At 70.8% G+C, this 113,396-nt stretch carries 103 protein-coding genes, 3 tRNA genes and 1 pseudogene (1 of these 107 only partly in view); 59 read left to right on the forward strand and 48 right to left on the reverse strand.

What is annotated here, in order from left to right; genetic code table 11:
- Both trxB and trxA read left to right on the forward strand, forming a co-directional pair.
- On the forward strand, positions 1-947 hold the 3' portion of the coding sequence (gene trxB / locus ACFY8U_RS15540) for a thioredoxin-disulfide reductase (protein ID WP_361435391.1). The gene continues 28 nt to the left of window position 1, outside the view; the window shows 947 of its 975 coding nt (coding positions 29-975); its start codon lies off the left edge, out of view; it ends in the stop codon at positions 945-947.
- A gap of 47 nt (positions 948-994) precedes the next feature.
- Positions 995-1,330 carry a thioredoxin gene (gene trxA / locus ACFY8U_RS15545; RefSeq protein WP_352187218.1) on the forward strand — a complete coding sequence of 112 codons (336 nt, stop codon included), beginning with the start codon at positions 995-997 and terminating at the stop codon, positions 1,328-1,330.
- A gap of 80 nt (positions 1,331-1,410) precedes the next feature.
- Here trxA and ACFY8U_RS15550 read toward each other — a convergent pair whose 3' ends face one another.
- The 9 genes from ACFY8U_RS15550 to rpmH form a co-directional block, all read right to left on the reverse strand.
- Positions 1,411-2,028 (reverse strand): GNAT family N-acetyltransferase, encoded by a 618-nt coding sequence (locus ACFY8U_RS15550; RefSeq protein WP_361435389.1) that lies wholly within the window; start codon positions 2,026-2,028, stop codon positions 1,411-1,413.
- Positions 2,029-2,203: 175 nt separating this feature from the next.
- Positions 2,204-3,310 carry a ParB/RepB/Spo0J family partition protein gene (locus ACFY8U_RS15555; RefSeq protein ID WP_389570199.1) on the reverse strand — a complete coding sequence of 369 codons (1,107 nt, stop codon included), beginning with the start codon at positions 3,308-3,310 and terminating at the stop codon, positions 2,204-2,206.
- Entirely contained in the window at positions 3,307-4,383 is a 1,077-nt protein-coding gene (locus tag ACFY8U_RS15560; protein ID WP_361600624.1) for a ParA family protein, read from the reverse strand. Before ACFY8U_RS15560 ends, ACFY8U_RS15555 begins: the two co-directional genes overlap by 4 nt.
- 290 nt (positions 4,384-4,673) lie before the next feature.
- Entirely contained in the window at positions 4,674-5,390 is a 717-nt protein-coding gene (gene rsmG / locus ACFY8U_RS15565; RefSeq protein WP_361435383.1) for a 16S rRNA (guanine(527)-N(7))-methyltransferase RsmG, read from the reverse strand.
- Between the two features lie 115 nt (positions 5,391-5,505).
- The gene (locus ACFY8U_RS15570) at positions 5,506-6,018 is read right to left on the reverse strand and encodes a R3H domain-containing nucleic acid-binding protein (RefSeq protein WP_361435381.1); all 513 of its coding nucleotides are present in this window, start codon (positions 6,016-6,018) and stop codon (positions 5,506-5,508) included.
- A gap of 13 nt (positions 6,019-6,031) precedes the next feature.
- Positions 6,032-7,333 (reverse strand): membrane protein insertase YidC, encoded by a 1,302-nt coding sequence (yidC, locus tag ACFY8U_RS15575; RefSeq protein ID WP_389570202.1) that lies wholly within the window; start codon positions 7,331-7,333, stop codon positions 6,032-6,034.
- Between the two features lie 3 nt (positions 7,334-7,336).
- Positions 7,337-7,663 carry a membrane protein insertion efficiency factor YidD gene (yidD, locus tag ACFY8U_RS15580; protein ID WP_352187225.1) on the reverse strand — a complete coding sequence of 109 codons (327 nt, stop codon included), beginning with the start codon at positions 7,661-7,663 and terminating at the stop codon, positions 7,337-7,339.
- Positions 7,660-8,031 carry a ribonuclease P protein component gene (gene rnpA, locus ACFY8U_RS15585; RefSeq protein ID WP_361435377.1) on the reverse strand — a complete coding sequence of 124 codons (372 nt, stop codon included), beginning with the start codon at positions 8,029-8,031 and terminating at the stop codon, positions 7,660-7,662. Before rnpA ends, yidD begins: the two co-directional genes overlap by 4 nt.
- 21 nt (positions 8,032-8,052) lie before the next feature.
- Positions 8,053-8,190 carry a 50S ribosomal protein L34 gene (rpmH, locus tag ACFY8U_RS15590; protein WP_060891143.1) on the reverse strand — a complete coding sequence of 46 codons (138 nt, stop codon included), beginning with the start codon at positions 8,188-8,190 and terminating at the stop codon, positions 8,053-8,055.
- 382 nt (positions 8,191-8,572) lie between these two features.
- On the opposite strand from rpmH, the gene dnaA reads away from it, so the two are divergent.
- The 11 genes from dnaA to ACFY8U_RS15645 all read left to right on the forward strand — a co-directional run bounded on the left by dnaA (position 8,573) and on the right by ACFY8U_RS15645 (position 23,174).
- Positions 8,573-10,390, forward strand: coding sequence for a chromosomal replication initiator protein DnaA (gene dnaA, locus ACFY8U_RS15595; RefSeq protein WP_389570206.1), 1,818 nt, complete (start codon positions 8,573-8,575; stop codon positions 10,388-10,390).
- A gap of 961 nt (positions 10,391-11,351) precedes the next feature.
- On the forward strand, positions 11,352-12,482 hold the full coding sequence (gene dnaN / locus ACFY8U_RS15600; RefSeq protein ID WP_361435373.1) for a DNA polymerase III subunit beta: 1,131 nt from the start codon (positions 11,352-11,354) through the stop codon (positions 12,480-12,482).
- A gap of 109 nt (positions 12,483-12,591) precedes the next feature.
- The gene (gene gnd, locus ACFY8U_RS15605; protein WP_389570210.1) at positions 12,592-13,470 is read left to right on the forward strand and encodes a phosphogluconate dehydrogenase (NAD(+)-dependent, decarboxylating); all 879 of its coding nucleotides are present in this window, start codon (positions 12,592-12,594) and stop codon (positions 13,468-13,470) included.
- A gap of 56 nt (positions 13,471-13,526) precedes the next feature.
- Complete coding sequence (recF, locus tag ACFY8U_RS15610) at positions 13,527-14,648, forward strand: DNA replication/repair protein RecF (protein WP_361435369.1); 1,122 nt, start codon at positions 13,527-13,529, stop codon at positions 14,646-14,648.
- 4 nt (positions 14,649-14,652) lie between these two features.
- Positions 14,653-15,210 (forward strand): DciA family protein, encoded by a 558-nt coding sequence (locus ACFY8U_RS15615; protein WP_361435367.1) that lies wholly within the window; start codon positions 14,653-14,655, stop codon positions 15,208-15,210.
- A 426-nt stretch (positions 15,211-15,636) separates the two neighbouring features.
- Complete coding sequence (gene gyrB, locus ACFY8U_RS15620) at positions 15,637-17,685, forward strand: DNA topoisomerase (ATP-hydrolyzing) subunit B (protein WP_389570213.1); 2,049 nt, start codon at positions 15,637-15,639, stop codon at positions 17,683-17,685.
- 41 nt (positions 17,686-17,726) lie between these two features.
- Complete coding sequence (gyrA, locus tag ACFY8U_RS15625; RefSeq protein WP_389570216.1) at positions 17,727-20,327, forward strand: DNA gyrase subunit A; 2,601 nt, start codon at positions 17,727-17,729, stop codon at positions 20,325-20,327.
- A 105-nt stretch (positions 20,328-20,432) separates the two neighbouring features.
- Positions 20,433-21,002, forward strand: a complete 570-nt coding sequence (locus ACFY8U_RS15630) for a DUF3566 domain-containing protein (protein ID WP_389570219.1) — start codon at positions 20,433-20,435, stop codon at positions 21,000-21,002.
- Positions 21,003-21,123: 121 nt separating this feature from the next.
- Positions 21,124-21,197 (forward strand) — tRNA-Ile (locus ACFY8U_RS15635).
- Positions 21,198-21,341: 144 nt separating this feature from the next.
- Entirely contained in the window at positions 21,342-21,476 is a 135-nt protein-coding gene (locus ACFY8U_RS15640; protein ID WP_003958712.1) for a DLW-39 family protein, read from the forward strand.
- Positions 21,477-21,902: 426 nt separating this feature from the next.
- Entirely contained in the window at positions 21,903-23,174 is a 1,272-nt protein-coding gene (locus tag ACFY8U_RS15645; RefSeq protein WP_389570922.1) for a hypothetical protein, read from the forward strand.
- Between the two features lie 161 nt (positions 23,175-23,335).
- On the opposite strand, the gene ACFY8U_RS15650 is transcribed toward ACFY8U_RS15645, so the two are convergent.
- Both ACFY8U_RS15650 and ACFY8U_RS15655 read right to left on the reverse strand, forming a co-directional pair.
- Entirely contained in the window at positions 23,336-24,679 is a 1,344-nt protein-coding gene (locus tag ACFY8U_RS15650) for a serine/threonine-protein kinase (protein ID WP_389570221.1), read from the reverse strand.
- Positions 24,680-24,734: 55 nt separating this feature from the next.
- The gene (locus ACFY8U_RS15655) at positions 24,735-25,283 is read right to left on the reverse strand and encodes a DNA-binding protein (protein ID WP_352187237.1); all 549 of its coding nucleotides are present in this window, start codon (positions 25,281-25,283) and stop codon (positions 24,735-24,737) included.
- Positions 25,284-25,411: 128 nt separating this feature from the next.
- Between ACFY8U_RS15655 and ACFY8U_RS15660 the strand changes: the two genes are divergently transcribed.
- From ACFY8U_RS15660 to ACFY8U_RS15670, 3 genes are all read left to right on the forward strand, one after another.
- Positions 25,412-25,484: transfer RNA gene (locus ACFY8U_RS15660), tRNA-Ala, on the forward strand.
- A 117-nt stretch (positions 25,485-25,601) separates the two neighbouring features.
- Positions 25,602-25,937, forward strand: coding sequence for a hypothetical protein (locus tag ACFY8U_RS15665; protein WP_389570224.1), 336 nt, complete (start codon positions 25,602-25,604; stop codon positions 25,935-25,937).
- A gap of 159 nt (positions 25,938-26,096) precedes the next feature.
- A complete protein-coding gene (locus ACFY8U_RS15670) occupies positions 26,097-26,471 on the forward strand; it encodes a DUF6344 domain-containing protein (protein ID WP_389570226.1) in 375 nt (124 codons plus the stop codon).
- Positions 26,472-26,614: 143 nt separating this feature from the next.
- Here the strand turns inward: ACFY8U_RS15670 and ACFY8U_RS15675 are convergent, their stop codons facing one another.
- The gene (locus ACFY8U_RS15675; protein ID WP_389570229.1) at positions 26,615-27,373 is read right to left on the reverse strand and encodes a DUF5324 family protein; all 759 of its coding nucleotides are present in this window, start codon (positions 27,371-27,373) and stop codon (positions 26,615-26,617) included.
- Positions 27,374-27,541: 168 nt separating this feature from the next.
- On the opposite strand from ACFY8U_RS15675, the gene ACFY8U_RS15680 reads away from it, so the two are divergent.
- Both ACFY8U_RS15680 and ACFY8U_RS15685 read left to right on the forward strand, forming a co-directional pair.
- Complete coding sequence (locus tag ACFY8U_RS15680; RefSeq protein WP_389570232.1) at positions 27,542-28,069, forward strand: peptidylprolyl isomerase; 528 nt, start codon at positions 27,542-27,544, stop codon at positions 28,067-28,069.
- Between the two features lie 165 nt (positions 28,070-28,234).
- On the forward strand, positions 28,235-29,101 hold the full coding sequence (locus ACFY8U_RS15685; protein WP_389570235.1) for a rhomboid family intramembrane serine protease: 867 nt from the start codon (positions 28,235-28,237) through the stop codon (positions 29,099-29,101).
- Between the two features lie 285 nt (positions 29,102-29,386).
- Here ACFY8U_RS15685 and crgA read toward each other — a convergent pair whose 3' ends face one another.
- Positions 29,387-29,641 (reverse strand): cell division protein CrgA, encoded by a 255-nt coding sequence (crgA, locus tag ACFY8U_RS15690; RefSeq protein WP_137988265.1) that lies wholly within the window; start codon positions 29,639-29,641, stop codon positions 29,387-29,389.
- A 151-nt stretch (positions 29,642-29,792) separates the two neighbouring features.
- Between crgA and ACFY8U_RS15695 the strand changes: the two genes are divergently transcribed.
- The 6 genes from ACFY8U_RS15695 to ACFY8U_RS15720 are packed head-to-tail and all read left to right on the forward strand — an operon-like array spanning position 29,793 to position 33,992.
- A complete protein-coding gene (locus tag ACFY8U_RS15695; protein WP_361754784.1) occupies positions 29,793-30,560 on the forward strand; it encodes a DUF881 domain-containing protein in 768 nt (255 codons plus the stop codon).
- Positions 30,561-30,579: 19 nt separating this feature from the next.
- Positions 30,580-31,275, forward strand: a complete 696-nt coding sequence (locus ACFY8U_RS15700) for a class E sortase (RefSeq protein WP_389570238.1) — start codon at positions 30,580-30,582, stop codon at positions 31,273-31,275.
- 55 nt (positions 31,276-31,330) lie between these two features.
- Positions 31,331-31,501, forward strand: coding sequence for a hypothetical protein (locus tag ACFY8U_RS15705; RefSeq protein WP_361600656.1), 171 nt, complete (start codon positions 31,331-31,333; stop codon positions 31,499-31,501).
- Complete coding sequence (locus ACFY8U_RS15710; protein WP_389570241.1) at positions 31,498-32,136, forward strand: aminodeoxychorismate/anthranilate synthase component II; 639 nt, start codon at positions 31,498-31,500, stop codon at positions 32,134-32,136. The genes ACFY8U_RS15705 and ACFY8U_RS15710 overlap by 4 nt, the downstream gene beginning before the upstream one ends.
- On the forward strand, positions 32,133-33,272 hold the full coding sequence (locus tag ACFY8U_RS15715; protein WP_389570243.1) for a class E sortase: 1,140 nt from the start codon (positions 32,133-32,135) through the stop codon (positions 33,270-33,272). Before ACFY8U_RS15710 ends, ACFY8U_RS15715 begins: the two co-directional genes overlap by 4 nt.
- Positions 33,273-33,317: 45 nt before the next feature.
- Positions 33,318-33,992, forward strand: coding sequence for a class E sortase (locus ACFY8U_RS15720; RefSeq protein ID WP_389570246.1), 675 nt, complete (start codon positions 33,318-33,320; stop codon positions 33,990-33,992).
- Between the two features lie 73 nt (positions 33,993-34,065).
- On the opposite strand, the gene pknB is transcribed toward ACFY8U_RS15720, so the two are convergent.
- The 6 genes from pknB to ACFY8U_RS15750 all read right to left on the reverse strand — a co-directional run bounded on the left by pknB (position 34,066) and on the right by ACFY8U_RS15750 (position 42,200).
- The gene (gene pknB / locus ACFY8U_RS15725; protein WP_361754799.1) at positions 34,066-36,060 is read right to left on the reverse strand and encodes a Stk1 family PASTA domain-containing Ser/Thr kinase; all 1,995 of its coding nucleotides are present in this window, start codon (positions 36,058-36,060) and stop codon (positions 34,066-34,068) included.
- A 153-nt stretch (positions 36,061-36,213) separates the two neighbouring features.
- Positions 36,214-37,680, reverse strand: coding sequence for a penicillin-binding transpeptidase domain-containing protein (locus ACFY8U_RS15730; RefSeq protein WP_361435331.1), 1,467 nt, complete (start codon positions 37,678-37,680; stop codon positions 36,214-36,216).
- The gene (locus ACFY8U_RS15735; RefSeq protein ID WP_361435329.1) at positions 37,677-39,107 is read right to left on the reverse strand and encodes an FtsW/RodA/SpoVE family cell cycle protein; all 1,431 of its coding nucleotides are present in this window, start codon (positions 39,105-39,107) and stop codon (positions 37,677-37,679) included. The genes ACFY8U_RS15730 and ACFY8U_RS15735 overlap by 4 nt, the downstream gene beginning before the upstream one ends.
- 26 nt (positions 39,108-39,133) lie before the next feature.
- Positions 39,134-40,645, reverse strand: a complete 1,512-nt coding sequence (locus ACFY8U_RS15740) for a Stp1/IreP family PP2C-type Ser/Thr phosphatase (RefSeq protein ID WP_361600286.1) — start codon at positions 40,643-40,645, stop codon at positions 39,134-39,136.
- Positions 40,646-40,813: 168 nt separating this feature from the next.
- A complete protein-coding gene (locus ACFY8U_RS15745) occupies positions 40,814-41,335 on the reverse strand; it encodes an FHA domain-containing protein (RefSeq protein ID WP_361435325.1) in 522 nt (173 codons plus the stop codon).
- A 10-nt stretch (positions 41,336-41,345) separates the two neighbouring features.
- Positions 41,346-42,200: a DUF3662 and FHA domain-containing protein gene (locus tag ACFY8U_RS15750; protein ID WP_361644120.1), complete on the reverse strand. Its 855-nt coding sequence runs from the start codon at positions 42,198-42,200 to the stop codon at positions 41,346-41,348.
- A 468-nt stretch (positions 42,201-42,668) separates the two neighbouring features.
- On the opposite strand from ACFY8U_RS15750, the gene ACFY8U_RS15755 reads away from it, so the two are divergent.
- The 3 genes from ACFY8U_RS15755 to ACFY8U_RS15765 all read left to right on the forward strand — a co-directional run bounded on the left by ACFY8U_RS15755 (position 42,669) and on the right by ACFY8U_RS15765 (position 45,412).
- A tRNA-Leu gene (locus tag ACFY8U_RS15755) sits at positions 42,669-42,755 on the forward strand.
- A gap of 284 nt (positions 42,756-43,039) precedes the next feature.
- The gene (locus ACFY8U_RS15760; RefSeq protein ID WP_389570925.1) at positions 43,040-44,713 is read left to right on the forward strand and encodes a sensor histidine kinase; all 1,674 of its coding nucleotides are present in this window, start codon (positions 43,040-43,042) and stop codon (positions 44,711-44,713) included.
- A gap of 39 nt (positions 44,714-44,752) precedes the next feature.
- Positions 44,753-45,412 carry a response regulator transcription factor gene (locus ACFY8U_RS15765; protein ID WP_361670063.1) on the forward strand — a complete coding sequence of 220 codons (660 nt, stop codon included), beginning with the start codon at positions 44,753-44,755 and terminating at the stop codon, positions 45,410-45,412.
- A 170-nt stretch (positions 45,413-45,582) separates the two neighbouring features.
- Here ACFY8U_RS15765 and ACFY8U_RS15770 read toward each other — a convergent pair.
- Positions 45,583-46,014, reverse strand: a pseudogene (locus ACFY8U_RS15770) (MarR family winged helix-turn-helix transcriptional regulator); the annotation flags it as partial.
- A gap of 107 nt (positions 46,015-46,121) precedes the next feature.
- Between ACFY8U_RS15770 and ACFY8U_RS15775 the strand changes: the two are divergent.
- The 4 genes from ACFY8U_RS15775 (at position 46,122) to ACFY8U_RS15790 (ending at position 50,302) form a co-directional block, all read left to right on the forward strand.
- Positions 46,122-47,267: a hypothetical protein gene (locus tag ACFY8U_RS15775; RefSeq protein ID WP_389570251.1), complete on the forward strand. Its 1,146-nt coding sequence runs from the start codon at positions 46,122-46,124 to the stop codon at positions 47,265-47,267.
- A 148-nt stretch (positions 47,268-47,415) separates the two neighbouring features.
- Positions 47,416-48,864 (forward strand): DUF2252 domain-containing protein, encoded by a 1,449-nt coding sequence (locus tag ACFY8U_RS15780; protein WP_389570253.1) that lies wholly within the window; start codon positions 47,416-47,418, stop codon positions 48,862-48,864.
- Positions 48,865-49,054: 190 nt separating this feature from the next.
- Positions 49,055-49,894, forward strand: a complete 840-nt coding sequence (locus tag ACFY8U_RS15785; protein ID WP_389570927.1) for a hypothetical protein — start codon at positions 49,055-49,057, stop codon at positions 49,892-49,894.
- Between the two features lie 63 nt (positions 49,895-49,957).
- Positions 49,958-50,302: a rhodanese-like domain-containing protein gene (locus ACFY8U_RS15790; RefSeq protein WP_361435315.1), complete on the forward strand. Its 345-nt coding sequence runs from the start codon at positions 49,958-49,960 to the stop codon at positions 50,300-50,302.
- A gap of 76 nt (positions 50,303-50,378) precedes the next feature.
- Here the strand turns inward: ACFY8U_RS15790 and ACFY8U_RS15795 are convergent, their stop codons facing one another.
- The 6 genes from ACFY8U_RS15795 to paaA form a co-directional block, all read right to left on the reverse strand.
- The gene (locus tag ACFY8U_RS15795; RefSeq protein WP_389570930.1) at positions 50,379-51,512 is read right to left on the reverse strand and encodes an acyl-CoA dehydrogenase family protein; all 1,134 of its coding nucleotides are present in this window, start codon (positions 51,510-51,512) and stop codon (positions 50,379-50,381) included.
- 82 nt (positions 51,513-51,594) lie between these two features.
- On the reverse strand, positions 51,595-52,683 hold the full coding sequence (locus tag ACFY8U_RS15800; RefSeq protein ID WP_361435314.1) for a 2Fe-2S iron-sulfur cluster-binding protein: 1,089 nt from the start codon (positions 52,681-52,683) through the stop codon (positions 51,595-51,597).
- Positions 52,684-53,187 carry a 1,2-phenylacetyl-CoA epoxidase subunit PaaD gene (gene paaD / locus ACFY8U_RS15805; protein ID WP_361435313.1) on the reverse strand — a complete coding sequence of 168 codons (504 nt, stop codon included), beginning with the start codon at positions 53,185-53,187 and terminating at the stop codon, positions 52,684-52,686.
- Complete coding sequence (gene paaC, locus ACFY8U_RS15810; RefSeq protein WP_389570256.1) at positions 53,181-53,936, reverse strand: 1,2-phenylacetyl-CoA epoxidase subunit PaaC; 756 nt, start codon at positions 53,934-53,936, stop codon at positions 53,181-53,183. Before paaC ends, paaD begins: the two co-directional genes overlap by 7 nt.
- The gene (gene paaB / locus ACFY8U_RS15815) at positions 53,933-54,220 is read right to left on the reverse strand and encodes a 1,2-phenylacetyl-CoA epoxidase subunit PaaB (RefSeq protein ID WP_260228409.1); all 288 of its coding nucleotides are present in this window, start codon (positions 54,218-54,220) and stop codon (positions 53,933-53,935) included. The genes paaC and paaB overlap by 4 nt, the downstream gene beginning before the upstream one ends.
- Complete coding sequence (paaA, locus tag ACFY8U_RS15820; RefSeq protein WP_389570260.1) at positions 54,217-55,314, reverse strand: 1,2-phenylacetyl-CoA epoxidase subunit PaaA; 1,098 nt, start codon at positions 55,312-55,314, stop codon at positions 54,217-54,219. The genes paaB and paaA overlap by 4 nt, the downstream gene beginning before the upstream one ends.
- 113 nt (positions 55,315-55,427) lie before the next feature.
- Here paaA and ACFY8U_RS15825 point away from each other — a divergent pair, with 113 nt between their 5' ends.
- The 3 genes from ACFY8U_RS15825 to ACFY8U_RS15835 are packed head-to-tail and all read left to right on the forward strand — an operon-like array spanning position 55,428 to position 58,233.
- On the forward strand, positions 55,428-56,156 hold the full coding sequence (locus tag ACFY8U_RS15825) for a DUF5819 family protein (RefSeq protein WP_389570263.1): 729 nt from the start codon (positions 55,428-55,430) through the stop codon (positions 56,154-56,156).
- Positions 56,153-57,574 (forward strand): HTTM domain-containing protein, encoded by a 1,422-nt coding sequence (locus tag ACFY8U_RS15830; protein WP_389570266.1) that lies wholly within the window; start codon positions 56,153-56,155, stop codon positions 57,572-57,574. Before ACFY8U_RS15825 ends, ACFY8U_RS15830 begins: the two co-directional genes overlap by 4 nt.
- Positions 57,571-58,233 (forward strand): TrmH family RNA methyltransferase, encoded by a 663-nt coding sequence (locus ACFY8U_RS15835; protein ID WP_361754829.1) that lies wholly within the window; start codon positions 57,571-57,573, stop codon positions 58,231-58,233. Before ACFY8U_RS15830 ends, ACFY8U_RS15835 begins: the two co-directional genes overlap by 4 nt.
- A gap of 62 nt (positions 58,234-58,295) precedes the next feature.
- Here the strand turns inward: ACFY8U_RS15835 and paaN are convergent, their stop codons facing one another.
- On the reverse strand, positions 58,296-59,990 hold the full coding sequence (gene paaN, locus ACFY8U_RS15840; RefSeq protein ID WP_389570268.1) for a phenylacetic acid degradation protein PaaN: 1,695 nt from the start codon (positions 59,988-59,990) through the stop codon (positions 58,296-58,298).
- Positions 59,991-60,167: 177 nt separating this feature from the next.
- Between paaN and ACFY8U_RS15845 the strand changes: the two genes are divergently transcribed.
- Positions 60,168-61,796 carry a 3-hydroxyacyl-CoA dehydrogenase gene (locus tag ACFY8U_RS15845; RefSeq protein WP_389570271.1) on the forward strand — a complete coding sequence of 543 codons (1,629 nt, stop codon included), beginning with the start codon at positions 60,168-60,170 and terminating at the stop codon, positions 61,794-61,796.
- Positions 61,793-62,386 carry a TetR/AcrR family transcriptional regulator gene (locus ACFY8U_RS15850; protein WP_389570274.1) on the forward strand — a complete coding sequence of 198 codons (594 nt, stop codon included), beginning with the start codon at positions 61,793-61,795 and terminating at the stop codon, positions 62,384-62,386. The genes ACFY8U_RS15845 and ACFY8U_RS15850 overlap by 4 nt, the downstream gene beginning before the upstream one ends.
- A 220-nt stretch (positions 62,387-62,606) precedes the next feature.
- Here ACFY8U_RS15850 and ACFY8U_RS15855 read toward each other — a convergent pair whose 3' ends face one another.
- Positions 62,607-63,131, reverse strand: a complete 525-nt coding sequence (locus ACFY8U_RS15855) for an Lrp/AsnC family transcriptional regulator (RefSeq protein ID WP_389570277.1) — start codon at positions 63,129-63,131, stop codon at positions 62,607-62,609.
- A 177-nt stretch (positions 63,132-63,308) separates the two neighbouring features.
- Between ACFY8U_RS15855 and pdhA (ACFY8U_RS15860) the strand changes: the two genes are divergently transcribed.
- From pdhA (ACFY8U_RS15860) to ACFY8U_RS15890, 7 genes are all read left to right on the forward strand, one after another.
- The gene (gene pdhA, locus ACFY8U_RS15860) at positions 63,309-64,469 is read left to right on the forward strand and encodes a pyruvate dehydrogenase (acetyl-transferring) E1 component subunit alpha (RefSeq protein ID WP_389570933.1); all 1,161 of its coding nucleotides are present in this window, start codon (positions 63,309-63,311) and stop codon (positions 64,467-64,469) included.
- Positions 64,469-65,500, forward strand: coding sequence for an alpha-ketoacid dehydrogenase subunit beta (locus tag ACFY8U_RS15865; protein WP_389570280.1), 1,032 nt, complete (start codon positions 64,469-64,471; stop codon positions 65,498-65,500). Before pdhA (ACFY8U_RS15860) ends, ACFY8U_RS15865 begins: the two co-directional genes overlap by 1 nt.
- Positions 65,500-66,882, forward strand: coding sequence for a dihydrolipoamide acetyltransferase family protein (locus ACFY8U_RS15870; protein WP_389570283.1), 1,383 nt, complete (start codon positions 65,500-65,502; stop codon positions 66,880-66,882). The genes ACFY8U_RS15865 and ACFY8U_RS15870 overlap by 1 nt, the downstream gene beginning before the upstream one ends.
- 389 nt (positions 66,883-67,271) lie before the next feature.
- Positions 67,272-68,135: a DUF6457 domain-containing protein gene (locus ACFY8U_RS15875; RefSeq protein WP_389570285.1), complete on the forward strand. Its 864-nt coding sequence runs from the start codon at positions 67,272-67,274 to the stop codon at positions 68,133-68,135.
- Positions 68,132-69,484, forward strand: a complete 1,353-nt coding sequence (locus tag ACFY8U_RS15880; protein WP_361435303.1) for a molybdopterin molybdotransferase MoeA — start codon at positions 68,132-68,134, stop codon at positions 69,482-69,484. The genes ACFY8U_RS15875 and ACFY8U_RS15880 overlap by 4 nt, the downstream gene beginning before the upstream one ends.
- Complete coding sequence (locus tag ACFY8U_RS15885; protein ID WP_389570288.1) at positions 69,472-70,563, forward strand: potassium channel family protein; 1,092 nt, start codon at positions 69,472-69,474, stop codon at positions 70,561-70,563. The genes ACFY8U_RS15880 and ACFY8U_RS15885 overlap by 13 nt, the downstream gene beginning before the upstream one ends.
- A 10-nt stretch (positions 70,564-70,573) precedes the next feature.
- On the forward strand, positions 70,574-71,563 hold the full coding sequence (locus ACFY8U_RS15890) for an NAD(P)H-quinone oxidoreductase (protein ID WP_389570291.1): 990 nt from the start codon (positions 70,574-70,576) through the stop codon (positions 71,561-71,563).
- A 76-nt stretch (positions 71,564-71,639) separates the two neighbouring features.
- Here ACFY8U_RS15890 and ACFY8U_RS15895 read toward each other — a convergent pair whose 3' ends face one another.
- From ACFY8U_RS15895 to ACFY8U_RS15915, 5 genes are all read right to left on the reverse strand, one after another.
- Positions 71,640-72,185, reverse strand: a complete 546-nt coding sequence (locus ACFY8U_RS15895) for a bacterial proteasome activator family protein (protein WP_352187277.1) — start codon at positions 72,183-72,185, stop codon at positions 71,640-71,642.
- Between the two features lie 169 nt (positions 72,186-72,354).
- Entirely contained in the window at positions 72,355-75,216 is a 2,862-nt protein-coding gene (locus tag ACFY8U_RS15900) for an ABC transporter permease (protein ID WP_389570294.1), read from the reverse strand.
- Complete coding sequence (locus ACFY8U_RS15905) at positions 75,213-75,947, reverse strand: ABC transporter ATP-binding protein (protein ID WP_361435299.1); 735 nt, start codon at positions 75,945-75,947, stop codon at positions 75,213-75,215. Before ACFY8U_RS15905 ends, ACFY8U_RS15900 begins: the two co-directional genes overlap by 4 nt.
- 155 nt (positions 75,948-76,102) lie before the next feature.
- The gene (locus tag ACFY8U_RS15910) at positions 76,103-76,774 is read right to left on the reverse strand and encodes a PadR family transcriptional regulator (RefSeq protein ID WP_389570297.1); all 672 of its coding nucleotides are present in this window, start codon (positions 76,772-76,774) and stop codon (positions 76,103-76,105) included.
- 107 nt (positions 76,775-76,881) lie between these two features.
- Positions 76,882-77,187, reverse strand: a complete 306-nt coding sequence (locus ACFY8U_RS15915) for a hypothetical protein (RefSeq protein ID WP_389570300.1) — start codon at positions 77,185-77,187, stop codon at positions 76,882-76,884.
- Positions 77,188-77,260: 73 nt separating this feature from the next.
- Here ACFY8U_RS15915 and ACFY8U_RS15920 point away from each other — a divergent pair, with 73 nt between their 5' ends.
- The gene (locus ACFY8U_RS15920; RefSeq protein ID WP_389570303.1) at positions 77,261-77,653 is read left to right on the forward strand and encodes a hypothetical protein; all 393 of its coding nucleotides are present in this window, start codon (positions 77,261-77,263) and stop codon (positions 77,651-77,653) included.
- Positions 77,654-77,783: 130 nt separating this feature from the next.
- Here ACFY8U_RS15920 and ACFY8U_RS15925 read toward each other — a convergent pair whose 3' ends face one another.
- Positions 77,784-79,430 carry a protein kinase gene (locus ACFY8U_RS15925; RefSeq protein WP_389570306.1) on the reverse strand — a complete coding sequence of 549 codons (1,647 nt, stop codon included), beginning with the start codon at positions 79,428-79,430 and terminating at the stop codon, positions 77,784-77,786.
- 269 nt (positions 79,431-79,699) lie between these two features.
- Here ACFY8U_RS15925 and ACFY8U_RS15930 point away from each other — a divergent pair, with 269 nt between their 5' ends.
- The gene (locus tag ACFY8U_RS15930) at positions 79,700-81,274 is read left to right on the forward strand and encodes a protein kinase (protein ID WP_389570309.1); all 1,575 of its coding nucleotides are present in this window, start codon (positions 79,700-79,702) and stop codon (positions 81,272-81,274) included.
- 97 nt (positions 81,275-81,371) lie between these two features.
- On the opposite strand, the gene ACFY8U_RS15935 is transcribed toward ACFY8U_RS15930, so the two are convergent.
- From ACFY8U_RS15935 to ACFY8U_RS15945, 3 genes are all read right to left on the reverse strand, one after another.
- Positions 81,372-82,388 carry a phosphotransferase gene (locus ACFY8U_RS15935; protein WP_361435293.1) on the reverse strand — a complete coding sequence of 339 codons (1,017 nt, stop codon included), beginning with the start codon at positions 82,386-82,388 and terminating at the stop codon, positions 81,372-81,374.
- Between the two features lie 15 nt (positions 82,389-82,403).
- Entirely contained in the window at positions 82,404-82,820 is a 417-nt protein-coding gene (locus tag ACFY8U_RS15940; RefSeq protein WP_361600366.1) for a pyridoxamine 5'-phosphate oxidase family protein, read from the reverse strand.
- An 85-nt stretch (positions 82,821-82,905) separates the two neighbouring features.
- Positions 82,906-83,565 (reverse strand): response regulator transcription factor, encoded by a 660-nt coding sequence (locus tag ACFY8U_RS15945; protein ID WP_361669989.1) that lies wholly within the window; start codon positions 83,563-83,565, stop codon positions 82,906-82,908.
- 338 nt (positions 83,566-83,903) lie between these two features.
- Between ACFY8U_RS15945 and pdhA (ACFY8U_RS15950) the strand changes: the two genes are divergently transcribed.
- The 3 genes from pdhA (ACFY8U_RS15950) to ACFY8U_RS15960 are packed head-to-tail and all read left to right on the forward strand — an operon-like array spanning position 83,904 to position 87,500.
- Positions 83,904-85,070, forward strand: a complete 1,167-nt coding sequence (gene pdhA / locus ACFY8U_RS15950) for a pyruvate dehydrogenase (acetyl-transferring) E1 component subunit alpha (RefSeq protein ID WP_361435290.1) — start codon at positions 83,904-83,906, stop codon at positions 85,068-85,070.
- Between the two features lie 2 nt (positions 85,071-85,072).
- A complete protein-coding gene (locus tag ACFY8U_RS15955; RefSeq protein WP_361600370.1) occupies positions 85,073-86,053 on the forward strand; it encodes an alpha-ketoacid dehydrogenase subunit beta in 981 nt (326 codons plus the stop codon).
- A gap of 31 nt (positions 86,054-86,084) precedes the next feature.
- Entirely contained in the window at positions 86,085-87,500 is a 1,416-nt protein-coding gene (locus ACFY8U_RS15960) for a dihydrolipoamide acetyltransferase family protein (protein WP_389570936.1), read from the forward strand.
- 89 nt (positions 87,501-87,589) lie between these two features.
- On the opposite strand, the gene ACFY8U_RS15965 is transcribed toward ACFY8U_RS15960, so the two are convergent.
- Complete coding sequence (locus tag ACFY8U_RS15965; protein WP_389570314.1) at positions 87,590-88,435, reverse strand: NAD(P)H-binding protein; 846 nt, start codon at positions 88,433-88,435, stop codon at positions 87,590-87,592.
- A gap of 110 nt (positions 88,436-88,545) precedes the next feature.
- Between ACFY8U_RS15965 and ACFY8U_RS15970 the strand changes: the two genes are divergently transcribed.
- From ACFY8U_RS15970 to ACFY8U_RS15980, 3 genes are all read left to right on the forward strand, one after another.
- A complete protein-coding gene (locus ACFY8U_RS15970) occupies positions 88,546-88,938 on the forward strand; it encodes a winged helix-turn-helix transcriptional regulator (RefSeq protein ID WP_389570317.1) in 393 nt (130 codons plus the stop codon).
- Positions 88,939-89,005: 67 nt separating this feature from the next.
- Positions 89,006-89,647 (forward strand): GntR family transcriptional regulator, encoded by a 642-nt coding sequence (locus ACFY8U_RS15975; RefSeq protein WP_389570319.1) that lies wholly within the window; start codon positions 89,006-89,008, stop codon positions 89,645-89,647.
- Positions 89,644-90,957 carry a nitrate/nitrite transporter gene (locus ACFY8U_RS15980; protein WP_389570321.1) on the forward strand — a complete coding sequence of 438 codons (1,314 nt, stop codon included), beginning with the start codon at positions 89,644-89,646 and terminating at the stop codon, positions 90,955-90,957. The genes ACFY8U_RS15975 and ACFY8U_RS15980 overlap by 4 nt, the downstream gene beginning before the upstream one ends.
- A gap of 99 nt (positions 90,958-91,056) precedes the next feature.
- Here ACFY8U_RS15980 and ACFY8U_RS15985 read toward each other — a convergent pair whose 3' ends face one another.
- Complete coding sequence (locus ACFY8U_RS15985) at positions 91,057-91,881, reverse strand: maleylpyruvate isomerase family mycothiol-dependent enzyme (RefSeq protein WP_361435283.1); 825 nt, start codon at positions 91,879-91,881, stop codon at positions 91,057-91,059.
- Between the two features lie 179 nt (positions 91,882-92,060).
- On the opposite strand from ACFY8U_RS15985, the gene ACFY8U_RS15990 reads away from it, so the two are divergent.
- Entirely contained in the window at positions 92,061-92,834 is a 774-nt protein-coding gene (locus ACFY8U_RS15990; protein ID WP_389570324.1) for a carbon-nitrogen family hydrolase, read from the forward strand.
- A gap of 14 nt (positions 92,835-92,848) precedes the next feature.
- On the opposite strand, the gene ACFY8U_RS15995 is transcribed toward ACFY8U_RS15990, so the two are convergent.
- Positions 92,849-93,340 carry an LURP-one-related/scramblase family protein gene (locus tag ACFY8U_RS15995; RefSeq protein ID WP_389570327.1) on the reverse strand — a complete coding sequence of 164 codons (492 nt, stop codon included), beginning with the start codon at positions 93,338-93,340 and terminating at the stop codon, positions 92,849-92,851.
- Positions 93,341-93,457: 117 nt separating this feature from the next.
- Between ACFY8U_RS15995 and ACFY8U_RS16000 the strand changes: the two genes are divergently transcribed.
- A complete protein-coding gene (locus ACFY8U_RS16000; RefSeq protein ID WP_389570329.1) occupies positions 93,458-95,260 on the forward strand; it encodes an NHL domain-containing thioredoxin family protein in 1,803 nt (600 codons plus the stop codon).
- A gap of 14 nt (positions 95,261-95,274) precedes the next feature.
- Here the strand turns inward: ACFY8U_RS16000 and ACFY8U_RS16005 are convergent, their stop codons facing one another.
- From ACFY8U_RS16005 to ACFY8U_RS16020, 4 genes are all read right to left on the reverse strand, one after another.
- A complete protein-coding gene (locus ACFY8U_RS16005) occupies positions 95,275-95,607 on the reverse strand; it encodes a hypothetical protein (RefSeq protein WP_389570331.1) in 333 nt (110 codons plus the stop codon).
- Positions 95,608-95,719: 112 nt separating this feature from the next.
- The gene (locus ACFY8U_RS16010) at positions 95,720-95,950 is read right to left on the reverse strand and encodes a DUF6458 family protein (protein WP_361600397.1); all 231 of its coding nucleotides are present in this window, start codon (positions 95,948-95,950) and stop codon (positions 95,720-95,722) included.
- A 53-nt stretch (positions 95,951-96,003) separates the two neighbouring features.
- On the reverse strand, positions 96,004-97,293 hold the full coding sequence (locus tag ACFY8U_RS16015) for a M18 family aminopeptidase (protein WP_361754898.1): 1,290 nt from the start codon (positions 97,291-97,293) through the stop codon (positions 96,004-96,006).
- Between the two features lie 108 nt (positions 97,294-97,401).
- The gene (locus ACFY8U_RS16020) at positions 97,402-99,231 is read right to left on the reverse strand and encodes an acyl-CoA dehydrogenase (RefSeq protein ID WP_361600400.1); all 1,830 of its coding nucleotides are present in this window, start codon (positions 99,229-99,231) and stop codon (positions 97,402-97,404) included.
- Positions 99,232-99,463: 232 nt separating this feature from the next.
- Between ACFY8U_RS16020 and ACFY8U_RS16025 the strand changes: the two genes are divergently transcribed.
- The 3 genes from ACFY8U_RS16025 (at position 99,464) to ACFY8U_RS16035 (ending at position 102,334) form a co-directional block, all read left to right on the forward strand.
- Positions 99,464-99,967 (forward strand): SseB family protein, encoded by a 504-nt coding sequence (locus ACFY8U_RS16025; protein ID WP_361435275.1) that lies wholly within the window; start codon positions 99,464-99,466, stop codon positions 99,965-99,967.
- Positions 99,968-100,081: 114 nt separating this feature from the next.
- Complete coding sequence (locus tag ACFY8U_RS16030) at positions 100,082-101,044, forward strand: pirin family protein (RefSeq protein ID WP_361754904.1); 963 nt, start codon at positions 100,082-100,084, stop codon at positions 101,042-101,044.
- A 222-nt stretch (positions 101,045-101,266) separates the two neighbouring features.
- Positions 101,267-102,334 carry an AI-2E family transporter gene (locus tag ACFY8U_RS16035; protein ID WP_389570336.1) on the forward strand — a complete coding sequence of 356 codons (1,068 nt, stop codon included), beginning with the start codon at positions 101,267-101,269 and terminating at the stop codon, positions 102,332-102,334.
- Between the two features lies 1 nt (position 102,335).
- On the opposite strand, the gene ACFY8U_RS16040 is transcribed toward ACFY8U_RS16035, so the two are convergent.
- Entirely contained in the window at positions 102,336-103,154 is an 819-nt protein-coding gene (locus ACFY8U_RS16040; protein ID WP_389570338.1) for an MBL fold metallo-hydrolase, read from the reverse strand.
- Positions 103,155-103,329: 175 nt separating this feature from the next.
- On the reverse strand, positions 103,330-105,555 hold the full coding sequence (locus tag ACFY8U_RS16045) for a SpoIIE family protein phosphatase (RefSeq protein WP_389570340.1): 2,226 nt from the start codon (positions 105,553-105,555) through the stop codon (positions 103,330-103,332).
- Between the two features lie 138 nt (positions 105,556-105,693).
- Between ACFY8U_RS16045 and aspS the strand changes: the two genes are divergently transcribed.
- Positions 105,694-107,511, forward strand: a complete 1,818-nt coding sequence (aspS, locus tag ACFY8U_RS16050) for an aspartate--tRNA ligase (protein ID WP_361754916.1) — start codon at positions 105,694-105,696, stop codon at positions 107,509-107,511.
- A gap of 168 nt (positions 107,512-107,679) precedes the next feature.
- On the opposite strand, the gene metG is transcribed toward aspS, so the two are convergent.
- Positions 107,680-109,287 (reverse strand): methionine--tRNA ligase, encoded by a 1,608-nt coding sequence (metG, locus tag ACFY8U_RS16055; RefSeq protein ID WP_389570343.1) that lies wholly within the window; start codon positions 109,285-109,287, stop codon positions 107,680-107,682.
- A 135-nt stretch (positions 109,288-109,422) separates the two neighbouring features.
- Between metG and ACFY8U_RS16060 the strand changes: the two genes are divergently transcribed.
- Together ACFY8U_RS16060 and ACFY8U_RS16065 are read left to right on the forward strand one after the other, a co-directional pair.
- Positions 109,423-110,076 carry a response regulator transcription factor gene (locus ACFY8U_RS16060; RefSeq protein ID WP_361435264.1) on the forward strand — a complete coding sequence of 218 codons (654 nt, stop codon included), beginning with the start codon at positions 109,423-109,425 and terminating at the stop codon, positions 110,074-110,076.
- The gene (locus tag ACFY8U_RS16065) at positions 110,073-111,287 is read left to right on the forward strand and encodes a sensor histidine kinase (protein WP_389570345.1); all 1,215 of its coding nucleotides are present in this window, start codon (positions 110,073-110,075) and stop codon (positions 111,285-111,287) included. Before ACFY8U_RS16060 ends, ACFY8U_RS16065 begins: the two co-directional genes overlap by 4 nt.
- Here ACFY8U_RS16065 and ACFY8U_RS16070 read toward each other — a convergent pair.
- The gene (locus tag ACFY8U_RS16070) at positions 111,254-112,957 is read right to left on the reverse strand and encodes a VWA domain-containing protein (RefSeq protein ID WP_389570347.1); all 1,704 of its coding nucleotides are present in this window, start codon (positions 112,955-112,957) and stop codon (positions 111,254-111,256) included. The two genes, ACFY8U_RS16065 and ACFY8U_RS16070, sit on opposite strands and share 34 nt — an antisense overlap.
- Positions 112,958-113,396 lie beyond the last annotated feature (439 nt).

Here is a 113,396-nt window from a genome sequence, read left to right on the forward strand (position 1 = left end):
TCGGCTCCGGGCCCGCGGGTTACACCGCTGCGCTCTACACAGCGCGTGCGTCGCTGAACCCGCTGGTCTTCGAGGGGGCCGTCACCGCTGGTGGCGCCCTGATGAACACGACCGACGTGGAGAACTTCCCCGGCTTCCGCGACGGCATCATGGGCCCCGACCTGATGGACAACATGCGTGCCCAGGCCGAGCGCTTCGGCGCCGAGCTGGTGCCCGACGACATCGTGGCCGTGGACCTGACCGGCGAGATCAAGACCGTCACGGACACCGCCGGCACTGTCCACCGCGCCAAGGCCGTCATCGTCACCACCGGCTCCCAGCACCGCAAGCTCGGTCTCCCCAAGGAGGACGAGCTCTCCGGTCGCGGAGTCTCCTGGTGCGCCACCTGCGACGGGTTCTTCTTCAGGGACCAGGACATCGCCGTCGTCGGCGGCGGTGACACCGCGATGGAGGAGGCCACCTTCCTCTCGCGCTTCGCCAAGTCCGTCACGATCGTCCACCGCCGTGACTCCCTGCGCGCCTCCAAGGCCATGCAGGAGCGCGCCTTCGCCGACCCGAAGATCAAGTTCGCCTGGGACAGCGAGGTCGCCGAGATCCACGGGGACCAGAAGCTCTCCGGTCTGACGCTGCGCAACACCAAGACGGGCGAGACCAGCGAGCTGGCGGCGACCGGTCTGTTCATCGCCGTGGGCCACGACCCGCGCACCGAGCTCTTCAAGGGCCAGCTGGAGCTGGACGAGGAGGGCTACCTCAAGGTCGATGCCCCCTCGACGCGGACCAACCTCGCCGGTGTCTTCGGCGCCGGTGACGTCGTCGACCACACCTACCGCCAGGCGATCACCGCTGCGGGCACCGGCTGCTCCGCGGCACTCGACGCCGAGCGGTTCCTCGCCTCCCTCGCCGACAGCGCGAAGAGCGAGAAGCTCGCCGAGACCCCCGCGGTCTGACCCCCATCCTCACCACTCACACCCCGCAAAGTTAAAGGGAGGTTGCCGTGGCCGGCACCCTGAAGAACGTGACCGACGCCGACTTCGACGAGGTCGTCCTCAAGAGCGACAAGCCCGTCCTGGTGGACTTCTGGGCCGAGTGGTGCGGTCCGTGCCGCCAGATCGCCCCGTCGCTGGAGGCCATCGCCGCTGAGCACGGCGAGATCGAGATCGTGAAGCTCAACATCGACCAGAACCCGGCCACGGCCGCCAAGTACGGCGTCATGTCCATCCCGACGCTCAACGTCTACCAGGGCGGCGAGGTCGTGAAGACGATCGTCGGTGCCAAGCCGAAGGCCGCGCTCCTCCGCGACCTCGAGGGCTTCGTCGAGGCCACCGCCTGACACCTCCGTTTCACGTGAAACACCGACGGCCCGCCTCCTCAGGGAGGCGGGCCGTTGTCATGCCGTTCGGAGTGGCTCGGTCACAGCGGCCGTAGCGCCGGTTCCTTCTGGACGGCGCCCAGGAGTCGGTCCAGTGCCAGCTCCACGTCTTCCTTCCACGACAGCGTCGTCCTCAGCTCCAACCTCAGCCGCGGATACGCGGGGTGGGGCCGCACGGTCTTGAAGCCCACCGCCGTGAGGTGGTCGGTCGGCAGCACACACGCCGGCTCCTTCCACCGTGCATCGCCGAAGGCCTCGATCGCCTTGAAGCCCCGTCGCAACAGATCCTTGGCGACGGTCTGCACCATCATCCGGCCGAGTCCCTGCCCCTGATAGCCCGGCATGATCCAGGCCGTCATCAACTGGACGGCGTCCGGGGAGACCGGGCTCGTGGGGAACGCCATGGAGCGCGGCACATAGGCGGGAGGCGCGTACAGAACGAAGCCGACGGGCACCTCGTCCACATAGACCACGCGGCCGCAGGATCCCCACTCCAGGAGCACCGCCGAGATCCAGGCCTCCTTCTCCAGCTCCGGCCGGCCCGCCTTCACCGCCGCTTCCCCGCTCACCGGGTCGAGCTCCCAGAACACACAGGAGCGACATCGCTTGGGGAGGTCAGGAAGGTTGTCCAGAGTGAGCGGTACGAGCCGACGCCCCACGGCTGTTCCCTCGCTTCCCACGGCCTTCGCAGTACGGATACGCCTCCCAGAATCGTATCGATGGGGCGATCAGGGCGATACCGCTCACAGGCAAAGGGCGGACCGTGTTCCGGCTTTCACCGGATCACGGCCCGCCCTGGGGTCACGGAGGTCGATGCGGAGGCCGTCGATGCGGTCAGTCCTCGACGTCCTCGTCGCTCTGCTCGGAGCTCCCCTGATCCATGACACGCCCCTCACCGGGCGCCAGGGTCGAAAGGATCCGGTCCAGATCGTCCATCGAGGCGAACTCGACGACGATCTTGCCCTTCTTCTGACCGAGGTCGACCTTCACCCGCGTCTCGAATCGATCCGAGAGCCGCGAGGCCAGGTCTGTCAGGGCCGGGGAGACACGAGCCCCGGCCCGGGGGCCCCTGGACTTGGTCGTGGCTGTGGGCTCGGACCCCATCAGCGTCACGATCTCCTCGACCGCACGCACCGAGAGCCCCTCGGCCACGATCCGGTACGCCAGCTTGTCCTGCGTCTCCGGGTCCTCCACGGAGAGCAGAGCACGTGCGTGGCCGGCGGAAAGCACGCCCGCGGCAACGCGACGCTGGACGGGAGGGGAAAGCCGCAGCAGACGCAGCGTGTTGGAGACCTGCGGACGCGAGCGCCCGATCCGGTCGGCCAGCTGGTCGTGGGTGCAGTTGAAGTCCTTCAGGAGCTGGTCGTAGGCGGCGGCCTCTTCCAGCGGGTTCAACTGCGCCCGGTGAAGGTTCTCCAGGAGCGCGTCCAGGAGAAGCTTCTCGTCCTCCGTGGCCCGGACGATCGCGGGGATGCGCTCCAGGCCGGCCTCACGGCACGCCCTCCAGCGGCGCTCACCCATGATCAGTTCGTAGCGCTCGGCACCCAGCTGCCGTACGACGACGGGTTGCAGCAGGCCGACCTCCTTGATGGAGGTGACCAACTCCGCCAGAGCGTCCTCGTCGAAGACCTCACGCGGCTGCTTCGGGTTGGGCGTGATGAAGTCCAACGGCAGCTCGGCGAAGTGCGCACCGGCAGGAGACTCCGGCTCCACCGCCACGGGGACCTCGACGACCGGCACCATAGAGTCCGGGGACTGCGGGCTCTGCGGCAGGGTCGCCACCTTCGCGGCGGCCACCCCTCGGTCCGACGACAGCGCCGGAACGGCCCCGGGAGAGGCAGAACCCGCCCCCACACCGACGTTCGGCGTCTGCCGCTCCTGGGGAGCAGCGGGGATCAGCGCACCGAGCCCACGCCCCAACCCTCTACGTCGCTCACTCACTGGATCCCCTCCGACATGCTGTGCTGGCTGTTCTGGTGACCCATGTGGCCGTGCTGCGGGTCGTAGTGAATACCCACACCCCGCAGTGCGATCTCACGGGCCGCCTCGAGATACGACAGCGAGCCACTGGAGCCCGGGTCGTAGGTGAGGACGGTCTGTCCGTAGCTCGGCGCCTCCGAGATGCGCACGGACCTCGGGATGCTGGTCCGCAGCACCTCCTCGCCGAAGTGGCTGCGTACCTCGTCGGCGACCTGCGAGGCGAGCCTCGTCCGGCCGTCGTACATGGTGAGCAGGATCGTCGAGACATGCAGCGTGGGGTTGAGGTGCCCACGCACCAGGTCCACGTTCCGCAGGAGCTGGCCCAGACCCTCCAGTGCGTAGTACTCGCACTGGATCGGGATCAGCACCTCGGCGCCGGCCACCATGGCGTTGACCGTCAGCAGACCGAGCGAGGGAGGACAGTCGATGAGGATGTAGTCCAGCGGCTGCTCGTACGCCTGGATGGCCCGCTGCAGCCGGCTCTCTCGCGCCACCAGCGACACGAGTTCGATCTCCGCACCGGCGAGATCGATGGTGGCAGGGGCACAGAAGAGACCCTCGACATCCCGCACTGGCTGCACCACGTCGGAGAGCGGCTTGCTCTCCACGAGGACGTCGTAGATCGACGGAACCTCGGCGTGGTGGTCGATACCGAGGGCCGTCGAGGCATTGCCCTGGGGGTCGAGGTCGATGACCAGCACACGGGCGCCGTGCAGCGCCAGGGAAGCAGCAAGGTTGACCGTCGTGGTCGTCTTGCCGACTCCCCCCTTCTGGTTGGCCACCACCATCACGCGCGTCTGGGCAGGCCGGGGAAGACCCTCGCCGGCACGACCCAGCGCTTCTACTGCCAGCTGGGCAGCACGACCGATGGGGGTGTCGTCCATCGGGGGCGGTGTTTCACGTGAAACATCCTCCCCCGCCGATTCGGTTCGGGGACCGGGGACCGGATCGGTCATCGGTCCCGCGATGTTGGCGTCGGACCGCAAGGATTCACTCTCCTCGGCTTCAGGCTCGCGATGAACAGAGCCTGCCATGCTTTCGGGGTCGTGAACCAGCGAGGCCCGTGGTTCTGTGGATGAATCCACCTCTGTGGACAATCCCGTCCCCCTCGCGAGCGGTTTCGCGAGGGGTTTGCGGTCCCGGGGCGTGGCAGCCGCGCGGCCGCGGCTGATGATCCCCTGCAGCAGTGAGCGACGTTTCACGTGAAACACGATGCACTTGCAGTCGGCCCAGGACCGTTCGACACTCCCGAAATACGTACGTATGGCAGCTTGTACGGATCAATTGCGCAGTGTTGACGGCTCATATACGCCGCGTTGACAGCTCAGCGGCGGCGGCGCGTCCTGCTTGGGCGGGCGGCCTTGGCGCGCTTCGCGGCGAATCTCACACCGCCCGGGCTCTCGCCGACCTCTACTCGTACGACGGTCGACAGCGGGTCGACGATCCCCTCGCCGACCTGGAGCACGGACGTACCCACCACACCCAGCTTGGAGAGCGCCGCACGGGCTCCGTCGATCTCCTCCTGCGCGGTGTCGCCCTTGAGGGCCAGCATCTCCCCGTACGGACGCAGCAGCGGAACGCCCCAGCCGGCCAGCCGGTCCAGCGGCGCCACGGCACGAGCCGTCACGACATGCACCGGAGGGAGCTTGCCGAGCATCTCCTCGGCGCGGCCCCGCTCCACCGTCACATGGTCCAGGCCCAGCAGCTCCACGACCTCCTGGAGGAAGTTCGTCCGACGGAGCAGCGGTTCCAGGAGCGTGATCTTCAGGTCCGGGCGGACCAGCGCCAGCGGGATGCCTGGCAGCCCGGCCCCCGAGCCGACATCGCACACGGTGACGCCCTCGGGCACCACCTCGGAGAGCACCGCACAGTTCAGCAGGTGCCGCTCCCAGAGACGGGGCACCTCACGCGGGCCGATCAGCCCGCGCTTGACGCCGGCGTCCGCGAGGAGCTCCGCGTACCGGACGGCCTCCGGGAAGTACTCGCCGAATACCGTCCGCGCCTGTTCGGGCGCAGGGGGGAGCTCCGCTGCCTCCGTCACGGAAACCGTCCTTCCGCACCGCACACATGGGTGCGAGCGCACTGTGGTGGCTGACTATCAGGCTGACAAGATCGGCCCCGCCTGCGAGCAGACGGGGCCGACACTGCGAGAGGGGTCAGGCAGGGAGTACGACGACGAAGCGCTGCGGCTCCTCGCCCTCGGACTCGCTGCGCAGACCGGCGGCGGCGACCGCGTCGTGCACGACCTTGCGCTCGAACGGGGTCATCGGGTCCAGCTTGACCGGCGCACCGGTCGACTTCACGTCGGAAGCGGCCTTGGCGCCGATCTCGGCGAGCTCGGCACGCTTCTTGGCGCGGAAGCCGGCGATGTCGAGCATCAGCCGGCTCCGGTCACCGGTCTCCCGGTGCACGGCCAGGCGGGTCAGCTCCTGGAGCGCCTCCAGCACCTCGCCGTCACGGCCCACGAGCTTCTGCAGGTCACGGCCGCTCGAGTCACTGATGATCGAGACCGCGGCGCGGTCCGCCTCGACGTCCATGTCGATGTCGCCGTCCAGGTCGGCGATGTCGAGCAGACCCTCGAGGTAGTCGGCCGCGATCTCACCCTCCTGCTCCAGGCGGGTCAGGGTGTCGCCACCCTCGGCGGCGGCGGAGGTGGTGCCTTCCGTCACGGATGGACTCCTTCTACTTCTTGGACGACGGGTGCTTCGGGCGCTGCTGGCCCTTGCGCTGACCGGACTTGCCCTGGCGGGAGCCTCCGGAGTTGGCCCGGCTCGGGCGCGCGGGCTTGTCGCCCTGCGCCGAGTCCTTGGCCTCGTCCTGCGGCTTCTTCTCCAGCGACGTGGTGGGCTCCTTGGCGACCTCGACGGAGTCGGCGTCCTCCTCGGCACCCTTGGCCGGGCCGTGCTGAGCCGCGGCCTGACGCTTCGCCTTGGTCTGGCGCTTGGGCTGCTGACGCCTGACCGCGGCACCGCCCTCGGCCTCGGCGGTGATGGTGTCGCCCTTGATCACGGTGCCGTCGGCCTGGGCTGCGAAGCCGGACTTGGCCAGACCCGCGAAGAAGCGGCGCTCGTTCTCGTTCCGGTCGCTGCCCTTGGCGACGATCGCCTTGACCACGTTCTTCCGGCGACGGCCGCGGACCTCACCGTGCGCACCGATGCTCTTCAGCAGTCGCTGCAGGTAGGCATCCTGGGCCTTGCTGCCCGGAGTCGGGTTCTGGCTGATCACGTACATCTGCTGGCCCATGGTCCACACGTTCGTGGTCAGCCAGTAGACGAGGACACCGACGGGGAAGTTGATGCCCATGACGGCGAAGATCAGCGGGAAGATGTACATGAGCATCTTCTGCTGCTGCATGTACGGCGTCTTCACCGAGAGGTCGACGTTCTTCATCATCAGCTGGCGCTGCGTGTAGAACTGCGAGGCCGACATCAGGACGATCATGATCGCGGTGACGATACGGACCGAGGTCAGCGTCGCGTCGAGAGCGGCGACATCGGCGGCGCTGTCCGTGAAGGTGGACGCCAGCGGAGCGCCGAAGATGTGCGCCTGACGGGCGCTGTCCAGGAGCGACTGGTTGATGACACCGATCGTCTTGCCCTCGGCGATGTGCGAGAGCACCGCGTACAGAGCGAAGAAGAACGGCGACTGAGCCAGGATGGGAAGGCACGAGGAGAGCGGGTTGGTACCCGTCTCCTTGTACAGCTTCATCATCTCTTCGGACTGACGCTGCTTGTCGCTCTTGTAGCGCTCCTGGATCGCCTTCATCTTCGGCTGGAGCGCCTGCATGTTCCGCGTCGACTTGATCTGCTTCACGAAGAGCGGGATCAGACAGATGCGGATCAGCACCACGAGGGACACGATCGACAGGCCCCAGGCCCAGCCCGTGTCAGGGCCGAAGATCGCCCCGTACAGCTTGTGGAACTGGACGATCACCCATGAGACAGGTGTGGTGATGAAGCTGAAAAAATTGGCAATCGTGTCCACTAATCAGGCTCCTTGAGCATTGGGCGAAGTCTCTGCGGCCGGGCTCGTCTCGGCGGGGGACCCGCCCTTGTCGCCGCGCAGCGCGTTCCGCAGCAGTTCATGCCAGCGAGGACGCTTGCGCGGGGGTACGTGGTCCACGCCGCCGGGCGACCACGGATTGCACCGCAGAATGCGCCAGGCGGTCAGGGCAGTGCCCTTGATCGCGCCATGCCGGTCGATGGCCGTGAATCCATAGTGGGAACACGACGGGTAGTACCGGCAGACGGGCCCCAGAAGAGGGCTGATCGTCCACTGGTACAGCTTGATGAGAGCCAGCAGCGGGTACTTCATCGCGTGCCCCCTCCCAGGAGCCGCTGAAGAGCGGCGTCGAGGTCTCGGGCCAGCTGTGCGTGATCGGCGTCGCCGGCTCCGGGCAACGCCCGTACGACCACCAGGCTACCGGGGGGCAGCTCGGACAGTCGTTCGCGGACGAGATGGCGCAGGCGTCGCTTCACGTGGTTGCGTACGACCGCACCGCCCACGGCCTTGCTCACGACGAAACCCGCACGCGTCGGGGGAGCGCTCTCCCCAGGCGCGTGCGGGTCCGTTGCACCGCTGCTCAGGTGGACGACGAGGAGCGGGCGACCGGCCCGGCGCCCTCGGCGTACCGCGGTTGCGAAGTCCTCGCGCCGCCTCAGCCGATTCTCGGTAGGCAGCACGTCATGACCTGTTTAAGCGGATCAGGCCGACAGGCTCGAGCGACCCTTGGAACGGCGGTTCGCCAGGATGGCGCGACCGGCACGCGTACGCATGCGCAGGCGGAAGCCGTGGGTCTTGGCGCGGCGACGGTTGTTCGGCTGGAAGGTGCGCTTGCTCACTCGGGGGCTCCAGAAATGATTCGTAGATGGCGGGACATCGCCTGGCTGTCACCGTGCGCCCACGAGTAGCTCGCAATACGCCCGAGTGCACCGCTTCACGATCACAGACCGTGATCTTTGCCCATCGGAGGCAGGCGGCAGCAGCCATCGACAACTCGACCTGGTTACGGTACGCGCGGCTACGCCATCCGGTCAAACCGGCCGATCACCGGGGTCCATTGTGCACAGGCTGTGGACAACAACTTGAACCAGGTCATCCGCCGCGACTACCGTGGCTGGACTCCTAAATCTTTTTTCCGTTCTGTCCTTACCTGTCCTGACGGACATCGACCTACCGTCCCGAGAACCACACATTCGTGGGACCAACGAGGAAGCGTGCCCTGTGGCTGACGTACCTGCCGATCTTGCCGCAGTGTGGCCACGCGTGCTCGAGCACCTCCTCGGAGAAGGCCAACAGGGCATCGAGCCCAAGGACAAACAATGGATCGAGCGGTGCCAGCCGCTCGCGCTGGTCGCCGACACGGCACTCCTCGCCGTCCCCAACGAATGGGGCAAGCGCGTCCTCGAAGGACGCCTCGCCCCACTCATCAGCGAGACCCTCAGCCGTGAGTGCGGCCGCCCGATCCGGATCGCGATCACCGTCGACGACTCCGTCGGCGAGCCGACCCCGCTCGCGCCCCCGGTCCAGCAGCAGCAGCCCCGCTACGACGAGCGGCCGCCGGCGGAGACGTACGAGAAGTACGACGGCTACGGTCACCGGCCCCTGCCGGACGACGGCCTGCCCACCGCACGCCCCGCCTATCCGGACTACCAGCAGCAGCGTCCCGACCCGGGCTCCTGGCCGCGCACCCAGGAGGACCTCTCCTGGCAGCAGCAGCGCCTCGGCTCCTTCCAGGAACGCGACCCGTACACCGGCCCGCGCCCGCAGCAGCCCCAGCAGCCCCGGTACGACGAGCGGCCGTCCGCCTACGACCAGCCGCAGCGACCGGAGCGGGCCGAGCTGCCCGACACGCCTCGGCCCGGATCCGGTCACGGTCCGCGCCCCGGTGGTCCCGGTGGACCCGGTCCCGGTGGACATGGCGGCCCCGGTGGACACGGAGGCCACGGGGGAGGAAACACCGGTGCGGGCTCCGGACAGGGCTCCGGCCCCGGCGCCCCGGGCGAGCAGCACGCGCGCCTGAACCCCAAGTACCTCTTCGACACCTTCGTCATCGGTTCCTCGAACCGGTTCGCCCACGCCGCCGCCGTCGCGGTGGCCGAGGCGCCGGCGAAGGCGTACAACCCGCTCTTCATCTACGGGGAGTCGGGCCTCGGCAAGACCCACCTGCTCCACGCGATCGGGCACTACGCGCGCAGCCTCTACCCCGGCACGCGCGTGCGGTACGTGAGCTCCGAGGAGTTCACCAACGAGTTCATCAACTCGATCCGCGACGGCAAGGGCGACACCTTCCGCAAGCGCTACCGCGACGTGGACATCCTTCTCGTCGACGACATCCAGTTCCTCGCGAGCAAGGAGTCGACGCAGGAGGAGTTCTTCCACACCTTCAACACCCTCCACAACGCGAACAAGCAGATCGTTCTCTCCTCGGACCGGCCGCCCAAGCAGCTGATGACCCTGGAGGACCGGCTCCGCAACCGCTTCGAGTGGGGTCTGACCACCGACGTACAGCCGCCGGAGCTGGAGACGCGGATCGCGATCCTCCGCAAGAAGGCGGTGCAGGAGCAGCTCAACGCCCCGCCGGAGGTACTGGAGTTCATCGCCTCCCGCATCTCACGGAACATCCGTGAGCTGGAGGGCGCGCTGATCCGTGTCACGGCCTTCGCGAGCCTCAACCGGCAGCCGGTGGACCTGGGGCTGACCGAGATCGTCCTCAAGGACCTGATCCCCGGCGGCGAGGACTCGGCGCCCGAGATCACGGCCGGCGCGATCATGGCGGCCACGGCCGACTACTTCGGCCTCACGGTCGAGGACCTCTGCGGATCCTCCCGCAGCCGCGTCCTGGTGACGGCCCGGCAGATCGCCATGTACCTGTGCCGCGAGCTCACCGACCTGTCGCTGCCGAAGATCGGCGCGCAGTTCGGCGGCCGCGACCACACGACCGTGATGCACGCGGACCGGAAGATCCGCGCGCTGATGGCCGAGCGCCGCTCGATCTACAACCAGGTCACCGAGCTCACCAACCGCATCAAGAACGGCTGAGAGAGCCGCTCCACACCGTCGAAGGGCGCTCCGGGACACCTCCCGGGGCGCCCTTCCGCATGCTCCGGGGCGGTCCTCCGAGCGGCTCCGGCGCGGACCTCCAAGCGGCTCCGGAGCGGTTATCCGCGCGCTCAGGACGGTCCTCCGAGCGCTCCGGAGCCGTCGTCCGTGAGCTCTGAGACGGTCCTCAGCGCGCTCCGGGGCGGTCTTCGACGCTGTCCACACGCCTGTGCGCGGGCCGGGCTGTTCGATTTCGAAGGTGCGGTAGCGCGTTCTCCACAGATTGCGGGATGATCTTCCGTCCACAGGGTGGGGACTCCGGAGTTATCCGGATCCTCTCCACAGGCCGCGTGGGCCGGCGATCAAGATCCCAGGTCAGAGGGGTGTGGATTTGTTGGCAACCTTGATCCACAGGTTGTGGACGAATCTTTCGTCCACAGGAGGTCTTGTGGGTTGTCCACTGGCAACCCACAGGGGTGGGTCTGTTGCCCACAAGTTCTCCACACCCCTGTCCACTGTTCGGCAACGAAACGCCCGGCGTCACCGCGTCGAGTGAAAGCGGTCACACCAAGGGGGACGGTTGGGCTGTGGGGAACGTGGGTAAAGCTGGGGACAGCGCTGGGGAGAAGTCCCCGTGGCCTGTGTACCGGGTGTGCAGAACTTTCGGGCGTCCACAGAGAACCCCTGTTGTCCACCGGTGCCACCCACAGGGGCAGTGGACAAAAAACCGGGGTTGACCTGCACATATGGCGTTATCCACGGTTTCCACAGGCCCTACTACTACTCCCACCTAGAGTTAGCCCGGAATCCGCTTCGAAGTGGGGCCTGTGCACAACTCGAGCCCGGAGCCTTCTCGACCTCTTGTCGCGACTTGACCCCGAGCCGCACCGAGTGTCGGCGGCGTACGTCAGACTGGTTCCCGCAGTCGACGAAGAGCCAGCAACAGCAGGAGGCGGTTCCGGTGAAGATCCGGGTGGAGCGCGATGTACTCGCGGAGGCGGTGGCCTGGGTGGCCCGTAGCCTTCCGGCCCGTCCGCCGGCGCCCGTACTCGCGGGCCTTCTGCTGAAGGCCGAGGACGGCGCGCTGAGCTTCTCCAGCTTCGACTACGAGGTCTCGGCCCGTGTCTCCGTCGAGGCGGAGATCGAGGAGGACGGCACCGTTCTGGTCTCCGGCCGCCTGCTCGCCGACATCTGCCGCGCCCTCCCCAACCGCCCCGTCGAGATTTCCACAGACGGTGTACGGGCGACCGTGGTCTGCGGCTCCTCCCGCTTCACTCTCCACACACTCCCTGTGGAGGAGTACCCGGCGCTGCCGGAGATGCCCACCGCGACCGGCACCGTGCCCGGTGAGGTCTTCGCCTCCGCCGCCGCCCAGGTCGCCATCGCCGCCGGCCGCGACGACACGCTGCCGGTGCTCACCGGTGTGCGCATCGAGATCGAGGGCGACACGGTCACCCTGGCCTCCACCGACCGCTACCGCTTCGCGGTCCGCGAGTTCCTGTGGAAGCCGGAGTCCCCCGACGCCTCCGCGGTCGCCCTGGTGCCCGCGAAGACCCTCCTGGACACCGCCAAGGCGCTGACCAGCGGCGACACCGTCACCCTGGCGCTCTCGGGCTCCGGCAAGGGCGAGGGCCTGATCGGCTTCGAGGGCGCCGGCCGCCGCACCACCACCCGGCTGCTCGAGGGCGACCTGCCGAAGTACCGGACGCTCTTCCCCACCGAGTTCAACTCGATCGCCGTGATCGAGACCGCGCCGTTCGTCGAGGCCGTCAAGCGTGTGGCCCTGGTGGCCGAGCGCAACACCCCGGTGCGGCTCAGCTTCGAGCAGGGCGTGCTCATCCTGGAGGCCGGCTCCAGCGACGACGCACAGGCTGTGGAGCGTGTGGACGCGCAGTTGGACGGCGACGACATCTCGATCGCCTTCAACCCGACGTTCCTGCTGGACGGCCTGAGCGCGATCGACTCCCCGGTCGCCCAGCTCTCCTTCACGACGTCCACCAAGCCCGCGCTGCTGAGCGGCAAGCCGGCCGTCGACGCGGAGGCGGACGAGGCCTACAAGTACCTGATCATGCCGGTGCGGCTCAGCGGCTGAGTGTGCTCGGGTGGCCGTCGACTGAGCGGCTGACCCCACAGGTGTGCACAGGGGTCCGGGCGTAGGCTCGGACCCGGGTACACCGCACACGACGCTTAAGGAATCTCTGATGGAGCTCGGTCTCGTCGGTCTCGGCAAGATGGGCGGCAACATGCGTGAGCGCATCCGCCGCGCAGGCCACACCGTCATCGGATACGACCGCAACCCGGACCTCGCCGATGTCCACAGCCTGGAAGAGCTTGTGGGCAAGTTGAAGGGTCCGCGGGTCGTGTGGGTCATGGTCCCGGCCGGTGCCGCGACCCAGTCCACCGTCGACGAGCTGGCGAACCTGCTCTCCCCCGGCGACATCGTGGTGGACGGCGGCAACTCCCGCTGGACCGACGACGAGAAGCACGCCGAGGAGCTCGCCGCCAAGGGCATCGGCTTCGTCGACTGCGGCGTCTCCGGCGGAGTGTGGGGCCTGGAGAACGGCTACGCGCTGATGTACGGCGGCGACGCCGAGCACGTGGCGCGGGTCCAGCCGATCTTCGACGCGCTGAAGCCCGAGGGCGAGTTCGGCGCGGTCCACGCGGGCAAGGTCGGTGCGGGCCACTTCGCGAAGATGGTCCACAACGGCATCGAGTACGCGATGATGCAGGCGTACGCCGAGGGCTGGGAGCTCCTGGAGAAGGTCGACTCCGTCACCGACGTGCGCGAGGTCTTCCGCTCGTGGCAGGAGGGCACGGTCATCCGTTCCTGGCTGCTCGACCTGGCCGTGAACGCGCTGGACGAGGACGAGCACCTGGACCAGCTCCGCGGTTTCGCACAGGACTCCGGCGAGGGCCGCTGGACCGTGGAAGCCGCCATCGACAACGCGGTGCCGCTGCCGGCGATCACCGCCTCGCTGTTCGCGCGGTTCGCCTCGCGTCAGGACGACTCCCCGCAGATGAAGATGATCGCCGCGCTGCGCAACCAGTTCGGTGGCCACGCGGTCGAGTCCAAGAAGTAGTCCACAGGCTGTGCACCTCCCGGTGTACAGCAGCCGGGGGAAGGTCGGCGCACACCATGCACGTCACGCATCTGTCGCTGGCCGACTTTCGCTCCTACGCCCGGGTCGAGGTCCCGCTCGACCCGGGCGTCACCGCTTTCGTGGGGGCCAACGGCCAGGGCAAGACCAACCTGGTCGAGGCCGTCGGCTATCTCGCCACGCTCGGCAGCCATCGCGTCGCCTCGGACGCACCGCTCGTACGGATGGGAGCGGACCGGGCGATCATCCGCGCCGCGGTCACCCAGGGCGAGCGCTCCCAGCTGGTCGAGCTCGAACTCAACCCGGGCCGCGCCAACCGTGCCCGTATCAACAGGTCCTCGCAGGTCAGGCCCCGCGACGTCCTGGGGATCGTACGGACCGTGCTGTTCGCACCGGAGGATCTGGCCCTGGTCAAGGGCGACCCCGGAGAGCGCCGGCGCTTCCTCGACGAACTGATCACGGCGCGCTCGCCGCGTATGGCGGGCGTGCGCTCCGACTACGACCGGGTCCTCAAGCAGCGCAACACCCTGCTGAAGTCCGCGGCCATGGCCCGGCGGCACGGTGGTCGTGGCATGGACCTGTCGACGCTGGACGTCTGGGACCAGCATCTGGCGAGGGCGGGGGCCGAGCTGCTCGCGCAGCGGCTGGATCTGATCGGGGTGCTGCAGCCGCTGGCCGACAAGGCGTACGAGCAGCTGGCGCCCGGCGGCGGACCGATCCTGCTGGAGTACAGGCCGTCCGCTCCGGGCCCCGGCCACACCCGCGAAGAGCTCTACGAGCAGGTGATCGCCGCGCTCGCGGAGGTCCGCAAGCAGGAGATCGAGCGGGGCGTGACGCTGGTCGGCCCGCACCGTGACGAGCTGCTGCTCAAGCTGGGCGACCTGCCGGCGAAGGGGTACGCGAGTCACGGGGAGTCCTGGTCGTACGCGCTGGCGCTGCGGCTCGCCTCGTACGACCTGCTGCGGGCGGAGGGCAACGAGCCGGTACTGGTCCTCGACGACGTCTTCGCCGAGCTGGACGCGCGGCGCCGGGAGCGGCTCGCGGAGCTGGTGGCCCCGGGCGAGCAGGTGCTGGTGACGGCGGCGGTGGACGACGACGTGCCGGGGGTGCTCGCGGGGGTCCGGTACGGGGTTGAGGGGGGTTCGGTGGAGAGGCTGTGAGCTCGTGAGCGAGAACGAGGCCGCCGGCCAGGACGGCGCCGCCCCCAAGACGCCCGAACCCTCGGGCGTGGACCTGGCCCGGGTGGCGCTGCGCGCCGCCAAGGAGCAGGCGAAGGCGCGGGGCGCGGCGGCCCAGCAGAAGAAGCAGGCGCGGCGGGGCGGAGGGCTCCGTTCGGGCGCGCACGCCGATGGGCGGGACCCGGTCGGACTGGGCGCCGCGATCAACCGGCTCATCACCGAGCGAGGCTGGGAGGCACCGGCGGCGGTGGGCGGGGTCATGGGGCGCTGGCCGCAGATCGTGGGCGAGGACCTGGCGAAACACTGTGAGCCGCTGAAGTACGACGAGGACCCCGAGGAGCGGGTGCTCACCGTCCAGTGCGACTCGACGGCGTGGGCGACGCAGCTGAGGCTGCTGGCGCCACGGTTGGTGGCGCGGCTGAACGAGGACCTGGGGCACGGGACGGTGCGTGTGATCAAGGTCTTGGGGCCCGGGGGCCCGCGCAAGGGGTACGGACCGCTTCGGGCGCCCGGGTCCGTCGGGCCGGGGGACACGTACGGCTAGAGCGCCGAACGGGACAGGTACGCGTGGTGCGGGGGCACTCGGCTGCGGGCTCCAGCGAAGGCGCCGGGCGCCGGTCCTCTGCGTGGTGCCCACGCTCCCCCAGGACTCCGTCCGGGGAACCCCCAGCCTGTGGACGATCGCCGACAACGAGGGGCGGGTGGGTGTGGACCCCCCACCCACGACGGTCGCCGTGGCGATGCCCACGCCGCGCTACGACTCGAAGCGCTGGGTGGCCGTCAGAGCCCTTTGGAGCCCCTCCCCGGATATGGGGAGTCGTCTCGCTCCCGCTCAGGGCGGCACATGCGGACTCAGGTACCGGCAAACCCCCATTCGTGTCGGCGCTACCGGTAGACTGGTCGGTAAACCCGCCACCCCGCGGAACAAGTCGAACGACGCAGCCGCTCCCGTATGCCCGGAGAACGGCCTGTGCTGTGCCAGAAAGGGCGCTTCGTGGCCGATTCCGGCAACCCCAACGAGAACATTCCGTCCGCCAACGCTGCGTCGTACGACGCCAGCGCGATCACCGTCCTCGAGGGTCTGGACGCGGTCCGCAAGCGACCCGGCATGTACATCGGGTCCACCGGTGAGCGCGGACTGCACCACATGGTGCAGGAGGTCGTCGACAACTCCGTCGACGAGGCCCTGGCCGGCCACGCGGACACCATCGACGTGACGATCCTGGCCGACGGCGGCGTCCGCGTCGTCGACAACGGCCGCGGCATCCCCGTCGGCATCGTCCCTTCCGAGGGCAAGCCGGCCGTCGAGGTCGTGCTCACGGTCCTCCACGCGGGCGGCAAGTTCGGCGGCGGCGGCTACGCGGTCTCCGGCGGTCTGCACGGCGTCGGCGTCTCCGTCGTCAACGCCCTCTCCACCAAGGTCTCGGTGGAGATCAAGACCGACGGCCACCGCTGGACGCAGGACTACAAGATGGGCGTCCCGACCGCGCCCCTCGCGCAGCACGAGGAGACCGACGAGACCGGCACCTCGGTCACGTTCTGGTCCGACCCGGACATCTTCGAGACGACCGAGTACTCCTTCGAGACGCTCTCGCGCCGCTTCCAGGAGATGGCGTTCCTCAACAAGGGCCTCACCATCGCCCTCACCGACGAGCGCGAGTCCGCGAAGGCGACCGTCGGCGCCGACGACCCGGATGCCGAGGCGGCCGCCGAGCCCACCGCGCGCACGGTGAAGTACCACTACGAGGGCGGCATCGTCGACTTCGTGAAGTACCTCAACTCGCGCAAGGGCGAGCTGATCCACCCGACCGTCATCGACGTCGAGGCCGAAGACAAGGAGCGCACGCTCTCGGTCGAGATCGCGATGCAGTGGAACTCGCAGTACAGCGAGGGTGTGTACTCCTTCGCGAACACGATCCACACGCATGAGGGCGGTACGCACGAGGAGGGCTTCCGGGCCGCGCTGACGGGCCTGGTGAACCGCTACGCGCGGGACAAGAAGCTGCTGCGTGAGAAGGACGACAACCTCACGGGTGAGGACATCCGCGAGGGTCTGACGGCGATCATCTCGATCAAACTGGGCGAGCCGCAGTTCGAGGGCCAGACGAAGACGAAGCTGGGCAACACGGAGGCCAAGACCTTCGTTCAGAAGATCGTCCACGAGCACCTCAACGACTGGTTCGACCGCAACCCGGTCGAGGCCGCGGACATCATCCGCAAGTCGATCCAGGCGGCCACCGCGCGCGTGGCGGCCCGCAAGGCGCGCGACCTGACCCGCCGCAAGGGCCTGCTGGAGTCGGCGTCCCTCCCGGGCAAGCTGAGCGACTGCCAGTCGAACGACCCCACCAAGTGCGAGATCTTCATCGTCGAGGGTGACTCCGCCGGCGGCTCGGCCAAGTCCGGCCGTAACCCGATGTACCAGGCCATCCTGCCGATCCGCGGCAAGATCCTGAACGTCGAGAAGGCGCGGATCGACAAGATCCTGCAGAACACCGAGGTCCAGGCGCTGATCTCGGCCTTCGGCACCGGAGTCCACGAGGACTTCGACATCGAGAAGCTCCGCTATCACAAGATCATTCTGATGGCGGACGCCGACGTCGACGGCCAGCACATCAACACCCTGCTGCTGACCTTCCTCTTCCGCTTCATGCGTCCGCTGGTCGAGGCCGGTCACGTCTACCTCTCCCGTCCGCCGCTCTACAAGATCAAGTGGGGCCGGGACGACTTCGAGTACGCGTACTCGGACCGTGAGCGCGACGCGCTGGTCGAGCTGGGCAAGCGGAACGGCAAGCGGATCAAGGAAGACTCGATCCAGCGCTTCAAGGGTCTGGGCGAGATGAACGCCGAGGAGCTGCGCGTCACCACCATGGACCAGGACCACCGTGTCCTCGGCCAGGTGACCCTGGACGACGCGGCCCAGGCGGACGACCTGTTCTCGGTGCTGATGGGTGAGGACGTCGAGGCCCGGCGTTCGTTCATCCAGCGCAACGCCAAGGACGTTCGCTTCCTCGACATCTGAGTCGGTCTCAGCTGACCGTACGAAAGGACTGACGACCAGCAATGGCCGACGAGAACCCCCCTGTGACCACTGAAGAAGAAGAGCCGGTGCTGCGCATCGAGCCCGTCGGGCTCGAGACCGAGATGCAGCGCTCGTACCTCGACTACGCGATGTCCGTCATCGTGTCGCGTGCGCTGCCCGACGTCCGGGACGGCCTCAAGCCCGTGCACCGGCGCGTGCTCTACGCGATGTACGACGGCGGCTACCGGCCCGAGAAGGGCTTCTACAAGTGCGCCCGCGTCGTCGGCGACGTCATGGGTACGTACCACCCGCACGGCGACTCCTCCATCTACGACGCGCTCGTCCGCCTCGCCCAGCCCTGGTCGATGCGGCTGCCGCTGGTGGACTCCAACGGCAACTTCGGTTCCCCGGGCAACGACCCGGCCGCCGCCATGCGGTACACCGAGTGCAAGATGATGCCCCTGGCCATGGAGATGCTCCGGGACATCGACGAGGAGACCGTCGACTTCCAGGACAACTACGACGGCCGTAACCAGGAGCCGACGGTCCTGCCGGCGCGCTTCCCGAACCTGCTCGTCAACGGCTCGGCCGGTATCGCGGTCGGTATGGCTACCAACATCCCGCCGCACAACCTGCGCGAGGTCGCGGCCGGTGCCCAGTGGGCGCTGGAGCACCCGGAGGCCACGCACGAGGAGCTGCTCGACGCGCTCATCGAGCGGATCAAGGGCCCGGACTTCCCGACCGGCGCGCTGGTCGTGGGCCGCAAGGGCATCGAGGAGGCGTACCGCACCGGCCGTGGCTCGATCACGATGCGCGCGGTCGTCGAGGTCGAGGAGATCCAGAACCGCCAGTGCCTGGTGGTCACGGAGCTTCCGTACCAGACCAACCCGGACAACCTCGCGCAGAAGATCGCCGACCTCGTGAAGGACGGCAAGATCGGCGGCATCGCCGACGTCCGCGACGAGACCTCGTCCCGTACCGGCCAGCGCCTCGTCATCGTGCTCAAGCGCGACGCCGTCGCCAAGGTCGTCCTCAACAACCTGTACAAGCACACCGATCTGCAGACGAACTTCGGCGCGAACATGCTGGCGCTCGTCGACGGTGTGCCGCGCACGCTTTCGCTGGACGCGTTCATCCGCCACTGGGTGACGCACCAGATCGAGGTCATCGTGCGCCGGACCCGCTTCCGGCTGCGCAAGGCCGAGGAGCGCGCCCACATCCTGCGCGGTCTGCTCAAGGCGCTGGACGCGATCGACGAGGTCATCGCGCTCATCCGGCGCAGCGACACGGTCGAGGTCGCGCGCGAGGGCCTGATGGGCCTGCTGCAGATCGACGAGATCCAGGCCAACGCCATCCTCGAGATGCAGCTGCGCCGGCTCGCCGCCCTGGAGCGCCAGAAGATCGTCGCCGAGCACGACGAGCTCCAGGCGAAGATCAACGAGTACAACGCGATCCTCGCCTCCGAGGAGCGTCAGCGGCAGATCGTCAGCGAGGAGCTGGCGCTGCTCGTCGAGAAGTTCGGCGACGACCGCCGCTCCAAGCTCGTGCCCTTCGACGGTGACATGTCCATCGAGGACCTGATCGCCGAGGAGGACATCGTCGTCACCATCACGCGTGGCGGCTATGTGAAGCGGACGAAGACCGAGGACTACCGCTCGCAGAAGCGCGGCGGCAAGGGCGTCCGCGGCACGAAGCTGAAGCAGGACGACATCGTCGACCACTTCTTCGTGTCCACGACCCACCACTGGCTGCTGTTCTTCACCAACAAGGGCCGGGTCTACCGGGCGAAGGCGTACGAGCTTCCCGACGCCGGCCGGGACGCGCGCGGCCAGCACGTCGCCAACCTGCTGGCCTTCCAGCCGGACGAGCAGATCGCCGAGATCCTGGCGATCCGCGACTACGAGGCCGCGCCGTACCTGGTGCTCGCCACGAAGGCCGGTCTGGTGAAGAAGACCGCGCTGAAGGACTACGACTCGCCGCGTTCCGGCGGTGTCATCGCGATCAACCTCCGCGAGGCGGAGGACGGCAGCGACGACGAGCTGATCGGCGCCGAGCTGGTCTCGGCGGAGGACGATCTGCTGCTCATCAGCAAGAAGGCGCAGTCGATCCGGTTCACCGCGACGGACGACGCGCTGCGTCCGATGGGACGGGCCACGTCCGGCGTCAAGGGCATGAGTTTCCGCGAGGGCGACGAGCTGCTCTCGATGAATGTCGTCCGGCCCGGTACGTTCGTCTTCACCGCCACCGACGGTGGGTACGCGAAGCGGACGAACGTCGACGAATACCGCGTCCAGGGTCGCGGTGGCCTCGGTATCAAGGCCGCCAAGATCGTGGAGGACCGTGGTTCGCTCGTGGGCGCGCTGGTGGTCGAGGAGACGGATGAGATCCTCGCCATCACGCTGTCCGGCGGTGTGATTCGTACGCGAGTCAACGAAGTCAGGGAGACCGGCCGTGACACCATGGGCGTCCAGCTGATCAACCTGGGGAAGCGGGATGCCGTCGTGGGTATCGCGCGGAACGCCGAGGCGGGCAGCGAGGCCGAAGAGGTCGAAGCTGCCGCGGACGGCGAAGGCGTCGAGGCCGCGACCGCGGTCGAGGCAGCCGAGGGCACCGAGCCCTCGGCCGGGGAGCACGAGGAGTAGAGCGTGAGTGGAGCCACGGGCGCCGGTTCGGCGGCTGCCGGAGCTTCTGCTGGTGCTGGAGCGAACGCTGCCCGTGGCTCCGCCACGGACTCCCAGGGGGTTGCGGTGACGGACACCCGAGGGCAGGGGCCCTCGTACGAGACGTACAACGGGCCGCTGCCCGGCGAGCGCGCCGGCGCGCAGCAGCCGAGCGGGCCCTACCACCCGCCGCAGGCGTACGGCGCTCAGGCGCCGGCCGCGGCCGCGGGTGGTCAGAACACCGGCGCGGTGCGCCGTCCGCGTACGGGGGCGCGCACCACGCCCCGTACGCGCAAGGCGCGGCTGCGGGTGGCCAAGGCCGACCCGTGGTCGGTGATGAAGGTGAGCTTCCTGCTCTCCATCGCGCTGGGCATCTGCACGATCGTGGCCGCGTCGGTGCTGTGGATGGTCATGGACGCCATGGGCGTCTTCTCGACCGTCGGCGGCACGATCAGTGAGGCGACGGGCTCGAACGAGTCCAACGGCTTCGATCTGCAGTCGTTCCTGTCGCTGCCGCGGGTGCTGATGTTCACCTCGGTGATCGCCGTGATCGACGTGGTCCTGATGACCGCGCTGGCGACGCTGGGCGCGTTCATCTACAACCTGTCGGCCGGTTTCGTGGGCGGCGTGGAGCTGACGCTGGCCGAGGACGAATGAGCTGCGTGGGGGCCTGAAGCCGTGCTCATCAGGGGCTCCGCCCCGGGCGATTTTGGGACTGGCCCCCACGTGCGCTAATCTTCAGGAGTCAGCGCGCGGGACACACACCGCAGAGCGCGGCGGGGCTATAGCTCAGTTGGTTAGAGCGCATCCCTGATAAGGATGAGGCCACAGGTTCAAATCCTGTTAGCCCCACAGTATTGATCGGCCCGGACGGTTCACCCGTTCGGGCCGATTGCTTTCGTGCGACGGGCCCGGGCCAGGTCACCGATCGGTATCGGTCGGTGTGTAGAGTGGGCGTCAGAAGTCTCCTACGTCAACGAAAGACGAGGTCGCGCGGTGAAGAAGCTTCTCCTGGTCGCACTGGCCGCCATCGGCGGGCTCCTCGTGTACCGCCAGATCCAGGCGGATCGCGCCGAGCAGGATCTGTGGACGGAGGCGACCGACTCCGTGCCCGCAGGTTCGGGTGTCTGAGTCGCACATTGTCTGAGGGCGAAGCCCCGGCCGCGTTCGAGCGGCCGGGGCTTCGCGCTGTTCCTGGACCGTGGCGCCGGACCTCTTGAGTTCACCTCAGCAAATCGCTACGTTGCTGGAGCAAAGTCGCGGGTGTGCGCAGACAGCGGAGTGACGCGCGGGGCAGGATGGTCCGTCATTGGGCCGCCCTGGCGGGCGGCGGAGTCGTCGTACTGATCGCGGGGGCGGTGTTCTCGTGAGGCGGCTACGGGGCGGGACAGCGACGGACACGAGGAGAGGCGCGTGAAGACGCAGCGCGTGACGCAGCGCGTGGAGACGTGGCGCGTGGAGACGCGGCGCTTGGGGACGTGGCGCTTGGGGACGTGGGGTGGCACGACGCGGGCGGCCGGGTGCCTGGTCGCCGCGGCGGTGTTCACGGCGGCGGCAATGCCGGCGGGGGCGGCGTGGGCGGCCGACGGGAGCCCGTACGGCTTCGACAGCGGGGCCACGCCGATCAAGGGTGCCGCCACCAGCCTGGACGCCCGGCAGTTGAAGGCCGGTCAGAGCTACCGGGACAGCATCAAGAAGGACGGCAAGCTCTACTACCGGGTCGACCTCGACGACAAGCAGAACGCTTACGTGTCGGTGGTCGCCGTGCCGAAGTCCGGCGGCAAGGCGGAGTACGGCGACGGCATCAAGGTCAGCCTCCAGGACGGCTCCGCCGCGCAGTGCGGCTATCAGGACTCCTCCTTCGAGTCCGCCTCGTTCACCCGGCCGATCACCGCCTACGCCCACCGCACGATCGAGGCCGACAGTTCCACCTGCCAGCAGGCGGGCGCCTACTACGTCCTGGTCGAGCGGACTTCGAAGGCCGTCTCCACGCCCGACAACTGGGATCTGGAGATCCGGTACGTCTCCGAGCCCGGCGTGAAGCAGACCGGCCCCACCGAGCTGCCCGAGAACTGGCCCTCCGCCTCGCCCCCGCCGCCCGGCGGCGGCCCGCAGAAACGCCAGGGCGGCGCGGGGTTCCACGACGCCACCTCGCTGAAGCAGGGCGAATGGCGCGCCGACATCAAGCCCGGGGAGACGCTCTTCTACCGGGTGCCCGTCGACTGGGGGCAGCAGATCTTCACCACCGCCGAGCTGGGCAGCAGCGCCACCGGCACCACCGAGTACGTCAGCAACGCGCTGGTGGTCTCGCTCGACAACCCGGCGCGCGGCCATGTCGACCAGGACACGGTCAGCTACGACGGCAAGCCGGCGACGCTTGCCATCGACCCGCACCGGCCGGTCGCCTTCGAGAACCGTTACTCCTCCAACAGCTACACCAACGCCCTGCGGTTCGCGGGCTGGTACTACCTCTCGGCCACGCTCAGCCCGGAGATCGCCAAGGCGTACGGGGACAAGCCGGTGCCGCTGACCCTGAGGGTGAGCGTGACCGGGACGGCGAAGGCGGGTCCCGCGTACGACGGGGACGCGGGGCCGTTCAAGGTGACCGCCGACGACCGGGAGGCGGCCGCCAGCGGTGCGAGCGGGCCGCAGGCGGAGAAGAGCGACAGCATGGCGCTCGTCGCGGCGGCCGGGATCGGCGCCGGGACGGTGCTGGTCGCCGGCCTGGGTGTGTGGACGCTCGCCGGGCGGCGCAGGGCCGCACGGGACGCGGCGCGGGGCGGACCGCTGGACGGTCCTCCGCAGTTCGGTCCGCCGCCGGCCTGGTAGGGCCGCCGACCGGCGGTGGGGCAGTCCGGCGGTCTGGCGGTCGGCTCGTCCGGCGGTCGGGCCGTCCGGCGGTCGGGCCGTCCGGCCGTCCGGCGGTCGGGTCCGGGGCCGTTGCCGGGGCCGTTGCCGGGCTCAGGTCACGACTCAGGTCAGGGCCGGGCTCAGGTCTGGGTCAGTGCCCAGATGCCGACGGCGAAACAGACCAGCGCGACGAACAGCACCGGGATCGCCACCTTCGGGGGCGGTCCCGGTCGCTTTGTCAGGACGGACGGCGCCGCCGGAACGGGAACCTGACCGTCGTGGGCGGTGTATTGACGAGTAGAAGGCTGAGGGAACACCGCGGCCGTCGGAGCCTGGGCGACGTCGGGCGCGACGGCGTGATGGGGGGAGGCGATGTGCGCGGAAGCGGCGACCGGGGGCTGCGTGGGGGCGGCGACCGGCTGAGGAGGCGGCGGAGGCAGGTGGAAGCTGCCCGTCTCGGAGGGGCTCGGCGGCTGCTGGGGCTGTGCCGGCGTCTGGTGCTGGGGCTGATCCTGCGGCTGTACGGGTACGGGTACGGGTACGGGTACGTGTGCGGGGGCGGGGGCGGCCGGGGCCTGGGGCGCTTGGGCCTGGCGCGCGGGGGCCTCGGGGCCGTTCGGGCCGAAGCCGGACGGCAGCGGGCCGATCTGGTCGAAGACCTCGACGGACTCCTCGTCCGGACGGGGCTCGGGCAGCATCTCGACGGCCGCGGTCAGCGCCTTCCGTACGCCCGTGGCCGTCTTGAAGCGGGCCTGCGGGTCGGGCTGGAGCAGGCCCGCGAGGACCTGCCACAGCGGCTCGGGAATGCCCTCGGGGGCTCCCGGCGTCCCGTGCGCCATGAAGTACTCGATCAGGGCGCGGGAGTCCGGCTTCTGGCCCTGGAGCAGATAGAGCGCGACCAGGCCGACCGCGAAGAGGTCGGCGGGGAAGTCCGGCTCCGCGCCCAACATCTGCTCGGGTGCGAAGTAACCGGGCGTCCCCACGACGTAGTTGGTCTCGGTGAGGCGGGGTTCGCCCTTGCGCATCGAGATGCCGAAGTCGGACAGCCGCAGATGCGGCCGCCCGGTTCCGGTCACGTCGAGCAGGATGTTCGCCGGCTTGATGTCGCGGTGCACGACCCCCTCCGCGTGCACCGCGGCCAATCCGGCGAGCAGCTGGTCCAGCAGCGTGCAGACGAAGCGCGGCGGCAGCGGCCCGTAGTCGCCGATGACGTGCGCCAGAGACCCGCCGGCCACCAGGTCCATGGTGAACAGCACCTTGTCGTCGTCGGCGGCCCAGCTGGCCGGCGCGAGGACATGGGGATGATCGATCCGGAGCGCCTGCTCGCGGACGAAGCGGAGCAGCGTATGGGCATCGCTCTGCTGGAGCACCTTGGCCGCCACATACCGACGGCGACGGTGGTCCCAGGCGCGCCAGACGGCACCGACCCCACCGCGTCCGATCGGGTCGATCAGCTCGTACCGACCAGCGAAGACCTCACCCATTGCGCTGCGCCCGCTCCCCGTTCCGGGTCCGTCCTGCCGGACCGGCTGCTCTGCGTCAGTTCTGGTGCGACTCGTAGTGCGCGACCGCGTCCGCGGTGCGCCCGGCGCCGTACACCCGGAGAAACTCTGCCAGCTCCGGGTGGGCCGGGGCGAGGGAGTCGGCGGCATCGATGATGTCGCCCGCGGCCGCGACCGAGCGGAGCAGCGACTGGATCTCGCGGACCACGCGGCGCACTGTCGGCGCACCGGAGCTGGTCGTGGTCTGGCTGGTGCCGGTGAGGACGGAGCCGCCCTGGGACTTCTTGATCTCGTCCATCCGGTCCGTGGCCTCGGCCGCGCTGACGCTGCCGTCGGCGACCAGGCCGGCGAGTTCCTGGAGGGCCTGGACGCGCTGGACGACGGCCGGGTTGCCGATCTTGGCCCGCTGGCCGCTCATCAATTGGGAGAGCATGGGCGCCGACAGCCCCAGCACAGCCGCGAGCCGGGCCTGATTGAGGCCGAGGTCGTCGATCAGCCGACGGAAGAGCGCCCCCAGCGGCTCTCCGTACCAACTGCGCTGAAGCTCGCGGGCTCTTGCCGTGGCTTCCTGCTGTACTGCGTCCATTGCTTCTCCCCATCCCTTGGTTCGCCACTGCGAACCCCGGGCAGCATCTTACGGAGCGTGGTCGTCCATAGGGAGTCCCAATCCTTTTGCGGGAAAGAGGGGGTGACCCGGTACTCTGTTCTCGTTCCGGGGCCTTAGCTCAGTTGGTAGAGCGCTGTCTTTGCATGGCAGATGTCAGGGGTTCGACTCCCCTAGGCTCCACCGGACAAGCCCCTTCGGACCGCGGCAGCGCGGTGCGGAGGGGCTTTCGTCGATTGGCGCCCGCTCTCCGGGGCCTGCAATGGACTCGCCCTGCACGCCGGCACCCGTACCGCCTACGTGTCCGTGTTCGCGCTGGACGCGGCCGGCTTCCTGATCTGCGCGCCCGTTCTGCGCGGCCTGCCGTCCGTCACCCCCGCACCCGACCCGGCCGCCGGCGAGCCGGGACTGGCGGTGCCGGGCTTCTACGGGACCGGCGTCCCCGTCGCGCGGACCCTCGGCCCGCTCCTGGTCACCGCGCTCCTCGTCACCTGGGGCGTGCCCGGCTGGCTGCTGCTCGGGGGGATCTTCCTGCTGACCGGGGCGGCCGCGAGACCCGCGGTCCGCTGGGCCGAGCGCTCCCGCGCCCATGCACCAGCCACCCACGGTGCCACGGAGCTCGCCACGGCCCACTGAGCCGTACGAGTGGTGTTCATCGGAAGAACTGCGCGGGGACGGCGTAGCTCCGGGAAATCCGGATCCGCGTCCCCATCATGAGGAAGGTACGAAAAGCGCGCAATCCGAAATGAACCATCCGAGAACATCACGAACGTAGCGTCACGAAAGTGAGGGGCCATGGCCACCGCCAAGGTCAAGCAGTTCTGGACCGCCTTCATCTCCGTACTCTTCGCCCTGCTCGCCTCCGTCGGCCTGGCGTCCACCGCCGCCGCCGCGCAGTCTCCCGCCGTCCAGCAGCCCGAGGAGCCGGCCGCCAAGAGCGCCGCGACCCCGGCCCGCGCCACCGCCGCCGTACCGGCAGAGAGGTCGGTGCATCAGTGGCCCACGACGGTCCGCGAGCGCTCCCTGCCGCCCACGATCAAGCAGCGCATCGGCGCCGAGGCGCACAACTCCTCGCCCTCCGTACGCCACCTGCGCGCCGGTTCCCCGGTCGAGACCACGCTCGCGGACCAGGCGGAGCTGTCGGGCCTGGCGCTCGCCACGGCGGCGTAGGGCGTGGGGAGTCGACGTACTCCTCCCCACGCCCTACGAGCCCAGGTTCCACGAGCCCAGGTTCCACGAGCCCAGGCCTCACGAGCCCAGGCCCTACGAGCCCAGGCCCTACGAGCCGGCCGGAACGCGGAGGCAGTCCACGGTCAGCGACGCTCGTCGCCATCCGTGTCCGCATCGGCATCGGCGCCCGCCTCGGCCTCCTTGGCCTCCACCTCGGGATCGAGAGCCCCACTGCCGTCGACGGACGACAGCGGCGACGTCCGGGACGACGGTTCCGGAACATCCTCATCGACCTCGGTAGGAGCGGGCGGTTCGACCAGCCAGTCCGGGTTGGCCTGCTTGTCCCACCACTTCCACGCAAAGAACACACCGGCGGTCACCACGCCGAGGACAGCGAGTCCCTTGGCGAGACGTCCGGCCCTGGCCCGACGCTCGTGCTTCCGCACGATCTTCTCGATCTCCCTCGGTGTCACCTGACCGCGCAGCGCGGCCCAGGCGGCCACCGAACGTGAACCGGCCTCGTCCAGAACGGGACCGGTGGCGGCGACCGCTTGCCCGACACGCGGCACCGTGTAGTCAGCCGCCTGACGGGCGGCCTTGCGGGTCACCACCGCGGCACGTTGCGCGGCGTCGTCGACCCGCGGCGGTACATGCGGTGCGACATGGCATTCGTACTGCACACGAGCTTGCTTGCGGGCCTGCTGAGCGGCCTGCGAGACCTTCGGCGCGAGCCGGACGCGTGCCTCCTGCGCATAGCGCGCGGCCTGCTCCTTGGCCGTGCCGGCGTACTGAGCGGCTTGCTCCTTGGCCGTGCCGGCGTAAGGCGCCACCACTTCCGCGGCGTGCAGCACGCTGTCCTTGGCCGAATCGGTCGCGGCGCGCACGCTGTCCATCCGGGTCACGGGATCCTCCTACTCGGTGGCGGTGTCGGTATTTCGCCTTTCCACCCTTTTCGAAATCATGCCTGCCGGAACGCGGTCCGGCATGCGGGGCTGGCATCCGGGGCATACCCACGACGCTTCCGTGCAAGGATGCGATGCGCGTCAGTGGAGACTTACGGAAGGCGGACCGTGGCCGAGCAGCTCTACGCCACTCTCAGGACCAGCCAGGGCGACATCGAGATTCGGCTGCTGCCGAACCACGCCCCGAAGACGGTCAGGAACTTCACCGAACTCGCCCAGGGCGAGCGGGAGTGGACGCATCCGGCCACCGGCACGGTCGCCGCGGACCGGTTGTACGACGGGACCGTCTTCCACCGCGTCATCGAGGGCTTCATGATCCAGGGCGGGGACCCGCTGGGGAACGGCACGGGCGGGCCGGGGTACGAGTTCGCCGACGAGTTCCACCCCGAGCTCTTCTTCGACCGCCCCTATCTGCTGGCCATGGCCAACGCGGGCCCGGGCACGAACGGCTCGCAGTTCTTCATCACGGTCGGCGCCACGACCTGGCTGAACCGCAAGCACACGATCTTCGGCGAGGTCGTCGGCGCGGCCGGCAAGAAGGTCGTCGACGCGATCGCCGCCGTCCCGGTCAACCCGAACACCAAGCGGCCGCTCGACGACGTGGTCCTGGAGTCGGTCGTCATCGAGACCCGCTGACCGGTCACCCCGCCCGGCCTCCGCAGAGGCCCGGGCCGCCCCCGTCCGGCCTCCGCGCCGACCGGGTCGCCCGCGCCCGCCGACAGGGAACCTTTCCGCCCCGCCCGTCCGTATCAGGAAGGCGGGGCGCAGCCTCGCCGCCCCATCTCCTCGGGAAGGATCTCCATGGAGCCGCAGTCCGGCCTGCCGCGCTGTTACCGCCATCCGGACGTCGAGACAGGCATCCGCTGCACCCGCTGCGACAAGCCGATCTGCCCGCAGTGCATGGTCTCCGCGTCCGTCGGCTTCCAGTGCCCGGACTGTGTACGGAACGGCTCCGGCACGGGCCACGCGCCCGACGCCAATCAGCCCCGGACGCTCGCCGGCGGCCGCGTGGCATCGGACGGCCGGCTGATCACCAAGATCCTCATCGCGATCAACCTCGCCCTCTTCATCGCCGTCCAGGTGGTCGGCGACCGGCTCGTGGACGAGCTGTCGCTGATCGGCTACGCCTTCAGCCCGCCGCTCGCCGAGGTCGTGGGCGTCGCGGACGGCGAGTGGTACCGGCTGCTGACCTCGGCCGTCCTCCACCAGGAGATCCCGCACTTCCTCTTCAACATGCTGGGACTCTGGGTCATCGGCGGCATCGTCGAACCCGAGCTCGGCAGGGTCCGCTACGCCGCGCTCTGTCTGCTTTCCGGCCTCTCCGGTTCCGCGCTCGCCTATCTGCTGGCCGCGCCGAACCAGCCCTCGCTCGGTGCCTCGGGCGTCGTCTTCGGACTGATCGGCGCCTGGGCCGTGCTCACCCGCCGCCAGCGGTACGACATGCGGCCGGTGGCCCTCTTCGTCGCCCTGTCGCTGCTCCTGACCTTCACCCGGCCCGGGATCTCCTGGGAGGCGCACATCGGCGGCCTCGTCGGCGGCGCCCTGGTGACCTACGGCCTACTGCACGCGCCGCGGGCGCGGCGGAACCTCGTGCAGTACGGAGCCTGTGGGCTGGTGCTCCTGATCGACCTGGGGATGGTCCTCGCCCGATCGTCAGCGCTCACCTGAGCGCAGAGGGCTGTGGACGAGCTACTCCGCAAAGCTTTCCCCAGAGTTATCCACAGCGCGTGGCGAGCTGTGTGCATCTCGTGGAGAACGACCGCGCCCCCCGCTCCTGAGCTGGGCTTTTCCAGCTGGAGCGGGGGGCGGGGCGGATCCTGGGCCATCGTGCCGCAGTCACACCGGCGTCAACCGAGCCGATGGTTATCCACAGATCTTCGTAAGTTATCCAGTGCTGTGCACAACGCTGTGGATAAGTTCAGGGCAAGGCTTGACGGGCAAGCCGGGAGCCCGCTACTTCCACTGCGTGGAGACGCCGAACCCGGCCGCGATGAAGCCGAAGCCCACCACGATGTTCCAGTTGTTGATGGACTTCACCGGCAGCGTGCCGTCGGTGACGTAGAAGACGACGATCCACACGAGCCCGATCAGGAACAGCGCCAGCATCACCGGTGCCACCCAGCTGCGATTGGTCAGCTTGATGTTGGTGGCCTGCTTGGCGGGCGGGGGCGTGAAGTCGGCCTTCTTGCGGATACGTGACTTCGGCACGAGGGACTCTCCTGTCGATGCGCTGCGTGACCGCGCAGGGAACTGTGGCTGGCGCCGGGGCGGGACGGCTGGGTGACGTAGGAGGACCACTGCGTCCCCCGGGCGTCCGTTAGCGTAGTGGTTCCACGGCACCGAAGGGGATCAGGGTACGTTGAGCAATTCTGCCGACTCTTCCCCCGGGCCGGGCCGACCCACCAGGTGGCGCCCCGTCCGGCTGCTGACGGCTGCCGTTTTCGCCCTGGCCGGTCTGATCTTCGTGACCAGTTTCAACACTGCCAAGGGTACGAACATCCGGACGGACGCGTCGCTGCTGCGGCTCTCCGACCTGATCGAGGAGCGCAGCCACAAGAACGCCGGCCTCGACGAGTCCACCGCCGCCCTGCGCGGTCAGGTCGACGCCCTCGCGGCCCGCGACGACGGCTCCACGAGCGCCGAGGACGCGAAACTCCGCGCCCTCGAAGCGGCCGCCGGGACCAGCGAGACGTCCGGGGCGGGCCTGACGGTCACCCTGAACGACGCCCCGCCGAACGCCCAGGCGGCCCCCGGCTACCCCGAGCCGCAGGCCAACGACCTCGTCATCCACCAGCAGGACCTCCAGGCCGTCGTGAACGCGCTCTGGCAGGGCGGGGCCCAGGGCATCAAGGTCATGGACCAGCGGCTCATCTCCACCAGCGCCGTGCGCTGCGTCGGCAACACCCTCATCCTCCAGGGCCGGGTCTACTCACCCCCGTACAAGATCACCGCCGTGGGTGACCGGGGGAAGCTGACCAAGGCGCTCGCCGATTCGCCCGCCGTCCAGAACTACCAGCTGTACGTGAAGGCCTACGGGCTCGGCTGGAAAGTGGACGAGCACAAGGCGGTGACTCTTCCCGGCTACTCCGGCACAGTGGATCTCCACTACGCGAAGCCTGTGAGCTGACTGCGGGGAGGCCCGGCCGGTGGCGGTGCGACTGATCGTCAGGACGTTCAGCGAGCTGTGCATCACCGCCGGGACCGTGATCGTCCTCTTCGTCGTGTACGTCCTCCACTGGACCGGCGTCCAGGCGGAGAGCGCGACGGCCGGGCAGATCGCGACCCTGGAGCGGGAGTGGGTCGAGCGGCCCGTTCCCGGCGCCGCCCCGTCCGCACCGCCGTCCCCGAAGCCGTACACGACCGGCCGGGGCATCGCCGTCATGTACATCCCCCGGCTCGGCGAGGGCTGGGAGTGGCCCGTCCTCGAGGGCACGTCCGCCGCCGTCCTGAAGAAGGGCCTCGGCCACTACGCCGCCACCGCCCGCCTCGGCGAGACCGGCAACTTCTCCGTGGCGGGCCACCGGCGCACGTACGGAGATCCGTTCAAGGACTTCCCCCGGCTGCGGCCGGGTGACGCGGTCGTCCTCACCGACGGCACGACCTGGTTCACCTACCGGATCGCGACGAAGCCGTACCGGACCGTCCCCACCGACGTCGGCGTGATCGACCCCGTGCCCCGCCCGCTGCGGAAGAACGCGGCCGCCTTCGACGGCCCCGGCCGCTATCTGACGCTCACCACCTGCGAGCCGGAGTGGGGCAGCAGCCACCGGCTGATCGCCTGGGCGCACCTCGACGCCACCCGGCCTGTGACGCAGGGCAAGCCACCGGCTTTGGCGGGCTGACCCCTCACGGCTCCTTCGCCCCGTACTCTGGTGCCCGTAACGAACGGAAGGGGCAGTGGACGTCATGTACGGCTGGATCTGGCGGCATCTGCCGGGCAACGCGTGGGTCCGGGGCATCATCTCGCTCGTGCTCGTCCTGGGGGTCGTCTACGCCCTCTTCCAGTACGTGTTCCCCTGGGCGGAGCCGCTGCTTCCGTTCAACGATGTGACGGTGGACGGCCAGTGAGCGCGCGGATTCTCGTCGTCGACAACTACGACAGCTTCGTCTTCAACCTCGTCCAGTACCTCTACCAGCTCGGCGCCGAGTGCGAAGTGCTGCGCAACGACGAGGTCGAGCTGAGCCACGCCCAGGACGGCTTCGACGGCGTCCTGCTCTCGCCCGGGCCCGGCGCGCCCGAACAGGCCGGAGTCTGCATCGACATGGTGCGCCACTGCGCCGCGAACGGCGTGCCCGTCTTCGGCGTCTGCCTGGGCATGCAGTCGATGGCCGTGGCGTACGGCGGAATCGTCGACCGCGCCCCCGAACTGCTGCACGGCAAGACCTCGCTCGTCACACACGAGGGCAAGGGCGTGTTCGCGGGCCTGCCGTCGCCGTTCACGGCGACGCGCTACCACTCGCTGGCCGCCGAGCCCGCGACGGTGCCGGCGGAGCTCGAGGTCACCGCGCGGACGGAGGACGGCATCATCATGGGGCTCCGCCACCGTGATCTCGCCGTCGAGGGCGTGCAGTTCCACCCCGAGTCGGTGCTCACCGAGCACGGCCACCTGATGCTCGCCAACTGGCTGGAGCAGTGCGGCGACAAGGGGGCGATCGGCAGGTCGGCGGGGCTCGCGCCGGTGGTGGGCAAGGCCGTCGCGTGACGGCGGGGTCGCCGTGGTTCCGGGCGACGAACCTGCCGGAACCGGAACCGGGGGCGATACCGGAGGAGACGCCGTACGCGACGGCGCACCCGGATCCGTACGGTGCGTACGCGCACCAGTTCGGGCCGATACCGGAAGCCGTGACCGAGGCGCCGCAGCCGACGTCGCAACCGCCGTTCGAGTCACAGCTGGAGCCTCAGGACGTGCCGTATCAACCCCACGAGGCGGCCCAGGAAGGCCCGTACGAGCCCTCGGAGGCGCCGTACGAGCCTCGGGACGAGACGATGGCCCTGAGGGCCGTGGAGACGGCTGTGGCGCCTCCGGGCCCCGGCAGGGCGGAGCGTCGGCGCGCCGCCAAGGGCAGGGGGAAGGGCCGCCGGGGCGCACCACCCGCCGCACCCGCCTCCGAGGCACCCGCCGCACCGCTGTCCCGCGTCGAGGCCAGGCGCGCGGCCAAGGCGGCGAAGGACAGTGTCGGTGTCGTCGCGAGCCGTCTGGTGGGCGAACTGTTCATCACCTTCGGCGTGGTGATGCTGCTCTTCGTCACCTACCAGCTGTGGTGGACGAACGTGCGGGCCGGGCAGCAGGCGAACCAGGCCAAGGGGCAGATAGAGGACTCCTGGTCCCAGGGGCGGGCGCCGGGCGCGTTCGAGCCGGGACAGGGCTTCGCGATCATGTACATCCCCAAGCTGGACGTGGTCGTCCCCGTCGCCGAGGGCATCGACAAGCCCAAGGTCCTGGACCGGGGCATGGTGGGCCACTACAGCGAGGGCAGCCTGAAGACGGCGATGCCGGGCGACAAGGAAGGCAACTTCGCGGTGGCCGGGCACCGCAACACGCACGGCGAACCGTTCCGGTACATCAACCAGTTGCAGCCCGGGGACCCGATCGTCGTCGAGACCCAGGACGCGTACTACACGTACGAGATGGCGAGCATCCTGCCGCAGACCGCGCCGTCGAACGTGTCGGTGATCGACCCCGTGCCGAAGCAGTCGGGCTTCAAGGAGCCGGGACGGTACATCACGCTGACGACGTGCACGCCCGAATTCACCAGTACGTACCGCATGATCGTGTGGGGCAAGATGGTCGAGGAACGCCCGCGCAGCAAGGGAAAGCCGGACGCGCTCGTAGGCTGAGACCCTACGGATCCACGACCCCACACTTCAGGACGGGACGACGCAGTGGCACGTGCGCGCAACCGGATCGCCGGATTCATCAGTCTCTTCGGCGAACTCCTCATCACCGCGGGCCTGGTGCTCGGTCTCTTCGTCGTCTACTCGCTGTGGTGGACCAACGTCCTGGCCGACCGCGCCGCCGACAAGGACGGCGACCAGGTCCGCGACAACTGGGCGTCGGGGCCCGGCGCCCTGGACACCAAGGACGGCATCGGCTTCCTGCACGTCCCGGCGATGGGCGGGGACGAGATACTCGTCAAGAAGGGCACCGACAGCAAGACGCTGAACAACGGCGTCGCCGGCTACTACACGGACCCGGTCAAGTCGGCACTCCCGCAGGACAAGCAGGGCAACTTCACGCTGGCGGCGCACCGGGACGGCCACGGGGCGAAGTTCCACAACATCCACAAGCTGAAGACCGGCGACCCGATCGTCTTCGAGTCGAAGGACACGTGGTACGTCTACAAGGTCTACAAGTCACTGCCGGAGACGACGAAGTACAACGTGGACGTCCTTCAGCAGGTCCCGAAGGAATCGGGCAAGTCGAAGCCGGGCCGCTACATCACGCTGACGACGTGCACCCCGATGTACACCTCGGACTTCCGGTACATCGTGTGGGGCGAACTGGTCCGGACCGAGAAGGTCGACGCGGCCCGGACGCCCCCGGCGGAGCTCGGCTGACACCTGTACGGGAAAGGCCCCGGCATCCTCGTGGATGCCGGGGCCTTTCCCGTTCGGCGTGTACGCGCGACAGCTAGTCGAAGATGCCGCCGCCGCCGTTGTTCCCGCCGTTGTTGCCGCCGCCGCCCGCCGAGAAGACGGTGATCGTCTGGCCGGTGTTCACCGGGCTTCCCTCGGGCGGGTTGGTGCCCATGACGATGGCGTCGTTCTTGTCCGAGCCCTGCTGCTGCACCACAAGGCCCAGGGCCTCCAGCTGCTGCTTCACTTCCTCGAATTTCTTGCCCGTCAGACCCGTCGGGATCGTCGTCTGGGTCTGCTGCGGGCCCTTGGAGACGCGCAGTGTGATCTGGACGTCCTTCGGCTGGTTGCTGTTGCCGTTGGGCGTCATGCCGAGGACCGTGCCGAGGGGCTGCTGCGAGTCCTCGTCCTGGCGGCCGACGTTCTCGAAGCCGAGCGTCTTGAGGTCCTGGATGGCCTGGTCGACGTTACGGCCGGTGACATCGGGGAGCAGCGACTTCTGCTGCTTCGCCACGGTGATCGTGACCTCGGAGTTCTGCTCGGCCTTGGCGCCGCCGTCCGGGCTCTGGCGCAGGACCTTGCCCGGGTCCTCGTCGGACTCCTCCTGCTTGACGACGACCTTGAAGCCCTTGTCCTTGAGGAGCTGCTCAGCGCTCTCCTGGGACTTCTCCGTCACGTCCGGGACCTCGATCTGCGGGGCGCCCTCGGAGATGACGACCGAGATGGTCTCGTCGACGTCCATCTTCGCCGTGCCGTCCGCCACCGGCAGCTGGCTGCAGATCTTGCCCTTCGGCTGGTCGCAGCGTTCGGAGCCCGACTGCGCGACCTTCACCTGGGCGTTCTTCGCCCGGGACTCGGCCTCCTGGAGGGTGTGGCCGACCAGGGACGGTACGACCACCTGGTCCGTACCCTCCTTGTCGTCGAAGATCGACTGGCCGATGAGGATCGCGCCGACCAGGACCAGGATGCCCGCGAGGACCAGCAGGATCGTCGAGGTGTTCGACTTCTTCTGGCGCCGGCGGTCCGGGCGGTCGTCGTAGGCGTAGCCGCCGTCGTCCGGGTTCATCGGCGGGAGCATGGACGTCTGGCCGGCCGGATCGGTCTGGCGCAGCGCGGTCGTCGGCTGGTCGTCCGGGGCGTAGCCGCCGTAGCCGTTGCCGTACCCGCCGCCGTACGCCGCCGCCCCCATCGCCGCGGCCGCCGCGACGGGCTGGCCGTCGAGGCACGCCTCGATGTCGGCGCGCATCTCGTCGGCGGACTGGTAGCGGTAGTCGGGGTCCTTGACCAGCGCCTTGAGGACGATGGCGTCCATCGAGGGCGTGATCTCGGCGTCGAAGTTGCTCGGAGGCTGCGGCTCCTCCCGTACGTGCTGGTAGGCGACCGCGACCGGGGAGTCGCCGATGAACGGCGGGCGGACGGTCAGCAGCTCGTACAGCAGGCAGCCGGTGGAGTACAGGTCGGAGCGGGCGTCGACCTGCTCGCCCTTGGCCTGCTCCGGGGAGAGGTACTGGGCCGTGCCGATGACCGCCGCGGTCTGCGTCATGGTCATGCCCGCGTCGCCCATGGCGCGCGCGATGCCGAAGTCCATGACCTTGACCTGACCGGTCCGCGTCAGCATGACGTTCGCCGGCTTGATGTCGCGGTGCACGATGCCGGCGCGGTGCGAGTACTCCAGCGCCTGGAGAATGCCGACCGTCATCTCGAGCGTGCGCTCGGGCAGCAGCTTGCGCCCGGAGTGCAGCAGCTCACGCAGGGTCGAACCGTCGACGTACTCCATCACGATGTACGGGATGGAGACCCCGTCGACGTAGTCCTCGCCGGTGTCGTAGACCGCGACGATCGCCGGGTGGTTGAGCGAGGCGGCCGACTGGGCCTCACGGCGGAACCGGGCCTGGAAGGACGGGTCGCGGGCGAGGTCGGCCCGCAGCGTCTTCACGGCGACGGTGCGGCCGAGCCGGGTGTCGTGGGCGAGGTAGACCTCTGCCATGCCACCACGGCCGAGCACCGAGCCCAGCTCGTACCGGCCGCCGAGGCGACGCGGCTCTTCCATAACTGATCCAGCCCTCTCCGTCTGTCCCGACCGCACCCGTGTGTGGTCCGGCGGTGTGCTGTTCGCGCAAAGGCTACCGGCCACGGGAGGGCGATCCGCCCGCGACCGGCACCTGATACCTGACCGGTACCTGGCCGGTGCCCGCCCGCAAGCTCAGCTCCTGGTCTTCAGTACCGCCTTCATCACGGACTTCGCGATCGGGGCGGCCAGGCCGCCACCGGAGATGTCCTCACGGTTCGTACCGGCGGAGTCCTCGACGATGACGGCCACCGCGACCGGGGAGCCCTGGTCGGTCTTCGCGTACGAGATGAACCAGGCGTAGGGACGCTTGGCGTTCTTCTCGCCGTGCTGCGCGGTGCCCGTCTTGCCGCCGACCTTGACGCCGTCCATCTTGACGTCGGCCTTGGCTCCGGTGCCGTTGCTGACGACGTTCTCCATCATCTGCTGGAGCTTCTGCGCGGTCTCCTGGGAGACCGGGCGGCTCATCTCCTCCGGCTCGTTCGCCTTGATCACGTCGAGGTTCGGCGCCTCGAGCTTGTCGATCATGTACGGCTTCATCAGCTTGCCGTCGTTGGCGATCGCGGACGCCACCATGGCCATCTGGAGCGGCGTGGTCGCGGTGTTGAACTGGCCGATGGAGGAGAGCGCGTTCCCGCCGCGGTCCATCTTCTTGTCGTAGACGGAGGCGGCGGAGCGGACCGGGGTGAACTGCTCGGCGTTGAAACCGAACTTTTCGGCCATTTCGACCATCTTGTCGCGGCCGACGTCGTCGCCGAGCTTGGCGAAGACCGAGTTGCAGGAGACCTCGAGCGCCTTGTTCAGGCTGGCGTTCTCACACCCACTGGCGTGGTTGACCATGTTCCGCGTGGAAAGCGGGATCTTGTACGGCTCGGGGGTGACCGTCGGCGCGTTGATGTCGCTGACCTTGCCGCTCTCCAGCGCCGCGGCCGCCGTGACGACCTTGAAGACGGAGCCGGGCGGGTAGATCTCGCGGAGCGCGCGGTTGAGCTTCGGCTTGTTCTTGTCCTTCTCCAGCGCCAGCCAGGCCTTCTCGTCCTTGCCGGAGTAGCCGGCGAAGGTCGAGGGGTCGTACGAGGGCGTGGAGGCGAGCGCGAGGATCTTGCCGGTGCCCGGCTCGATCGCGACGACCGCGCCGGTCTTGTCACCGAGGCCCTCGAAGGCGGCCTTCTGGGCGGCGCCGCTCAGCGTCGTGACGACGTTGCCGCCCTTCTTCTTGTCACCCGTGAACATCGACAGGGTGCGGTCGAAGAAGAGCCGGTCGTCGTTGCCGGTGAGGATGCCGTCCTCGATCTTCTCGATCTGGTTGGCGTCGTAGGCCTGCGAGGCGTAACCGGTGACCGGGGCCCACATGGGGCCGTCGGTGTAGGTGCGCTTGAACCGGTAGTACGGGTCCTGGGAGTCGATCGACCCGGTGATGGGCTTGCCGTCGACGATGATGTTGCCGCGCTCGGCGGCGTACCGCTCGATCGTGACGCGCCGGTTCTTCGGGTGCGCGTTCAGTTCGTCGGCGCGGACGTACTGGATCCAGTTGTCCCGGATCAGCAGGGCGAGGACCAGCAGGCCGCAGAAGATCGCGACCCGGCGCAGGGGCTTGTTCACGGTCGGACCACCTGGGTCATCTCGGCGTCGGGGGACGGGGCGGGGGCGGGCGCCGGGCGGCGCGCGGTGTCGCTGATCCGGATCAGGATGCCGATCAGGGCCCAGTTGGCGATCACGGAGGAACCGCCGTAGGCCAGGAACGGCATCGTCATACCGGTCAGCGGGATGAGGCCCATCACACCGCCCGCGACGACGAAGATCTGCAGCGCGAAAGCGCCGGACAGGCCCATGGCGAGCAGCTTGCCGAACGGGTCGCGGGCAGCGAGGGCGGTACGGACACCGCGCTCGATGATCAGGCCGTACAGGAGCAGGAACACCATCACGCCGGTCAGGCCGAGCTCCTCGCCGACGGTGGCGAAGATGAAGTCGGAGTTGGCGGCGAAGCCGATCAGGTCCGAGTTGCCCTGGCCCAGGCCGGTGCCGAGGATGCCGCCGGAGCCGAACGACATAAGCACCTGGGTCATCTGGTCACAGGCGGCGGCCATGTTCGACCCCTCGGGCGCCGTCTTCAGGCATTCGAACGGGTCGAGCCAGGCGGCCACGCGGGACTGGACGTGGGTGGCGGTGGAGCCGACCACGACCGCACCGGCGGTCGACATCAGCAGACCCATCACGACCCAGCTGGTCCGTTCCGTCGCCACGTACAGCATGATCACGAACATGCCGAAGAACAGCAGCGAGGTGCCGAGGTCGTTCTCGAAGACCAGGATCAGAAGGCTGACGGCCCAGATGGTGAGGATCGGGCCGAGGTCACGGCCACGCGGCAGGTAGAGCCCCATGAAGCGGCGGCTGGCCAATGCCAGCGCGTCTCGTTTCACCATCAGATAGCCGGAGAAGAAGACGGCGAGGACGAGCTTGGCGAACTCACCGGGCTGGATGGAGAAGCCGGCGACGCTGATCCAGATCTTGGCTCCGAAGACGTCGGCGCCGAGACCCGGCACCAACGGCAGCAGCAGCAGGACGAGGGCCGCCACCATGGAGATGTACGTGTAGCGCTGGAGGACCCGGTGGTCCTTCAGGATCAGCAGCACGCCCACGAACATCGCGACGGCGATCGCCGAGTACAGCATCTGGCTGGGCGCGTCCGGGGTGAACGTCTTGTACCGGTTGATGATCCGCGGCGACTGGTCCAGGCGCCAGATCAGCACCAGGCCCATGCCGTTCAGCAGGGTCGCCAGCGGCAGCAGCAGCGGGTCCGCGTACGGGGCGAACTTGCGCACCACGAGGTGCGCGACGCTCGCGAGCAGGCCGAGACCGAGCCCGTACCCGAGCATCCCCGCCGGCACCTTGCCGTCGATCGCCAGACCGACGTTGAGGTACGCGAAGACGGGGATGGCGACGGCGAACGCCAGCAGCGCCAGCTCGGTGTTCCGGCGGCTCGGCGCCTCGATCGCGCCGATGGTGGTCGTGTTGGTGACAACGCTCATGGTGGTGAAAGGCCCCCTACGGGTGCTTACTGCTTGCCGCAGTTCGAGGCCAGCTTCTGCTCGTCCTCCGTGAGGGTGGGGCCCGGGGAGGGAGCGGCTGTGGTGGGCTTGTTGTCGGGCGTGGTCGCGCCTTCGGCGGGCGGCTTGCTCGCCTGGTCCGCGGACTTCTCGGCGGCCTCGCGGCGCTGCTCGGTCTTCTTGCAGGCCGAGGCCTGCACGGCCAGCTCCGCGATCTTCGTCTGGGCCTTGCCGAGGCTGCCGCCCGCGATGGTCTCCTCGACCTGCTTGCGCTGGTAGGGCGGCAGGTACTTGAGTTCGATCTCGGGGTGGTCCTTCTCCACGTCCGAGAGCGAGACCCACGCCAGGTCCTGGCTGATGCCCCGGTAGAGCGCGACATGCTCCTCGTTGGAGCCGACGTAGTACTGCGTCTGCGTCCAGCGGTAGCCGCCGTAGACGCCGCCGCCGACCACCGCGAGCGCGAGGATCAGGAAGAAGCTGCGCTTCAGCCACTTGCGGCCGGTACGCGGCTTCTCGAACTTCTCGTACTTGTCGAAGTTCTCGTCGGTGTACGCCCCGAAGGAGCCCTGCGGCGGCATCCCGCCGTAGCCGTGGTCGTCGCCGCTGCCGGGCGGGCCGAAGCCCTGGGGCGCGTGCCCGCCGGGCGGCTGCTGGTGCGCCCCCGTGCGGCCCAGCCCGGAGGCCCGGCCGGCCGGCGTCTGCATCGCCCCGCCGTCGGACTGCTGCACCTGGTTCTCGGCGACCGCGCCGACGATCACCGGGGTGTCGCTGAGCTGACCGGCCAGGGTGTCACCGCCGTCGACGTCCAGGACGTCGGCGACGATCACCGTGATGTTGTCGGGGCCTCCGCCGCGCAGCGCGAGCTGGATCAGCTCCTGCACGGTCTCCTGCGGGCCCTGATAGCTGGCGAGCGTGTCCTCCATCGTCTGATGGGAGACGACGCCGGACAGCCCGTCGGAACAGATCAGATAGCGGTCGCCGGCCCGGACCTCACGGATCGACAGGTCCGGTTCGACATGGTCGCCACTGCCCAGCGCGCGCATCAGGAGCGAGCGCTGCGGGTGGGTGGTGGCCTCCTCCTCGGTGATCCGGCCCTCGTCGACCAGCCGCTGCACCCACGTGTGGTCCTGGGTGATCTGCGTCAGGACACCGTCCCGCAGCAGATACGCACGCGAGTCGCCGACGTGCACGAGGCCGAGGCGCTGCCCCGTCCACAGCAGGGCGGTGAGCGTGGTGCCCATGCCCTCCAGCTGGGGGTCCTCCTCGACCATCAGCCGCAGCTGGTCGTTGGCGCGCTGCACGGCGGCACCGAGCGAGGTGAGGATGTCGGAGCTGGGGACGTCGTCGTCGAGGGTGACGAGCGTGGAGATCACCTCGGACGAGGCGACCTCACCGGCGGCCTGGCCGCCCATGCCGTCGGCGATGGCGAGCAGCCGCGGCCCGGCGTAACCGGAATCCTCGTTGCCCTCGCGGATCATGCCCTTGTGCGACCCGGCGGCGAAGCGCAGTGACAGGCTCATGCGCACCTGCCCTGTCGGCGTCGCCTCGGGGTACAGCCGGTCTCGAGCCACACTGCCCACCCTCCGGTCGGGAGCCCGTGCCGGTACGCGGCCCGGACCTGACGGTCCGCCGCGCGGTCCGTCGTGGGGACCGCGTCGGCCCGCTCGCTCCGCTCGCTCATTGTCGTACTACTTCCGCAGCTCGATGACGGTCTTGCCGATGCGGATCGGCGCGCCCAGCGGAATCGGCGTGGCGGTGGTCAGACGGGTCCGGTCGAGATACGTGCCGTTGGTGGACCCGAGATCCTCGACGATCCACTGGCCGTCCCGGTCCGGGTAGATCCTCGCGTGCCTGCTGGACGCGTAGTCGTCGTCCAGCACGATCGTCGAGTCGTGGGCGCGGCCCAGCGTGATGGTCTGCCCCTGCAGGGCGACCGTCGTGCCGGTCAGCGTCCCCTCGGAGACGACGAGTTTGGTCGGCGCGCCGCGGCGCTGGCGCCCGCCGCCCGTGTTCTGCTGTCCGCGCTGCTGCGGCGGCGAGGCCGCCTGGCGCGGATTCTGCTGCGGCCGGGCGTCCTGGCGGCGCGAACCGCGCTGCGTGACACGCGTGCCGAACAGGTCGCTTCGAATGACCTGGACGGCCACGATCACGAACAGCCACAGAACGGCCAGGAAACCCAGCCGCATGACCGTCAGGGTCAGCTCTGACATTGCCCCCGCTTCACCCTTCGGCTTGCCGGTAAACGATGGTGGTGCTGCCCACGACGATCCGCGAGCCGTCGCGGAGCGTAGCGCGGGTGGTGTGCTGCCCGTCCACCACGATGCCGTTGGTGGATCCGAGATCCTGGATCGTCGAGGGCGTTCCGGTCCGGATCTCGCAGTGCCGGCGGGAGACGCCGGGATCGTCGATCCTCACGTCCGCGTCGGTGCTGCGGCCAAGGACCAGGGTCGGGCGAGAGATCTGATGGCGGGTGCCGTTGATCTCGATCCACCGGCGCACCTGGGCGCCGGAGGCAGGCATGGGGCCGGGTCCACCGGCCGTGGGGCGGCCGGCGGCGGGCGCCTGCCCGGGTCGCTGCATGCCGCCCGCGCCCGGCGGCGGGGCCGCGGGCATCGGCGGAGCAGCGACCGGAGGATAGCCGTAGCCACCCGGCGCGCGGCCCGGCTGAGGGGCGGCGGCGGGGGCCTGCTGCTGTGACGAACTCGACGCGAGCGTGCGACTGCGCACCCGGTACAGACCGGTGTCGAGGTCGTCGGCCTTCTCCAGGTGCACCTTGATCGGGCCCATGAAGGTGTACCGCTGCTGCTTGGCGTAGTCGCGGACCAGGCCGGCGAGCTCGTCGCCGAGCTGACCCGAGTACGGGCTGAGACGCTCGAAGTCCGGCGTGCTCAGCTCGACGATGAAGTCGTTGGGGACGACGGTCCGCTCGCGGTTCCAGATCGTCGCGTTGTTGTCGCACTCGCGCTGGAGAGCGCCCGCGATCTCGACGGGCTGGACCTCGGACTTGAAGACCTTGGCGAAGGTGCCGTTGACCAGGCCTTCGAGCCGCTGCTCGAAACGCTTCAGGACTCCCATGGGGCACCTCCTCCGTCGTTGCCGTCCTGGTACTGCTTACTGATCGTATCCACGCGTCGGGAAATCGGCTGGTTCCCCTTCTCTGCCCTGTGGACGAGTGTCACCTCTCACAGGCTTTCCCCACGGATCGTAGAGGCGGCCCCTGGACAGTGTCCCGCACCCGGGGAGCGAGCAGGAGGAGTGGGGCGGGACGGCGGGGGTGGTCCGTCCTGTTCCTCCCGTTACCCGTGCCCTTCCGGGCACTCCGTGTCCATCGTGGGCTTCCTCGGACTCTGCCCCGTCCCTTCCGTCCTCCCATTCGCGTACTTCCGCTCGCGTACGGCGATGTGCGTCCTCCGACTGTCCCTGTTCGCTCCGGGAGGGGGTCAAACAACGGATGTGAATCCACCGTCTGCGACGTGCTAATCTTCAGATGTCGCCAGGCGATCGCACCGAAAAAACGGTGTGGGAGCCCGGAGCACACCCAATGCGCGGGTGGCGGAATAGGCAGACGCGCTGGATTCAGGTTCCAGTGCCCGCAAGGGCGTGGGGGTTCAACTCCCCCCTCGCGCACCAGACGGAAGCCCCGTAGGTCATCGACCTACGGGGCTTCCGCGTTGTCGGATGCGGGGCGGGCCGGCGATGTGAGCGAGGCGATGTTTCGTCGCGGTGGGGCGTTCGTCGTGATGCGACGTTCGTCGCGGTGGGGCGTTCGTCGTGATGCGACGTTCGTCGCGGTGGGGCGAGACGAAAGAGAGCCGCGGGCGGTGCGGGGCGCTGCCTAGGGTGCGAGCGTGGACGCGACTTCGAAGATCAGGGCCGGGATCGGCGCCGGGTGGGCATGGTTCGCGGCGCCCGCGATGTGGTCGCGGCGCAGGACCGCCGGCGAGGTGGTGCTCGCCGTCGTGATGGGGCTGCTCGCCGCAGGCAGCGAGGAGCTGCTCGGCGGTGAGGGCTGGCAGCTCGCCGCGGTCGGCCTGGCCGCCGCCGTCCTGTCGCTGCTGCGCCGGCGGCTGCCCGTCACCATGCTCGTCGTCACGGGCGGGCTCGCGCCGCTCGTTCCGGGCTTCGTGGTCCTCCTGATCCTCGTCGGCTGGTCTTCCGGGCGGTACATCGCGGGCGCCGGACGGGCGCTGATCGCGTACACCGTCGCGTATGTGCTGAACATCGCTGCCAGCCTGGTGGACGTCTGGGACCTGCACCGGACGCTCACCGTCGTCTTCATGGCGACGCTCTACTACCTGGCGACGACCCTGGCGCCCGGCCTCGCCAACCGGTACTGGACCCAGCGCAGGACCCTGCTGCACACCCTGCAGGAACACAACGGCCAGCTGCTGCGGGAACGCGCGATGGTGGTCGGGCAGGCGCGGCTCATGGAGCGGCAGCGGATCGCCCAGGACATGCACGACAGCCTCGGGCACCAGCTCGCGCTGATCGCCGTCCACACCGGCGCCCTGGAGGTCGACCGGGAGCTGACCGACCGGCAGCGCGAGGCCGTGGGAGTGCTGCGCAACGCGTCGGTGACCGCCATGCACGAGCTGCGCGAGGTCGTCGGCATCCTGCGCGACGGCGTCGCCGCGCCGTCCGAGACCGCGGTCGCGCCCGCACGGTCCGGTGACGCCTCGGGACGGGCGGCGCGGGGGACCGCCGGTATCGAGGGGCTCGTGGAAGCCGCGCGGGGCGCGGGGAACCGGGTGGAGCTGCGGCGGCGCGGGGAGTTCCGGCCGCTGCCGCCGGCCGCCGACCACGCCGCGTACCGGATCGTGCAGGAGGCGCTCACCAACGCCTACAAGCACGCGCCCGGCGCGCTCATCGACGTGGAGGTGCGGTACGAGCCGGACTCCCTGGTCGTCGAGATCGTCAACGAGGCGGCGGCGAAGTCGCCGGAGGGCGTGGTCAGCGGCGGGCAGGGGCTGACCGGGCTCCACGAGCGGGCGCGGCTCGTCGGCGGCATCGTCCACGCGGGGCCGGTCGACGGCGGCGGGTTCCGGGTCGCCGGGATGTTGCCGTACGGGACGGTGGAAGCAGCGCCTTTGGTCGATGCGGAGGACGACTTCCGGCAGCAGTCGACGAGGCCTCTGCTGGGCGACCGTGGTCGCGGCCCGGTCGGGCAGGCCGACTGGACGCTGACGGAACGGGAGCTGGCGATGGCGATGCGCGGGGGCGGGAGCACGGGCCGTGGAGTCGCGGTGGGATGTGGGATAGCGTTCGCGGCCCTCGTGCTGCTCCTGGTGGCGGGGGGCTTCGGCCTCTATTTCCTGGTGTCGTCACTGGAGAAGGGCATGATCGACCCGGGCGAGTACGACGCGGTCAAGGTCGGCGCGGCCGAACAGGACGTCCGCGACCGGCTGCCGTCCGGCGACACCGTCACCACCGTCGGACTGCACGGCAAGGGGCCCGCGGAGCCCGAGGGATCGAAGTGCCTCGTACTGATGTCCTCGGAGGTCGTGGACAGCGAGGCAGAGCCGGTTTTCCGGTTCTGCTTCAAGGACGGCAAGCTGATCGAGAAGAAGTCGTACGAGGTCACGCGCTAGCGCTGACCCGCCCGAACCGGTAGCCGTGGGGGAGTAGCTGTGGCAGGGCAGCGCATCAGGGTCGTGATCGCCGATGACGAGCCGCTGATCAGAGCCGGGATCCGGATGATCCTCACCTCGGACGAGGACATCGAGGTGGTCGCGGAGGCGGCGAACGGCCGGGACGCGGTCGAGGAGGCGCGGGCACACGCCGCGGACGTGGTGCTGCTCGACATCCAGATGCCGGTGCTCGACGGTCTGTCCGCGCTGCCCGAGCTGCGCCGGGCGGCGCCCTCGACACGGGTGATCGTGCTGACGACGTTCGGCGAGCGGGAGAACGTGCTGCGGGCCCTGGAGCACGGGGGCGCCGGGTTCCTGCTCAAGGACACCGCGCCGGCCGAACTGATCCGCGCGGTACGGGCCGCGGCGGCGGGGGACGCGTACCTCTCGCCCGCCGCCACACGCCACGTGGTGGAGCAGCTGGCGTCGGGGCGGGAGGTGGCGCGCGCCGAGCAGGCCAGGGGGCGGGTGGCGGCGCTCAGCGAGAAGGAACGCGAGGTCCTCGCCCTGCTCGGGGAAGGGCTGTCCAACGCGGACGCGGGACGACGCCTGCACATGAGCGAGGCCACGGTGAAGACGTACGTCAGCCGGATCCTGGCGAAGCTGGGCTGCGAGAACCGCGTACAGGCGGCGCTGCTGGCGCGCGACGCGGGGCTCTAGGGGCTGACGCGGGGCTCCAGGGGAGCTGACGCCGGGCTCTAGGGGAGGTCCAGGGGGTCCTGGGGGTCCTGGGGGTCCTGGGCGCTCCTGGCCGCCTGGGCGCCGGTCTTCGGCGGGGGGCTCCGGCGGTCCGTCGCCGGGGCGAGGGGCGGGGTGACGTCGGGGAGGACGGCGGTGCCCGCCGCGTTGTAGCGGAGCAGGTACGAGGCGAACTGCGCGAGGTCCTCGGCGGACCAGTCCTTGAGGCGCTCCTGATAGGCGGCGCGACGGCTCGCCTGGGTGGCGGCGAGGACCCGGGTGCCCGCCTCGGTGGGGTGCAGGACCTGGACCCGGTGGTCCTCCGGGTCGGGCCGGCGCTCGACCAGGCCGAGTTTCTCCAGGCCCGCGACCTGACGGCTGACCGTCGACTTGTCCAGAAGGTAGTGGGCGGCGAGGTCGGTGGCACGGCAGCCCTGCTGGTCGTCGATATGGGCGAGCAGCGTGTACGAGACGAGCGGCAGATCCGGGTGGAGCCGGGCGGCCGCGGCCCGGGCGCGGCGGGAGAAGGCCGTCAGCTCCCGCTGGATGATGTCGACGGATGCCTCGCGCGGGCCGTCGGTCATGATGCGCTCCCTGGATCACCGGATCACCTGCCCGGTTTGCTCACCACCGGTTCAGTTGTATAGTACAACGGTTACTTAGTTGTAAAAGCCAACTATGGAGGTGTGCGGTGTCCGCAGGACCCCACTCCGCGGGACCGGCGTCGACGGGTGCGCTACGGCATGTACTCGGGCACCTGCTCACCCCGCTGCTCATGTGCGTCGGCATGGGCCTCGCCTACCTCGGCGCGTTCCACGCCCCCCAGCCCCACGACCTGCGCGTCGACGTCGTCGGCTCGGGCCCCACCGCCCAGGTCCTCGCCCAGACCCTCCACGACAAGGGCGCCGGCGCCCTCGACGTCCGCACCGTCCCCGACCGTGAGACAGCGGTCTCGGCACTGCGCGACCAGTCCACCTTCGGCGCCTACCTCCCCGGCGCCCACCCCGAACTGCTCGTCGCCTCCGCCTCCTCCGACACCAGCGCCATGGCCGTCGAAAAGGTCTTCACCAAGGTCGCCGCCGCACAGGACGCACCCCTGAAGGTCACCGACGTCGCCCCCGTCTCGGACGGCGACCCCACCGGACAGGGCGTCTTCTTCCTCCTGGTCGCGCTCAGCATCGGCTCGTACGCCTCCGTCGCCGTCATCGGCGGCGCCGGAGCCGTCCTGCCCCTGCGAATCCGGGCCCTGCTCGCCGCCGGAATGTCAATCGTCGTCAGCCTCGTCGGCACGGTCTTCGCCGGACCGATGTTCCACCTCGTCGACCAAGGACTCGGCGGAGTCTGGGCGATGTCCTGGCTGTACTCGGCCGGCATCCTGCTGATCGGCGTCGGACTCCACACCTTCCTGCGGCGCTGGACCACCCTCGGCGTGATGGTCCTGTTCGTCATGCTCAACTTCACCAGCTCCGGCGGCATCTACCGACCCGAACTCCAGCCCGGGTTCTTCGGCGCGCTGCACGCCTTCTGGAACGGCGCCGGATTCGTCGAGGGCGTCCGCAGCCACGTCTCCTTCGACGGCCACGCACTCGGCGGACACCTGCTCGTCCTCGCGCTCTGGTTCCTCGCCGGAGCGGCCCTCACGGCCTGCGCGGGCCTGGCCGAAGCGCGCCGCCGCCCGGCCGCGCCGGCTGGGGCGGCGGCTGTGGCGGCGGCTGCGGCGGGCGCGGCGGGCGCGCCGGCTGTGACGTCCGGGGCGGCCGGGGCGTCTGGGGCGTCTGGGCAGTCCGGGGGCGAGGCCGACGCCGAGGAGGAGATGGAGGAGGCCGTCGGGGTCTGAGTGGCTGGCCGATGGCCTGGTGGGCACTCGCCACGTGCAGTTGTCCACAGGTCGTTGTCCACAGGGGAAGACGGGCCGCCGAACCCGGCGGTACCGTCATGCCCAGTTGATGTTGGACAGCACAGCACGAAGGCGGGGGAGGCGTCCCATGGACGAGATCCAGACAGCAGTACCGGGACCGCGAGGCACGGAGAGCGGGCGCGTCCCGCACGTGCCAGGGTTCGCCCGGCGGGCGGCTGCGGGAGCCACGAACTCCCCCAAGGAACAGGGCAAGGCCCTGCGCGCCCGCGTCCCTCGCGGCACCCACAGCACCCTCGTCCTCTCCGACGACCGACCCGACGCCCTCCGGGCCGTCGAGGAATCGAGCCGCGACCGCGTACCGGAACTGGCGCCCATACGCGTCGGACGCATGGCCGCGAGCCCCTTCGCGTTCCTCCGCGGCTCCGCCGGGCTCATGGCCCACGACCTGGCCGGCTCCCCCGTCACCGGCATCGCCGCCCAGATATGCGGCGATGCCCACGCGGCGAACTTCGGCCTCTACGGCGACGCCCGCGGCCGGCTCGTCATCGACCTCAACGACTTCGACGAGACCGTCGTCGGCCCCTGGGAATGGGACCTCAAGCGACTGGCCACCTCCCACGTGCTCGCCGGCCGCGAGGTGGGCGCCGACGAGGACACCTGCCGGGCCGCCGCCTTCGACACCGTCGGCGCCTACCGGCGCACCATGCGGCTGCTCGCCAAGCTCCCCGCGCTCGACGCCTGGAACGCCATAGCCGACGAGGAGCTCGTCTCCCACACCGACGCCCGCGACCTCCTCGGCACCCTCGAACGGGTCTCGGAGAAAGCCCGGAACAACACCAGCGCCCGGTTCGCCGCCAAGTCCACCGAAACCGTGACCGACGCCGACGGCGGCGGCCGGCGGTTCGTCGACGCACCGCCGGTCCTGAGCCGCGTTTCGGACGAGGAGGCGGCCGCCGTCGCCGCCGCGCTCGGCCCCTACCTGGACACCGTCTCCGAGGACCGGCTGCCGCTCCTCGCCCGGTACGCCGTCCACGACGTCGCCTTCCGCGTCGTCGGCACCGGCAGCGTCGGCACCCGCTCCTACGTGGTGCTGCTCCTCGACCACCGAGGCGAAGCGCTCGTCCTCCAGGTGAAGGAGGCGCGCCCCTCGGCGCTCCTCCCCCATCTGCCGGCGGTCGGCTTCACCGTTCCGGACGCGGGGCACGAAGGGCAGCGCGTGGTGCTCGGACAGAAGCGGATGCAGGTCGTCAGCGACATCCTGCTCGGCTGGACCACGGTGCAGGGGCGCCCGTTCCAGGTGCGCCAGTTCCGCAACCGCAAGGGCAGCGTCGACCCGGCCGCGCTCACGCCCGACCAGGTCGACGACTACGGCCGCATGACCGGCGCCCTGCTGGCGCGCGCCCACGCCCACAGCGCGGACCCGCGCCTGATAGCGGGCTACTGCGGCAAGAACGAGGAGTTCGACGAGGCCGTCGCGGCCTTCGCCGTCGCCTACGCCGACCGCACCACGGCGGACCACACCGACCTGGTGACGGCGGTACGCGACGGCCGGATAGCGGCTGAGCTCGGCGTCTGACGGCACACGCCTGCCCGACACCGACCGACAGCCGTCCACGGGGGGACGGGGGCGGGGGGAGGGAGGGGGAGGGGCCCCCGGAGGATCGTAGGCTGGTGGGGTGACGGACCGGAGCGAGGACGTGGGCGTGGACCAGGACCAGGGCGTGGACCCGGGCGCGGGCTCGGATTCGGGCGTGGACCCGGCGGGCGTGAGCCCGGAGGCGGATTCGGCGGGCTTGGGTCCGGCGGGCGACTCGGGTGGCGCGGCTGGAGCCGAGCGGCCTGAAGCTCGGCTGGAGAAGGCCGTGCGGGTGGCCGAGCAGGCACTGATCGAGTTCGAGATCGCCGTGGAGACCTTCCGCGTCGAGGTCGACAATTTCTCCCGGCTGCACCACCAGAAGCTCGGCCCCATGTACACGCGGCTCGACGAGCTGGACGCGCAGATCGCCGAGGCGCGGGCCGCTCGGACCGGGGATCCGGAGGATCTGCGGCGGGCGCAGGAGGCGCGGGCCGTCGTGATGCCGATGCCGGCCGTCGACGAGCTCTTCCACGACTGGATGGACTCCGACGGGCTCTCCCCCGAGGCCGCCGCGATGCTGACCGGGCAGTCGGTGCAGCCGCCCAAGCGGGTCCGGCCCGGTGAGGAGGCGCGGAAGCTGTACCGCGAGCTGGCCCGCCAGGCCCACCCGGATCTGGCGCGCGAGGAGGACGAGCGCAAGCGGCGTGAGGAGTTCATCACCCGCGTGAACGCGGCCTACGCCCGCGGTGACGTGGCGCTGCTGCGCGAGTTGTCCGAGGAGTGGGCGGCCGGTCCGGTGCCCGAGCCTGAGCGGCTCAGTGAGAGCGAGGAGCTGTATGCGCGCCTCGAGTGGCTGACGCAGCGCAAGGAACTGCTGACCCTGGTGGCGCGGGAGCTGGAGGAGAGTGCGATCGGCGCGATGCTGCGTATGGCGCCCGACGACCCCGACCGGCTCCTCGAGGAGATCGCCGAGCAGCTGCTCGCGCAGGTCGCCGAGCGTGAGGCGGAGCTCGCCGCGCTCGTGGAGTAGGTGCAGTAGGTTTCACAGGGTTCGCGTTCCGTCGAGCCGTTCGTACGAGAGAAGGCCTGTCCCATGAATTTCGCCCCGCTCCCCTCGGTGGACGTGGCTTCCGTGCCGGCCGATGCCCTGGTGCTGGACGTCCGTGAGGACGACGAGTGGGTGGCCGGGCATGCCGAGGGTGCGCTGCATGTGCCGATGAGCGATTTCGTGGCGCGCTTCGGTGAGGTGACCGAGGCGGTGGCCGACGGGCGTCGCGCGTATGTGATGTGCCGGGTGGGTGGCCGGTCGGCTCAGGTCACGCAGTATCTGGTGCAGCAGGGGATCGACGCGGTGAACGTCGACGGCGGCATGATCGCCTGGGACGCGGCCGGGCGGCCGGTGGTGACGGCGGCCGGAGCCCCGGGCTTCGTCGCCTAGGGCGCGGACGTCGGTCCCTAGGGCGCGGACGTCCGGCCCTGGGGCGCGGACGTCCGGGCTGTCTTCCCGGGCGGGTTCAGCTGAGGGAGTGGGCGGCCAGGAGGTCGCCCAGGGCTTCTTCGTGGGCCGCGGCCGGGCCGAGGGCCAGTTCGATCTGTTTGGCCCAGGCGTGGTACCGGTGCAGCGGGTAGTCGGTGTCGGCGCCGAAGCCGCCGTGGAGGTGCTGGGCGGTCTGCACGACGCGGCGTACACCTTCCGAGGCCCAGATCTTGGCGACGGCGATGTCGGCGGCGGGCGGCAGTGGTCCGCCGGCTCCGCTGCTGATGCGCCAGGCGGCCTGCCAGAGGGTGACTTCCATGGCGCGCAGGTCGATGTAGCGGTCGGCGGCCTGGACGGCGACGGCCTGGAAGGTGGCCACGGGGTGGCCGAACTGTTCGCGTTTGCCGGTGTACTGGCTTGTCATGGTGAGGACGTTCTCGCCGAGTCCGAGGGCGAGGGCGCAGGTTCCGGTGGCGAGGACGCCGCGGAGCCAGTCCCAGGCGCCGTCGGTGTCGATGACGTCGGCGGTGTCGAGGCGTACGGAGTCCAGGCGTAGTTCGGCGAGGAGTTCGCCGCTGGTGGAGTACTGCTCGGCCAGGGTGAGGCCGGGGTGGGTGCGGGGGAGCAGGGCGAGGACGGTCTGTCCTTCGGCGGTGTGAGCGGGCACGGCGATGCGGTCGGCGCCGTGGGCCCAGGGGACGGCGCTCTGGAGGCCGTCGAGGATCCAGTCGGTGCCGTCGCGGTGGGCGGTGACGGCGAGTTCGGCGGGGTCGTGGCCGGTGCGGCCGTTGGAGGCGGCGGTGAGGACGAGTTCGCCGCGTCTGACGCGGGGGAGGAGTTCGGCCGCGGTGTGTGGGTCGGCGTAGCGCTGGATGGTCATGGCGACCGCGCTGGTCTCCAGGAGGGGCACGCGGGCGAGGACGCGTGCGGATTCGCGGAGGACGAGGCAGAGGGCGATGGTGTCGAGGCCCGCGCCGTCGTGTTCGGGGTCGAGGACGAGGCTGAGCAGGTCGGCGGTGGCGAGGCGGGACCAGAGCGGTCGGTCGAAGTCGTCGGCGACGGCTCCGGGGGTGAGCGCGGGGCTCGGTACGGCGTCGGGTGTGATGCCGGAGAAGACCGCTTTGGCCGCCTCGACGGCCGCCTGCTGTTCCTCGGTGAAGGTGAAGTCCACGGCCATGCCCTCCCGTTGCCTGTCTGACGGATCGTCAAGATAGAACAGGTTCTAGGGGAAGGGAATGGGCGCGCGGGGGCGGTCAGCGGTCGAAGTCCAGCTCCACTTCCGCGGTGGCCGGGTGGGACTGGCAGGCCAGGACGTATCCGGCCTCGGTCTCCTCCGGCTCCAGCGCGAAGTTGCGCTCCATGCGGACCTCGCCGTCGACGAGGAAGGCGCGGCATGTGCCGCAGACCCCGCCCTTGCAGGCGTAGGGGGCGTCGGCGCGGGCGCGGAGGACCGTTTCGAGCAGTGTCTCGCCCTTCTGCACCGGCCAGTTGCCGGAGCGGCCGTGCAGGGTCGCCGTGAGCGTGGCGTGGGCCGGGGCGGTCGTGCTGGGTGCGGAGGCGGGTGCCGAGCCGTCGTCGACGTGGAAGATCTCCTGGTGGATCCGGGAGCGGACGACGCCGAGTCCGCGCAGGGCGCGTTCGGCTGCCTGGACGAGGCCGAACGGACCGCACAGGAACCAGCCGTCGATGTCGTCGACGGGCAGGAGCGCGGGGAGCAGCCCGGTCAGTCGTTCCTCGTCGAGCCGCCCGGAGGGGAGGCCGGCCTGCTGCTCCTCGCGGGAGAGCACGGTGACGAGCTGGAAGCGGTCGGGGAAGCGGTCCTTGAGGTCGGCGACCTCGTCCAGGAACATCGTGGAGGAGGCGGTGCGGTCGCTGCGGACGAGGTGGAACCGGGCGTCCGGCTCCTGGGCGAGCAGGGTGGCCGCCATCGAGAGGACCGGGGTGATGCCGCTGCCGCCGACCACGGCGGCGAAGCGGCCGGGGCGGGGCGTGAGGGTGAAGCGGCCCATCGGCTCCATGACGTCGACGGTGTCGCCGACGGCCAGTTCCTTCAGGGCGTACGTGGAGAACTCGCCGCCGTCGACCAGCCGGATGCCGACGCGCAGGACGGGATCCTGGCCGGTGGGGGCCGCGGCCGCGCAGATCGAGTACGTACGGCGGATCTCCTCGCCGTCCCGCGCGGTGCGGCGCAGGGCGAGGTGCTGGCCGGGGGTGTGGCGGTAGGCGTCGCGCAGCTCGGGCGGGACCGCGAAGGTGACGGCCACCGAGTCGTCCGTGAGCTGCTCGACCTCGCTCACCCGGAGCGGATGGAACTCAGCCCGTCCGGAGCGTGAGGACTGCATCTACAACTCCTTGAAGTGGTCGAACGGTTCGCGGCAGGCCGTGCAGCGGCGCAGCGCCTTGCAGGCTGTGGAGGAGAACCGGCTGAGCAGCTCGGTCTCGGTGGAGCCGCAGTGCGGGCAGCGGATCGCCAGGGTGAGGGGCACGGGGCCGCCGGCCGGGCCTTGGGGGCGGGGCGGGGCGATGCCGAACTCGGCGAGCTTGCGCCGTCCTTCGTCGCTGATGTCGTCGGTCGACCAGGCGGGGGCGAGGACGGTGACGACGGAGACGTCGGGGACGCCGTGGTCGTGCAGGGCGCGCTCGATGTCGGAGGACATCGCCTCGATCGCGGGGCAGCCGGTGTACGTCGGGGTCAGTTCGACCTCGACGCGGCCGGGGCCGAGGACCTGGACGCCGCGGAGGACGCCGAGCTCTTCGAGGGTGAGGACGGGCAGTTCGGGGTCGGGGACGGCGCCGGCGATACGGCTCAGTTCCCGCTCCAGGTCCGTCATGGCCGTGGTCACCATGTCGCCCCCGGGTGGCTGCGGTGCAGATGCTGCATCTCGGCGAGCATGCGTCCGAAGGGCTCGGTGTGCAGGCCTTGTCGGCCGGCTCCGGCGCGCCAGGCGCCGGTGTCGGGGCCGCTGGGGACGGTGAGGGTGGCCCGTTCGAGGACGGCCGTGATCGAGTCGAGCCAGGCGCCGCGCAGGGCTTCGTGGTCGACGCCGAGGCCTTCGAGGGGCTGGAACAGCTCGACGGTGTACCGCCAGAGGGCGTCGCAGGCGCGCTGCATGCGGGCGTGGCTCTCGTCGGTGCCGTCGCCGAGGCGCAGGGTCCAGTGTTCGGCGTGGTCCTGGTGGTAGGCGACTTCCTTGACGGCCTTGGCCGCGAGGCCGCTCAGGGGGCCGTCGCCGGCGGCGAGCTGTCCGTACAGGAGTCGCTGGTAGGTGGAGAAGTAGAGCTGGCGGGCGATGGTGTGGGCGAAGTCGCCGTTGGGCTGTTCGACGAGCTGGGTGTTGCGGAAGGCCCGCTCTTCGCGGAGGTAGGCCAGTTCGTCCTCGTCCCCGACGAGGGAGAGCAGGATGCGGGCCTGGCCGAGGAGGTCGAGCGCGATGTTGGCGAGGGCGACCTCTTCCTCCAGGACGGGGGCGTTGCCCGCCCACTCCCCCAGCCGGTGGGAGAGCACGAGGGCGTCGTCCCCGAGGGCGAGGGCGGCTTCGGTGATCGCGGCGGTGCCGGTGGTGCCGGCGGTCGCGCTCGCGGGTGCTTCGCTCACAGGTGCTTCACTCCCTCGGGGATCTCGTAGAAGGTGGGGTGGCGGTAGGGCTTGTCCGCCGACGGTTCGAAGAACGGGTCCTTCTCGTCGGGCGAGGAGGCGGTGATCGCGGCGGAGGGGACCACCCAGATCGAGACGCCTTCGTTGCGGCGGGTGTAGAGGTCGCGGGCGTTGCGCAGGGCCATCTCGGCGTCCGGCGCGTGCAGGCTGCCGGCGTGGGTGTGGGACAGTCCGCGGCGCGAGCGCACGAACACCTCCCACAGCGGCCATCCGTCGGTGGTCATGCCCGTGCCTCCCCGTTCGCGTGCGCGTCCGTGCTCGTGTCCGCGGTCGTGTTGGTGTTGGTGTGCGTGTGCTGCTGTGCCGCGGTGTGCTTGTCGGCGTAGGCCGCGGCCGCTTCCCTGACCCAGGCGCCTTCTTCGTGGGCGCGGCGGCGCCGGTCGAGGCGCTCTTCGTTGCAGGGGCCGTTGCCCTTGAGGACGTCCCGGAACTCGGCCCAGTCGATCGGGCCGAAGTCGTAGTGCCCGCGCTCCTCGTTCCACCGGAGGTCCGGGTCCGGGAGGGTGAGTCCGAGGGCTTCGGCCTGGGGGACGGCGATGTCGACGAAGCGCTGGCGCAGCTCGTCGTTGGAGTGCCGCTTGATCTTCCAGGCCATGGACTGGGCGGAGTGCGCCGATTCGTCGTCCGGCGGGCCGAACATCATCAACGAGGGCCACCACCAGCGGTCCACCGCGTCCTGGGCCATGGCGTGCTGGGCCTCGGTGCCCTGGGAGAGCGCGAGGAGTGCTTCGTACCCCTGCCGCTGGTGGAAGGACTCCTCCTTGCAGATACGGACCATCGCGCGGGCGTACGGGCCGTAGGAGCAGCGGCAGAGCGGGACCTGGTTGGTGATGGCGGCGCCGTCCACGAGCCAGCCGATCGCACCGACGTCGGCCCAGGTCAGCGTGGGGTAGTTGAAGATCGAGGAGTATTTCTGGCGGCCGGCGTGGAGCTTGTCGAGGAGCTCGTCGCGGCCGGTGCCGAGGGTCTCCGCCGCGCTGTACAGATACAGCCCGTGGCCGGCCTCGTCCTGGACCTTGGCCATGAGGATCGCCTTGCGGCGCAGCGAGGGCGCGCGGGTGATCCAGTTGGCCTCGGGCTGCATTCCGATGATCTCGGAGTGGGCGTGCTGCGCTATCTGGCGGACGAGGGAGGCCCGGTAGGCGTCGGGCATCCAGTCGCGTGGCTCGATGCGCTCGTCGGCGGCGACGGCGGCGTCGAACACCGCCTCGTAGGCGGCCTGGGCCGCCGCCTCGGCCGTGTCCTGCGCGCCGTGCGCGGCCGTCCGCGCGCTCTGCGCGTCCGCGGTCACTGCGGTCGCTGCCGTCCCTGCGGTCATCGCACTCCCTACCGACCGATCGTTCGGTTGAATGACTTCAATGGTCGGTCGGCGGCCCGTATGGTGTCAACCCTGTGGATAACCGAGGGTGGACCGATCGGGATCGGGGCGGGATGGAAGCGCACGACGACGCGGACGCGCACGAGGAGCGCCCCTTGCGGGAACCGGGTCCGCGCGGGGGCGCCGGGATCGCCTCGCTCTCCCTTCCGTACCAGGTCGTCGCGGCCGTCTCGCTCGCCGTCGTCGGCGTCCTCGCCTGCGTCCACCTCGCCATGGTGTTTCTGCACGTCGCGCCGTCGAACACGCTGACCAAGCAGCACGGTGCAGCGGTCGACGACTGGGTGTATCCCGAGTTCGAGCAGAACTGGAAGCTCTTCGCCCCCAACCCGCTCCAGCAGAACGTCGCCGTCCAGGTCCGCGCCCGGGTCGCGGACGCCGGCGGCACCCCGCGCACGACGGGCTGGATCGATCTGACCGCCCAGGACGCCGCGGCGATACGCGGCAGTCTCGTGCCCAGCCACACCCAACAGAACGAGCTCCGCCGGGCGTGGGACTTCTACCTGAACACGCACACCGAGGACCATCTGCCCAATGGTCTGCGGGGCAGGCTCTCCGAGAGCTACGTCCGCCGGATCGTCATGCTCCGTCTCGACGAGCAGCCGCTCGGCGGCGCGGTCGAGCAGATCCAGCTCCGCTCCACCACGCGCGGCGTTCCCGCCCCGTCGTGGAGCACCGAGAAGAGCAGCACGGAACCCGTCCACCGGGAGCTTCCGTGGTGGAAGGTGACCGCCGCCGACCTGCCGGGCGGGGCGCGTGACGACCGTACGGAGGCGGGCCGGTGAACCGATCATTCACGCACCGGTACGCCGACGGCGGCGAGGACCCCGAGGGCCGAGAGAACCGCGCGGGCGCCGAGAACGCCCAGGACGCCGCAGGCCCCGCGAGCAAGGCCCCCGCAAGCACGGCCCCCGCGAGCGGGGCCCTCGCGAACAAGACCCCCTCGGCCGAGGCCCACGTCGCCGAGGCTCCTTCAGCCAAAGCCCCCGTCCCGCCCCGGGAGCCGTTCGACCGGCGGCTCGCCCGGGGTGTTCAGCGGGTCACGGCCTCGGCGCTCGGCCCGTACCAGACCGCGATCATCCGGATCGGCTTCTCCCTGACCTGGCTGCTCTTCCTGCTGCGCGAGCTGCCCCACCGGCATGAGCTCTACGGCCCCGACGGCCCCTGGTCGTGGGAGATGGGCCGGCAGCTGATCGCCCAGAACGACGCGTTCACGGCACTGATGTGGTCGGACAGCGCGTTCTGGTTCGAGATCGTCTACGCCCTCGCCGTGCTCTCCGCGCTCCTGATGCTGCTCGGCTGGCGGACCCGCGCCACGTCGGCGGTCTTCATGGTCGGCGTGCTGTCCCTGCAGAATCGCTCCGTCTTCATGGGTGACGGCGGCGACAACGTCCTCCACCTCGCCGCGATCTATCTCGTCCTGACCCGCTGCGCCCAGGTCTGGTCGCTCGACGCCCGCAGGGCGGCCCGCGACGCCCGTGAGGCGGAAGAGGGGCGGGCGCCGCGCCGCGATGTCGTCGGCCCGCTGCTGTGGACGGTGCTGGGGGGCTTCCTGCTCGCCGCCACGTACTTCTCCGACATCACCGGCTCGCTGTGGCTCCTGGTGATGCTGTGGGTGCTGTGGCTGGCGCAGGCGCTGTGGTGGTGGGTGTGCCGCAACACCCCGGGCGAGCCCCGCACGCTCCTCGACGTCCTCGCCAACCTCGCCCACAACGCCACCCTCGTCGTGATCATGGCGGAGGTCTGTCTGATCTACGCGACGGCCGGCTGGTACAAGATCCAGGGTTCGCGCTGGCAGGACGGCACCGCGCTCTACTACCCGCTCAAGCTGGACTACTTCACGCCCTGGCCCGCCCTGTCCGATCTGCTCGGCTCCAGCGGTGTGCTGGTGCTGGTGCTGACCTACGGCACCGTGCTGATCCAGGTCGCGTTCCCCTTCGCGCTGTTCAACCGCAAGGTCAAGAACGTCCTGCTCGTCGCGATGATGCTGGAGCACGCCGGCATCGCCGTGCTCCTCGGCCTTCCCCTGTTCTCGCTCGCGATGATCTCCGCGGACGCGGTGTTCCTGCCGACGGCGTTCCTGGTGTGGCTGGGCGCGCGGGTGGGGCGCGGCCGGGACCGGCTGCTGCCGCGCCGCCGCGGGAGGGTGCCCGAGCAGCGCCGTACGGGTGAGGAACCCGCCCCCCGTACCCTCGTGGGGTGAGCACCGCTGAACAGTCCGAGCCGATCCAGTACGACGACGGGTACGCCCCCGAGGTCGGTGTGGGGCCGCATCCGCTGCCCTGGCCGGACGGTGAGCGCTACGACCCGGAGCTGCTCGCGGGCGGCGACCGGCGCAATGTCGTCGACCGGTACCGGTACTGGACGCGGGAGGCGATCGTCGCCGACCTGGACACCCGGCGCCACGACTTCCATGTCGCGGTCGAGAACTGGGGCCACGACTTCAACATCGGCTCGGTGGTGCGGACCGCCAACGCCTTCCTGGCGAAGGAGATCCATATCGTCGGCCGGCGGCGCTGGAACCGTCGCGGGGCGATGGTCACCGACCGCTACCAGCATGTGCGCCACCATCCGGACACCGAGTCGCTGACCGCGTGGGCGGCGGCCGAGGGACTGGCGATCATCGGGATCGACAATCTGCCGGGCGCGGTGCCGCTGGAGCGGACCGTGCTGCCGCGCCGCTGTGTGCTGCTCTTCGGCCAGGAGGGGCCGGGCCTCACCGAGGAGGCGCGCGAGCACGCGGAGATGGTCTGCTCGATCGCCCAGTTCGGTTCGACCCGGTCGATCAACGCGGGGGCCGCGGCCGCGATCGCGATGCACGCGTGGGTGCAGCGGTACGCCGAGATCACCCCGGGCGCGTGACCGGCAGGCTCGCGGAGAGAGGGCTCGCGGAGACCCCGTAGGGCCCCCGCGAGCCCGGAGGATCACGCCTGGCGGCGGACCTCCACCACCCGGAAGCGGTTGGCGACGAACGCTCCGTCGCACAGGGCCGCGTTCGCGGCCGGGTTTCCGCCGGAACCGTGGAAGTCGGAGAACGCGGCCGTCTGGTTGACGTAGACCCCGCCCGTCAGGTTCAGCGAGAGCTGGGCCGACTCCTCCAGGCAGACCTCCTCCACGGCGCGCTCGGTCTCGGGCGAGGTGGTGTACGCCCCGACCGTCATCGCGCCCTTCTCACGCACCGTGCGCCGCAGCAGCTCCAGTGCGTCGGTGGTCGAGTCGACGGAGACCGCGAAGGAGACCGGGCCGAAGCACTCCGAGAAGTACGCGGCGTCCGCGTCCGGCTTGGAGCCGTCCAGCTTGACGATCACCGGCGTACGGACGACGGCGTCCGGGAAGTCCGGGTTCGCCACCTCGCGGGAGGCGAGCGCCACCTCGCCGAGGCCGGCGGCGGCTTCCAGGCGCGCCTTCACGTCCGGGTTGACCAGGGCGCCGAGCAGCGCGTTCGCCCGGGCGTCGTCGCCGAGCAGACCGCCGACCGCGGCGGAGAGGTCGGCGACCACCTCGTCGTACGACTTGGGGCCCGCGTCGGTGGTGATGCCGTCGCGGGGGATCAGCAGGTTCTGCGGGGTGGTGCACATCTGGCCGCTGTACAGCGACAGGGAGAACGCCAGGTTGGAGAGCATTCCCTTGTAGTCGTCGGTGGAGTCGACGACGACCGTGTTGACGCCGGCCTTCTCCGTGTAGACCTGCGCCTGGCGGGCGTTGGCCTCCAGCCAGTCGCCGAAGGCGGTGGAGCCGGTGTAGTCGATGATCCGGACCTCGGGGCGGACCGCGAGGGTCTTGGCGATGCCCTCGCCGGGCCGCTCGACGGCCAGCGCGACCAGGTTCGGGTCGAAGCCCGCCTCGGCCAGGACCTCGCGGGCGACGCGGACGGTGAGCGCCAGCGGGAGGACGGCGCGCGGGTGCGGCTTGACCAGGACGGGGTTGCCCGTGGCCAGGGAGGCGAAGAGGCCCGGGTAGCCGTTCCAGGTCGGGAAGGTGTTGCAGCCGATGACGAGGGCGATGCCGCGCGCGACCGGGGTGAACGCCTTGGTGAGCTCCAGCGGGTCCCGCTTGCCCTGGGGCTTGGACCAGTCGGCGTTGCCAGGGGTGCGGGTCTGCTCCGCGTACGCGTACGCCACGGCCTCGAGGCCGCGGTCCTGGGCGTGGGGGCCGCCGGCCTGGAACGCCATCATGAAGGCCTGGCCGCTGGTGTGCATGACGGCGTGCGCGAACTCGTGCGTGCGGGCCGAGATCCGGGCGAGGATCTCCAGACAGACCAGGGCGCGGACCTCGGCGCCGGCCTCGCGCCAGCCGGCCATGCCGGCGCGCATCGCGGGCAGCAGGACGTCGATGTCGGCGTGCGGGTACTCGATGCCGAGCGCCGGGCCGTACGGCGAGGTCTCGCCACCGGTCCAGGCGTCGGTGCCGGGCTGGTCCAGCTCGAAACGGGTGTTCAGCAGCGCCTTGTACGCCTCGAGACCGGCGGCGGCGTCCAGCGAGCCGTTCTCGCCGTAGGCCTTGGGGTGCTCGGGGTGGGGCGACCAGTAGGCGCGGGTGCGGATGGTGTCGAGAGCCTGGTCGAGCGTGGACCGGTGCTTCTCGGCCAGGGCGTCGGTGGTCAGCTGAGCGGCGGCCATTACAGGACCAACTCCTCGTCGAGCTAGATCGATTCGGCGCGCGGAGCGCTCCGCAACGGGTGGTTGCGGAAGACGGGTGGGCAGTAAAGGACGGACAGAGTTAGAGTAACCGAACGATCGGTCGGGACAAGGGGGTCTGTCGAAGCTGTGGACAACCCATCGGGGAGGATCAGTCGTATGACCGCCAATGTGAGCGACTCCGCGCCGGACGCCGCGGCAGGCGCCGCGCCGGATTCCGGTGCCGACGCCCTCGACCGCAGCCGTACCGTCGCCGTCGTCGGCACGGGGACCATGGGCCAGGGAATCGCGCAGGTCGCGCTGGTCGCCGGACATCCCGTACGGCTCTACGACAGCGCCCCCGGCCGGGCCGAGGAGGCCGTGGCCGCCCTCGCCGCCCGCCTGGACCGGCTGGTCGAGAAGGGGCGGATGGACCGGGCCGAGCGCGACGGAGCCGTCGCCCGGCTGCATGCCGCGGCCGGGTTGCCGGACCTGGCCGACGCCGCGCTGGTCGTCGAGGCGATCGTCGAGCAGCTCCCGGTCAAGCGGCAGCTCTTCGCCGAGCTGGAGAAGATCGTCGGCGACGACACGCTCCTCGCGACCAACACCTCCTCCCTCTCCGTCACCGCGATCGCGGGAGGGCTGCGGCTGCCCGGCCGCTTCGTCGGACTGCACTTCTTCAACCCGGCGCCGCTGCTGCCGCTCGTCGAGGTCGTCAGCGGCTTCGCCACCGACGAATCCGCCGCCACGCGCGCGTACGAGACCGCGAAGGCCTGGGGCAAGACGCCGGTGCGCTGCGCCGACACCCCCGGCTTCATCGTCAACCGGATAGCCCGGCCCTTCTACGCGGAGGCGCTGCGGGTCTACGAGGAGGGCGCGGCCGACCCCGCCACCATCGACGCCGCCCTGCGCGAGTGCGGAGGCTTCCGCATGGGCCCCTTCGAGCTGACCGACCTCATCGGCCAGGACGTCAACGAGGCCGTCACGCGGTCCGTCTGGGACTCCTTCTACCAGGACCCCAAGTTCACGCCCTCCCTCGCCCAGCGGCGCCTGGTGGAGTCGGAGCGGCTCGGCCGCAAGTCGGGCCAGGGCTGGTTCCCGTACGGGGACGGCGCGGCGGCCCCCGAGCCGCACACCGCGCCGCCCGCCGAGCCCCCGGCCTCGGTGACGGTCCAGGGCGACATGGGCCAGGCGCGCGCCCTGGTCCAGCTGATCGAGGAAGCCGCGATCGCGGTCCACCACGGGGACGAGGGCGTGGCCGGCTACCCGGGCTGGATCGAGCTGCCGAGCGGCACCCGGATCTTCCTCGCCGACGGGACCGCGGCCGAGGATGCCGAGATGCCGGTGATCCACATCGATCTCGCGCTGGACTTCTACACCTGCGAGCGGATCGTGCTCGGGCCTTCGGCCACCGTGGAGGGCACCGCGCTCCAGGAGGCGATCGGCCTCTTCCAGGCGGCGGGCAAGAAGGTCAGCGTCATCCGCGACATCCCGGGCATGATCGTCGCCCGCACGGTCGCGATGCTCGCCGACTTCGCCTTCGACGCCGCCGCGCGCGCGGTGGCCGACGCCGACGACATCGACACCGCGATGCGGCTCGGCGTGAACTACCCCCGCGGACCCCTCGCCTGGGGCGAGGAGCTGGGCGTCGGCTGGGTCCTGGAGACGCTCTCGAACCTCCACGAGGAGTACCCGACGGGCCGCTACGCCCCCTCGCAGGCGCTGCGCCGCAGGGCCGCCGCCGAGCGGGTCGCCGCCGAGGCGGCCGCGCTCGAGTCGGCCGAGGCCGAGGCGGGGGCGACGGCATGACGACCGCGAAGCGTGACACGTACACGCCCGAGACGCTGCTCTCCGTCGCCGTGCAGGTCTTCAACGAGCGCGGCTACGACGGCACGTCCATGGAGCACCTGTCGAAGGCGGCGGGGATCTCCAAGTCCTCGATCTACCACCATGTCGCGGGCAAGGAGGAGCTGCTGCGGCGGGCCGTCAGCCGGGCCATAGACGGGCTCTTCGGCATCCTCGACGAGCCGGGTGCGGGGCGCGGGCGGGCCATCGAGCGGGTCGAGTACGTCACCCGGCGCACGGTCGAGGTGCTGACCGCGGAGCTGCCGTACGTGACGCTGCTGCTGCGGGTCCGGGGCAACACGGACACCGAGCGCTGGGCGATGGAACGCCGCCGCGAGTTCGACCACCGGGTGGCCGACCTGCTGAAGGCGGCCGTGGCCGACGGGGACCTGCGGGCCGATGTGGACATCAAGCTCGCCACCCGGCTGCTCTTCGGCATGATCAACTCGCTGGTGGAGTGGTACCGGCCGCTGCCGGGCGCGCACGCGGAGCGTGAGCAGCTCGCCGACACCGTGGTCCACCTGGCCTTCGACGGGCTGCGTACGGCCCGCTGAGGCCTGCTGCGGGCCGCTGAGACTCGGCTGGGGCCCGCTGAGGGCCGCTGGAGCGTTCCGTGAGGGTTGCGGGGCGCCGAGGGGGCGCCGATGCTGCGCCGAGGGCGCCGAGGCGGCCTCGGGCGTCGAGAGGCGGCCTCGGGCGTCGATTCGGTGGCCGCTGACGGGTGGCGGGCCAGGCTGCGTGCCTGCGCAGCGGCGGGCCCGGCCGCGTGCCCGCTCAGTGGTCCGGGTCGAGGTCCGTCTCCTCGAAGACCAGCAGCGTGCGCGTGGAGAGCACCTCGGGGATCGACTGGAGCTTGGTGAGCACCAGCTCCCGCAGCGTCCTGTTGTCCGGCGTGTGGACCAGCAGGAGGACGTCGAAGTCCCCGCTGACCAGCGCGATGTGCGCGGCGCCCGGCAGCGCCTGGAGCTGCTCGCGCACAGTGCGCCAGGAATTCTGGACGATCTTGAGCGTGATGTAGGCCGAGGCGCCGTGGCCCGCGCGCTCGTGGTTGACCCGGGCGCTGAAGCCGCGGATGACCCCGTCGTCGATCAGCCGGTTGATCCGTGCGTAGGCGTTGGCCCGGGACACGTGCACCCGTTCGGCGACGGAACGTATCGAGGCGCGGCCGTCCGTCTGCAGGATGCGCAGGATGTCGCGGTCGATCGCGTCGAGCGGCCGCGCCGGCGGCCCCTGCGGCGCTCCGGCCGGACTCTGGGCCAGGGCCTGCTCCCAGCCGTCGGCCATTTGTTCATCCGCCATGTCCCCCCGCCTCTCATCCATGGACGACATGTCTCTATCCCAGGCTGTGGAGAACCGATTGTCCACAGGCTGAGGGCGCCTGTAGCCAAAATGCCTCCACGACCGAACAATCGGTAGGTGAGGCGCGCCACACCCGCGCCACCCGCCTTCGGGTCTTATGCCCGCTCCCACGAGGAGGTGGACTCGTTGCAACAGCGCAGTTCGACAGTCCAAGAGCCGCCCGGTGCCGTCCCTGCCTACCGGCCCACCCCGCCCCCGGCGTGGAAGCCGCGCACCGACCCCGCCCCGCTGCTGCCCGACGCCGAGCCCTTCCGGGTCCTCGGCACGGACGCGGTGGCCGACGCCGACCCCGAGCTGCTGCGGCGGCTCTACGCGGAGCTGGTGCGCGGCCGTCGGTACAACACGCAGGCCACGGCGCTGACCAAGCAGGGCCGCCTGGCCGTGTACCCGTCGACCACCGGGCAGGAGGCCTGCGAGGTCGCGGCCGCGCTGGCCCTGGAGGACCGGGACTGGCTGTTCCCCTCGTACCGCGACACCCTCGCGGCCGTCGCCCGCGGACTGGACCCGGTCCAGGCGCTGACGCTGCTGCGCGGTGACTGGCACACCGGGTACGACCCGCGTGAGCACCGCATAGCGCCGCTGAGCACCCCGCTCGCCACCCAACTGCCGCACGCGGTGGGACTGGCCCACGCCGCCCGGCTCAAGGGCGACGACGTCGTCGCGCTCGCCATGGTCGGCGACGGCGGCACCAGCGAGGGCGACTTCCACGAGGCGCTGAACTTCGCGGCCGTCTGGCAGGCCCCCGTGGTCTTCCTGGTGCAGAACAACGGCTTCGCGATCTCCGTACCGCTCGCCAAGCAGACCGCGGCCCCCTCGCTGGCCCACAAGGCCGTCGGGTACGGCATGCCGGGCCGGCTCGTCGACGGCAACGACGCGGTCGCCGTCCACCAGGTGCTGACCGAGGCCGTGGCACGCGCGCGGCGGGGCGGCGGACCGACGCTGGTCGAGGCCGTCACGTACCGCATCGACGCCCACACCAACGCCGACGACGCGAGCCGCTACCGCGGGGACAGCGAGGTCGAGACCTGGCGGGCCCACGACCCGATCGTGATCCTGGAGCGGGAGCTGACGGAGCGCGGGATCATCGACGAGGGCCGCAAGCAGGCGGCGGCGGAGGCCGCCGAGACGATGGCGGCGGCGCTGCGCGAGCGGATGAACGCCGACCCGGTCCTCGACCCGATGGACCTGTTCGCGCACGTCTACGCCGAGCAGACGGCACAACTGCGCGAGCAGGCCGCGCACCTGCGGGCCGAGCTCGACGCCGAGGGTGAGGCGTGATGACGACCGCGCAGAAGACGACGGCGGCGGACAAGGCCAAGGCCAAGCCCGCCACCATGGCGCAGGCCCTTCAGCGGGCCATGCGCGACGCGATGGCCGAGGACCCGACGGTCCATGTGATGGGTGAGGACGTCGGCACGCTCGGCGGTGTCTTCCGGGTCACGGACGGCCTCGCGAAGGAGTTCGGCGAGGACCGCTGCACGGACACCCCGCTGGCCGAGGCGGGCATCCTCGGCACGGCCGTCGGCATGGCCATGTACGGGCTGCGGCCGGTCGTCGAGATGCAGTTCGACGCCTTCGCCTACCCGGCGTTCGAGCAGCTGATCAGCCATGTGTCCCGGATGCGGAACCGCACACGGGGCGCGATGCCGATGCCGCTGGTGATCCGTGTGCCGTACGGCGGCGGGATCGGCGGCGTCGAGCACCACAGCGACTCGTCCGAGGCGTACTACATGGCGACGCCGGGCCTGCACGTCGTCACCCCGGCGACGGTCGAGGACGCGTACGGGCTGCTGCGGGCGGCCATCGCCTCCGACGACCCGGTCGTCTTCCTGGAGCCCAAGCGGCTGTACTGGTCGAAGGCGGACTGGCGGCCGGAGGCTCCGGCGCCGGTGGAGCCGATCGGCAAGGCCGTGGTGCGGCGCAGCGGGCGCAGCGCGACGCTGATCACGTACGGGCCGTCCGTGCCGGTCTGTCTGGAGGCGGCGGAGGCCGCGCAGGCGGAGGGCTGGGACCTGGAGGTGGTCGATCTGCGCTCGCTGGTGCCGTTCGACGACGAGACGGTCTGCGCGTCGGTGCGACGCACCGGCCGGGCGGTCGTGGTGCACGAGTCGACCGGATTCGGCGGGCCGGGCGGGGAGATCGCCGCGCGCGTCACCGAGCGGTGCTTCCACCATCTGGAGGCGCCCGTCCTGCGGGTCGCCGGGTTCGACATCCCGTATCCGCCGCCCATGCTGGAGCGGCACCACCTGCCGGGCGTGGACCGGGTGCTCGACGCGGTGGCGCGGCTGCAGTGGGAGGCGGGTCACTGATGGCGCAGGTGCTCGAGTTCAAGCTGCCCGACCTCGGTGAGGGGCTGACCGAGGCGGAGATCGTGCGCTGGCTGGTGAACGTGGGCGACGTCGTCGCCATCGACCAGCCGGTCGTCGAGGTGGAGACCGCCAAGGCCATGGTGGAGGTGCCGTGCCCGTACGGGGGTGTCGTGACCGCCCGTTTCGGCGAGGAGGGCACGGAACTGCCGGTCGGCGCGCCGCTGCTGACGGTCGCGGTGGGCGGTACGGCTTCGTCCGGCACGGCGGTCTCGGCTGCGGCCGGGGCGTCGGGGGCCTCCGGGGCCTCGGCCGGGGACGCCGAGTCGTCGGAGTACTCGGGCAACGTGCTCGTCGGGTACGGCACGGCCGGACCGGCGGCGAGGCGTCGCCGGGTGCGCCACGAGAGCGCCGCGGTGGCGGGGGGCGGTGGCCGTACGGAGGCGAAGGCCCCGGCTCCGGTCCAGGCTCCGGCGCCGGTTCCGGAGCCCGTCGACGGACCTGTGCCGGTGATCTCGCCGCTCGTACGGAAGCTGGCCCGGGACAAGGGGCTCGATCTGCGCGAGGTGCGTGGGTCCGGTCCGGCCGGGCTGATCCTGCGGGCCGACGTCGAGTCGGCCCTGGCCGCCGCCGAGACGACCGCGGCGCGTCCGGTGCCGGTGCCCGCGGCCGCCGTCCCTGCCGTCGTGGCCGAAGGCGGGGAGAGGGTTCCGCTGCGCGGGGTCCGTGGCGCGGTTGCCGACAAGCTCTCGCGCAGCCGTACGGAGATCCCGGACGCGACCTGCTGGGTAGACGCCGACGCGACCGAACTCATGGCGGCGCGGGCCGCGATGAACGCGGGGGGCGGGCCGAAGATCTCGTTGCTCGCGCTGCTCGCCCGGATCTGCACGCATGCGCTCGCACGCTATCCGGAGCTCAACTCCACGGTGGACACGGCGGCCAGGGAGATCGTCCGGCTTCCGTCCGTGCACCTCGGGTTCGCGGCGCAGACCCCGCGCGGTCTGGTCGTCCCGGTGGTCCGGGACGCGGGCACGCGGACGGCGGAGTCGCTCACGGAGGAGTTCGCGCGGCTGACGGAGTCCGCCCGGCAGGGGACGCTGACGCCGGGTGACCTCACGGGCGGGACGTTCACGCTGAACAACTACGGGGTGTTCGGGGTGGACGGCTCCACGCCGATCATCAACCACCCGGAGGCGGCGATGCTCGGGGTGGGCCGGATCATCCCCAAGCCGTGGGTCCACGAGGGCGAACTGGCGGTCCGCAAGGTCGTCCAGCTGTCGCTGACCTTCGACCACCGGGTCTGCGACGGCGGCACGGCGGGCGGCTTCCTCCGCTACGTCGCCGACTGCGTCGAACACCCGGCGGTCCTGCTGCGCACGCTCTGACCCCGGCGGCTCGCGGGGCGAACCCCCCGTCTCGCGAGCCGACACCCTCCCACCCCGGAGCCCGGCCCGGAGCCCGGAGCCCGGAGTCGGCCCGGAGCCCGGCGCCCAGCCGGCGCCCAGCCCGGCGCCCGGAGTCCTGAGCCCAGCCCGGGGCCCGGAGACCGGAAACCCAGAGCGGCCCAGAGCGGCCCGGGGTGGCCCGGGCCGACCTGGGGCTCTCGCTCCCTCGCCTCGCCCCGCTCCCTCGCCCCGCCCCCCTCGCCCAGCCCGGACGGCCCGCCCCGCGCCCTCCGCGCGGCGCCCCCTGCTCCTCGTCACCGCCCCCGCTCTCGTCTCCCTGGTTGAGACGGAGGGGGGCTTTGTCGGTGGCGGCGGATCATACTGCTGGGATGACGATCGGGTGTGACGCCATCGTGCTCGCCGGCGGAGGCGCGAAGCGGCTCGGTGGGGTGGACAAGCCGGGAGTGCGGGTCGGCGGGCGGGCGTTGCTCGACCGGGTGCTCGCGGGGTGCCGGCAAGCCCGGCGCACCGTGGTCGTCGGCGGGCGGCGGGCGACCATGCGGCCCGTCGTGTGGGCCAGGGAGGATCCGCCCGGCGGCGGCCCGCTGGCCGCGCTCGACGCGGGCCTGCGCGAGGTCCGGGCCGACGTGGTGCTCGTTCTCTCCGCCGACCTGCCGTTTCTCGGTGAGGACACCGGCAAGCAGCTCCTCGACGCGCTGACGACGGAGCCCGACGCCGAAGCCGCTCTCCTCGTCGACGCCGACGGCCGTGACCAGCCGCTCGTCGCGGCCTACCGCGCCGACGCCCTCCGACGTGAAGTGGATCTCCTCACCACCGCGCACGGCACCCTCTCCGGGCTCCCGCTGCGTCTGCTCACCCAGGGGCTGCGGATCGTCCGGGTCGCCGCCGGCCCCCTCGCCTCCTTCGACTGCGACACCTGGGAGGACATCGCCACGGCCCGGGCCCGGATCAGGGAGCATGGGAACGTGCTGGACGAATGGATCACCGCAGTCAAGGACGAGCTGGGCATCGAGATCGACGTCGACACCGGCGTGCTGCTCGATCTGGCCCGGGACGCCGCCCACGGGGTCGCCCGCCCCGCCGCCCCGCTGACCACGTTCCTGGTCGGGTACGCGGCAGGCCGGGCGGCCGATGCCGGTGGTGGTCCCGAGGCGGTCGCCGAGGCCTCCCGCAAGGCCGCCGCCCTCGCCAACCGCTGGGCCGCCGAAGCGGAGCGGGACGCGGCCGGATGACCCCTCAGGAGCGTGCGGCCCAGGCCGCGGCCGGATCCGGGTCAGGGACCGACGACGACGGTGTGGACGAGGTCCTCGCCCTCGTCGCCCTGCCGCGCGGCGAGAAACCCCGGCCCGCCGAAGAACATCGCGCGACGGCCTGGCCGGCCGCGCGAGCCGTCGCAGCCCGCGCCGGGGCGGCCGTCGGGGCCGCCCGCACACCTCTCCGTACGCCCCTCGGGCAGGCGGTGGGCCATGTGCTCGCCGAGCCGCTGCGCGCGCTCACCGATCTGCCGTCCTTCGACACCTCGGCGATGGACGGCTGGGCCGTCGCCGGGCCCGGCCCCTGGGAGATCCACGAGGAAGGGGCCGTACTCGCCGGCCACGCGCCCGCCTCCCCGCTGGCCGACGGCACGGCGGTACGGATCGCCACCGGCGCCCGAGTGCCGCACGACACCACGGCGGTGATCCGCAGCGAGCACGCCCGCACCGACGCGAGCGGCCATCTGCACGCGCGGCGTGAGGTCGTGCCCGGCCAGGACATCCGCCCCCGGGGCCAGGAATGCCGCGCCGGCGACCGGCTGCTGCCCGCCGGGACCCGGGTGACCCCCGCCGTCCTCGGCCTCGCCGCCGCGGCCGGGTACGACGAGCTGCCGACGCGTCCCCGGCCCCGGGTGGAGGTCCTCGTCCTCGGCGACGAGCTCCTGACCACCGGACTCCCCCACGACGGGCTGATCCGGGACGCCCTCGGCCCCATGCTCGGCCCCTGGCTCGACGCGCTCGGCGCCGAGGTGCTCGCCACCCGCCGGATCGGCGACGACGCCGACGCCCTGGCGGCGGCCGTCACCGGCTCCCCCGCCGATCTGGTGATCACCACCGGAGGCACGGCCGCCGGTCCCGTCGACCATGTTCACCCCGTGCTCGCCCGGGCGGGTGCCGTCCTGCTCGTCGACGGGGTGAAGGTCCGCCCGGGACACCCGATGCTGCTCGCGCGCCTCGACGCCGGCCGTCATCTCGTCGGACTGCCCGGCAACCCGCTCGCCGCCGTCTCCGGCCTGCTCACCCTGGCCGAGCCGCTGCTCCGCGCCCTGGCGGGCGCGCCGGCCCCCGAGGCGTACCGCGTGCCCGTACGGGACGAGATCCACGGCCATCCGCACGACACCCGGCTGGTCCCGGTCGTCCACGAGGGCGACGACGCCGTGCCCCTGCACTACAACGGCCCGGCGATGCTCCGGGGCATCGCCGCCGCCGACGGGATGGCCGTCGTGCCGCCCGGGGGAGCACGGAGTGGAGAGGCGCTGGAGATTCTCGATCTTCCTTGGCCGATGGCTCCTTCGCACGGCGCTTCCCAGGGAGGATGTTTCACGTGAAACTTCCCAGCCGTGACGTCATGGCCCGCCACGCGGACGAGAAGACGTCCCCCTCCCGTATCCGGATGCCCCGACGCGTCGTCGAGAAGCCTCTGCGGCAGGTGACCAAGCGGCTGTTGATGGCCCTCAGTGTGCTGGCCCTCACGACCGTGATCGTCTACCTCGACCGTGACGGCTACAACGACAACGCCGACGGCAGCCTCGACTTCCTCGACTGCGCCTACTACGCGACCGTCACCCTCTCTACCACGGGGTACGGCGACATCGTCCCCTACAGCGACTCGGCCCGGCTCATCAACATCCTGGTGATCACGCCGCTGCGCGTACTGTTTCTGATCATCCTGGTCGGCACCACTCTCGAGGTCCTCACGGAACGGACCCGGGAGGAGTGGCGGCTGAACCGCTGGAGGTCCACCTTGCGTGACCACACCGTCGTCGTCGGCTTCGGCACCAAGGGCCGCTCGGCGATCCAGACGCTCTGTGCGACGGGGTTGCGGAAGGATCAGATCGTCATCGTCGACCCCTCCACCAAGGTGATCGAGACGGCGAACGCGGACGGATTCGTCGGTGTGGTCGGCGATGCGACCCGCAGCGACGTCCTGCTCCGCGCCGAGGTCCAGAAGGCCCGGCAGATCGTGATCGCCACGCAGCGCGACGACACCGCCGTCCTCGTGGCGCTCACCGCGCGCCAGCTCAACAGGGGCGCGAAGATCGTCGCGGCCGTACGCGAGGAGGAGAACGCGCCGCTGCTGCGCCAGTCCGGTGCGGACGCCGTCATCACCAGCGCCAGCGCCGCCGGACGGCTGCTCGGGCTCTCGGTGCTCAGCCCCAGCGCCGGCACCGTGATGGAGGACCTGATCCAGCAGGGTTCGGGCCTCGATCTGGTGGAGCGGCCGGTCATAAAGTCCGAGGTCGGCAAGAACGTGCGGGAGACCGAGGACCTGGTGGTCAGTGTGTTGCGCGGGCACCGGCTGCTCGGTTACGACGATCCGGCGGCCAGCCCCCTGCAGTTGACGGACCGTGTGATCACGATCGTGCGGGCTGCGCCCGTCACCCCGTTGTCCACGCCGCCCGAGTAGCCTCGCGGCCATGCATGCGATCACGATTCCGGAACCCGGTGGTCCCGAGGCCCTCGTCTGGGCCGAGGTGCCCGATCCCGTGCCCGCCGAGGGCGAGGTGCTCGTCGAGGTGGTGGCGAGCGCCGTCAACCGCGCCGATCTGCTTCAGCGGCAGGGTTTCTACGACCCGCCGCCCGGCTCGTCCCCGTACCCCGGTCTCGAATGCTCCGGCCGGATCGCCGAGCTGGGGCCGGGGGTCTCCGGCTGGTCGGTGGGGGACGAGGTGTGCGCGCTGCTGGTCGGCGGCGGGTACGCGGAGAAGGTCGTCGTGCCCGTCGGCCAGCTGCTGCCCGTACCGGACGGGGTGGACCTCGTCACGGCCGCGGCGCTGCCCGAGGTGACCTGCACGGTCTGGTCGAACGTCTTCATGGTCGCCCATCTGCGGCCCGGCGAGACGCTGTTGGTGCACGGCGGCGCGAGCGGCATCGGCACGATGGCGATCCAGCTCGCCAAGGCCGTCGGAGCGAAGGTCGCGGTCACCGCGGGCGGTGCAGAGAAGCTCGCGCGCTGCGCCGAGCTGGGCGCGGACATCCTGATCGACTACCGCGAGCAGGACTTCGTCGAGGAGCTGCGCAAGGCCACGGACGGCGCCGGTGCGGACGTGATCCTGGACATCGTCGGAGCGAAGTACCTGGAGCGCAATGTGAAGGCGCTCGCGGTCAACGGCCGTCTGGCGATCATCGGCCTGCAGGGCGGTGTGAAGGGCGAGTTGAACCTCGGCGCGCTGCTCGCCAAGCGGGGGGCGATCACGGCGACCACGCTGCGGTCCCGTCCGCTGCACGAGAAGACGGCCATCGTCGCGGCGGTGCGCGAGCACGTCTGGCCGCTGATCGCCTCGGGGACGGTCCGCGCGGTCGTCGACCGTACGGTGGAGATGCCGGACGCCGCCGAGGCACACCGGGCGCTGGAATCGGGAACCCACGTCGGCAAGGTCCTGCTCAGGGCGCCTCAGGCCCACTGAGCACCCAGGGCGGTACGTGAAAGGGCCCGGCGGGCACTCGAGGTGCCGCCGGGCCCTTCCGTAGCCGTCTACGCCCTTACAGGTACGGTCCCGAACGGACCGCGTGCCCGTGGCCCTGGTCGTCGTCGTCCTCGTGCGAGGCACCGGGCGGCAGCGCCCGGCGCATCTGCTCCAGCTGGGCGCGGGCCGCCATCTGCTGGGCGAACAGCGCCGTCTGGATGCCGTGGAAGAGGCCTTCGAGCCAGCCCACCAACTGGGCCTGCGCGATCCGCAGTTCCGCCTCGGAGGGGATCGCCTCGTCGGTGAACGGCAGGGAGAGCCGCTCCAGTTCCTCGACCAGCTCGGGCGCGAGCCCGTCCTCCAGCTCCTTGACGGAGCTGGCGTGGATGTCCTTGAGCCTGACGCGGCTGGCCTCGTCGAGAGGTGCCGCCCGTACTTCCTCCAGGAGCTGCTTGATCATGCTGCCGATGCGCATGACCTTCGCGGGCTGCTCGACCATTTCCGTCACCGGGACCTCGCGGGATTCGTCGTCACCCTGAGTGCCGCCGAGTGCCATCCCGTCCTGTCCCACGATGAGGACCTGGGGAGTCTCCTGCGACCGTTCATTCCTCGGCATCTCCATGCCGCCATTCTCTCGCACACATGCCTCACCACACGGTGTGCCCCCGGAGGAGGGTGATCCACCCTTCTCCGGGGGCACAGGACGGCAACGGTCGCCGACGGTCCGGCCCGGTCCGGTCAGGTCCGGCCCACGCAGGTCCCGACCGGTCCAATCGGGTCCGTCGGTCCGGTCAGGTCGCCTCGCGGCGGGCCAGGGCCCCGCGGGAGCGGGTCACCAGGGCCGCGAGGAGCGCGGCACCGAGCGGTACGGCGACCAGGAGCGCCGCGAGCGTCTCCCACGGGACGACGATCGGCACGTACGGCACGTCCGCCGACGTGGCCCAGCCCTGGTCGAGGCTCTCCTGGTAGAAGCGCAGCTCCTGGCGCCCCTCGGTGAGCCGCAGCCCCATTGCCGGGAGCACGCCGGCCGCCGATCCGAGGATCACACCCATCGCGGCGACCACACCGCACTGGAAGCCGCTGAGCGTGCGGCGGACCCGCGGGGGTGCGCCGACGGCGGACAGCGTCTTCAGGTCGGCCTCGGCATCGGCCTGCGCGAGGCCGGTGGCGATGCCCGCGGCGCCGATGGTGACGAGGCCCGCGAAGACGGTCAGCGCGAGGAGCACGATGCTGGTGTCGCTGACGAAGCCCTCCTCCACGTAGAGCCCGGCGTCGCTGCCGATCTTGGCGAGCTCACCGTCGAGCTTCTGGCGCTGCTCGGCGGTGGGCAGCGAGTCGGTGGAGAAGAACGAGCCGAACGGCACCGTGGGCAGGCCCGCGGCCTTGGCGGCGGCGGGAGTGAGGAGTGCTCCCACGCCGTAGGCGTTCTCGCCGGTCACCAGGTGGGCGGGGAAGCTCTTGATCTCGCCGGGGACGGGCTTGCCGTCCATCTCGGCCTGCTGAGCCTTCTGGTTGTCGGTGATCAGCTTGATGCCGACCTTCCCGGCGGCGTCGACGGGAGCCTTGACGAAGGAGACGACCTTCCCGTCCGCGAGGGCCTTCTCCGCGCCGGCGTCCTTGATGCCGAGCACCTTGAGGAGGGAGGCGTCACCGATCAGGAGGCCGCTCTCGACGTACGTTCCGCCGCCGAATTCCCCGCCGCGGTTCTCCTTGCAGCGCCAGTCCTCGGCGAACGTGCGGCGCTGCTCGGTGGTGTACTTCGACGCGGGGTCCTCGCCCTCCTCGAAGGTGCCCCACAGCGGGCACTCGTTGGCCTTCGGGATGACCAGCTCGAAGCGACCGCAGCCCGCGCTGTCGCTGTACGGGGCGCAGCTCGGCTTGCCGACCTGGATGCGCTGGACGTCGGCGCGGGTGTCGACGGGCACGAGCCGCTGCACGGCGTCACGCACCGCCGGGACGTCCCGGCCGCTCTCCTCCATCACGAGCGCGGAGACGGCGCCGTGCGGCAGCTTCGGCGTGTATCCGGCCAGGTCCTGGGCCTCGCGGCTGGCAGCGTAGGTGGAGACGGCGACCGTTCCGGCGACCGCGGCGAGCACGGCCGCCACGGCGGGTGCCGTACGGCCCCGGTTGCGCACGGCGTCCCTCAGGGCGAGGCGCGGCGAGAGCGGCAGCCAGCGGCCGGTGCGGCCGAAGAGGCCCACCAGGGCGGGCGTCATGGCGACCACGCCCAGCTCGGCGAGGGCGCTGCCGCCGGCGACGATCACGAACTGGTCCGAGATCACCGATCCGTAGAGCGCGATCGCACCGCCCAGGAGCAGGGCTGCCAGACCCACCAGCGGCAGCACGCGGCTGCTGCGGCGGACACCGCGACGGCCGGTGAGCGAGGCGAGGACGGTCTGCCGGGACGCGGTGACGGCCGGGACGATCGCGGCGAGGAGGCCGGTCAGTACGGCGATCAGCGCGATGCCGAGCAGTTCCAGCGGGCGGATGTCGAAGGAGCCGAACCGCTGGCCCATGGCGTTCTCGAGGACCGGGCGCAGTGCGAACGTCAGGATCAGGGCGAGGACGGTACCGACGACGGCCGAGGCGACGCCGATGACGAGGCCGCCGCTCAGGACGATGGCACGGATGTGGTGGCGGTCGCCGCCGTTGGCGCCGACGAGCCCGAGCTGACGGCGCGAGCGGCGGGCGCCCACGGCGAACGCGGGCCCGGCCAGCAGGCAGATCTCCAGCATCGCGAGGCCGACGATCGTGCCGAGCGCGGCGAGCTCGGCGGCCTGGGCGCCGGGGCTGGACTCGAAGTCGCCCCAGCCCTCCTTCTGGTACAGCGGGACGTCTTCCTTGGCGGGCGGGTCGAGGAGCACGGCACGCGAGGCGACGGTGACACCCTTGGTGTTGATCTTCTGGACCGCGTCCCACGTGAAACCGCCGGCGGACTTCACCAGATACGTGGTGGAGATGTCGGAACCGCTCAGCCCGGCCTTCTCCACCGCCTTGGCGTACGGGGCGAGGAAGGCGCCCGGCAGGGCGTTGACCTGGTCGGCCTTGAGGTCGTTGGGGATCTCGTACGAGCCGACGATCCGGAACGTACGGGCGTCACCGCGCGCCGAGACGGTGGAGCCGATGCCCAGCCCGCTGGTCTCCAGGAAGTGCGCGGTCGCGGCGACCTCGTCGGCCTTCTGCGGGAAGCGGCCCTCCAGAAGGGTCATGATCCCCCGGGCCACCGGGTCGTCGGCCTTCAGCTCGCGGATCTCGCTCTGGAGCAGCCCGTGCACGGTGGTGAGCTTCGCGCTTCCGGAGCTGTCCGTGAGGAACGTGGCACCGGCCGGGAAGGTCTTGGTGACATCGGTCGGACCGCTCGGCCAGACCTTGTAGTCCTTGGCCGTCGTGTTCATCTCGCCGGTGGGGTCCTGCAGGATCGGTACGCCGCCGACGGAGGCGTCGACGAACCGGGCGTCGGCACCTCCGATCGTTCGGGCGAGGCTCTCCTCGGTGGAGAGTTCGGAGCTGCGCAGGGTCAGATCGGCGGCGCTCACGCCCAGGATGGGCAGGGCGATCATCGCGAGGACGAGGAAGCTGCGTCCCTTGGACCGCCAGGCGTCGCGGCGGGCGATACGGATCGCGGCGCGCCAGGAGTGGAGCCACTTGTTCACCGCTCGGCCGCCTGGCCGGTCAGGAGCGAGTCGGCCTCGCTGCGCACGGTCTGGTCGACGACGGCGCCGTCCCGCAGGAAGACGACACGGTCGGCCCAGGCGGCGAACCGCGGCTCGTGGGTGACGAGTACGCCGGCGGCTCCGGCGTCGCACCGGGCGCGCAGCAGGGCGAGGACGGACTCGCCGGTCTCGGAGTCGAGGGCGCCGGTGGGCTCGTCGGCGAGGACGAGGCGCCGGTCGCCGACGAGGGCGCGGGCGATGGCCACACGCTGCTGCTGGCCGCCGGACATCTCGTCGGGGAAGCGGTCGGCGAGGTGCCCGAGGTCCATCTCCTCCAGCGCGGCCAGCGCCTCGACACGCGCCTTGCGGGCGGAGATGCCGTCCAGCTCGCGCGGCAGGGCGACGTTCTCGGCGGCGGTGAGGGCCGGGATGAGGTTGTAGTCCTGGAAGACGTACCCGATGCTGCGGCGGCGCAAGGCGGCGAGGGCCTTGCGGTCGGCGGTGGTGATGTCGGTGTTCTCGACGATCACCCGGCCGGAGGTGGGGATGTCGAGGCCGCCCGCGATGGTGAGCAGGGTCGACTTGCCGGAGCCGGACGGGCCCATGACGGCGACGAGTTCACCGGGGAAGACATCGAGGTCGATGCCGCGCAGGGCGTGCACCTCGGTGGCGCCGGAGCCATGGACGCGGGTCAGGTTCTGGAGTTGCAGCACGGGCTGCGCTGTGGACATGGAGGGGTCCCCCTTGGACGTACGAACGCGGTCGGCGCTCACGTACGGAGCGGATGGAGAGGTGGTGCGGGAGGTACGGGAGGTACGGGAGATACAGGACGGTGCGGGCCGTGCCGGGCGAGCGGCCACGTCGGCGGACGACACCGCGGAAGCGACTACGTGGGCCGTGACCCGGACCGTGACGCGGACCGGGAAGCGGACCGGGACGCCGACGTCGGCGGCTCGGCCGGTTCGGCGGGCTCGGGGGGCTCGGGGGGCCGTGGGTCCCCCGCTCCGACGGCGGCCGTCGAGAGGCGGATCAGCCGGGCCTCGCAGTGGTCGAGCCAGCGGGCCTCGGCCTCGGTCTGGAAGATGAGCTGCTCCAGGACGAGGAGCCAGGCCACGTCGTCGCGTTCCCTTGACGCGCCGCTCTCGAGCGCGGCGAGCGCCTGGGCCTTGAGCCGGGTGTAGTCCTGCATCGCCTTCACGGTGTGGCGGCGCTGGGACTGGATGACGGCGCGGATGTCCACGCCGGGCGCACCGACGGCCATGGCGAGCTTGATGGCGAGCTCGTCACGGGCCGGGCTGGTGCGGTCCACCGGCTTCTCGAACCAGGCCTTGAGCTCCTCGCGACCGCTGTCGGTGATCGCGTAGAGCGCGTGGCCGGCCTCGTCCTCGCCGCCCTGGGCGACCATGCCGTCCCGTTCGAGACGGTTGAGCGTCGTGTAGACCTGGCCGACGTTGAGAGGCCAGGTGGAGCCTGTGCGGGACTCGAACTCCGTACGGAGCTGCGAGCCGTAGCGGGGCCCGCGTTCGAGGAGGGCGAGAAGCCCGTGGCGGATCGACATACTCAGTATGTATACCGAGTATGCCGACGCCGACAAGCGACCTGAGACGGAAGCCCGGCATCCGTCTCAAGGAGGACCCGCGCGGTCGTGCGAGGGACGCCGGGGTCTCAGCGGCGCCGCATCCGTACGCCGAGAAAACCGATCCCGAGCCCCATCAGCGCGAGCCCCGCGCCCAGCGTGAGCACGGGAATCTGCCGGTCAACGCTGGTGGCGGCGGTCCGGGAGCCGAGCCGGGGCGCCGCGGCGGGCACGGTGGCGGGCGCCGACGCCGAGGGTGTGGCCTCCGTCTCCGGTACCGCTTCGGGGAAGTCGTCCGCCTCGTCCGGCTCCTCGTCCAGCCCCTCCGGCGGCTCCTCGGCTGTTGCCGTTTTGCTACGTGACGGGTCGGCGGCCGTGTCCGTGGCGCTGGGCATCGGGGGGCCGGGGGGCCGGCCGGGCCGTTCGCGGCCCTCTCCGGCGGGGCGGCCGGCCAGGGAGCGCGACGGGGTGGGGCCGGGGGCCTCGGAGGCCGCCGCCGCCGGCGCGGAGGGCGGCACCGCGGGGGAGGAGGGCGCGGCGGTCGGGGGCCGGCCGGGAGGGCCGGACGCGCCCGGGGCGCCGTGGGTCCCGGACGTGCCGCTCGTCGAGGCCGACGGGGAGGGTGTGGCCGACGGGGACGGCCCGCTCTTCCCGTGCGCCGACGGGGACGGCCCGCTCTTCCAGTGCTTCGGCGGGGCGCCCTTGGGCGTTGTCGTGGTCACGGGGGAGGGCCCGGGGCGCTCGTACCCGTACGCCATCGGTACGACGCCCACCACCAGCCAGCACACCGCCACCGGGCCGAGTGCCCGCCACCGCAGTGCCCGCGTCCGCGCGTCGCGGAGTCCTGGAGTCACCGGGTGATCCCCCTCCCGTACCGTGCCGCCGAGGTTTCCCACTCAGCGTCACATGGGGGGACATTTCCGGCATCCGGGCGCCCGCGCACGGATGAAGAGCGCGACGAACGCCGCGCGCGGGCGACCTGAAGGGGGCGCTACTGCCCCGGGTTGCCCGTCGAGATCTCCAGGGTGAACTCGGCGTCGTCCTTCGACGCGTCCGCACCCGCCGGCGGGTATTGGCTGAGGACCGTGCCCTCGCCGTACGTCGCCTCGTCCACCGGGGTCTGCTTCGTGAGCTTCCAGCCCGCGGCCTGGATGCAGTCCTTCACGGACTGGATGTTCTTGTACGTGAAGTCGGGGATCTCGAACTTCTCCGGGTCGTCGCTCGACTCCCTCGGCTCGGTGCACTTCTTCACGTCGATGGTCTTGGTCAGGTCAGGACCCTTGTGCCCGGGCGCGACCGACTGGCTCTGGCTCGGGTCGCCGCCCGCCTTGGGGTCCGAGTCGTCCTTGTTGAGCGAGATCGCGGTGATCACACCGCCGATCGCGAGCAGGGCGACCACGATCGATCCGACGACCACCGGCATGTTCCGCCCGGACCCGCCGGATCCCCCGGACCCGCCGGATCCGTTGTGCAGGGGGCTGGTCACCGGGGTCTGCGGCGACATCTGGTACGGCCCGGGAGCGGGCGTCTGGTACATGGAGGCAGGCGGCGGGGTCTGCGCCTGCTGCGGGTACCCGTAGGAGGGGGCCGGCGTCGGCGGACCGTACGGACCGGGCTGCGGCGTCGGCTGCTGGTACGGCTGCTGGACACCGTGCGTCGAGGGCGGCGGCGTCTGGCCTACCGGCGGGAAGACCGCCGAGCCCACACCGGAACCGCTGCTGACGGGACCACCCGCCACGATCACAGGAGCGCCCGTCTGCCCGGCCGACAGCACCCGCAGGCATTCGTCCTGCATCGCGGCGGCGCTCGGGAACCGCTCGTTCGGGTTCTTCTTCAGCGCGCGGGCGACGAGCGCGTCCATCGCCGGGGTGACCGAACGGTTGATGGACGAGGGAGCGACCGGCTCCTCCTGGACGTGCGCGTACGCGATGGCCAGCGGCGAGTCCGCGTCGAACGGCAGGCGGCCCGTGAGGAGTTGGAAGAGCATGATGCCGACCGAGTACAGGTCGGAACGGGCGTCCACCGCGCGGCCGAGGGCCTGTTCGGGGGAGAGGTACTGCGGGGTGCCGACGACCATGCCGGTCTGCGTCATCGAGGTGACACCGGACTGCATGGCGCGGGCGATGCCGAAGTCCATCACCTTGACGACGCCACGCTTGGTCATCATCACGTTGCCGGGCTTGATGTCCCGGTGGACCAGGCCCATTTCGTGGCTGGTCTCCAGCGCGGCGAGGACATCGGCGGTCACCTTCAGCGCCTTGTCCGCCGGCATCGCGCCGAACTGCTGTACGTCGGAGGCGAGGACGGAGCCGAGCGGCTGTCCCTCGACGTACTCCATGACGATGTACGGCATGACGGCGCCGTCGAGGGTGTCCTCGCCGGTGTCGAAGACCGAGACGATGTTCGTGTGCGAAAGCTTGGCGACCGCCTGCGCCTCGCGCCGGAACCGCTCCCGGAACGACTGTTCCCGGCCGAGTTCGGTGTGCAGCGTCTTGATGGCCACCTGACGGTCGAGCGCGCTGTCGTACGCCAGGTAGACGGAGGCCATTCCGCCTTCGCCGAGCAGGTCGCGAAGTTGGTACCGGCCGTTTGCGACCGAGCCGCCCGCATAGCGGCCCTGTGCGCCGTCCTGGCTCATTCGTGCTCCCCCTACGCGCGCGTGGCGGCGCTGATCCGGAATTTCCTGGCCAAGTCTGCCCCAGGGCACCGACACGTCAAGCCGGGTGCCCGTTCCGTGACCCTCCGCGTAAGAAGCGTCTCGGAAGCGTTACACGATCGGACCGGAATTTGCATCGGTACACGCGCAGAGGGTTGGATGGCCGGTCCACTCGGACCGTGGTGTCGGACGAAGCCTGTAGCGTGACGGCGGTACGGCACCACACGACGGACACATGACGGCGAGGACTGATGGCACCCGAATCCGAAGCAGGCGGCGGCGGCCTGTCGGGCGCCGCCGCGGAGTCCTGGGGCATCGGCGGAGTGGTCGGTGACGGCCGGTACCGGCTGACGCACCGTCTCGGACGCGGCGGCATGGCCGAGGTGTTCGCGGCCGAGGACGTCCGTCTGGGACGCACGGTCGCCGTGAAGCTGCTCCGATCCGACCTCGCCGAGGATCCGGTCTCCAAGGCCCGCTTCACACGCGAGGCCCAGTCGGTCGCCGGCCTCAACCACCACGCGATCGTGGCGGTGTACGACTCCGGCGAGGACGTCGTCGGCAGCCAGTCCGTGCCGTACATCGTGATGGAGCTGGTCGAGGGCCGCACCATCCGCGACCTGCTGATCAGCGCGGAGGCGCCCGGTCCCGAGCAGGCCCTGATCATCGTCTCCGGGGTGCTCGAGGCGCTCGCGTACTCGCACCAGCACGGCATCGTGCACCGGGACATCAAGCCCGCGAACGTCATCATCACGCACACCGGCGCGGTGAAGGTGATGGACTTCGGCATCGCGCGCGCCCTGCACGGGGCGCAGTCGACGATGACCCAGACCGGCATGGTCATGGGCACGCCGCAGTACCTCTCCCCCGAACAGGCTCTCGGTAAGGCGGTGGACCACCGCTCCGACCTGTACGCCACCGGCTGTCTGCTGTACGAACTGCTGGCGCTGCGTCCCCCGTTCACGGGCGAGACCCCGCTCTCGGTGGTCTATCAGCATGTCCAGGACATCCCGGTCCCGCCGTCCGACGTCGCGCAGGACGCACCGCCGGAGCTCGACGGGCTGGTGATGCGCTCGCTGGCGAAGGAGCCGGACGACCGGTTCCAGAGCGCCGAGGAGATGCGCGGGCTGATCCAGTACGGCCTGCAGATGCTCCAGCAGGCGGGCGGCCACACCGGCATGTGGAACACGGGCCCGGTGGAGACGCACGAGGGCGGGCACACGCCGGTCGGCGGCGTGGCGGCGACGGCCGCGATGGGTCACCCGATGCACCACGAGACCTCGCAGGGCGCGATCCTGCCGCCGATGAACCCGGACGACGGCGGATACGACGGCGGCCACGGCGGGTACGGCCAGGACGGCTACGGCACGCAGCACGGCGGCAAGAGCGGCGGTGGCCGCGGCAAGGCGCTCCTGTTCGTGGCGCTCGCGCTGATCGCGATCGTCGCGGGTGTCGCGTACGCGCTGGACAAGGCGGGCGGCAAGGGCAGCGACAAGCCGACGACTCCGGTGGTCACCTCCTCGACGACGCCGTCGGACGAGCCGAGCCAGGAGAGCCCGCAGCCGAGCCAGGAGAGCCAGGAGCCGGACACGTCGACGGGCGGCGACCAGCAGCCCTGGACGCCGTCCTACACCCCGTCGACGACCCCGCCCACGACGCCTCAGACGACGCCGCCGACCACCCCGTCGACGGAGCCGACGGACGACGGTTCGGACGAGGGCGGCACCACGGGCGAGCCGACGGACGAGCCGACCGACCCGCCGACCGGCGATCCCACGGACCTGCCGACGGACCCGCCGACCGGCGGCGGCCCCGGCACCACCCCCTGACCACCCCTCCTGCCCATCCCCTGACCACCTCCACCGACCGGCCCTCTGCGGGGCCGGCCCCGGGCAGGGGCCAGAGGCCAGGGGCCGGGAAGGCCGGTCAGCCCGCGAAGGCGTCGCGTACCGCCTCGTACTCACGGGTCCACCACACCGCCAGGGCCGACGCCGCGGGAAACTGCGGGTCGGCCCTTCGGTCGTGCAGCTGGTAGCGCCAGCGCAGTATCCAGAAGTCGTTGAGCCGCTCCCACCACACCCTGTGCACCGCCGACGCCAGCTCGGCCCCGTCCGCGCCCGCCGCCCGCCGGTAGGCGCGCGCGTACGCCCGTACCTTCTCGAGCTCCAGCTCGCCCGCCGGTCGTACGAAGAAGATGGCGGCGGCCCTGACGGCCTCCTCCGCCCGGGGCTGGACCCCGAGGCGGTCCCAGTCGACGATCGCGGCCGGCTCGGCGCCCCGGTAGAGAAGGTTCAGCGGGTGGAAGTCGCCGTGTACCCAGCCGGCCGCCGTGGCGGGCGGCGGGCGGCGGTGGGCGTGCTCGGCGAGCAGCCCGCGGCGTTCGAGCAGCCGGTGCTCCGCGAGCGCGTCGAAGCCGGTGCGGGGCCGATGGGCGCGGGCGAGGCGGAGGAGCTCGTCGATGACGCGGAGGGTGTCCTCGGGGCGGGCGCTCTCGTGCCCTTCACCCGGTGGCGGGGACTCCATGACCTGCTCCAGGCAGGTGTGGACGTGCCCGAGGAGGGCGCCCAGGCGCCGGGAACCGCCGGTGGAGAGCTGGGCGCCGTCACGGTGGCGACCGTCGATCCATGGGTGCAGGGCGTAGCAGCGGCCGCCGATGACGGCGACCGTGCGGCCGTCGGAGTCGGCGAGCGGCGGGGCGACGGGCAGGCCGAGGGCGTGCAGGCGCTGGGTGGCCCGGTGCTGGCGGCTGATGGTGTCCCGGTCGGCGGTCGGGGCGTCGAGGTGCTGCTTGAGGAAGTAGGCGCCGCGGGTGGTGGCGACGCGGTAGCCGCGGTTGAGGAGACCCTGGGTGACGGGTTCGCAGGAGAGCGGCTCGCCGGCCTCGCGGTAGCGGCGCAGCAGGGCGCCGACGGGCGGAGCGAGGGTTTCAGATGAGCGCGGCACTCGCCAGATGTTAGATCACGCTACGTGCTGGAGATGTCGCGCGGTGGTGTAGTCGAGCTGGTGCACGGTCACGAACTGGGGCTCGATCCGCATGTAGATCGGGTCGAAGGGCTCTCCGTCCACGACCTGCGGGGTGGGGCCGAAGGCGGCCAGCTGTTCCTCGGTGGGTTCGACGACCTCCGCGGTGCCGGTGAACTGCACGGACCAGAGGTTCTCGGCGCCGGAGTTGAAGTTGTCCGCGCCGTAGGCGACGACGCTGCCGGCACAGGCGCGGTGGTAGCCGAGGCCGCGATGCATGCGGAGCAGGACGCAGCCCTCGTCCACGATGTGCCGGGCGGGGGCGACGAACGGCATGGCGCGCATGCTGGTCGCCACCCGGCCGTACGAGACGCGGCCCAGCAGTTCGATGGCGCGGATCTCCTCGGTGGACATGGCCTCCACTCTCCCGCGACCAGCACTGTGCCGGAAAGGGACGCCTGCCCCGGTTCGGCGGGGACGTAGGTCCCGAGCCGGGGTCTCAGTGCCGCTCGGCCTGCAGCCGGGCGACGTATGCCGCAGCCTGGGAACGGCGCTCCATGCCCAGCTTCGACAGCAGGCTGGAGACGTAGTTCTTGATGGTCTTCTCCGCCAGATGGAGCCGCTCGCCGATGGCCCGGTTGGTCAGGCCCTCTCCGATCAGATCGAGGATCTTGCGTTCCTGTTCCGTCAGATTGGCGAGCTTGTCGTCACTCTTCGGGTTGTTTCCGTCCCGTAGCCGTTCCAGAACGCGTGCGGTCGCGACCGGATCGAGCAGGGACTTCCCGGCCGCAACGTCCCGAACGGCCGAAAGGAGTTCGTTTCCACGGATGGCCTTGAGGACATATCCCGAGGCCCCGGCCATGATCGCGTCGAAGAGTGCCTCGTCGTCGGCGTACGAGGTGAGCATGAGGCACTTGATGTCCTCGTTCTGTGAACGCACCTCGCGGCAGACCTCGACACCGCTGCCGTCCGGCAGACGCACGTCGAGCACCGCCACGTCGGGCCGCGTCGCGGGAATCCTGACCAGGGCGTCCGCCGCCGTGCCCGCCTCCCCGACCACCTCGATGTCGTCCTCCACGGAGAGCAGCTCGTGGACGCCACGCCGGACGACTTCGTGGTCGTCCAACAGAAATACCCGGATTTTTCCATCTTCGCGCACCCACTCAGTCTCACATATTGGCTCTTCCCGTGCCCGGGGTGCGCGGGATAACGTGCCCCGTGTTCCGGCGGCCTGCCAGGCCGTTGCCAGTGCGCTGACCAGCTACTGTTCCCACTTTTCTCGATTTACTTGGAAATCCAAGCAAAATCGCAGGTCAAATGGGGTTTCGCAGTAATGCGCGGCAGTGGGTAACGTGCCTATGACAGGGCGCTCGCCGGGGCACCTGTCACGCCTGACCCGGCCGAGTCGCACCCACCCCGTGCGCGAGTACGGACAAGGCGAGCCGCACTGGCCTTTCCCGGCAACCCCGGGGGCCGGACCGACGGAGGAGCACGCACGTGACCGTGGAGAGCACTGCCGCGCGCAAGACGACGCGACGCAGCAGCGGCACCAAGCGCACTGCCAGCGCGAGCGCCAAGAAGTCCCAGACTTCCGAGCCCGAGCTCGTTCAGCTGCTGACGCCCGAAGGGGAGCGCGTCCAGCACCCCGACTACGACATCGACCTGAGCGCCGACGAGCTGCGCGGTCTCTACCGGGACATGGTCCTCACCCGCCGCTTCGACGCCGAGGCCACCGCCCTGCAGCGCCAGGGCGAGCTGGGTCTGTGGGCGTCGCTGCTCGGCCAGGAGGCCGCGCAGATCGGCTCCGGCCGCGCGCTGCGCGACGACGACTACGTCTTCCCGACCTACCGGGAGCACGGTGTCGCCTGGTGCCGCGGGGTCGACCCGACCAACCTCCTCGGCATGTTCCGCGGTGTGAACAACGGCGGGTGGGACCCCAACAGCAACAACTTCCACCTGTACACGATCGTCCTCGGCTCGCAGACGCTGCACGCCACCGGCTATGCCATGGGCATCGCCAAGGACGGTGCGGACTCCGCCGTGCTCGCCTACTTCGGCGACGGCGCCTCCAGCCAGGGCGACGTCAACGAGTCGTTCGTCTTCTCCGCGGTCTACAACGCCCCGGTCGTGTTCTTCTGCCAGAACAACCAGTGGGCGATCTCCGAGCCCATCGAGAAGCAGACCCGCGTCCCGCTCTACCAGCGCGCCCGCGGTTTCGGCTTCCCCGGTGTCCGCGTCGACGGCAACGACGTCCTCGCGTGCCTCGCCGTGACCCGCTCCGCCCTGGAGCGTGCCCGCCGCGGCGAGGGCCCGACGCTCATCGAGGCGTTCACCTACCGCATGGCCGCCCACACCACCTCCGACGACCCGACCCGCTACCGCCGCGACACCGAGCGTGAGGCGTGGGAGGCCAAGGACCCGATCCTGCGCCTCAAGGCGTACATGGAGAACGCGGGCCACGCCGACGCCGCCTTCTTCGAGGAGCTCGAGGCCGAGAGCGAGGCGCTCGGCAAGCACGTGCGTGAGGTCGTCCGCGCGATGCCTGTCCCGGAGCACATGGCGATGTTCGACAACGTGTACGCGGACGGGCACGCGCTCGTCGACGAGGAGCGCGCGCAGTTCGCCGCCTACCAGGCGTCCTTCACGGGTGGAGAGGCCGAGTAACCATGGCTGTTCAGAAACTTCCCCTTGCGAGGGCGCTCAACGAGTCGCTGCGCAAGGCCCTGGAGACCGACCCCAAGGTCGTCATCATGGGCCTGGACGTCGGCAAGCTCGGCGGTGTCTTCCGGATCACCGACGGTCTGCAGAAGGACTTCGGCGAGGACCGCGTCGTCGACACCCCGCTCGCCGAGTCCGGCATCGTGGGCACCGCGATCGGCCTCGCGCTGCGCGGCTACCGGCCGGTCGTGGAGATCCAGTTCGACGGCTTCGTCTTCCCGGCGTACGACCAGATCGTCACCCAGCTGGCGAAGATGCGGGCCCGTTCGCTCGGCACGGTCAAGATGCCGGTCGTCATCCGCATCCCGTACGGCGGTGGCATCGGCGCCGTCGAGCACCACTCCGAGTCCCCCGAGTCGCTCTTCGCGCACGTCGCGGGCCTCAAGGTCGTCACCCCGGCGAACTCCTCCGACGCCTACTGGATGCTCCAGCAGGCGATCCAGAGCGACGACCCGGTGATCTTCTTCGAGCCCAAGCGCCGGTACTGGGACAAGGGCGAGCTCGACACGGAGGCCATCCCCGGCGAGCTGCACAAGGCCCGGGTCGCCCGCGAGGGCACGGACCTCACGCTCGTCGCGTACGGCCCGATGGTGAAGACCTGCCTGGAGGCCGCCGCGGCCGCCGCCGAGGAGGGGAAGTCGGTCGAGGTCGTGGACCTGCGCTCGATCTCCCCGCTCGACTTCGACACCATCCAGGCCTCGGTCGAGAAGACCCGCCGCCTGGTCGTCGTCCACGAGGCCCCGGTCTTCTTCGGCTCCGGAGCGGAGATCGCCGCCCGGATCACCGAGCGCTGCTTCTACCACCTGGAGGCCCCCGTCCTGCGGGTCGGCGGCTACCACGCGCCGTATCCGCCGGCGCGCCTGGAGGAGGAGTACCTGCCGGGTCTGGACCGCGTGCTCGACGCCGTCGACCGCTCGCTGGCGTACTGAGGAGAGCACCGTGACGATCCGCGAATTCAAGATGCCCGATGTGGGCGAGGGCCTCACCGAGGCCGAAATCCTCAAGTGGTACGTCCAGCCCGGTGACACGGTCACCGACGGTCAGGTCGTGTGCGAGGTCGAGACGGCGAAGGCGGCCGTCGAGCTGCCGATCCCCTTCGACGGCACGGTCCACGAGCTGCTCTTCCCCGAGGGCACGACGGTCGACGTCGGCCAGGTGATCATCTCGGTGAACGTGGGCGGGGCCACCGCCCCGGCCCCACAGGCCCCGGACGCCCAGGCCGACGCCCCGGTAGCCGTGGAGGTCCAGGCCCCCGCCGCCGACACGCCCGCCGAGGAGCCCAAGCCTGAGGGCCGGCAGCCGGTCCTGGTCGGCTACGGCGTCGCCGCGAGCTCGACCAAGCGCCGGGCCCGCAAGACCCCCGTCGCCACCCCGGCCTCCGCCCCCGCCCCGGCCTCCGCCCCCGCCCCGGCCTCCGTACCGGAGCAGCTGAACGGTCACGCGCCCGCGGGCGCACGCCCGCTGGCCAAGCCGCCGGTACGCAAGCTGGCGAAGGACCTCGGCGTCGATCTGACGACGGTCACCCCGACCGGTCCGGACGGGATCATCACCCGCGAGGACGTCCACCGCGCGGCCGCTCCGGCGACCGCCGCTCCGGTGGTCGAGGCCCCGGCGCCGGTCGCCCCGGTGCCTGCGCCCGCGGCCGCGCCCGCGTCGGCTGCCGTGTCGGCGGACGGCCGGGAGACCCGTGTCCCCATCAAGGGCGTACGGAAGGCCACGGCGGCAGCGATGGTCGGCTCGGCCTTCACCGCGCCGCACGTCACCGAGTTCGTCACCTTCGACATCACGCGCACGATGAAGCTGGTCGAGGAGCTCAAGTCCGACAAGGACATGGCGGGTCTGCGGGTCAACCCGCTGCTCCTCATCGCCAAGGCCGTCCTGGTCGCGGTCCGGCGCAACCCGGAGATCAACGCGGCCTGGGACGAGGTGAACCAGGAGATCGTGCTCAAGCACTACGTCAACCTGGGCATCGCCGCGGCCACCCCGCGCGGGCTGATCGTGCCGAACATCAAGGACGCGCAGGCGCAGACCCTTCCGGAGCTGTCGCAGTCCTTGAGCGAGCTGGTCGCCACCGCCCGCGAGGGCAAGACCACCCCGGCGGCGATGCAGGGCGGCACGTTCACCATCACCAACGTGGGCGTCTTCGGCGTCGACACCGGTACGCCCATCCTGAACCCCGGCGAGTCCGCGATCCTCGCGGTCGGCGCGATCAAGCTCCAGCCGTGGGTCCACAAGGGCAAGGTGAAGCCGCGTCAGGTCACCACGCTGGCCCTCTCCTTCGACCACCGTCTGGTCGACGGCGAGCTGGGCTCCAAGTTCCTGGCGGATGTCGCCGCGATCCTGGAGCAGCCGAAGCGCCTGATGACCTGGTCGTAACGGACCAAGTGCACCACGTGCGTTGTTTCACGTGAAACGCCCGACCGGGTTCCCCGGTCGGGCGTTTCCGTTCCCCGTAGAGGCGCGACTCAGCGGAACGCGGCGATGTACCGCTGCGCCCAGTCGGCGAAGGTGCGGGGCGCGCGGCCCAGGACCTCCTCGACGTTCGGGCTGACGCGCTGCTCGGCGGGGCTGGGCTCGCCGAGGATCGCCAGCGTCGTCTCGACCACGGGCTCGGGCATGAACGCCAGCATCTGAGCCCGGGCCTCGTCCCGGGTCTGCTCCATGAACCGCACGGGCTCGCCCAGCGCGTCGGCGATCGCCGCGGCCCGTTCCCGGGGCGTGCTGAGGGCCGGGCCGGTCAGCTCGTAGATCCGCCCGGCGTGACCCTCCTCGCGCAGCGCCACCGCGCCGACCTCGGCGATGTCGTCCGGGTCGATGACCGGCAGACCGGTGTCGGCGAAGGGCGCTGCGATCTCCCTGCGCGTACGGACCGGCTCCACCCAGGCGAAGGCGTTGGAGGCGAAGCCGCCGGGTCGCAGGATCGTCCACTCCAGGCCCGACTCCCGTACCGCGTCCTCGATCGCGCGGCCCAGGGCGCCGTGGGAGGCGGACTCGGGCCGGGTGGCGACGCCCTGGGAGGACAGCAGCACGACCCGCCGGACGCCACCGGCCTTCGCGGCGTCGAGGACATCGTGCGTGTGCAGCAGGTGTGCGCTCGCGCCCCCGTTCTGGAGGAAGAGCGCGTCGGCGCCGCCGAGGACGGGCCGCAGACTCTCCGCATCGGTCAGGTCCGACCGTATGTGCCGGACGTTCGGCGGCACGTCCGTCTCCGAGATCCCCCGGGACGTCGCGGTCACCTCCGCGCCGGCCGCCGCGAGAACCCGTACGAGCGATCGGCCGACGTTACCCGTCGCCCCCGTCACAACAATCATCCTGAACTCCCCTGCCGTTCCGTTCGGTTGACGTCAGGGACGCTAACAGCCTCGGTATAGTAGGTACCTAGAGGAAAGTGGCTATGCCCGACGGTCCTAGGGGGACACACATGACGGTCGAGACGATGCCGACGGCCTCGGCGGACACCGACCCGGAGCTGGCATGTCCGGTCGCTCCCGTGGTGGACATCGTCTTCAGCCGGTGGACGACACCGATCCTGTGGACCCTCAACGCCCGTGGCCGGCTGCGGTTCGTGGAGCTGGAGCGGGCGATCGGCAGGATCACACCGAAGGTGCTGACCCAGCGGCTGCGCCAGTTGGAGCGCGACGGCCTGGTCCTCCGGACGTACCACCCGGAGGTCCCGCCCCGGGTCGAGTACGAGATCAGCGACCTCGGCCGCAGCCTCGCCCCGCTCTTCGCCCACCTCGCCGAGTGGGCCGCCGAGAACCTGGAGAAGGTGGTCGAGGCGCGTCAGGCCTACGACACCGATCCGGCGCGGTAGCGGCCTGACCCGTCCGTATCGCGGACGGGTCCGATTGATGCACCCCTCTTGTATCTAAGCTGTGCCCATGGCATCCGCACCCCCAGCAGCCGACCGCGTCTACATGCACGTCAAGCAGGCCGTCCTCGACCGCCGGTACGAGGGGGGCACGCTGCTCACGGAGGGCGAACTCGCCCTGGCCGTCGGGGTGTCCCGCACCCCCGTACGGGAAGCCCTGCTGAAGCTGGAGATGGAAGGGCTGCTCAAGCTCTACCCGAAGAAGGGCGCCCTCGTCCTCGCCGTCTCCGCGCAGGAGATCGCCGACGTCGTCGAGACCCGGCTGCTCGTCGAGGAGTTCGCCGTCCGCCGGGCCTTCCCCGCGTCCGCCGCGCTCGTCGAGCGGCTCGAAGAGCTCCTGGAGGAGCAGAAGCGGCATGCCGAGGCCGGGGACCTCGCGGAGGTCGCCGTCACCGACCGCTGCTTCCACGCCGAGATCGTGAAGTACGCCGGCAACCAGATCCTCGCCCGCCTCTACGACCAGATGCGCGACCGTCAGCTGCGGATGGGCGTCGCCGTGATGCAGTCCCAGCCCGACCGGATCGCCAAGAACATCACCGAGCACGCCGAGATCCTGGAGCGGATCAAGGCCGGCGACATCGAGGGCGCGGCGGGCTGCGTCCGCCAGCACCTGAGCTGGGTCAAGGTCCTGGTCCGGGGTGAGGACCGGTGAGCCGCGACGGATACGGATCAGCCGTCACTCTCCCGGGTGACCCGCCCGGAGGCCGGCGCGCCGCCCTCGTCTGGGGCGTCGGCGTCGCCGTCTACTTCGTCGCCGTCATCTTCCGTACGTCCCTGGGCGTCGCCGGCCTCGACGCCGCCGACCGCTTCGACGTCAACGCCTCCGCCCTCTCCACCTTCTCGATACTCCAGCTGCTGGTCTACGCCGGGATGCAGATACCGGTCGGTCTCATGGTCGACCGGCTCGGCACCAAGAAGGTGCTGACCATCGGCGTCGTGCTCTTCACGATCGGCCAGCTCGGCTTCGCGCTCGCGCCCTCGTACGGCATGGCCCTCGCCGCCCGCGCCCTGCTCGGCTGCGGTGACGCGATGACCTTCATCAGCGTGCTGCGCCTGGGCGCCCGCTGGTTCCCCGCCCGGCGCGGCCCGCTCATCGGCCAGGTCGCCGCGCTCTTCGGCATGGCGGGCAACCTCGTCTCCACCATCTTCATCGCGCGCGCCCTGCACGGTATGGGCTGGACGACCACCTTCGTCGGCAGCTCGATCGCCGGAGTCGTCGTCCTCCTCCTGCTGCTGCTCTTCCTCAGGGACCACCCCGAGGGACACGAGCCGCCGCCCGCCGCGCATGCGGGCGCCGTGTTCGTCCGCCGCCAGATCGCCGAGTCCTGGCGGGAGCCGGGCACCCGGCTCGGCATGTGGGTGCACTTCACGACCCAGTTCCCGGCGATGGTGTTCCTGCTGCTGTGGGGGCTGCCGTTCCTCGTCGAGGCCCAGGGCCTCTCCCGGGGCGTCGCGGGCGAGCTGCTGACGCTGGTCGTGCTCTCCAACATGGTGGTGGGGCTCGCGTACGGGCAGATCATCGCCCGGCACCACGCGGCAAGAGCCCCGCTCGCCCTCGGCACGGTCGCGGCGACGGCGCTGCTGTGGGGCGCCACCCTCGCGTACCCGGGCGACCGCGCCCCGATGTGGCTGCTGATCACCCTCTGCGCGGTCCTCGGCGCCTGCGGCCCCGCCTCGATGATCGGCTTCGACTTCGCCCGCCCCGCCAACCCGCCGGAGCGTCAGGGAACGGCCTCGGGAATCGTCAACATGGGTGGTTTCGTCGCCTCGATGACGACGCTGCTCGCGGTCGGCATCCTCCTCGACGCGACCGGCGACAACTACCGGATCGCCTTCTCGTCCGTCTTCGTCCTGGAGACGCTGGGCATCGTGCAGATCCTGCGCCTGAAGGCCCGCACGGCCCGCCGGGAGAAGGAACGGCTCGTCGCCAGCCGCGTCGAGACGGTCCACGTACCGGCCTGACCCGGCCCGAGGGGGCGGCTCGCGTCAGGGCGCGGCCCGCCCGGGCACGCCCCCGGCCGGGGACGGCCCCCTCCGGGAGTCCCCCTCAGGGAGTCCCCCTCAGGGGGTCACGGCGAAGTTGTCCAGGATGGCCTGCGCCAGGTCCGTGTCGCCCTCGATCTTGATCCGGTCGGCGACGGCCGCCGGACGGACCCGGCCGCAGGCCAGCCGTACGTACGTCTCCCAGTCCAGCGCCAGCGTCACCGCCGGGCCCAGCGACGGAGCCCCGTCCACCGAGCCGCGGCCCTCCGCGTCGACCCGTACCGTCCGCAGGAACTCCACCGGGCCGTGCACATCCACCACGACCGCCGAGTTCGGCGGCGCGCCCGCGTCCTTCGCGACCACCTTCGGCAGGGCGGCCAGCAGGTTGTCCCGGGTCACCAGGGCACCGGGGGAGTCCAGGTTGCCGGGCTTCCCGAGCGCGGTCCGCAGGTCCTGCTCGTGCACCCAGACGTCGAAGGCTCGCATCCGGTAGGCCACTTCGAGGGTCTGCTCGGCGCCGAGCGGGGCGCGGATCAGATGGTCCGGCTGCCGGTTCTCGTTGCGCAGCTGGCGGGCGCGGCGGATCAGGATGTACTCCAGCTCCGAGGTCATCTCGGGGCCGGTGTGGTGCCGCCGCACATCGACCTGCATCTCCATGTAGCGCGCGAACTCACTGCGTACGTGGTAGAGATCGCGGGGCAGCGAGTGGATGGGGCGCGGATCGCCCAGCATCTCGCACTCCAGGCCGATCACATGGGACACGATGTCGCGCACCGACCAGCCCGGGCACGGTGTCGCGCGGTTCCACTCGCCTTCCACGAGCGGCTGCACCAGCTCGGATATCGCTTCGATGGAGTGGGTCCAGGCGTCGGCGTAGGTCTGAAGGCTGGGATGGACGGTCACGGGACCCCTCGGCGGTTCTGCGGTGCACGGGCTGACGATCGAGCGGACAGGCGGGCTGGAGACAAGACTGCGTGGGAGGCTCGGACGCTAAGTTACGCTGCCCGAAGGCACCCCGGCAGTGCTTTCGTGTGACGATCGTAGGCCCGTGTTGACGGCTCGAATGCCAGGACGGTGGTAGTGTGCGCGCCTCGCTGATCCAGATCGCAGTAGACCCGGACGAACCGGTCGTTTCGCGCCGTGCGCGGGTGGCGGAGCTGGTGCGCGCGGAGCGCGGCGCCGCGGATCTCGTCGTCCTGCCGGAGCTGTGGCCGATGGGCGCGTTCGCGTACGAGTCCTTCGCGTCGGAGTCCGAACCGCTGCGCGGCCCCACGTACGAGGCGATGGCGGCCGCCGCCCGGGACGCGGGCGTCTGGCTGCACGCCGGATCGATCGTCGAGGCCGCCGACGGAGCCCTCTTCAACACCTCGCTGTTCTTCACCCCGGCCGGAGAACTCGCCGCGCGGTACCGGAAGATCCACCGCTTCGGCTTCGACAAGGGCGAGGCCGTGATGATGGCGGCCGGGGACGAACTGGTGACGGTCGCCCTGCCGGAGCTGACGGTGGGCGTCGGCACCTGCTACGACCTGCGCTTCCCGGAGCTGTTCCGGGGCCTGGTGGACGCGGGCGCCCAGGCGTTCGTCGTCCCGGCGGGCTGGCCGGCCCGCCGCCGCGCCCACTGGACGCTGCTCGCGCAGGCGCGGGCGGTGGAGAACCAGGCGTACGTGCTCGCCTGCGGCACGGCCGGCACCCACGCGGGCGTGGAGCAGGCCGGGCACTCGATCGTGGTGGACCCGTGGGGCGAGGTCCTCGCGGAGGCCGGCCCGGGCGAGGAGACCCTGCGGGTGGAGCTGGACGCGGACAGGGTGACCACGACGAGGGAGCAGTTCCCGGCGCTGAAGGACCGGGTGCTGTAACCCACCCGGCGGGCTCAGTCCTCCCGCTCCCGCTCCCCCATCCGGATCACGCACACGGCGACCGCGATGAGCAGCGCGGCGTCGGCGTCCTCGCGGACGACGTTCACGGCGTAGGTGTCCCGGACGTGGATCCACTGCCGCGAGATGTGGGCGAGGAGTTCGCCGTCGTACTCGACCGTGAACTCCCGGTCCAGGATCCGCCCGCTGACGTCCAGTTCGGTGCCTTCGACGAGCGTGACCCGGTAGTGGTTGCGGAGCAGGGAGAGCCGCTTCCTGCGGACGGTGGCGAGCGGCCGGTCGTCCTGCTCGATCGTCATCGCGTCCCGCAGGCTGAACATCTTCTGCCGCAGCGTGACCAGGACGTGCCCGGTGGGATCCTTCAGCTCCAGCGTGTCGCGCAGCCGCAGGGCCTTGCCGTCGACGAGGAAGGCGTGGCGGCCGTGCTCGTCCTCGATCCAGTAGTCGTCACCGATGGCGAAGATTTTGTCCCGTACGAGGTATTTCATACCGGGATGCGTTCCCCGCCGGGTGGTGCTTCACGCCGCTCACACCGCGCAGCGGTAGTGCTCCCCCTGCCGTAGGCGTGTGATCCGCCGTTCACAGCCGGATGGCAAGCTTGAAGCATGAACGATGCCGCCCCGGCGCCCACCCCCGCGCCCCGCCGCCGTGCCCGTGTCCGTGCCCCCGAGCTGATCGGCAAGGGCGGCTGGATCAACACCGGGGACAAGGATCTGAACCTCGCCGACTTCCGCGGTCGCATCCTGATCCTGGATTTCTGGACCTTCTGCTGCATCAACTGCCTGCACGTCCTCGACGAGCTCCGTGATCTGGAGGAGAAGCACCGCGACACGCTCGTGATCGTCGGCGTGCACTCCCCGAAGTTCGTCCACGAGGCCGAGCACCAGGCCGTCGTCGACGCCGTCGAGCGGTACGAGGTGCACCACCCCGTCCTCGACGACCCCGAGCTCGCGACCTGGAAGCAGTACGCCGTACGCGCCTGGCCGACGCTCGTCGTCATCGACCCCGAGGGGTACGTCGTCGCCCAGCACGCGGGCGAGGGGCACGCGAACGCGATCCGGACGCTCGTCGAGGAGCTGGAGGCCGAGCACGAGGCCAAGGGGACGCTGCGGCGCGGGGACGGACCGTACGTGCCGCCGGAGCCCGTCGCGACCGATCTGCGCTTCCCGGGCAAGGCCGTCCTCCTCGGGAGCGGGAACTTCCTGGTCTCCGACACCACCCGCCACCAGCTCGTCGAGCTCGAGCCCGACGGGGAGACGGTGGTGCGGCGGATCGGGGACGGTGCGTTCCGCGAGCCGCAGGGGCTCGCCGTGCTCCCCGACGGCAAAATCGTCGTCGCCGACACCGTGAACCACGCGCTGCGGACGTACGACCCCGCCACCGGCGTGATCGAGCGGATCGCCGGCACCGGCAAGCAGTGGTGGCAGGGGTCGCCGGCCTCAGGCCCGGCCCTCGACGTGGACCTCTCCTCGCCGTGGGACGTGGCCTGGTGGCAGGGCAAGGTCTGGATCGCGATGGCCGGTGTCCACCAGCTGTGGACGTACGACCCGGAGACGCGGACCGTCGCTGTCGCGGCCGGTACGACGAACGAGGGGCTCGTCGACGGGCCGGCCGCCGAGGCCTGGTTCGCGCAGCCCTCCGGGCTCGCCGCCACCGAGGACCGGCTGTGGATCGCCGACTCCGAGACGAGCGCGCTGCGCTGGATCGACACCGAGGGCGTCGTCCACACGGCCGTCGGCACCGGGCTCTTCGACTTCGGCCACCGCGACGGGGCCGCCGGCCAGGCGCTGCTCCAGCACCCGCTCGGTGTGACCGCCCTGCCCGACGGCTCGGTAGCGATCGCCGACACGTACAACCACGCCCTGCGCCGCTTCGACCCGGCGACCGGCGAGGTGACGACGCTGGCCACCGATCTGCGCGAGCCGAGCGACGCCGTGCTCGTCGGGGACGAGATCGTGGTCGTCGAGTCGGCCAGGCACCGGCTGACCCGGCTGCGGCTGCCCGAAGAGGCGGTCCAGGTCGAGGCGGTCGCCCACCGCACCCGGCGCGAGGCCACCGAGGTCTCGCCGGGCCGCCTCCGGCTCGACGTGGTCTTCCAGGCGCCGACGGGGCAGAAGCTCGACGAGCGCTACGGTCCCTCCACCCGGCTCCTCGTCTCCTCGACCCCGCCGGAGCTGCTGCTCGGCGGCGAGGGCACGGGCACGGACCTCTTCCGGGAGCTCGACCTCCATCCGGAGATCACCGAGGGCGTCCTGCACGTCTCGGCGATGGCTGCGTCCTGCGACGACGATCCGGCCAACGAGTACCCGGCCTGCCATGTGCACCAGCAGGACTGGGGCGTGCCGGTGAAGGTGACGGCCGACGGCGTCGCCCGCCTCCCGCTCATCCTCGCGGGCATGGACGCGTAGCGCCCGTAGCCCCGCTAGCGCACGATCCCCTGGTTGCGGGACGGCCGCCCGGCCGCCCCGTCCAGACAGCCGGCCACCCACGCCCGAGGGTCGTGGGTGGCCGGTCTGCCGCCCATGCCCGTCCGCTGCATCTCCGCGCACTCGCCGTCCCGCAGCTCCCGGAACTTGGCGATCCGGAGGGCCTGCACGTATCCGCCCTCGTAGGCGATGTCGGTGCCCCAGGGCGGGCGTTCGTCGTACCTGGCGACGACGTAGCCGGCCACGGCCGTGCCGATCAGCACGGCCGTGGCGAGGCAGGCGACGAACTTCCCCCGGGGAGGGCCCTGGTGACGGTCCATGGGTTCCATGGGGCCGACGGTGCCAGGGGGCACCTTTCCCCGATGTTTCGCGTGGCGTCACGCGGAGCCCTGTTCCGCGGGTGTTCCGTCGGCCGCCCCGTCTCTCTCGCGTCGAGGCGGCTCAGTAACCGCGGTCGCGCCGTTCCTCCTCCACCACCGTGGGGCCGACGGCCGGGGGAACGACGACCCGTCGGCGCCGGGCGATGCTGGTGAAGGTCGCCACGCCGATAAGACCGACCGCCATCATGATCAGCCCGACCAGGTCGAGGTTGATGCCGTCGAGTTCCCAGTCCGTGGCGAACGTGAGGATCGCGCCGACGGCTATGAGGATGATGCACCCTCCCAGTCCCATGAATCCCGCCTCCTAAGGGGGTAGTCGGGATCGGGTACCCGGGTTTCCGCGCGTCATCCCTCCAGGAAGGCCACCAGCGCGTTGGCGAGGAGGTACGGGTCGTCGGCGCCGCAGAGTTCGCGGGCGCTGTGCATCGACAGGCAGGCGACGCCGATGTCGACCGTGCTGATGCCGTGGCGGGCCGCCGTGATGGGGCCGATCGTCGTGCCGCAGGGCATGTCGTTGTTGGAGACGAAGGTCTGCCACGGCACGCCGGCCCGCTCGCAGGCCGCGGCGAAGACGGCCCGGCCGCTGCCGTCGGTGGCGTACCGCTGGTTGACGTTCACCTTGAGGATCGGGCCGCCGTTGGGGCGGGGGTGGTGCGTCGGGTCGTGGCGCTCCGCGTAGTTGGGGTGGACCGCGTGGCCGACGTCCGAGGAGAGGCAGATCGATCCTGCGAAGGCGCGGGCGCGGTCCTCGTAGGCGCCGCCGCGGGCGTAGACGGAGCGCTCCAGGACGTTGCCGAGGAGCGGGCCCTGGGCGCCGGTGTCGGCCTCGGAGCCGTTCTCCTCGTGGTCGAAGGCGGCGAGGACCGGGATGTACGGGAGGTCCCCGCGACCCGAGACGGCGGCCAGCGCGGCCACGCCCGCGTGGACGGAGATCAGGTTGTCCATGCGCGGCCCCGCGAGGAGTTCGCGGTCGCGGCCGAGGTAGGCGGGGGCCTCGATGGCGTGGACCATCAGGTCCCATCCGCCGACGTCCTCCGCGTCGACGCCCGCCTCCTCCGCCACGAAGCGGATCAGGTCGCCCTCGTGGACGTCGCCGAGGCCCCAGATCGGCTGCATGTGGCGCTGCCGTTCGAGCTTGAGGCCTTCGTTGGCCTGGCGGTCGAGGTGGATCGCGAGCTGCGGGACGCGCAGCACCGCGCGGTCCACGTTCACCAGGTGGTGGCTGCCGTCCCGCAGCGTCAGACGGCCCGCGAGGCCGAGGTCGCGGTCGAGCCAGGTGTTCAGCAGCGTCCCGCCGTAGATCTCCACGGCGACCTGGCGCCAGCCCCGGGCGCCCATGTCGGGCTGCGGCTTGACGCGAAGGTTGGGGGAGTCGGTGTGTGCGCCGACGATCCGGAACGGGGTGTGCGCCGTGGCACCTTCCGGCACGAACCAGGCGATGAGCGCGCCGCCGCGGATGACGTACTTCCCGCCGGTCGTCCCGTCCCAGGCGGCGGTCTCCTCGACCTGCCGGAAGCCTGCCTTCTCCAGGCGTGAGGCGGCGTTCGCCACGGCGTGGTACGGCGACGGGGAAGCCGCCAGGAAGGTCATGAGGTCGTCGGTGTGGCCGCGGTCGAAGCGGGCGGTGCTCGTCATGGGTTCACCTTACGCACGCCCCGGAATACGGCGCCGGGGGCCCGAAAGACGGAACGGCCCGCTCCCCTCCCCGGGAGCGAGCCGTTCCTCGTTGGACGAGATGCGCTCTTAGAACGCGGCCTCGTCCAGGTCCATCAGCGAGCCGTCGACGGCCTCGGCCAGTGCGCGCTCGGCGCTGACGCCCGGCAGGACGTTGGCGGCGAAGAACTTCGCGGCCGCGATCTTGCCGGCGTAGAACGCCTGGTCCTTGGCGGAGGCGCCGGCGGCCAGCTTCTCGGCGGCGACGGCCGCACCCTTCAGCAGCAGGTAGCCGACGACCACGTCGCCGGAGGCCATGAGCAGGCGGGTGGTGTTGAGGCCGACCTTGTAGATGTTCTTGACGTCCTCGCCGGTCGCGGTGAGGTCGGTGAGCATCGTGCCGACGATGCCCTCCAGGTCCACGGCCGCCTTGGCGAGCGCGTCGCGGGCGCCGGCCAGCTCCTCGCCGCCGGTGCCGACCGCGAGGAACTTCTTGATCTCCTCGGCCAGCGCGTTCAGGGACGCCCCCTGGTCGCGGACGATCTTGCGGAAGAAGAAGTCCTGGCCCTGGATGGCCGTGGTGCCCTCGTAGAGGGTGTCGATCTTGGCGTCCCGGATGTACTGCTCGATCGGGTACTCCTGCAGGAAGCCGGAGCCGCCGAAGGTCTGGAGCGACTGCGCGAGCTGCTCGTAGCCCTTCTCGGAGCCGTAGCCCTTCACGATCGGCAGCAGCAGGTCGTTCAGGCCGATCTCGGCCTTCGCGTCCTCGCCGGCGGCCTCCTTGAGCTGGATCGCGTCCTGCACGGCGGCCGTGTAGAGGACCAGGGAGCGCATGCCCTCCGCGTACGCCTTCTGCGTCATCAGCGAGCGGCGGACGTCGGGGTGGTGCGTGATGGTGACCTTGGGCGCGGCCTTGTCCATGAAGTTCGCCAGGTCGGTGCCCTGGACGCGCTCCTTGGCGTACTCCAGGGCGTTGAGGTAGCCCGTGGAGAGGGTGGAGATCGCCTTCGTGCCGACCATCATGCGGGCGAACTCGATGATGAGGAACATCTGGCGGATGCCGTCGTGCTTGTCGCCGATCAGCCAGCCCTTGGCGGGGTGCTGGTCGCCGAAGGTCATCTCGCACGTGTTGGAGGCCTTGAGGCCCATCTTGTGCTCGACGTTGGTGGCGTACACGCCGTTGCGCTCGCCCAGCTCGCCGGTCTCCCAGTCGAAGTGGTACTTCGGCACGAGGAAGAGGGAGAGGCCCTTGGTGCCCGGGCCGTGGCCCTCGGGGCGGGCGAGGACGTAGTGGAGGATGTTCTCCTCCATGTCGTGCTCACCGGAGGTGATGAAGCGCTTCACGCCCTCGATGTGCCAGGAGCCGTCGTCCTGCTGGACCGCCTTCGTGCGGCCGGCGCCGACGTCCGAGCCCGCGTCGGGCTCGGTGAGGACCATGGTGGAGCCCCACTGGCGCTCGACGGCGATCTGCGCGACCTTCTTCTGCGCCTCGTTGCCCTCGTTGAAGAGGATGCCGGCGAAGGCCGGGCCGGAGGAGTACATCCACACGGCCGGGTTGGCGCCGAGGATCAGCTCCGCGTAGGCCCAGATCAGGGAGCGCGGGGAGGTGGTGCCGCCGATCTCCTCGGGCAGGCCGAGGCGCCAGTACTCGGAGTCCATGAAGGCCTTGTAGGACTTCTTGAAGCTGGCCGGGACCGGGGCGGTGTTCGTCTCGGGGTCGAAGACCGGGGGGTTGCGGTCGGCGTCGGCGAAGGACTCGGCCAGCTCGTTCTCGGAGAGGCGGGTCAGCTCCTCCAGGACGCTCTTGGCGGTCTCGACGTCCATCTCCTCGAACGGACCGGTGCCGTACACCTTGTCGCGCCCGAGCACCTCGAAGAGGTTGAACTCGATGTCGCGGAGATTCGACTTGTAGTGCCCCATGGCGACGGCTCCGTAAGGATCGGGGAGGCAGGTTCCTCGTACACGTACCAGCGAGTAGCTAATGCTCTCAATCGATAATGCTACCCGCCGGTAATAAGAAGCAACCCCTATCCGGTCATCTGTGACGACAATCGCTGTGCCGGCCGGTGGGGACAGGGTTACCACCCGGCTTGCGGGGCGACCACCCCGTAGGGGTCCCGGCAGGGGTGGCGCGGTCGATAGTCTGGGCACCATGTACGGCTACGACCAGACTCCGGGCGCCCAGCAGTACGCGCCCCCTCCGCAGCAGGGCATGCACCCCGGCATGCAGCCGGGCATGCAGGGCGGTGCCCCGCAGGGCGGGTACGGTCAGCAGCCGCCCCTGTACCCCGAGCCCTCACCCCCCTCCCTCGCCGACGCCGTACGGGCCTTCACGACCGGGTCCCTGTCGGCCGAGGACTTCCAGCAGATCTTCGCGACCTCGAAGGTCTACTGCCCCCGCGGCGACAACCCCGGCTTCCTGGCCCTGCACAACACCCAGCAGCCGGTCATCCCGATGTTCACCTCGCTCAAGGAGCTGCGGCGGTACGCGGGCAAGGAGTCGAAGTACTTCGTGATCACCGGCGCCGAGGTGATCGACCTCCTCCCGACCGGCTACGGCTTCGTCCTCGACATGGAGGGCGACCACCGGATGGTCTTCGACGCGAAGGCCGTCGAGCAGATGGTCGATTTCGCGATGCGGCGGATGTACGGCTGACGCAGGCTGGAGACGTGGGAGAGCGCCCGGGAGGAATTCCTCCCGGGCGCTCCGCGTTCCGGGTGGCAGGAAGTTCATTGTTCAACTAAAGTGGTCGCACAAGGAGGTCCCGCCATGCCCGCTGTGACTGTCGAGAACCCGCTCACCCTGCCGCGCGTCGCCGCCCCGGCCGACGCCGTCTCCCGCCCCGTGCTCGCCGTGACCACGGCCCCGTCCGGATTCGAGGGCGAGGGCTTCCCGGTGCGCCGCGCGTTCGCCGGGATCAACTACCAGTACCTCGACCCGTTCATCATGATGGACCAGATGGGAGAGGTGGAGTACGCCCCCGGGGAGCCCAAGGGCACCCCCTGGCACCCCCACCGCGGCTTCGAGACCGTCACGTACATCATCGACGGGATCTTCGACCACCAGGACTCCAACGGCGGTGGCGGCACCATCACCAACGGCGACACCCAGTGGATGACCGCCGGCTCGGGGCTGCTCCACATCGAGGCCCCGCCGGAGTCCCTCGTCGTCAGCGGCGGACTCTTCCACGGGCTCCAGCTGTGGGTGAACCTGCCCGCCTCCGACAAGATGATGGCCCCGCGCTACCAGGACATCCGCGGCGGCCAGGTGCAGCTGCTCACCTCCCCCGACGGCGGCGCGCTGATCCGCGTCATCGCGGGCGAGCTCGACGGCCACGCCGGACCGGGCGTCACGCACACCCCGATCTCGATGATCCACGCGACGATCCGGCCGGGCGCCGAGGTGACCCTGCCGTGGCGCGAGGACTTCAACGGGCTCGTCTACGTGCTCGCGGGGCGGGGCTCCGTCGGTACGGAGCGCAGGCCGGTCCACATGGGCCAGACCGCGGTCTTCGGCAAGGGCGGCGCGCTCACCGTCCGGGCCGACGAGAAGCAGGACGGGCACACGCCCGATCTGGAGGTCGTCGTCCTCGGCGGGCAGCCGATCCGTGAGCCGATGGCGCACTACGGCCCGTTCGTCATGAACACCCAGGCCGAACTCCGCCAGGCCTTCGAGGACTTCCAGGCGGGCCGGCTCGGCACGATCCCGGCGGTGCACGGGATGGGCGAGTAGGCGAGTAGGGGACGAGTGCGGTACGGGTACGGGCCCCAGGCCGGTCCCCGTACGGGCATGGTTCCACGGGGTCGGGTGCGACGCGCCCGGCCCCGTACGCGTGTGTCGGCGCGGGCTCGCTTCCGTGCCGGGACCCGCGCCCGCACCGCCTCCTGACGGGGCGTCACTCGTCCGGGCCCGCAGCGCAGGACGACACGCCGGGCGGCGTGGTCCGGTGGACGGGTGCAGACGCCGAGCCCCCGCCCCCTCCTCCCCGAGGCCGCCCGACGGGTCGCCGCCTGGTGCGTCGTCCTGCTGCTCGTCGCCGGGGTCGCCGCCGTCGGGATCTGGCTGTGCGTGGTGTTCCAGACGGCCGTCACGCCCGTCCTGCTCGCCATCCTCGGCACCGCGCTCCTCGGCCCGCTCCACCGGCGCCTCGTGCGGATGAAGGTGCAGAAGTCGCTGGCCGCCGGGCTCACCGTCCTCGCGGTCCTCGGCTTCGTCGGCGGCGCCACCTACATCGTCGTCCTCGCGCTGATCGAGACCGGTGACCAGATCGTCGCCTCGCTGCGGCAGGCCGCCGTCGACATCGCCGACCATCTGGGCGCGGCCGGGACCTCGATCGACGACCTCTCCAAGAACGCGAAGGCGCTCCTGGAGAAGTTCGGCGGGACCGCCGCCTCCGGGGTGATCTCGGGGCTGAGCGTCGTCGGCCAGGTGGCCGCCATGGCCGTCCTCGCCCTGCTGCTGATCTTCTTCTTCCTCCGGGACTCCGACAAGGCCGCCGGCGCCCTGCGCTCGCTCGCCCCTCACTCGACCGGCGAGACCATGGAGGCCATGGGCCGCCGCGCCTTCGAGGCCGTCGAGGGCTTCATGCGCGGGACGACCGTCGTCGCCCTCGTCGACGCGATCCTCATCACCGTCGGGCTGCTGATCCTGCGGGTGCCCGGCGCCGTCGGGCTCGGCGCGCTGGTCTTCGTCACCGCCTACATCCCGTACCTCGGCGCCTTCCTCTCCGGGGCCGTCGCCGTCCTCGTCGCCCTCGCCGACCGGGGTTTCGTCATCGCGCTCTGGGTCCTCGGCGTGGTCCTCGCCGTCCAGGTCATCGAGGGGAACGTCCTCCAGCCCATGATCCAGAGCCGGACCGTGCAGATGCACCCGGCCCTCGTCATGCTCGCCATCACGGCCGGCGCGTCCGTCGCCGGGATCCTGGGCATGCTGCTCGCCGTCCCCGTGACGGCGGCCGCCTTCGGGGTGATCGGCGAGCTGCGCGGACGGTACGGGCAGGAGGCGTCCGCGCCGGACCGGTGACTCAGGTGGCCGCCGGCATCCCGCCCGGCTCGAAGGTCGCCAGCATCTGCTCCAGCGCGGCCTGGTCCGGGCCCACGAACGGGTCCGCGTCCGGGGCCATCGTGATCGTCTCGATCATCAGGTCGGTCATCCGCACCGCGGGCGGCAGATGGGTGGAGAGCACGATCTCCGGGTTCATCTCCCGCAGCGGATCGATCGTCGCCCCGTACTTCGCCGGGTCCACGACGTGCACCCACGGGCTGTCCACGGATGCCCACAGCAGCTGTGCCTGCCGCAGCTCCTCGGGCTTGAGGTCGTTCGCGTGCCCGCTCTCGGCGAGCTCCGCGGTCGGCATCGGCCCGCCGAAGCAGTCGGAGCTGAAGCAGATCCGGGTCTTCTCGTCGTAGAAGCCGACCGTGGCCGGGTTGTCGAAGAGCGGTGGCTTGAAGGCGCGCAGCATGCGGTCGCCGACATCGAGGGACTGGCCGGGGTTGAGGAAGTAGACGCGGTCCATCGGCAGCGGACGCTCGGTCGTCATGATCCCGGCACCGATGAAGGTGGTCACGACCTTCGCCCGGGGCGCGGCCACGAGCAGGTCGAAGATGCCGCCCGTGTGGTCGCGGTCGGGGTGCGTGAGCCAGATCCAGCGGACATCGGCGGGATCCATGACCGAGCCGAGCGTGTTGACGAAGTCCCGGTCGGATATCGAGACACCGGTGTCGACGACGACCGGTTCAGCGGCGGTGACGACGTATGCGCTGATGGGGAGGTGGCCGATGCCCGGCACTTCGAGGCTGTCGGCCAGGACGGTGGTGTCGCTTCCGACCTTGTGGGTGTCCATGAGGTGCTCCGTGGTCCCCCCGGCGACGGCGGGCGTACGCCACCAGTCTCCTCCGCGGCGGCGGGCCTCGCGCGTTGCGCGGACCGGCGCCCGGCCGTGGAGACGCAGCGCGGCCGGGCCCCGGAGGGGAAGCCGCGCTGCCTCTCCCCGCCCACCGCGCTCCCCGGCCTGCCTCCTACGCGCAGCAGCCCTTCTCCGAGGGGGGCTCGTGGAGTTCGAACCAGATGGACTTGCCCTCTCCCCGCGGGTCGACGCCCCACGCGTGCGCCAGCATCTCCATCAGGACCAGGCCACGTCCCGACGACGCCATCTCCCCCGGATGCCGCCTGTGCGGCAGCTCGTCGCTGCCGTCGGAGACCTCCACGCGCAGCCGGCGGGCGTCCTCGGCGCAGGTCACCTCGGCGACGAGGAGCGCGTCGCCGTCCGTGTGGATGAGGACGTTGGTGACCATCTCGGAGACCATCAGGACCGCCGAGTCGAGCTGGTCCTCGTCCCTCCAGTCGTGCAGCAGCTGCCGCATGTGCTGGCGGGCGGCCGCGATCCGCTCCGGCTCCGCCTGCGCGATGGTCATCATGGTGCGGCGCGGGGCCTCGCGGACGGCCGGACCCTGGCGGGAGACGAGCAGGAGGGCGATGTCGTCCTCGCGCCGGTCGGCGAGCGGCCCGGTGGTGTGGTGCGAGCCGGGCCCGTGGACGGCCTCGACGAGGCTGTCGGCCAGGTCCTCCAAGGAGTCGTCGGCGTGCCCTTCGAGGAGCGCGCGGATCCGTTCCCAGCCGCTGTCGAGGTCGTGGCCGCCGGTCTCCAGGAGCCCGTCGGTGCACATCATCAGGGTCTCGCCGGGCTCCAGGGTGAACCGGGTCGTCGGGTAGTCGGTGTCCGGGACGATGCCGAGGGGCAGACCGCCGGCGGTGGGGCGCAGCAGTACCGTTCCGTCGGTCATCCGGACCGCCGGGTCGGGGTGCCCGGCGCGGGCGATGTCCACGACGCCGGTGACCGGGTCGATCTCCAGGTAGAGGCAGGTCGCGAAGCGCGGACCGACGTCATGGCCACGCCCGTCCGGCCCCCCGGCACCATTCGGCCCCCCGCCCCCGTACGACGCGACACCCCCGTCCGGCGCGCCCCCGTCCGGCGCGCCCCCGTTCGGGTGTTCTCCGCGGCCGCGGGCGGCACCGTCCGCCGCGGTCTCGGTCGCGTCCCCGTCGGTGATCCCGTACAGGAAGCGCGAGGCACGGGAGAGGACGGCGTCGGGGCGGTGGCCCTCGGAGGCGTACGCGCGCAGGGCGATCCGCAGCTGGCCCATCAGCCCGGCGGCGCGCACGTCGTGACCCTGGACGTCGCCGATCACGAGCGCGATGCGGCCGCCCGGCAGCTGGATCATGTCGTACCAGTCGCCGCCGACCTGGAGCCCGCCGCCGGTCGGCACGTACCGGGCGGCGACGTGCAGGCCCGGGATGCCGGGCCCGAGGACGGGCATCATCGTGCGCTGCAGCCCGAGCGACAGCTCGCGCTCGGACTCGGCGACACCGGCGCGGGCGAGGGCCTGGGCGAGCATCCGGGCGACCGTGGTGAGGACGGAGCGCTCGTCGGGGGTGAAGGCGACGGGGTGCTTGAAGGCGGCCATCCAGGCGCCCATGGTGCGGCCGGCGACGATCAGCGGGAGGTACGCCCAGGACTGCCTGCCGAAGCGTTGCGCGAGCGGCCAGGTCACCGGGAAGCGCCGCAGGTACTCCTCGGGTGTCGGGAGGTAGATCGCCCGCCCGGTCCGTACGACCTCGGCCGCCGGGTAGTCGGTGTCCACCGACATCGAGGTGAAGGGGCCCTCGTCGCCCGTGTTGTGCCCGTGGTGGCCGATGATCGTCAGCCGTTCGCCCGCGACTCCGAAGACGGCGAGTCCGTCCGGCGAGAAGCCCGGCATGGAGAGGGAGGCGGCGACCCGCAGCACCTCGGCGGTCGACCGGGCCTCGGCGAGCGCCCGGCCCGCGTCGAGCAGGAACGCCTCGCGCGAGCGGCGCCAGTCGCCGGTGACGGGCGTGCGGGCGGCGGTGCCGGGCTGGGGCTCGGCGACCTCCTGGAGGGTGCCGACGAGTTCGTAGTCGTCACCCTCGATGAGCGGCTTGGACCTGCTCCGTACCGTACGGAGCACCCGTCCGTCGCCGTCCATGATCCGCAGCCTGGCCTCGGCGAGGGTCCCTTCGGCGACGGCGAGGTTCACGACCCCGTCGATCTCGTTCCAGTCGACGGGATGAAACCGGGAGCGTACGGCCGCTTCCGTGAGCTGGACCGGTTCGGCGGGCAGCCCGAGCAGCCGGGCCGCCTCGGCGTCGAGCGTCACGGTCCCGGAAGCGTTGTCCCAGCGCCACAGGCCGGTCGCGATCGCGGCCAGGACGTCCTCGGTGCGCATTGCCCTACTTTATGAATATCGGACAGCAGGTCGCCACTGAGCGTATTCGAAAAGCGATCTTGGGTCTCCCGGTACGCTTGGTGGGTCTGCCGTCACGGCGGCACACCCCCATGGATCCCGAAGACTGGATGAACGACGATGCATCGGTACAGGTCCCACACCTGCGGCGAGCTCCGCGCCTCTGACGTCGGCACCGACGTCCGGCTGAGCGGCTGGCTGCACAATCGGCGCGACCTGGGCGGCATCCTCTTCATCGATCTGCGCGATCACTACGGCATCACGCAGCTCGTCGCCCGGCCCGGCACCGCCGCCGCCGAAGTGCTCGACAAGCTGACGAAGGAGACCGTCGTCCGCGTGGACGGCAAGGTCGTCTCGCGTGGCGCGGAGAACGTCAACCCGGAGCTCGCCACCGGCGAGATCGAGATCGAGGCCGCCACGGTCGAGGTCCTGGGCGCGGCCAAGCAGATCCCGTTCACCATCAACGCCGACGACGGCGTGAACGAGGAGCGGCGCCTGGAGTACCGCTTCCTCGACCTGCGCCGCGAGCGCATGCACCGCAACATCATGCTGCGCTCCGCCGTCATCGCCTCCATCCGCTCCAAGATGGTGGCCCTCGGCTTCAACGAGATGGCGACCCCGATCCTCGCCGCGACCTCCCCCGAGGGCGCCCGTGACTTCGTGGTCCCGTCCCGTCTGAACCCGGGCAAGTTCTACGCGCTGCCGCAGGCGCCGCAGCAGTTCAAGCAGCTGCTGATGATCTCCGGCTTCGACCGCTACTTCCAAATCGCGCCCTGCTTCCGCGACGAGGACGCGCGCGCCGACCGTTCGCCGGGCGAGTTCTACCAGCTCGACGTCGAGATGAGCTTCGTCGAGCAGGAAGACGTCTTCCAGCCGATCGAGAAGCTCATGACGGAGCTGTTCGAGGAGTTCGGCGGCGGCCGTCACGTCACGTCCCCGTTCCCGCGGATCCCGTTCCGCGAGTCGATGCTCAAGTACGGCAACGACAAGCCCGACCTGCGTACGGCCCTCGAACTCGTCGACATCTCCGACGTGTTCGAGAACTCGGAGTTCAAGGCGTTCGCGGGCAAGCACGTGCGTGCGCTCGCGGTGCCGAACACCGGTGACCAGCCGCGCAAGTTCTTCGACTCCCTCGGCGACTTCGCGGTCTCCCTGGGCGCGAAGGGCCTGGCCTGGGTCCGCGTCGGCGAGGGCAACGCCCTGACCGGCCCGATCGCCAAGTTCCTCACCGAGGAGAACGTCAAGGTCCTCACCGAGCGCCTCGGCCTCGAGCCGGGCCACGCGATCTTCTTCGGCGCGGGCGAGTTCGACGAGGTCTCCAAGATCATGGGCCCGGTCCGGGTCGAGGCCGCCAAGCGCGCCGGCCAGTTCGAGGAGAACGTCTTCCGCTTCGCGTGGATCGTCGACTTCCCGATGTACGAGCGGGACGAGGAGACCGGCAAGATCGACTTCTCGCACAACCCGTTCTCCATGCCGCAGGGCGGCCTCGAGGCCCTGGAGACGCAGGACCCGCTGGACGTCCTCGGCTGGCAGTACGACATCGTCTGCAACGGCATCGAGCTGTCCTCCGGGGCGATCCGGAACCACGAGCCCGAGATCATGTTCAAGGCCTTCGAGATCGCGGGCTACTCGCGCGAGACGGTCGAGCACGAGTTCGCGGGCATGCTCCGCGCCTTCGAGTACGGCGCCCCGCCGCACGGCGGCATCGCCCCGGGCGTGGACCGCATCGTGATGCTCCTGGCCGACGAGCCGAACATCCGCGAGACGATCGCCTTCCCGCTCAACGGCAACGCCCAGGACCTCCTGATGGGCGCCCCGACGGAACTCGACGAGGCCCGCCTGAAGGAGCTGAACATCCAGCTCCGCAAGCCGGTCGAGACGAAGGTCGTCACGGACCGCCCGGTGACGGACGCGGTCCACCCGGACGCGGCGCGGTAGTCACACCGCCTGGAGCACGGAAGGGCCCGGAATCCCCTCGGATTCCGGGCCCTTCGTCGTCACCGGACCAGCGCGGCGATGCGGCGCGCAGGCCCGTTACGCAGAACGCCCGGCCGGGGAGAGCCCGGCCGGGCGTTCTGTGCGCAGGGGGTGCGTGCGGGACGAGCCTTACGCCGTCTTCGGCTCCTCCAGGCGCGGGAAGAGCACCGCGCCCTTCGTCACCGTCGTGCCCGCCGGGAGTCGGCCCCAGTCGCCGGCCGACTGGACCGGCTGGGCGGCCAAGGCGCCCAGGGACGCCTCCGCGCCCAGGGAGTCCCAGAGCTTCTGGGAGGTCTCCGGCATGATCGCGTTCAGCAGGACCGCCACACCGCGCAGCGACTCGGCCGCCGTGTACAGGATCGTCGCCAGGCGGGCGCGGCCCGCCGTGGAGTCGTCCTTGGCGACCTTCCACGGCTCCTGCTCCGTGATGTAGCCGTTGACCTGCTTCACGAAGTCGAAGATCGCCAGGATGCCGCCCTGGAAGTCCAGCTCCTCGCCGATCTTCTGGTCGGCCGTCGCGACCGCCTTCGCCAGGCCCTCGTGGATCGCCTTCTCCGCGTCGCCGTCGGCCGTCGCGGCCGGCAGGGCGCCGTCGAAGTACTTGCCGACCATCGCCGCGACCCGGGACGCCAGGTTGCCGTAGTCGTTCGCGAGCTCGCTCGTGTAGCGGGCGGTGAAGTCCTCCCAGGAGAACGAGCCGTCCTGGCCGAACGCGATCGCCCGCAGGAAGTACCAGCGGTACGCGTCCACGCCGAAGTGCGAGGTCAGGTCCTGCGGCTTGATGCCGGTCAGGTTCGACTTCGACATCTTCTCGCCGCCGACCATCAGCCAGCCGTTCGCCGCCACACGGCCCGGGACCGGCAGGCCCTGCGCCATGAGCATCGCCGGCCAGATGATCGCGTGGAACCGGAGGATGTCCTTGCCGATGAGGTGGACGTTCGCCGGGAAGGTCTCGTCGAACTTCTCCGGGTTCTCGTTGTAGCCGACCGCCGTCGCGTAGTTCAGGAGCGCGTCGATCCACACGTAGATCACGTGCTTGTCGTCCCACGGGACCGGGACGCCCCAGTCGAACGTCGAGCGCGAGATCGAGAGGTCCTCGAGGCCCTGCTTGACGAAGTTCACGACCTCGTTGCGCGCCGACTCCGGCTGGACGAAGCCCGGGTTCGACTCGTAGAACTCGATCAGCTTCGGGCCGTACTCGCTCAGCTTGAAGAAGTAGTTCTCCTCCTTGAGGATCTCCACCGGCTTCTTGTGGACGGCGCACAGCTTCGTGCCGTCCTCCGCCTCGATGAGATCGCCGGGGAGCTTGTACTCCTCACAGCCCACGCAGTACGGGCCTTCGTACCCGCCCTTGTAGATCTCGCCCTTGTCGTACAGGTCCTGCACGAACTCCTGGACGCGGTCCGTGTGACGCTTCTCCGTCGTCCGGATGAAGTCGTCATTCGCGATGTTCAGGTGCTCCCAGAGGGGCTTCCACGCCTCCTCGACGAGCTTGTCGCACCAGGCCTGGGGCGTGACGTTGTTCGCCTCGGCCGTGCGCATGATCTTCTGACCGTGCTCGTCCGTGCCGGTGAGGTACCACACCTTCTCGCCGCGCTGACGGTGCCAGCGCGTGAGCACGTCGCCTGCGACGGTCGTGTAGGCGTGGCCCAGGTGAGGAGCGTCGTTGACGTAGTAGATGGGGGTCGAGACGTAGAACGCCTTCGCCCCCTGCTTCTCGGATCCAGTGGCCGCCATGGTCGAAATCCTAACGGGCAGTTCAAGATCCACTCACATCGATAACCGAGGGGTGGGACGGGGCGGGAGCGTGGAGACGTCCGCGAAACGTTGGGCGGCTTAGAAAGAGCCGTGACCGGCAGCGAGGAAGAGATCATGCGCGTACTAGTCGCCGAGGACGAGGAGGTCCTCGCGGAGCTTCTCGCCACCGGCCTGCGGCGGGCCGGCTTCGCCGTCGACACCGTCTACAGCGGCGACGCCGCCCTCGCCTACCTGGGCCTGCACGACTACGACGTCGTCGTCCTCGACCGCGACCTGCCCCGCGTCCACGGCGACGACGTGGCCCGCGCTCTCGTCGCCCGCACCGCCCGGACCCGGATCCTGATGCTGACCGCGTCCGCCTCCACCGAGGACCGCGTCGAGGGGCTCGACCTCGGCGCCGACGACTATCTGGGCAAGCCCTTCGAGTTCCCCGAGCTGGTCTCCCGCGTCCGCGCGCTGCGGCGGCGCAGCGCCCGGCCCGTACCGCCGCTCCTCGACCGTGCGGGGGTGGTGATGGACACCGTACGGAGGACCGTGACGCGGGACGGCCGGGCGCTCGACCTGTCGCCGAAGGAGTTCTCCGTGCTCCAGATCCTGCTGGAGGCGGACGGCGCCACGGTCTCCGCCGAGGAGCTCCTGGAGCGGGCCTGGGACGCGCACACCGACCCCTTCACCGGCGCGGTACGGGTCTGCATGAGCAAGCTGCGCGGCAAGCTCGGCGAGCCCGCGCTGATCCGGACGGTCCAGGGCGTGGGGTACGCGCTGTGAGCGCGGGTGTGCTGGGCTCCGGCTCGACGATCCGGACCCGGATCGCCCTCGTGTACGGGGGCGTCTTCGTCGTCCTCGGCGGGTGCCTCCTGACGATCGTGAACCTGCTGTCCCGGGCCGGTACCGAGGGCGAGGCGGAGGCCATCGCGGCGCGCGTACGGGTCGTGGCGCCGTTCGAGACGGTCACCGCGTACCGGCTGAGCGACGACGTCAGCCGGGCCGCCGGCGAGCAGATGCTCATGTGGTCCTGCCTCGCCCTGGCCGTCATGGCGTTCGGCGCGGTCGCGGTCGGCTGGTGGACGGCGGGGCGGGTCCTGCGGCCGGTCCACGAGATGACGGCGCGGGCGCGGCTGCTCTCGGAGCGGAACCCCACGGACGGGGTCCGGGGGAGGATCGGCGCGAGCGGGCCGGACGACGAGCTGAAGGAGCTCGGCGACACGATCGACGCGCTGCTCGGTCGGCTGGAGGCCGCGTTCGACAGCCAGCGGCGGTTCATCGCGAACGCCTCGCACGAGCTGCGGACCCCGCTCGCCACGCAGCGCGCCGCGATCCAGATCGGGCTCGACGACGCGACCGAGGTCAAGCAGGTGCTGCTGGACACCAACCGGCGCAGTGAACGGCTCATCGACGGGCTGCTGGTGCTGGCCCGGAGTGAGCGGGGGCTGGAGGAGCGGGAGGACGTACGGCTGGGGGAGGTGGTCGCGGAGGAGTGCGAGGCGTTCGGGGTGGAGTGCGGCGGGGACGGCGGCGGGGTGGGCGGCGCCGGTGGCGGTGCCGGTGGCGGGGCGGGCGGTGACGGTGGCGGTCGTGTCGTACGGGGGAGCAGGGTGCTGCTCGGGCAGCTCGTACGGAACCTCGTCGCGAACGCCGTCGCCTACAACGTCCCCGGGGGGTCCGTGGAGGTGCGGGTGGACGGTGGCGTGGTGACCGTCGTGAACACGGGGCCGGTGGTGGCGGCCGATGAGGTGCCGGGGCTCTTCGAGCCGTTCCGGCGGGGCGAGGGGCGCGACCGGATGGGTCCGGGGGCCGGGCTCGGTCTGTCGATCGTCCGGTCGATCGCGGCGGCCCACGGGGGCACGGTGGGGGCGGTGGCCCGGGGTGAGCGGGAGGGCGGCGGCCTGGTGGTGACGGTGACGTTGCCCGTCACCGGCACCACCAGGTCTGCTGTGGGCCCTGCTCAGATCTCCCAGGTGGAGAGCAGCCCGCGGTAGAAGTCGGCGTGGGCGGTCTCCGACGGGGCCGGGCCGGCGAGGTAGTGGCCGGTACGGGGGGCGGTGAGCTTACGGACGTAGTCGAACGCCTTGTTGTCCTCCTCGCCCCACGCGACGAACTGCCAGTGGATCGGGCGCTCGGCGGCCTCGGCGAGCGCCTGGGTGGCGGCCGTCTTGGACTCGGGGGCGCCGTCGGTCTGGAAGACGACGAAGGCGGGGCGGGCGGGGTCGGTCTTCGCGTGGTGCGCGAGGACCTCTTCGACGGCGCGGTGGTAGTTGGTACGGCCGAGGCGGCCGAGGCCCGCGTTGATCTCGTCGATGCGGCCGTCGATGCCGGCGGGGCGGAGTTCGGCGGTGCCGTCGATGTCCGTGGAGAAGAAGACGGCGGTGACGGTGGCGTCCTCGGTGAGGTGCGCGGCGAGGGCGACGGTCTGCTCGGCGAGGCGCTGGACGGAGCCGTCCTTGAAGTACCCGCGCATCGACCCGGACCGGTCGACGACGAGGTACACGGCGACAGGCGCCGCCCCGACGAGCCCGCGCTCCTTGAGCACGGCCGCGGCGGCGTCGTACGCCTCGACGAGCTGCGGCGCGTCGGTGGCGAGGGTGCTGTCGGGGGTGGGCTCGTCCGCGACGACCGCGGCGGCGGCGACCGGCTCGGGCGCGGCGGCGACCGGCTCGTCCGCTGCGGGCTCGGGCTCGGGCTCGTCCTCGGCCGGGGCGGCGGCTTCCTGCTCGGTGGCCGGGGTGGCCTCGGGCTCGGTGGTGGCCGGTGCGTCCGCTGCGGCTTCCGCCTCGGCGGGGGCGGTCTCCGGCTCGGTGACGGCGGTTTCGTCCGCGACCGGCTCGGCCTCCGCCGCGACGGGCTCGGTGGCGACCGGCTCGTCCGTTACGGCCTCGGCCTCGGCCGGAGTGGCCTCGGGCTCGGTGGTGGCCGGTGCGTCCGCTGCGGCTTCCGCCTCGGCGGGGGCGGTCTCCGGCTCGGTAACGGCGGTTTCCGCGACCGGCTCGGCCTCCGCCGCGACCGGCTCGGCCTCGTCCGAGGCGGGCGCCTCGGCGGCGGGCTCCTCCTGCGCGGCCTCGGCCTCCGCCTCGCCCTTGTCGGCGACCTCGGCCACGGCCTCCTCCGCCGGCGCGGCCGCCGTCTCGGCGGCGGCCTCGGCCTGCGGCTCGTCCGCCACCTCGGGGGCAGCCTCGGTCTCCGGCTCCGCCGCGACCTGCTCGGCAGCCGCCTCCGCGACGGGCTCCTCCGAAGGCGTGGCCTCCGCCTCGGCAGGCTCCGGTGCCTCCTCCGACAAAGGCGCCTCCGCCTCCGCCTCGGCAGGCTCCGGCTTCGCCTCCGCGACCGGCTCCGTCGTGGCCTGCTTGGGCAGGTCCGCCACGGCCGGGGCAGCCTCCGCCTCCGGCTCCGCCGGCTTCTCCGTGGCCGGTTCGGCCTCGGCGTCCGGCTGCTGGGCCGTCCTCGCCGCAGGGACCTTCGGGTTGTCGAAGGCCGCCGCCACCAGGTCGTCCGCCGCGCGCCGGGCCTCGTCCTCCGTCGGGGGCGGCGTCGGCGCGGGGTCCTCCTGGCGGGACGGGGCCGCCTGGGGCGGGACGGAGGTTGCCGGGGAATCGGCGTGCCGTTCCGCACGATCGCGTCCGAACACCTTGCGCAGCAAGCTCCGAATGCCCATGGGCGAGGCCTTTCGCATGAGTTGGGTGCGGTGAATGTCCGTACTGGGAGGAATCATCCCTGGCCAGGGCGGACACGTAAGGTTAGCGGCCCCTGGTGTGTCGCCCCCGGCGCCCCAACCGGAGCCGGAATCCTAGCCCCCGCACGCCCGATTCGCACCGGAATCGTGCGCCCGACCGGCCCTTCGCCGCCCCCAAGCGGACCCGGAATCCCGGCCCCCGGACCACCCCCGAACGGCCCCTGGCCCCTCGCCCCTCGGCCCGTCCGCGCCGCGTACTCCCCCCGCGCACCCCCAACCGCCCCCGGGCGGCCACCCCGTCCTCCCCCAACCGCCCCCGAATCAGACCCCGTTCCCGCTCATTCATTCGGCGTTCACTTCCGCGCCGCCCCCGTGCAGATGTGTGCACATAACGTCACCGCCGAACGGGAATCCCGACACC

This window comes from Streptomyces sp. NPDC012508, assembly GCF_042902595.1.
In the GTDB taxonomy this organism is placed as follows: Bacteria; Actinomycetota; Actinomycetes; order Streptomycetales; family Streptomycetaceae; genus Streptomyces.

Bases quoted from the DNA above. Each gene is read 5' to 3' on its own strand.
- ACFY8U_RS15560 (WP_361600624.1), bottom strand. From the start codon at position 4,383: ATGGCAGGCTCTGTTCATCGCGAGCCTGAAGCCGAGGAGAGTGAATCC.
- yidD (WP_352187225.1), bottom strand. From the start codon at position 7,663: ATGAAGTACCCGCTGCTGGCTCTCATCAAGCTGTACCAGTGGACGATC.
- gnd (WP_389570210.1), top strand. From the start codon at position 12,592: ATGGAGCTCGGTCTCGTCGGTCTCGGCAAGATGGGCGGCAACATGCGT.
- recF (WP_361435369.1), top strand. From the start codon at position 13,527: ATGCACGTCACGCATCTGTCGCTGGCCGACTTTCGCTCCTACGCCCGG.
- gyrA (WP_389570216.1), top strand. From the start codon at position 17,727: ATGGCCGACGAGAACCCCCCTGTGACCACTGAAGAAGAAGAGCCGGTG.
- ACFY8U_RS15645 (WP_389570922.1), top strand. From the start codon at position 21,903: ATGCCGGCGGGGGCGGCGTGGGCGGCCGACGGGAGCCCGTACGGCTTC.
- ACFY8U_RS15650 (WP_389570221.1), bottom strand. From the start codon at position 24,679: ATGGGTGAGGTCTTCGCTGGTCGGTACGAGCTGATCGACCCGATCGGA.
- ACFY8U_RS15655 (WP_352187237.1), bottom strand. From the start codon at position 25,283: ATGGACGCAGTACAGCAGGAAGCCACGGCAAGAGCCCGCGAGCTTCAG.
- ACFY8U_RS15670 (WP_389570226.1), top strand. From the start codon at position 26,097: ATGGCCACCGCCAAGGTCAAGCAGTTCTGGACCGCCTTCATCTCCGTA.
- ACFY8U_RS15685 (WP_389570235.1), top strand. From the start codon at position 28,235: ATGGAGCCGCAGTCCGGCCTGCCGCGCTGTTACCGCCATCCGGACGTC.
- pknB (WP_361754799.1), bottom strand. From the start codon at position 36,060: ATGGAAGAGCCGCGTCGCCTCGGCGGCCGGTACGAGCTGGGCTCGGTG.
- ACFY8U_RS15735 (WP_361435329.1), bottom strand. From the start codon at position 39,107: ATGAGCGTTGTCACCAACACGACCACCATCGGCGCGATCGAGGCGCCG.
- ACFY8U_RS15740 (WP_361600286.1), bottom strand. From the start codon at position 40,645: ATGAGCCTGTCACTGCGCTTCGCCGCCGGGTCGCACAAGGGCATGATC.
- ACFY8U_RS15745 (WP_361435325.1), bottom strand. From the start codon at position 41,335: ATGTCAGAGCTGACCCTGACGGTCATGCGGCTGGGTTTCCTGGCCGTT.
- ACFY8U_RS15750 (WP_361644120.1), bottom strand. From the start codon at position 42,200: ATGGGAGTCCTGAAGCGTTTCGAGCAGCGGCTCGAAGGCCTGGTCAAC.
- ACFY8U_RS15760 (WP_389570925.1), top strand. From the start codon at position 43,040: ATGTGGTCGCGGCGCAGGACCGCCGGCGAGGTGGTGCTCGCCGTCGTG.
- ACFY8U_RS15780 (WP_389570253.1), top strand. From the start codon at position 47,416: ATGGACGAGATCCAGACAGCAGTACCGGGACCGCGAGGCACGGAGAGC.
- ACFY8U_RS15790 (WP_361435315.1), top strand. From the start codon at position 49,958: ATGAATTTCGCCCCGCTCCCCTCGGTGGACGTGGCTTCCGTGCCGGCC.
- ACFY8U_RS15800 (WP_361435314.1), bottom strand. From the start codon at position 52,683: ATGCAGTCCTCACGCTCCGGACGGGCTGAGTTCCATCCGCTCCGGGTG.
- paaD (WP_361435313.1), bottom strand. From the start codon at position 53,187: ATGGTGACCACGGCCATGACGGACCTGGAGCGGGAACTGAGCCGTATC.
- paaB (WP_260228409.1), bottom strand. From the start codon at position 54,220: ATGACCACCGACGGATGGCCGCTGTGGGAGGTGTTCGTGCGCTCGCGC.
- paaA (WP_389570260.1), bottom strand. From the start codon at position 55,314: ATGACCGCAGGGACGGCAGCGACCGCAGTGACCGCGGACGCGCAGAGC.
- ACFY8U_RS15825 (WP_389570263.1), top strand. From the start codon at position 55,428: ATGGAAGCGCACGACGACGCGGACGCGCACGAGGAGCGCCCCTTGCGG.
- paaN (WP_389570268.1), bottom strand. From the start codon at position 59,990: ATGGCCGCCGCTCAGCTGACCACCGACGCCCTGGCCGAGAAGCACCGG.
- ACFY8U_RS15845 (WP_389570271.1), top strand. From the start codon at position 60,168: ATGACCGCCAATGTGAGCGACTCCGCGCCGGACGCCGCGGCAGGCGCC.
- ACFY8U_RS15850 (WP_389570274.1), top strand. From the start codon at position 61,793: ATGACGACCGCGAAGCGTGACACGTACACGCCCGAGACGCTGCTCTCC.
- ACFY8U_RS15855 (WP_389570277.1), bottom strand. From the start codon at position 63,131: ATGGCGGATGAACAAATGGCCGACGGCTGGGAGCAGGCCCTGGCCCAG.
- ACFY8U_RS15865 (WP_389570280.1), top strand. From the start codon at position 64,469: ATGACGACCGCGCAGAAGACGACGGCGGCGGACAAGGCCAAGGCCAAG.
- ACFY8U_RS15870 (WP_389570283.1), top strand. From the start codon at position 65,500: ATGGCGCAGGTGCTCGAGTTCAAGCTGCCCGACCTCGGTGAGGGGCTG.
- ACFY8U_RS15875 (WP_389570285.1), top strand. From the start codon at position 67,272: ATGACGATCGGGTGTGACGCCATCGTGCTCGCCGGCGGAGGCGCGAAG.
- ACFY8U_RS15880 (WP_361435303.1), top strand. From the start codon at position 68,132: ATGACCCCTCAGGAGCGTGCGGCCCAGGCCGCGGCCGGATCCGGGTCA.
- ACFY8U_RS15885 (WP_389570288.1), top strand. From the start codon at position 69,472: ATGTTTCACGTGAAACTTCCCAGCCGTGACGTCATGGCCCGCCACGCG.
- ACFY8U_RS15890 (WP_389570291.1), top strand. From the start codon at position 70,574: ATGCATGCGATCACGATTCCGGAACCCGGTGGTCCCGAGGCCCTCGTC.
- ACFY8U_RS15895 (WP_352187277.1), bottom strand. From the start codon at position 72,185: ATGGAGATGCCGAGGAATGAACGGTCGCAGGAGACTCCCCAGGTCCTC.
- ACFY8U_RS15905 (WP_361435299.1), bottom strand. From the start codon at position 75,947: ATGTCCACAGCGCAGCCCGTGCTGCAACTCCAGAACCTGACCCGCGTC.
- ACFY8U_RS15910 (WP_389570297.1), bottom strand. From the start codon at position 76,774: ATGTCGATCCGCCACGGGCTTCTCGCCCTCCTCGAACGCGGGCCCCGC.
- ACFY8U_RS15915 (WP_389570300.1), bottom strand. From the start codon at position 77,187: ATGCCCAGCGCCACGGACACGGCCGCCGACCCGTCACGTAGCAAAACG.
- ACFY8U_RS15925 (WP_389570306.1), bottom strand. From the start codon at position 79,430: ATGAGCCAGGACGGCGCACAGGGCCGCTATGCGGGCGGCTCGGTCGCA.
- ACFY8U_RS15930 (WP_389570309.1), top strand. From the start codon at position 79,700: ATGGCACCCGAATCCGAAGCAGGCGGCGGCGGCCTGTCGGGCGCCGCC.
- ACFY8U_RS15940 (WP_361600366.1), bottom strand. From the start codon at position 82,820: ATGTCCACCGAGGAGATCCGCGCCATCGAACTGCTGGGCCGCGTCTCG.
- ACFY8U_RS15955 (WP_361600370.1), top strand. From the start codon at position 85,073: ATGGCTGTTCAGAAACTTCCCCTTGCGAGGGCGCTCAACGAGTCGCTG.
- ACFY8U_RS15960 (WP_389570936.1), top strand. From the start codon at position 86,085: ATGCCCGATGTGGGCGAGGGCCTCACCGAGGCCGAAATCCTCAAGTGG.
- ACFY8U_RS15965 (WP_389570314.1), bottom strand. From the start codon at position 88,435: ATGATTGTTGTGACGGGGGCGACGGGTAACGTCGGCCGATCGCTCGTA.
- ACFY8U_RS15970 (WP_389570317.1), top strand. From the start codon at position 88,546: ATGACGGTCGAGACGATGCCGACGGCCTCGGCGGACACCGACCCGGAG.
- ACFY8U_RS15975 (WP_389570319.1), top strand. From the start codon at position 89,006: ATGGCATCCGCACCCCCAGCAGCCGACCGCGTCTACATGCACGTCAAG.
- ACFY8U_RS15995 (WP_389570327.1), bottom strand. From the start codon at position 93,340: ATGAAATACCTCGTACGGGACAAAATCTTCGCCATCGGTGACGACTAC.
- ACFY8U_RS16000 (WP_389570329.1), top strand. From the start codon at position 93,458: ATGAACGATGCCGCCCCGGCGCCCACCCCCGCGCCCCGCCGCCGTGCC.
- ACFY8U_RS16005 (WP_389570331.1), bottom strand. From the start codon at position 95,607: ATGGAACCCATGGACCGTCACCAGGGCCCTCCCCGGGGGAAGTTCGTC.
- ACFY8U_RS16010 (WP_361600397.1), bottom strand. From the start codon at position 95,950: ATGGGACTGGGAGGGTGCATCATCCTCATAGCCGTCGGCGCGATCCTC.
- ACFY8U_RS16015 (WP_361754898.1), bottom strand. From the start codon at position 97,293: ATGACGAGCACCGCCCGCTTCGACCGCGGCCACACCGACGACCTCATG.
- ACFY8U_RS16020 (WP_361600400.1), bottom strand. From the start codon at position 99,231: ATGGGGCACTACAAGTCGAATCTCCGCGACATCGAGTTCAACCTCTTC.
- ACFY8U_RS16025 (WP_361435275.1), top strand. From the start codon at position 99,464: ATGTACGGCTACGACCAGACTCCGGGCGCCCAGCAGTACGCGCCCCCT.
- ACFY8U_RS16030 (WP_361754904.1), top strand. From the start codon at position 100,082: ATGCCCGCTGTGACTGTCGAGAACCCGCTCACCCTGCCGCGCGTCGCC.
- ACFY8U_RS16040 (WP_389570338.1), bottom strand. From the start codon at position 103,154: ATGGACACCCACAAGGTCGGAAGCGACACCACCGTCCTGGCCGACAGC.
- ACFY8U_RS16045 (WP_389570340.1), bottom strand. From the start codon at position 105,555: ATGCGCACCGAGGACGTCCTGGCCGCGATCGCGACCGGCCTGTGGCGC.
- aspS (WP_361754916.1), top strand. From the start codon at position 105,694: ATGCATCGGTACAGGTCCCACACCTGCGGCGAGCTCCGCGCCTCTGAC.
- metG (WP_389570343.1), bottom strand. From the start codon at position 109,287: ATGGCGGCCACTGGATCCGAGAAGCAGGGGGCGAAGGCGTTCTACGTC.
- ACFY8U_RS16060 (WP_361435264.1), top strand. From the start codon at position 109,423: ATGCGCGTACTAGTCGCCGAGGACGAGGAGGTCCTCGCGGAGCTTCTC.
- ACFY8U_RS16070 (WP_389570347.1), bottom strand. From the start codon at position 112,957: ATGGGCATTCGGAGCTTGCTGCGCAAGGTGTTCGGACGCGATCGTGCG.